Here is a 110,516-nt window from a genome sequence, read left to right as displayed (position 1 = left end):
CTTCGGATTCCAGAGCAAGAGGTCTGGAGGCGCGATCATGGTCGTTCATCGGTTGGCTCGCTATCTCTAGCCCATCGCTGACGGGGAAGTTCAACAATCCCAGGCCGAAACGCAAGAGCTGGTTCCACCGACGAGGCGCAAGCCATCAGGGAATCGACTTTGCAGATCGTCCAGCCTCGTCACCAAATCATGGAGATGAAAATGAAGTCCATTCTTTCCGCCCTCGTGTTCAGTGCCGCTGCTGTCGGTGCTGGTGGTGCCGCCCTCGCCCAGGAGCCGGCCAAGAATATTGTGCTCGTCCACGGCGCTTTCGCCGATGAGACCAGCTGGGACAAGGTCGCGCAGATCCTCTCGGCCAAGGGCTACAAGGTGACCCAGGTCGCCAACCCCCTGACCTCGCTGGCCGACGACGTCGCTGCCACCAAGGCGGCGCTCGATGCCCAGGACGGGCCGACTGTCCTCGTTGCCCATTCCTGGGGTGGCGTGGTGATTGGCGAGGCCGGCAATGACCAGAAGGTCAAGTCGCTGGTCTATGTCTCGGCCTTTGCGCCGGACAAGGGTGAGTCCCTGAACAAGCTCCTGGCCGGCGGCGCCCCGAGCGAAGGCGTGAAGGCGATCCGGCCGAACGCAGAGGGTGGCCTGATCATCGACCCCGCGCAGTTCCCGGCCGTGTTCGCCGGTGATGTGCCGGTGGCCGAAGCCGAGGCGATGGCGGCCCGCCAGCTACCCTCGAACCCGGCCAACTTCGACGCCGAAGCCGTGGTCGCCGCCTGGCACGACAAGCCGAACTTCTACGTCGTGACGGCCAACGACCTGGTGCTCCCGCCCGATGCCCAGCGCTTCTTCTCGGGCCGCATCAACGCCACGGTCACCGAGATCGCCGCCAGCCACTCCGGCCTCGTCTCGCACGCCGAGGAAGTCGCCAGCGTGATCGAAGCCGCTGCGAAGTAATCGCCCCACACTCGGAGGCGCCGGCCCACCGGCGCCTCCCTCACGTATCGGTCTTGCCCCGATCGTGCCCGAACAGCAGCGAGTAGCCGGCCCAACAGATAAGCGCCCAGGCCGCTCCAAGTGACCAGCCGGCCAGCACGTCGGTTGGATAGTGCACTCCGATGTAAATGCGCGAAATCCCGACGCAGAGCGTCACGAAAACTCCCAGCACGATGAAATAGATCTTGAGCCGCCGATCGGTCATCGCCTCGGCCAGCAGCAGGCCGAGCGTGAGAAAGACCACCGCCGAAACCGTGGCATGTCCGCTGGGAAAGCTCGCGGTGAAGACGCGCGTAGCGGCCTCCACGTCGGGTCTAGGCCTGTCGAAAAGCATCTTGAGCCCGGTTGAGGCAATCGTTCCGCCGATGACCGATACGGCTACGAACACTGCTGTCCGCCCCTTTCCGGAAAGCGCCAGGAACAGCACGGTGACGAGGAGGATGAAGCCAAGAATGGTGAAGCTGCCCAGCGCGGTCACATCGCGCATGGCCTCTTCCAACCAGGTCGGCCCCCAGGGATCATCGAGTGAGCCGGGTTCGCGGAAGGCCGAGGTCACGGCCTGGTCGAACGCTACCGTGTCGCCTTCGAGCACCTCGTCGGCGACGAACCCGAAGCCCCATAGCAGCAAGGCGGCCATGCCCGCCAGGACGTAGGATGCGCGACGAGGGTGGGCGGCAGACGCAGTCGCCATGAACAACTCTCTCCATCTGGATGAATTACAACGCTTGGCCACGATAGGGGGTTCGTCGCGGCGAACCAAAAGACGTCCCACCCGTTACACACGCACTGGGGACGTCACCTGTGCTGCAAACATCCCATCATATCGTCTTCAATTCCAGCTCCGGCACTGCCGCGAGCGCCAGTTTGCGGCCGGAGCAATTGATCGAGCGCTTCGCCGCGCTGGGTCATGTCGTCAGCATGGATGCGGACAAGTCGCGCCCCTTCGCCGAACGGATGCAGACAGCTCGCAGCGCCGCCGCCCCGATCCTCGTCGCGGCCGGCGGCGACGGCACGGTCACTGCCCTCGCCGAAGCCGCAATCCAGTCCGGCAAGACGCTCGCCGTGATCCCGCTCGGCACGGCCAACCTCCTTGCCCGCGACCTCGCCATTCCGCTCGATCTCGATGCATGGTTCGCGGGGTACCCGGACATGGCGCCGCGCCGCATCGATGTCGGCGAGGTCAACGGCCGCGTCTTCCTGCACAAGGTCGTCATCGGGGCGGTCCCCGGTATCGCCGCGGCGCGTGAGCAGCTGCGCGGACGGAAGGATCTCGGCGCTCTGCTCGGCTTCCTCAGCCACTTCTTCTATCGGCTCTCGCGCGTCAGGCGCTTCGCTGCAGAAATCACGCCCGGCAAAGGTGAGCCCCATATCGAGCGTGTGCAGTCGATAGCGGTCGCCAACAACGACTACGCTGAAGGGCCCGGGAAGGTCTTTTCGCGCGCCCGTCTCGACGAGGGGACGCTGAGCCTTTACCTGCTCCGCCACCTGAGTCCCCTCGATGCGTTGCGGCTCGGCTTCGGCATGCTGATCGGATCGTGGCGCAACGATCAGGTGCTCGAGATCGAGAACGTGCGCTCGGTGGTGATCCGGACACAGAGGCGCGGCGTACGGGCGATGCTCGATGGCGAAGTCGAGATGCTGCAGGGCCCGCTGCGGTTCCGCTCGCTCCCCCTCGCGCTGAACGTTCTGGCCCCCCCGGTACCTGAGGCGCAAGCGATCGCCATCGAAGTCGTCGGCGAGGTCTGACACATGCGCATCTGTCATCTCTCCGACCTCCATTTTGGCCATCACGACGCCCAACTCGCCGGCGGCCTGATGGCCGACCTCACGTCGCAATCGCCCGATCTCGTCATCGTCAGCGGCGACTTCACCCAGCTTGGCACCGAGGCCGAGTTCCGCGCCGCGCGGGCCTTCCTCGATACGCTCGAAACCCCGTTCTTCGCCGTTCCCGGTAATCACGACGTGCCGGCGCGCAATGTGCTGCGGCGCTTCCTCGATCCCTATGGCTTCTACCGGCGCTACATCGCTGACGAACTCGAACCGACCCTCGACCTCGGCGACATCGTCGTGGCAGGCCTCAGGACTTCGCGACGGCTGCGCGCCGAGCTGAACTGGGCCCACGGCTCGCTCAGCCGCGGGCAATTGGCCCGGCTCGAACAGCGGTTTGCTACCACGTCACCCACCGCGCTGCGCATCATCGTCGCCCACCACCCGCTGATGCAGCCGGAAGGTGATGTGCAGAAGCCAATGCGGCTGGTCCGCCGGGCCGACCTCGCCCTCGAAACCTTCGCGCGGCTGGGTGTGCGGCTCGTCCTCTCCGGCCATTTCCACCTGTCCTATGTCCGTCAGCACGGCGGCCCCAGGGTTGTGAAGGAGGACGCGCCGCAGGGGCTCCGTGAGGCCGCCCACGCTCCTATTCTCGTGGCACAGGCATCCTCGACCATCTCGACACGGCTGCGCGGCGACGCGAACGCCTACAATCTCATCGATATCGAGAACGGCCGGATCGCCGTAACGGTCCGCGAGTGGCGCGATGGAGCCTGGACGACCAAGGAGAAGGCCTCCGCGGTATCGGAGCCTGCGGCGTCGTACGGGTCCGGAACCGAGGTCCGGCAATCGCCCATTCCGTGAGCGTGAATTGCGAACAAACCGCGAATAATGCTTCCTGATCCCCATCTCGTTCCGGATCGATTCGCGTGCAGCCTGCCCCCGCCCAAACCTATCTCGACAAGCTCAACCCCGAGCAGCGGCTGGCTGTGGAGCATCTGGGCGGGCCGCTGCTGGTGATTGCCGGGGCCGGTTCAGGCAAGACCAACACGCTGGCGCACCGGGTGGCGCACCTGATCGTCAATGGCGCCGATCCGCGCCGCATCCTGCTGATGACCTTCTCGCGCCGCGCCTCGGGCGAGATGCAGCGCCGGGTGGAACGGCTGGTGGCGCAGGTGATGGGGGCCAAGGCCGGCGTCGTCACCGATGCGCTGAGCTGGGCCGGCACCTTCCACGGCATCGGCGCGCGGCTGCTGCGCGAGCATGCCGAACAGATAGGCCTGACGCCGGGGTTCTCGATCCACGACCGCGAGGATTCGGGCGACCTCATCAACATCATCCGCCACGAGCTGGGGTTCTCGGAGGCGAAGAAACGCTTCCCCACCAAGGGCACCTGCCTCGCCGTCTACTCACGCGTCGTCAACGCGCAGGACGAGCTCGAGCCGGTGCTGAAGACGCACTTCCCGTGGGTCGCCATGTGGGCCAACGAGCTGCGCGACCTGTTCGCCGCCTATGTCGAGCAGAAGCAGCGCCAGCAAGTGCTCGATTACGACGACCTGCTGCTCTACTGGGCCGCCATGATGCGGGAGCCCGCGATCGCCGAGGACATCGGTGCGCGCTTCGACCATGTGTTGGTCGACGAGTACCAGGACACCAACCGCCTGCAGGCCTCGATCCTCCTCGCGATGAAGCCACAGGGCGACGGGCTGACGGTGGTAGGCGACGACGCCCAGTCGATCTACTCGTTCCGCGCCGCGACGGTGCGCAACATCCTCGATTTCCCGGGCTCGTTCACCCCGGCGGCGCGGATGGTGACGCTCGATCGCAACTACCGCTCGACCCAGCCGATCCTCGAAGCCGCCAATGCCGTGATCTCGGAAAGCTCCGAGCGCTTCACCAAGAACCTCTGGACTTCGCGCATCGCCACCGAGAAGCCGCGGCTGGTGACGGTGAAGGACGAGCCGGGCCAGGCCCGCTACGTCGTCGAAAGCGTTCTCGCCTGCCGCGAGGGTGGCACGGTCCTGAAGCAGCAGGCAGTACTGTTCCGCACGTCCAGCCACTCGGCCGAACTCGAGATCGAACTGACCCGCCGCAACATCCCGTTCGTGAAATACGGCGGCTTGAAGTTCCTCGACAGCGCCCATGTGAAGGACATGCTGTCACTGCTGCGCTTCGTCGACAATCCGCGCGACCGTGTCGCCGGTTTCCGCGTGCTGCAGCTATTGCCCGGCATCGGTCCCGGCGCGGCGGGCAAGGTGCTCGACCGGATGGCGGAGAGCGCGGACCCGCTGCTCGAACTCATCAACGCCCCGGCGCCGCCGCGCGGCTCGGAAAGCTGGCCCGGCTTCATCGAGGCCGTGCGGCACCTCGGCGAAGGCGGTGGCGGCTGGCCGGCCGAGCTGTTGCGCGCCCGCATGTGGTACGAGCCGCTGATGGAGGCGGTGTACGACGATGCCGAGGTGCGGAAGGAAGACCTCTACCAGCTCGAGCAGATCGCCTCGGGCTACCCGAGCCGAGAGCGCTTCCTCACCGAGCTGACGCTCGATCCGCCCGACGCCACTTCGGACCAGGCCGGCGTCCCTCTGCTCGACGAGGATTTTTTGATCCTCTCCACCATCCATTCGGCCAAGGGGCAGGAGTGGAAAAACGTGCATGTGCTGAACGTCGTCGATGGCGCCATCCCTTCCGACCTCGGCACCGGCTCGACGCACGAGCTCGAGGAAGAACGCCGGCTGCTCTATGTGGCGATGACGCGCGCCAAGGACGAACTGCACCTGATCGTGCCGCAGCGCTTCTACGTCCACCAGCAGACGCCCTATGGCGACAAGCACGTCTATGCCCAGCGCACCCGCTTCATCACCAAACCCATGCTGCCGCTGTTCGACGACATGTTCTGGCCGGCGGTGAAGCCGGCCGCGATCCACGGCATCGCTCCGGCCGCGCCGCGTGTCGATGTCGGCGCTGGGCTACTTGCCATGTGGAAGAAATAACAAAGCCTGACACGGCCTGGCAGGGTGGTGCGTTAGGCTTGTCAGCATGAAGAAGCCCATCGCCCTCACCATCCCCGAAGCCCGCCGTGTCTGGCTGCGCGCCCAGCACCTCGACGAGCGCGCGCCGTTCGGCGATGGTCCGGCGGCAACGCAGGCGGCGATCGAGCATCTGGGTTACGTGCAGATCGACACGATCAACGTCATCGAGCGCGCGCACCACCACATCCTGTTCAGTCGCATCCCGAACTACCGGCGCGCCGACCTCACGCATGCGCAGAGCGTGGGCAAATCGGTGTTCGAATACTGGACGCATGCGCTGGCTTACGTCCCGGTGCGCGACCTGCCCTTCTATCTCGACGAGATGCGTCAACATCGCTCCGTGCCGATGCGCTGGTACGCCGATGCCGATCCGAACGACCTGAAAAAGCTGCTGCGCCAGATCCGCAAGGACGGCGCCATGTCGATCCGCGACGTCGAGGACGATGAGCTGGTCGAGAAGGACCATCCCTGGGCCAGCCGCAAGCCAAGTAAGCGCGTGCTGCAGTACGGCTTTTTTTCCGGCGAACTGGTCATCTCCGGGCGCAACGGCATGGTGAAGACCTACGAGTTGATCGACCGCCATTTCGGCTGGCCGCCGCGGCCACGCGCCGCGACCCCGCGGCAGATCGACGAGCACCTGATCGAGCGGGCTCTGACCTCGCAGGGCCTGATCAGCGGCCCCTCGGTGATGCACCCCAAGCTCCGCTTCACGCCGGGGATGGCGAAGCTCATCGAGACGCGGGTGCGGACCAAGAAGCTGGTGCCGGTGACCGTCGGCGACGATCCCACCATCCACTATGCCCGGCCGGAAGCCGTGAGCCCGCCCGCCACCGAGGGCCCTCCCTTCGTCCACATCCTCTCGCCGTTCGACCCGCTGATCATTCAGCGGCGGCGGCTAAAACTGTTCTTCGGCTACGACCACGTCTTTGAGGCCTACGTGCCCAAGGCCAAGCGCCAGTTCGGCTACTTCACCCTGCCGGTGCTGGTGGGCGACGAAGTGGTGGCGGCAATGGACCTGAAGACGGACCGCGCCGCCGGCAAAATGCTGATCCAATCCTGGCACTGGATCGGCAAGGGTAACGCCGCCGAGCACAAGCGTCTCATCGAAGAAGAACTTGGACGATTTGAGCGGTTCCAGTTGGGCGACTAGCCGATAGAGACGGCCCTACCGCGCCCGCACCTTGATCCCCGTCTGGCCGAGCACCACCTCCGCCTGCGCCGCCGAGATCACCGCGCCGCGGAAACGGCCGGGCTTGCCGAGAATGTCGAGGCCGCCGAGATCGGCGCCTCGGAGGTCCGCGTTCTCGAACCGCGCGCCCTCGATGTTGGCCTCGCGCAGGCTGCATTGCTCGAAGCTGGCATCGCGGAAATCGCTGTTCGCCAGGTCGGCCGAACTGAGGTCCACGCCGACCAGATGTTGCTTGCGGAGATCGAGCCCCGGCAACCGTGCGGAGACCAATAGCGTGTTGGCAAAGCGGGCATCGAGCATCCGGGCATCGGTGAAATCCGCCCCTGTCAGCTTGCAATCCTCGAACCCGGTCGAAGCGAGGACAGCGCTGCGGAAGCTGGCATTGTTGAAGTCCGAGGAGCTGAAGGCCGCGTCCTCGAGATTGGCGCCGCGGAATATGGCGTTGCCGCCGCGGCAGTTGCTCCAGCGCGTGAGCTCGAGCGTCGTGCCACCGAAATCGGTGCGGCCGAGCCGGCAGCGTTCGAACACCCAGCCGGTGAGGTCGAGCTTACCGATGCCCACCCCCTCCAGCTCGCATTCGAGGAGCCGCACCGGCTCCCCGCCCACAAGGGCGGCGATATCGGTGCGCGCGAGGGTCTGGCCTTCGATGGTGCGGCTCGGCGGGTTCATGCCGGAGCTTTAGCTGAGTCCCGCCTACTCGTCCCAGTAGCGCGGCGATTCCCCGATCGGCACGAAATCGGCCACTTCGCCGTCCGGCGCCGCGACCAGCATCACCTCGAGCGGATCGCCCCACTCGACAAAATGAAGGGCCGTGCTGCCGGCCTGATAGGCCGCCGCCAGCACGGCCGCATCGCCGTGGAGTTCTCCCCGGCCCGCCGCAAAACCTTCGCCGGTGACAAGGGAGAACTGCACCTCCGTGCAAATTTCCCCTTCGACGCTCAGCGTTCCAAAGCCCTTGATTTCCATTACGTGGTTATGCGTAGCAGAGTCTGACAAGAGCCTGACATCACAATGCAAAAACGGCGCCCTTCTGGGCGCCGTTTTCAGTAAACTGGTCGTGATGGAGGGGATCAGTCGAACCGGTAGCGGACGGTACCGCGCAGTTCGTGGATCCAGTTGTTGTCGATCTCGTAATAGCCTTCGCTCTCAGGATCGGTCGGGGCGTTGTTGATCTGGTTGATGTAGAGGCCGCGATAGCCCACATCCGCGACCCAGGTGCCCATATCGTAGCCCACGCCGGCCATGACGGCAGCGGCGGCGCTCACATTGGTGCCGGTCGGAACCGGAACCGGGACGCCCCAGGGCGAGTTCGTTTCGGCGTGGTTCCACGCCGCACCGACACCGGCGCCGACATAGGCGAACGCGCCACCGGCACCCGAGGAATAGCCCCAGTCGCCGCCGAGGCCGAAATCGTAGTAGACGTTGGCAAGCGCGACGGTGGAGCGCAGCATCAGCGTGTAGTCGCCGTCGTCCGGGTCACCATCATCCTTGGTGATCTTGAGGCCGGTCGTCTCGACCGAATCGATCGTGCCGTCGAAGCGGAGGCCGGTGCCGGTCTCGTAGCCGAAGCCCGCGCCCCAGCTGTATCCATAGCCGTATTCGACAACCTCGTCGGTCTCGTCGAGCCACGGGTGCACCACCTCGGGCGCCCAGTGCAGATTCAGCGCGGCACTGCCGCGCAGATAGAACGAGCCACCGATATCGTAGTCGACCTGCGGGATATCCGGATATTCGGGCATGTCGGCCGCAGCGACGGGGCCGGCAATCAGCAGCACGGCTCCTGCCGCCAACGCTGAAGCAAAAGTCTTGCGCATTGTTTGAGTCCTTGTTGCCACCACGACGACCAGTCGAGTGTGGCAACTATGCGCAAGAGTTCTTAAAAGCCGCTTAACCCTAACGGGTAACCCTAATATCGGCTGAACAGTAACAGTTAACGAAGCCTTTCAGGACTTCGGGAACGGCGGGTGGGGTGAGGTGCTCCTGAGCGGAGGGAGAACCCCGGCTGTGGTCGCGACGGCCGGGGCCCCATTGCCTCCGTGCCCGACTCAAGAGGGACACGGGGCTACAATGACAGGCCGACCCGTTAGGGCGGCGTGACGCTATCGTTCGTTCCCCTACGCAACCTTGCGTATGGTAGCGGCAATCTCGCTGACGATCGCGGCCACCAGCCCCTCATCGTCGCTCTCGACCATCACACGGATAACCGGCTCGGTGCCGGATGGCCGGATCACCAGGCGACCGCCGTGCCCCAGGCGCGCCTCGCTCTCCTTGATCGCCTGCTGCACCAGCTTGTGCTCGAGCGGCTTGCCGTCCTTGTAGCGCACCGACTGCAGCAGCTGCGGCACCTTGGCGAAGCGGCGGCACACGTCCGATACGGGCTTGCCCGCCTGCTTGGCGACCGCGAGCAGCTGCAGTGCCGCGATCAGCCCGTCGCCGGTCGTGGTGAAATCGGTGAGGATGATGTGGCCGCTCTGCTCGCCGCCGACGTTGAAGCCCTTGGCGCGCATGGCTTCGAGCACATAGCGATCGCCGACCTGGGTGCGCTCTAGACTGAGGCCGATGCCGTCGAGGTAGCGCTCGAGGCCGAGATTGCTCATCACGGTGGCAACAAGCCCGCCGCCGCGCAACTCGCCGCGCGCATGCCAGGACTGGGCGATGACGGCCATGAACTGGTCGCCATCGACGATCTCGCCCTTTTCGTCGACGATGATGACGCGGTCGGCGTCGCCATCGAGCGCGATGCCGATATCGGCGCGCAGCTCCTTGACCTTGCCGATCAGCGCCTCCGGTGCGGTGGAGCCGACCTTGTCGTTGATGTTGAAGCCATCGGGCTCGTTGCCGATGGTGAAGACCTCGGCGCCCAGTTCCCACAGCGCCGTTGGCGCCACCTTGTAGGCCGCGCCATTGGCGCAATCCAGCACCACACGCAGGCCGGACAGGTCGATCCCCTTGGGCAGGGTGCGCTTGGCATATTCGATATAGCGGGTCTGGGCCGCCTCGTCGCGATGCGCCCGGCCGATCTCGCGGCCGGTGGAGAGTCGCGACAGGATATCGGTGTCCATAAGCTCTTCGATCTCGCTCTCGAGCTGATCGGAAAGCTTGTAGCCGTCGTGGCGGAACAGCTTGATGCCGTTATCGTCGAACGGATTGTGCGAGGCCGAGATCATTACCCCGAGGTCGGCGCGGAGCGAGCGGGTCAGCATGGCGACCGCCGGCGTGGGCATCGGGCCGAGCAGGTACACATCCATGCCCACGGCGGTGAACCCAGCGGTCAGCGCGCTCTCGATCATGTAGCCGGAGCGGCGCGTATCCTTGCCGATCACAACGCGGTTGCGGTGGTCGCCGTTGACGAACTTGAGGCCGGCCGCCATGCCGACGCGCATCGCCAGACCCGGTGTGAGCTTCTCGCCGTTGGCGAGACCGCGAATACCGTCCGTGCCGAAATACTTGCGCGCCATGTGAAGCCCTCGGATGGGTGTGGCGCTCTTCTAGCGCCGAGTCCCCAGGATACGAAAGAGATTGGTGCCGTTTCGTTAACCGGGGGATCACGGCGGATGTGGGGCTGGGAGGCGGGTGAGGCGGTGGGTGTTGCGCCGCCACCACTGCCCTACCCGTGTTACGTCTCGAACACGGCCCCAACGCTCGGCATCCAGCCGAGCAGCTCCGCGTCACCGCCGAACCTCGGAATGAACTGCAGCCCGAGGGGCAAGCCGTTGGGCGCCTTCCCAGCCGGCAGCACAAAACTCGCGAGCCCGCCATAGGACCAGGTTCCCGTGAGATCGACGGAACCGGTCACGTGATAGCCTTCTGGCGCCGGTCCCTTCGTCCCTGGTAAGGCCCAGAGGTCGATACCGTGCCGGTCCATGAGGTCAGCGATCCGGTCGCGATATTCCGGAATGAAGGCTTTGGCTGCCTCGTAATCAGCCCGGTCCACCCCCTGCCCGCCTCGGATCGCCTGTGCAGTGCGGCTGCGGTAGAGGTGGGCGTGCGTTGCGAACCAGTCGCGATGCACCTCCGCCATCTCGTAATGCAGCACCGCCATGCTTCGCATGGTGACACCTCGCAGCCATTCGTCCTCGAGCAGTTGGACCGGACGCACTTCTATGCCAGCCGCCTCGAGGCGGGCGATCTGCTCGACATAGGCGGCCTCCGCGACCTCCTCGAGGCTGCTGCGCATGATCCCCTCGATGATGCCGAGCACCGGCCGCCGCGACGGGGCCCGAGGCGCAATTCCGGTGAGCAGTTCCGCCGCCAGCACCGCGCTTTCCACGTCCTGCGTCAGCAGCCCGATCGTATCGATCGAAGGCGACATCTCAATCAGCCCGTCGGCGGGAATGGTGCCCCACGAGGGCTTGTAGCCGACAACGCCGCAGAACGACGCCGGCCCGACGATCGACCGCAAGGTCTGCGTACCGAGTGCCAGCGGCGTCAGCCCCAGGGCCACCGCCGCCGCAGAGCCGCCGCTGCTGCCGCCGGGCGTATGCTTGAGGTTGCGCGGGTTCCGCGTCACCGATGGCTCGCTATAGGCGAACTCGTCGGTCTCGGTCTTGCCAAGGATCAGTCCACCCAGTTCGCGAACCCGTCCGACGATCGATGCCTCCGCCCCGTCGAACAGCGCGTGCGGCAGGAAGGAACCGGCGCGTGTTGGGAAGCCGTCGACCCGCAACAGGTCCTTGATGCCAACGGGAATGCCGAACAGCGGCGGTCGCGTCTGCGGGTCCGGATAGCGCACTTCCAACGCCGCTGATTCCCGCGCCAGGCGCTCGTGCCGATTTGGCTCGGGAACCAGCGCGTGGACCATCGGCTCGCATGCGTCGACGCGGCGCATGGTATCGGTGATGCAGTCCATCACCCTGACGCTGCTGTTGCGCAACGCTGCCGCGTCCTGCCCCAGCGAGGCCCGTCTGAACTCCATCCATCCCCCAAAAGAAAAAGGGCCGCCCCATCGGGACGGCCCTTGATCGTTCAGCTGCCCGGCTGCGGCTCGGGCGCGGTGCCTGGGTCGGCGTCGGGGCGCTTCTTGCCGGATTTGCCGGCAGTCGGCACACCGGTCGATTTGACCGCTGGCTCATTGTCCTCGGGCCGCATCGGCGTCTTGCCTTCCATCAACCCACGGATCTCGTCGCCGGTCAGCGTCTCGAACTCCAGCAATGCCTGGGCAATGGTATGCAGGTCGTCGATATTGTCGCGGATGACCTTCTGCGCCGTCTTGTAGCCGTCGTCGACGAAGCGCTTGATCTCCTCGTCGACCACCTTCTGCGTCTCGTCCGACATGTGCGTGTTGCGCTGCATCATCGAGCGGCCGAGGAACACTTCGTCCTGTGCGTCGCCGTAGAGCAGCGGGCCGAGCTTGTCGGACATGCCCCATTCGGTCGCCATAGCGCGGGCGAGGCCGGTAGCCATCTTGATATCGGCCGAGGCCCCCGAGGTCACCTTGTCGTAGCCGAAGATTTCCTCTTCGGCGACACGGCCACCCATGGCCACCGCCATGTCGGCGAAGGCCTTGCGGCGGGTCAGCGACACCTGGTCACGCTCCGGCAGGCGCATCACCATGCCCAGCGCACGACCGCGCGGGATGATGGTGGCCTTATGGATCGGGTCCGAGGCTTCCATCTTGATCGCCAGCAGCGCATGGCCGGCCTCGTGATAGGCGGTAAGCTTCTTGTCCTCGTCGGTCATGCTGAGGGTGCGGCGCTCGGCGCCCATCATCAGCTTGTCCTTGGCATCTTCGAATTCGCTCATCGTGACGAAGCGCTTGTTACGGCGGGCCGCAAGGAGAGCTCCCTCGTTGACGAGGTTCATCAGGTCGGCACCGGAAAAACCGGGCGTACCGCGGGCGAGTACCTTGAGATCGACATCGGGAGCCAGCGGCACCTTGCGGACGTGGACCTTGAGGATCTTCTCGCGGCCCTGCACATCCGGGTTCGGCACCACGACCTGGCGGTCGAAACGGCCGGGACGCAGCAGCGCCGGATCGAGCACGTCCGGACGGTTGGTCGCGGCGATGAGGATGATGCCCTCGTTCGCCTCGAAGCCGTCCATTTCGACGAGCAACTGGTTCAGCGTCTGCTCGCGCTCGTCGTTACCACCGCCGAGGCCTGCGCCACGGTGACGGCCGACGGCGTCGATTTCGTCGATGAAGATGATACAGGGCGCATTCTTCTTGGCCTGTTCGAACATATCGCGGACACGCGAGGCGCCCACGCCGACGAACATTTCGACGAAGTCCGAACCCGAGATGGTGAAGAACGGGACGTTCGCTTCGCCGGCAACGGCGCGCGCGATGAGCGTCTTGCCGGTACCAGGAGGGCCGACCAGCAGCACGCCGCGCGGGATCTTGCCGCCCAGCCGCTGGAACTTGCCCGGATCGCGGAGGAACTCGACGATCTCCTCGAGGTCCTGCTTGGCCTCGTCGACGCCGGCGACATCCTCGAAGGTGATCTTGCCCTGCGTCTCGGTGAGGAGCTTCGCGCGCGACTTGCCGAAGCCCATCGCACCGCCGCGGCCGCCACCCTGCATCTGCCGGATGAAGAAGAACCACACGCCGATGATGACGAGGAACGGCAGCCACGAGGTCAGCAGCATGCCCCAGAACGGGCTCGACTCCGGCTGGTGCGCCGACGTCAGCACGCCGCGGTCCTGCAGGCGCTGGACGACATTCGCCACCACCTCGCCGCCAGGCGGCAGGACGGTCTCGAACTTGGTGCCATTGCTGAGCTCGCCCGAAACGACATTCTCAGTGATGGTGACCGATTTGACGCTGCCTGCGTCCACGTCGGAAATGAACTGGCTGTAGGTCTTGTCCGACACCGCGATGGCGCGGGTCGACGACTGAAAGACCTGGAACAGGCCCATCAGCATAAACAAGATCACCAACCAGATGGCGAAGTTCCGGAAATTGACGTTCATCATCCTGTCCTGAAGCCGGCCGCATGGGAGCCGGAAAGTTAGGGCGAATGTAGGCCTCGCCCTCGGGCCTTACAAGGTTGCGCAGGGCCGAAACTGGTGCGGCCCTTTAGTCGAAAAGTCGAGTGAGCTTCCGCTCTTCCGGTTAATTCCGCGTCACGGGATTACCCGGCTCGGCGCGCGACTGTGCCTTGCCCGACCGGCCGGGCTCGGGGGCGACGACAATCGTCGTGCCGTCGCTCGAGACAAGGCAACCATGCAAACTTGTCCGCTTAAGGGCCGGATCGGCCCTAAGGCGATCGACCAGCACTTCGACCGGCGCGAGGTCGTGTGGCTTGCCCCCGCCACCGGTTGCCTGCAGCAGGTTGCCGAAGGCGCGAATGGCGACGGCACGCGGCGCCTTCTGCAGCGCCTCGCGCAAAAGGGTGCGGATGCCGGTAACTTGATCGTGCTCGAAGAGGACGGTTGACGCCATTTCGTCGAGCGCCGCGTCCGCGTCGCGCATCCGGTCGGCAAAGCGCGCGAGGCGGCGACCATCGAGCCCCATCGCCGCCAGTTGCGGCAGCATCTGCCGCCAGCGCACACGCTCATAGGCGCTGTCATTGTTCGAGGGATCAGCCGCCGGCGCGAGCCCCGCCGCCGCGATGACCCGCTGCAGCTGCGCCTTCTCGATACCGAGCAGTGGCCGGACCAGCATGACGCCACCGACCTCGGCGAAATAATCCATGCCGCGCAGGCCCTCGACCCCGCTGCCGTGGGCGAGGCGCATCAGCACCGTCTCGGCCTGGTCGCCAAGGTGATGCGCGGTGACGAGGATCTCGACACCGTCCTCGGCCATTGCGGCGCCGATCAGCGCATAGCGCGCGGCGCGTGCGGCCTGCTGGATGCCGGTGGTGGGCTTATCCCCCTCCCACTTCAGCCCGCGGGCCATCAGCCCATATTGCGCCGCCATGGCGAGGACGAACGAGACCTCGTCGGCAGCCTCGGGCCGCAGCCCATGGTCGACGGAATAGACGATGAAGCGATCGGGTTGCTGGTGCCGGCGCGCATAGTCGGCGGCGAGCAACAACAGCGCAAGACTGTCGGGCCCGCCCGAAACGGCGAGCCCGATGCGCTTGAAAGCACCGAGCGGCGAGAAGATCGCCTCGCTGTCGATCAGTTCGTGACCGGGCATTGCGCCTTCTGCTGCTCCTCTGCGAGCCGCTGCTGGAACGCCGGTGCCAGGTCGGGGAAACGCTGCTTGAGGGTGAAGAAGGTCCGGCAGCCCACATCGACCTGGTCAGCGCCGACCAGCGCCACGCCCAGCTTCAGCAGCATGTCCGGGGCGCGCTTGCTATCCTTGTGCTTGGTGTAGCCGTCGGCCAGCACCTGCGCCGCGTCGGTATAGGCGCCCCGCTGGATCATCGCCTCGCCGAGCCAGTTGATGGCGTCGGCGGCCTGCGGGTCATCGGGGTAGAGCGCCACGAACTGGCTGAACTGATCCTCGGCGAAAGCATAGTCGCCGCGCGTCATCGCATCATAGCCAGCGTCGTACTGGGCCTTGGCGTCGCCGTTGGAGATCGGCCCGCTGTTGAGCGACAGATCGAGCGGCCGGCCCGGATCGAGGCTCAGCGCATCGTCCTCGGGCATGGTACCGAGCTGGTCGATGCCGCCGCGCAACAGCGGGTCGGAGGAATCGCCGAGGCTGTCCATCGGCTCGCCATTGGCGAGCGGCGGCACGTCGGCCGGGAGCTGCTCGGCCGTCGGTGCATCCATCGCGGGTGCGTCCATGGCCGGAGCATCCATGGCGGGCGCGGCGGCTGTCGTATCTTGAGGAGCCGGAGTCTGCGGCAGCGTATCGGACGGCGTCACGCCGTCAGTTGGCGCTGCCGCCTGCGGTTTTCCCCCAGCACCGCCTTCCAGCTGCTGGAAGCGGAACTCGTTGTCCTCGGCCTGCTTGGCGAGCTGCGTCTGCATCTGGGTGAGCTGGAACTCCAGCCCCTCGACGCGCCCGGTGAGCTGCCGGATGATTTCCTCGAGCTCCTGAATACGAACCAGCAGCTGCGCCGAATTCTGGTTGTTCTGCGCCACGAGGATCCGTTCCTGCGGCAAATCGGCCGGCGGAACCGGGTTGAGACTACCGGCCGCAAGGGCCGGCAGAGCGACGGTCGCAGCCATCAGCGCGCCAATGATCGCGGGGCGCAGGGCCGATCCGCGAGAGTGGGGTCGAGTCACGTTTGCATGCTCCGGGTCAGTGCGGGAGGTCACATCACACTGGAATAACGCAAGATTTCGACAAAAAGAAAGCGCCGGGCCCAAATACGCGGCGCCCGGCGCTCTTGCCTCCAGTCGAACAAGCTTCGGGGATTACGCACGGGAATGCGCCGCTGAAATGAGCAGCGCCCCGCCCCGAAGCCCGCTCGAGCCTATTGTACGACCGTCACAGCACGGCGGTTTTGTGACCAGCACGAAATATCATTGCAGATGGCCACAGGACGTTCCTTGCCGAACGACTTGGTGGTGAGGCGACGGCTGTCGACGCCCTTCGACACGAGGTAGTTCACCACCACCGAGCCGCGGCGCGCGCCGAGGGCGATGTTGTACTCGCGGGTCCCGCGCTCGTCGGCATGGCCTTCGATCAGGATGCGGTAGTTCTTGTACTGGTTGAGCCAGGCGGCCTGCTTGTCGAGCGTGGCCATGGCGGTCGGGGTGAGGTTCGAGGAGTCGGTCTCGAAGAACACGCGGTCGCCGACGCTGACGAGGAATTCCTGCTGGCTGCCGGGAGCACCGCCACCGGGCCCGAGGTTACCGACGCCGGTACCACCAGCGCCATTGCGCGAACAAGCCGCCACGGCGACCACGAGAACCACCAGCGCGGCAGCGCGCAGCACGGCGATAAGGGGCGTTACAGAACGCATCCGGTGTGAACTCCTAAACGGACGGATTTGATTGGCGAAGTTTTACCGCCGGTAATCTTAAGGCGGGGTTGTCGCGCTTGGTTAATTGTTGGTGTTTGGGGCGCGAATATGGCCGGAATCCGGGCTTTTCCGTGGTGTTGCCGAACCGCAACCGATGAGCGCGGTCAGCGAGCGACTATTATCCGCGTACATATTCGTACAGCGCGAGTTCACCCTCTTCCGGGTCAAGCTTCTGGCCGGTAAGACGAAATCCGCACTTCTCGAGCAATCCGCGCGACGCGCCGAAGCTCATTGGCGTTTCGGCCGTGATGCGCCGCACGCGCGGATCGCTGAACGCGCCACTCACCAGCTGCCCGACCACCTCGGAACCGATGCCGCGACGGTGGTAGGCCCCGACCAGCGAGTATCCGATCTCGACCTTGCCGTCGGCAACGGGCGGTCCCTTGTAACCGGCCGTGCCGACCAGCGTTTCGGCGCCGTCGACCGACGAGATGACGTAGTAGCCGAGCCACCGCGCCCGCTCAGCGTCCGATCTCAGTTGATCGAGGAACCAGTCACGGACGCCGGCATCGTTGAAGGGTGGCGGCCAGCTTCCCGGCTCCGCCACCTGCAGCATGGCGCAGAGGGCACCGGTTGATCGCGCCTCGGCTTCGAGCAGATCGACCGAAAACCGGACCAGGCGCGTTGCCATTTCGCGGCTTAGCCCCGGAGCGGCGACCAGCTCGGGTCCGACGCGAACGACTCCGTCGTCAAGCTCTGCTCGTTGCGGCCCCAGATATCGATCGACCACAGCCCCGGGCCCGCATCGCCGCCCGGCTCGCGGAAGAACGCGATAACGCGGCTGTTGGGCGCCCAGGTCGGGCCTTCCTGCACCTGGCCGGACGACGACAGGATGCGCTCGCCCGAGCCATCGGGCTTCATCGTGCCGATGTGGAACTGGCCGGCCGACTGGCGGGTGAAGGCGATGAGAGTGCCGTCCGGAGACCAGACTGGCGTCGAATAGGTGCCCTCGCCATAGGAGATGCGCTGTGCGCCACCGCCGGCTGCGCCCATGACATAGAGCTGCGGGCTGCCGCCGCGATCGCTCTCGAAGGCGATGCGCGAGCCATCCGGCGAGTAGCACGGCGACGTATCGATCGCCTGCCCCTCGGTCAGCTGCTGGTAGCCGCCGCCGACGCCGGCCGTGTAGATGTTCGTAGCGCCGCCATTCGACACCGAGAACACCACTGTCGAGCCATCCGGCGCGAAGCGCGGTGCGAACGACATCGGCGCATTGTCGATGAGCTTCTTCGAAGCGCCGCCCAGCCCGGACAGATAGACTTGCGGGTTGCCGTCCTCGTAGGAGGTGTAGACCACATTGTCGCCGTTGGGCGACAGGCGCGGGGTGAGCGTCAGCGCCTTGCCCGAGCTCAGGTACTGCACGTTGAAGCCATCCTGATCCATGATGGCGAGGCGCTTGACGCGGTTGGCCTTGGGGCCGGATTCCGCGACATAGAGGATGCGCGTATCGAAATAGCCCGAGCCGCCGGAGAGCGAGGCGTAGATCGCATCCGAGACGATGTGGGCGATGCGGCGATAGTTCTGCGCATCCGTCTTGTAGGACTTACCCACCACCTGCGCCGAGGCCTGGGTGTCCCAGACGCGCACCTGCGAGGACACTTCCGCGCCGCGCTCCACCGAGCCCATCACCAGCGCATCGACGGTCGCGGCGCGCCAGGTGGCGAAATCGGGCTCGTTCTGCACGTCGCCGACGCGGACCGGCAGTGTCGCCGGATCCATCGGCACGAACAGGCCGGAGCGGCGCAGGTTGTTGCGCACGATCTCGGCAATCTCGGCGCCGAAGGTCGGATCGGACGAGGCGAAATCGGGGATGGCGATCGGCAGCGGGGTGAAGTTACCGCCGGTGACGACGATCTCGACCAGGGCCTGCGAAGGCGTGGCAAGCGCGAAAGCACCGCCGGCAACGCCGAGTTTCAGCGCGTTGCGCCGGGTGATCAGGGGCATGTTACGTCTCCATTCTTTCCGTTGGCGCGTCGCATCAGAACTCGCGCGCCGCGAATTGGGCTCTAACGTCCTGGCCGGCCGCCATCATGTAGGGGCCGCACATCTGTAGCGCACGCGACACGGCGCGCGCGTAGGCATCGTCGATCTGGGTGGCCGGCGTACTCGTCATCTGCGGCCGTGAAGTGATATTGCCATTGGCGTCGATCGTGAATGTGAACTCGGCCCGCGCATCGGCATCTTCGGCACCGGCCGGCAGGTTGATGCAGCTTCGGATCTGCGCCACCAGTGCGCCAATCTCGGAATTGCTGAGCGTCGCGGCCCGGCCGGTTTCCTTGCCGAGGGTCGGCTCACCGCCCTGCCCGGTCGTCGCGCCGCGCGAATCCTCATTATTGATGATGTTGGCAACCTCGTCGGCGAGCTTCTTGGCTTCTTCAGCCCTGGCCTGCTCGATACGCTTCTGCTCTTCGGCAGCCTTCTTCTTCTTTTCCTCGTCGGCCTTCTTCTTGGCGGCCTCGGTCGCGGCCTTTTCCTCGGCCTGCTTCTGCTTCTGCGCTTCCTGCTGCTTCTTGAACTCGGCGCGCTTCTGGTCGAGCGAAGCGGTCCGGGTAAACGGCTTGGGCGCAGATTCGGCCGGATCCGGCGTCACTTCGGGGGTGACCACAGGAGTCGGCTCGGGCGTTGGTTCAGGCTCTGGCGTGGGTTCGGGCTCGGGGGCGGGTTCGGGACGCGCTGCAGGCTCCGGTGGCGCGACTTCCGGCTCCGGCTCGGGAGCGGGCTCCGGGGCCGCCTCGGGCGCAGGAGCGGTATTCTCGGTCGGAGCCGGCGTCACCTTCTCGTTGTCGGCCGGTGTGGGCTGGTCTTCCTGCGTGTTGCCGGTCGGCTGCGCAATCTCGGCCGGCGTCTCGGACTGCGTGACGGATGGCGCCTCGGTCTCGACGATCTCGCTCTCGAGCGAGCCCATGCGGATATTGGCAAACTCCGAGATCGGGACGAGATCCACGGCGATGGATTCGACGGGTACGGCATCAATCGGCCGCCCCATGCCAATGCCCACGATCGCCAAGGCGATCAGTGCGACATGTGCGGTAGCGGAAACCGTGAACCCCGTGCGCATCAGCTCACTGGTCCTGTTGCGCCTGTTCCGTGATCAGCCCGATCTTGGAGTAGCCGGCGCCCGAAAGCGCCCCCATGACCTGCATCACCGAGCCATAGTTGGCGGCGAGGTCGCCGCGCACATAGATGCGATCCTCGGTGCCGTTGGCGGCCTGCGCCGCAACCTGGGTCACGAGATCGTCGAGCGCCACCGGCGCGTCACCGAGGAAGATGCCGCCGTCATTGGTCACCGAGACGGTGATCGGCTTCTGTTCGGTGTTGAGTTGCTTCGCCTGTGTCTTGGGCAGCTCGATCGGCACGCCGACAGTCATCAGCGGCGCCGCCACCATGAAGACGATCAGCAGCACCAGCATCACGTCGACCATCGGCGTGACGTTGATCTCGCTCATCGGCTTGTTGCCGCCGCCACGGCGCCGTCCGCGCCTTCGGCCACCGCCGCCTCCGCCAGAAACTGCCATTGCCATTATCGGGCACCCCGGGCTTCGAGCTGGCGGGACAGGATCGTCGAGAACTCGTCGGCAAAACCCTCGAGCCGGCCGATCAACTTGTTCGCATCACCCGAGAGCTTGTTGTAGGCGATAACCGCCGGGATAGCCGCGAGCAGGCCCAGCGCAGTCGCGAACAGGGCCTCGGCGATCGGGCCCGCGACCACCGAGAGGTTGGTGCTCGAAGCGGCCGAGATGGCCGTGAATGCGTTCATGATGCCCCATACCGTGCCAAAGAGGCCAATGAAGGGCGAGGCCGAGCCGACAGTGGCGAGGAAGCCGAGGCGCTTCTCCAGCGCTTCGCTTTCCCGCGAAATCGCGACATCCAGCACCTTGTCGAGACGGCCCTGCATGCCGATGAACGACGACGCGTTCTGCTCGTGGCTGCGCTTCCATTCCTTCATCGCGGCGACGAAGACGGCACCGAGGCCCGGCGACGGTCGTTCGCTCATCTGCTGGTAGAGCTCTTCCAGCGACTGGCCCGACCAGAACACGCGCTCGAACTTGTTCATCTCGCCTTTGACGCGGCCGTAGAGCATCGTCTTGTCGACGATGATCGCCCAGCACCAGACCGAGGCGGCGAGCAGCCCGACCATCACGGTTTTTACGACGAGGTCGGCCTGCCAGAACAGCGCCCAGATCGATAGGTCGGCATGCGGAGCGACCGTGCCGACGGCATCCATGGCTTCCATGTAAGGGTCCTTCTCAGTCCGGCCACGACGACCGAATCCTGATGTCGGGTCGATGCGGTCCAAATTTGTCAAATTTAAGAGAAAAGCCCGGAATTCCGGACCTTTGGCAGCGCGGAGGATGCCCTGCCTTACTTATGGTCAAGGAGGTGTTAACAAAGCGATTCCTCGCGTGAGCGTGATCGCGTCACATCGGCGCATGGCAACCATGCGCGTCCGAGTTCGTTTCGATACGCCCGCAGCCCGGGGCTCGCTGGCGGGCAAATCGAACGGAGGAGTCTCTTATGCGATATCTGACAACCACCCTCATGGCGGCAACGGCCGCCCTTGCCTTTTCGATGACGCCTGCCCTCGCCGAAATGGTGAAGTTCAGCGCCGACCTGACCGGCGCCGCCGAAGTCCCGGCCACCGACAGCGCCGGTACCGGCAAGGTGGAAGCCACCCTCGACACCGACACCAAGGTATTCACTTGGACCATCACCTACGAAGGCCTGAGTGGTGAGGCGACTGCCGCCCACTTCCATGGCCCAGCCGCCGAGGGAGCCAATGCTGGCCCGGTCGTGCCCATCGAGGGTGCACTGACGAGCCCGATCGCCGGCAACGCGACTCTGACCGACGACCAGGTGACCCAGTTGCAGGGCAGCCAGTGGTACTTCAACATCCACACGGCCAAGTTCCCTGACGGCGAACTCCGCGGCCAGGTGAAGCCCGCTGCGATGTAATGAGGCACCGGCCCATTTAATCCTCCCCCGCGGGGCGGGGGAGGGGGACCAGCGAAGCTGGTGGAGGGGGCCTTCGGCAAGCGACAAAGGCCGCTCATCTCGAGCGGGCCTTGCTATCTCAGTAGCGCCATCAGGTCGCGGGGCATGCGCGCGACGCCGCCGCTGGTCCTGATGGCCACGACCTGCACCTCGGCGCGCGTGATCTCCACCCCATCGCGGCTGATCGACTGCACGAGGTTGAGCCGCGCCGGCGTCACCGAGGCCACTTCCGTCGCGACCTCGAGCAGGTCGTCAATATGCGCCGCCGCCTTGAAATCGATGCTCATCGACCGCACCGCAAAGGCGATGCCGTCCTTCACCAGCTCCGAATGATGCACCCCGCGCTCGCGCAAGAACTCCGTCCGCGCCCGCTCGAAGAAATGGAGATAGGCCGCGTGGTAGACATTGCCCGAAAAGTCGGTGTCTTCGTAGTAGACGCGGGCGGTGAACGTGCTGCTGGTCATGCCGGTTCACGGTCGAGCAGGTGGACCGTCGTTGTCGGCAGGTTCCCGAGGCGGGTCCTGAGCGGCTCCGGGTAGAACGTGTGGGCTGCCAGTGCCTCCGGCGTCGCCGGCACCCAGCGATACTCCATCTCCACGCTGCCTTCGTAGCAGCGGTGACAAACATCGGTCTCGTGGTATGGGAAATCGTCCGCCACCTCGATGCTGTAGTAGAGCCCAACCTCGTGAAACTGCTGCGATTTTTCTGGAAAGAACGACTCGATCACGAAAGCCAGCGGGCCGACCTCCACCCGCCGTTCGAACTCTTCCTGCATCTCCCGCACCAGCGTCTCGATGCTTGCTTCGCCCTGCTCGATCCGACCGCCCGGCAGGAACGTGCCGTAACCGCCGGAAATGTTCTGTATGAGCACCCGCCCATTCCGGAGCGCGATCGCCGCGGCCCGCATCTGGAAGCGCAACGGGCCGTCATCGAAGCAGACCATGCTGTCGTGGCGAATGACCCGGCGGTGTTCAACCATTAGCCTTCACCCTCCGGCTCTTCGAACAGGCTGCCCTGCATTCCAACAAATCCCTGCGGGACACCCAGCCCGAGGTGCTGGAAGGCAAGCGCCGTCAGCATGCGTCCGCGCGGCGTGCGCTGGATGAAGCCCTGCTGGATCAGGTAGGGCTCGACGATCTCCTCGAGCGCATCCCGCGGCTCGCTGAGCGCTGCGGCAATGGTCTCGATACCCACCGGACCGCCGCCGTAGAAATCCGCGATGACCTTGAGGTAGCGCCGGTCGAGCTGGTCGAGCCCGCGCGCATCGACATCAAGCCGCAGCAGGGCCTTGTCGGCCACCGAACGGGTAATCTCTTTCGCGCCGTCGACCAGCGCAAAATCGGTGACCCGGCGCAACAACCTTCCGGCAATACGCGGCGTACCGCGCGACCGGCGCGCCACTTCCATCGCGCCGTCCGACGCCATCGGCGTACCGAGCAGCCGCGCCCCACGCTCGACGATCTTCACCAGTTCGTCCGGCGTGTAGAAATTGAGCCGGATCGGAATGCCGAATCGGTCGCGCAGCGGCGTGGTCAAGAGGCCCGCGCGCGTCGTCGCGCCGATCAGGGTGAATTTCGCGAGATCGATCCGCACCGACCGCGCCGCCGGCCCCTCACCGATGATCAGGTCGAGCTGGTAGTCCTCCATCGCCGGATAGAGGATTTCCTCGATCGCCGGATTGAGCCGGTGGATCTCGTCGATGAACAGCACGTCGCGCTCTTCGAGATTGGTCAGCAGCGCCGCAAGGTCGCCCGCCTTGGCGATCACCGGACCCGAAGTCGCGCGAAAGCCCACGCCAAGCTCGCGCGCCACGATCTGCGCCAGGGTGGTCTTGCCCAGCCCCGGCGGCCCGACAAACAGCACGTGATCAAGCGCCGCCCCCCGGTGCTTTGCCGCCTTGATGAACACCTCAAGATTGGCCCGCGCCTCGGCTTGCCCGATGAATTCGGAAAAACCGGACGGGCGGAGTGAGACGTCGAGCGGGTCGTCACGGCCGGCAGCGGCGGAGGTGAGGTTAGCCATTGCTCAATTCCCTGAGCCCGAGCCGGATCAGCTTGTCCGTCGCCACCCCGTCGCCTTCCTTCCCGACCACGCGCGCGATCGCGGCCGAAGCCTGGGCGCTCGAGTAGCCGAGGTTGACGAGAGCCGAGACCGCATCGGTCACGTTGCCCGAAGCCACCCCTTCGCCCAACGCCGCCTGCAGCCCGAGCGTGCCGGCATCCACCGTGCCGCCCAACGGCCCCTTGCCCTTGAGCTCGGTGACGATGCGCACTGCGAGCTTGGGGCCGACACCATTGGCGCGACCGACCATCGCCTTGTCCTGCAGCGCGATGGCGCTCGAGAGTTCGGACGGGCCGAGGGTCGAGAGGATCGAGAGGGCGACGCGCGCGCCTACCCCCTGCACCGTCATCAGCACGGTGAACCAGGCCTTCTCGGCCTCGGTGAAGAAGCCGTAGAGCCGGATCATGTCCTCACGCACGATCGTCTCGATATGAACGACCGCGGCGTGCCCGACCTGCGGCAGGGCCGCGATGGTCTTCGATGAGCAGTGCACCTCATAGACCACGCCGTTCACATCGACATGGACGAAATCGTCGCCAAAACCGTCGATGAGGCCCTTGAGCTTGCCGATCATGCGATGGCCCGGAGCTGGCGGATGGCGCGGTGGTGGGCATGGCAGACGGCGATGGCCAGCGCATCGGCTGCGTCGGCGCCCTTGAAGCTCGCCGTCGGCAGGAGGATCTTGATCATCATCTGCACCTGGCCCTTTTCAGCATGTCCCGTGCCGACCACGGATTTCTTGATGAGGTTGGCGGCATATTCTCCAACCGGCAGACCACGTAAGGCCGGCGTCATCAACACCACGCCACGCGCCTGGCCCAGCTGCAGCGCCGAACGCGCGCCGGCCGAAACGAACGTCTCCTCGACCGCCGCCTCGTCTGGCGTGAATTCGTCGAGCACAGCCACGATACCGCGGTGCAGTTCGACCAGCCGGTCCGCCAGCAGCCCGTCCGTCGGGGGCGTGATGGTGCCGCAGGCAACGAACCCCAGCCGGTTGCCGGTGCTTTCGATGACCCCCCAGCCACAGCGCCTGAGCCCGGGGTCGATGCCGATGATTCGCACGGTTTCCGCCATGTCTGAGCTTTAGGACAACGTCCCCAACCTACCAAGCGCTTTGTGAACGAAACGGAAACACGGCTGTGAATGGAAGCGAAGTGATCGGTCGCATTAAGGGCAGTGCAAGCATTGGTCCGTATGCCGGTTCCATTCATCGGGGGACGCGGATGAACAAGGTCAGATTGACCAGGGTCGCCTGGGCCGGCGTATGGCGCCGCACGTTGGGCATCCTTGCCCTTTCGACGCTCGGCTCGTGGGTCGTTTCCGAACTGATCATGTTCGCGCTCGGCCAGGGCATGAACGATGTCGGCATGGTGCTGGCACTGAGCATGCCCACGGTGCTCGGGGGCCCGATCCTCTTCTACCTGCAGATCAAGTCGGCACAGTTGTCCGAGGCTAATCGCCGGCTCGAAACCCTTGCCTCGACCGACTGGCTAACCGGTGTCCTCAACCGGCGCTCGTTCACCTCGCAGGTCGGGCGGGCGCTGGACCGCAACGGCGGCGGCGCGCTGCTCGTGCTCGATGCCGACCACTTCAAGACCATCAACGACCGCTTCGGCCACGAGCGCGGCGACGAAGTGCTGCAGATGCTCGCCGGAGCGATCCGTGACGGCGTGCGCGAGAACGATTTCGTCGGCCGGCTCGGCGGCGAGGAGTTCGGCGTGTTCCTCCATGGCGCGGGCTTTGAGTCCGCTTGGCAGACGGCCGAGCGCATCCGCACCGGGGTGAATGCCCTGTTCGTCACCTCCGAAGGCGTGGCACAGCGCCTGTCGGTCAGTATCGGCGGCGCCGTGGCCGGAGCCGACAGCAGCTTCTCGCAGCTGTTCCGCAGTGCCGACGAGCGCCTCTACAGTGCCAAGCACGCCGGCCGCAACCGGGTGGAACTGGGCGGCAGCCTCGACGAGGAAGCCGTCGCGGCACTGACGGCCGCCATCAGCTGAGCCGTTGGCTAAAATCCGACCCAACCCCTTGAGGTGATCTCAACTCCACATGCCTAGCCTCCACCGCTCTTTCGACCGGCGGAGTATGCGCGTTGGACTTTTCGCCCACCGGCTGGGGTCGCGTGATCCTGTGGACGGCACTCGGCGCAATCGGCTGCGTCGCCGTCGCCCTGTTCATCGATCAGTTCAACTTCCCGAGCCTTTCGCCGGACCAGCTGACCCGCGCAGTAGCGACCGACATCGCCGTACCCTTGCTGCTGGCTGTGCCGATCCTGTTCTTCCTGCTAAGCAAGCTGCGCGAACTCGCCGTCGCCCACGAACAGTTACGCCGCCACGCCGCGACCGATGCGCTCACGAACCTCCTCAATCGCAGCGCCTTCACGCGCGAGGTGGAGGAAGAGCTGGCGGATGCCCGCTTCGCATCCGATGGCGCACGCGGCTCGCTGCTGGTTATCGACGCGGACAACTTCAAGCGCATCAACGATACCTACGGGCACGAGCACGGCGATGCGGCCCTGCAGATGATCGCCCGTGCCATCCGCAGCGTGCTGCGCGCGGCCGATCGTGTCGGACGCATCGGCGGCGAGGAGTTCGCGGTGTTCCTGCCCGGCACCAGCCTTCTCGTCGCCGAGGCCGTGGCCGAACGGCTGAGGCTCGCGGTGTTCGCCATCGAGTTCCGTCCCGAGGATCGCCGGCACCAGTTGACGGTCAGCATCGGCGGCGCGGTCTACGACCGTTACCTGCCATTCGCCGAGCTGTTCCGCCTCGCCGACCAGCGGCTCTATGCCGCAAAGCAAAATGGCCGAAACTGCGTCGCAGTCTCGTCCATCACGCACTATGAAACTTTGCCGGCCGCCGCTGCCTGATCAGGCGGCGTCGATTTTGGCCATGTCTTCGTCGGAAATATCGAAGTTCGAATAGACGTTCTGCACGTCGTCATCTTCCTCGAGGATGCTGATCAGGCGCAGCAGCGAGGCGCCCTTTTCGGCATCGACCGGCACTTCGTTCTGCGGCTTGAAGATGAACTTGGCCGATTCCGCCTCGCCCAGCACCTTCTCGAGCGCGGCCGCGACTTCATTCAGGGATTCGAACGAGGTGTAGATCCAGTGGCCTTCCTCGTCGCTCTCGACGTCGTCGGCGCCGGCTTCGATCGCCGCCTCCATCACCTTGTCTTCCGAACCCACAGTCGCCGGATAGAAGATTTCGCCGACGCGGTCGAACATGAAGCCGACCGAGTTGGTTTCGCCCAGGGCTCCGCCGTTCTTGGAGAAGGTCGAACGCACGTTCGATGCGGTGCGGTTGCGATTGTCGGTCAGCGCCTCGACGATGACAGCCACACCACCCGGGCCATAGCCCTCGTAGCGGATCTCGTCGTAGTTCTCGCCGTCATTGCCCGCCGCCTTCTTGATGGCGCGGTCGATATTGTCGCGCGGCATCGACTGCGCGCGGGCGTTCTGCACCGCAAGGCGAAGCCGGGCGTTGAACGCCGGGTCGGGCATGCCGAGCTTGGCCGCCACGGTGATTTCACGAGCGAGCTTCGAAAAGACCTTGGAGCGCGCCGCGTCGGACTTGCCTTTGCGGTGCATGATGTTCTTGGCATGCGAATGGCCGGCCATGCGGTCACCCCCTCATTCACGGACAGACGAAGTTTGGCGCGCCTTATACGGGCGGTGGCGGCAATTGTGAAGGTGGGGTGGAACGGCGGTTGCCATCGGCGGTATCACAGGAATAGATCCGTTCAATCAGCGAAATTGATGACGTGAACCCGCGATAAATGTGGATATCAGCGCCAGTTCAGGTGGCCGAATGCATTTTCCCGCCCATCAACCCGGCATGGGGGCCGGCAGGAGAGCTTGAGATGAATGTACTTAAGGCAATTTGCGCGGCCGTTACGGCTGCAATCGTGATCGCCGGCCTATCACCGGCCTTGGCCCAGACGCGCGACACACGGCCGGAGCCCGAACGGCCACGCACCGAGAACAATGGCGGCGGCACCTCGGATCAGATAGGCGAGCCTTTCTTCCCGGGCGAAGGCGTCGACTACGATCCTGTCGGCGACATAGGCTTCCCGGGTAAGCGCGCCGTCGACCTATCGTTCGTGTGCAACGTGGTTCGCCCGACCCACAACGACCTCGCTATCAAACTGCACAACGACGGCAACGTGACGATCCCCAAGGGAACCGAGATCGTCTTCCAGCTGCCGACCGGCGAATGGTGGAGCTACATAGTCCCCGAAGCCTGGGAGCCGGGTACAGCCCTCTTGATCCCGCTCCAGGGCATGAGCCCCGAATTCAACGCGCACTATCAAGGCAACAGCCCTACCCTCGACCTCGACTGCAAGAACGAGAAGGTCCGCCTCGGGCCGAGGGGGCCTAAAGACCCCGAAGACAACGGGCCGCCCAAGCCTGTCGGCTACTAGGACCCGAACGCCGGTTCAACCTGGGCCAGCGTGCCGCCCACCCGGAGTGGCGACACATAGGTGACGAGACCGGTCTTCGGATCGGTCTCGATCGCCACGCCCGAGAGCGTTGCTTCGCCCTCCGCCGGGGTGAAGCGGCCATTGGCGATGCCGGTGAGAAACCGGTTGAGCGGCTCCTCCATGTCGACGCCGATCACCGAATCGTAGTCGCCGCACATGCCCGCATCGGCCATCAGCGCCGTGCCGCCACGCAGGATCCGGTGGTCGGATGTCGGGATGTGGGTATGCGTGCCGACGACGAGGCTCACCTTGCCATCGAGGAAATGGCCCATGGCCTGGATTTCCGACGTCGCCTCGGTGTGGAAATCGACGACGATGGCATCGGCCTGCTCGCCGAGCGGACAGGCGGCGACTGCAGCCTCGACGGCGCGGAACGGGTCGTCGACCGGGTTCATGAACACCCGGCCCTGGGCCTGGACGACGAGCACTCGATAGCCGCCCCGGCTCTCGAACAGGTTGGCGCCACGCCCCGGCGTTCCCGGGGCGAAATTGATGGGACGGATCAGCGTCGACTCGCGCGCGATGTAGCTGATGGTGTCGCGCTGGTCGAACGCATGGTCGCCCAGCGTCACCACATCGGCCCCACCAGCGCGGATTTCGTTGAAATGCGGCTCGGTCAGCCCACGTCCGTGGCTGGCATTCTCGCCATTGACCACGACGAAATCGAACCGGTGCTTCTCGATGAGACCCGGAAGCCGATCGGTAATGGCGTCCCGGCCGGACTTGCCGACCACGTCGCCCAAGAACAGTAGTCTCACGAGGCAGGTGCCTTTTCGAAGTTGCGGACACCCGTTTCGGTGACGATCGCATCGAGCGGAACGTCATGCGCCTCGCGCGGGATATGGTCGACCTCCTGCAGGGCGAAGGCGAAGCCGATGAGGCGCGGGCGCTTTTGCAGCGACGCGAGGGTACGGTCATAATAGCCGCCGCCATAGCCGAGGCGTGTCCCGTGCTTGTCGAAGCCAAGCAGCGGCATCAGGATCACGTCCGGCGCCGCGCGCGGTGCTTCCTCGGGAGGCGCGAGAGTACCAAAGCCAGCCTCGTAGAGCGGCGCCCCGTCCTGCCAGAGGCGCAACTCGAGCGGCTGCTCGTCGCCGAGAACGACCGGGAGGCAGACCGGCTGGCCGGCATCCATCAGCCGCGCGATCACCGACTTCACGTCCATCTCGTCGCGTATCGGCCAGTAGCCAGCGACGACCTCGTTGTTGGCGATCGGCACGCTGTCGAAGAAGTGCCGCGCCGCCTCTGCCGCCGCTTCGCTGCGCAGCGAAGGATGGAAGGCGGCTCGCTTCTTGTGCGCCGCAGCGCGGAGCGCGGCTTTCGCCTCTTCGATCGTTGCGTCGCTCATCGGGACCAAGGGGAACGCCGAGAAATCAGGTGCCGCCCTGGCCGTGGGATACAGATCCTGGGAACCTACTTACGTAGGTGGGCGCCGTATGTCCGAACCCACGGGTCCGGTCAGGTACAGCTCCCTTAAGGATCAGTACGGCCCCAGGGAAATAAGATCCAACACGCGCCGGGCAGCCCTCACAATATAGGGTCGCGCACCACTCAACGCCAAGCGCTTCTTTCCTTTTCCCCGCTTCTGCCCATATGACCGCAAATGGGTAAGGGCCGGGGACGCTGATGGCTTCACAAATTCTGATCGTGATGATTGCAGCCATTGCCGTGGCCATCTGGGCCGAAGGCCGCAACATCCAGGCGCCGCTGCTGCTCGCGCTGGTCGGCCTCGCCGCCTCGTTCCTGCCCTTCCTGCCGCGGCTCGAGCTCGAACCCGAGATCATCCTTACTGTGGTGCTGCCGCCCCTGCTCTACTCGGCGGCGAGCGAGCTCTCCTTCGACAGCTTCCTTAAGCGGCTTGGCTCGATCGTGAACCTCGGCGTCGTTCTCGTGCTCGTCACCACCACAGTCGTCGGTGCCGTCGCCGCGGCCGTAATCCCTGGGCTACCGATCGCTGCTGCAACTGTCCTCGCCGCCGTGGTCTCCCCGCCTGATGCCGTGACCGCCACCGCGGTAGGCCGCAAGCTCGGCCTGCCCGGCCGGATGATGACCGTGCTCAAGGGCGAGAGCCTTATCAACGATGCCGCCGCGCTGACCCTCTTCGCCTTCGCTACGGCGACGATCACCGGCACGCACCTCCTGATCGAGAACCGTTTCCTCTACTTCGGCTACGCGGCCGTGGTCGGCATCCTCGTCGGCGTCGCGATCGGCATGCTGGTCCATCGGGTCCGCGTGCGGCTGACCAATGCCTCGCTCAGCACCGTGGTCTCGGTGCTGGTGCCATTCGCGGCCTACTTGATTGCCGAGGAGTTGGGTGCGTCCGGTGTTCTCGCCGTCGTCGCGGCCGGTTTTGCCAACGGGCACAATGCATCCGAAGCAAACTACGAGGCCCGCATCCAGGAGCGGCAGTTCTGGCGCACTGCGGACTCGCTGCTCGAGGCCTTCGTCTTCGCCTATATCGGGCTGCAGCTGCGCTTCGTCATCCAGGACGCCCAGGAGGCCGGCTTCGACCTGATCCAGCTCTTCCTGCTCTCGGGTATTGTCCTGTTGGCCGTTATCCTCGTGCGCATCGCGTGGGTCTTCGGCACGGCTCTCCTGTTCCGCTGGCGTCGCAGGCGCGCGCTGGAGGGGCTCGAGCGGAGGCGCGCCGCCCCCCGGGAGCCCGCACGAACTGGACGGGCCGGTCGGCGCCAACGCGGCGGCTTCGATATTCCCGAGCCGTTCAGCTGGAAGGAAAACCTCGTCATCGGCTGGACCGGGATGCGCGGCGTGGTGACCCTCGCTGCGGCCGCCGGTATTCCGCTGACGACACTGGCCGGCGAAGCCTTCCCCGGTCGCGACGCGATCCAGGTGGTCGCCTTCACGGTCACCATCGGCACGCTGCTGATCCAGGGCCTGACCCTGCCCTGGCTGATCAAGGCTCTCGGCATCAACGATCCCAAAGAGGCCAAGTATCGCGAAGAGCAGCACAGGCTCGCCCACCGGATCGCCGACCAGGCGGGCCGCGAAGCGCTCGCCCGGTACCGCGACGAGCACGCCGACCCGGCAGCCAGGAGCGCCGCCGACCAGATGCTCCGCAGGTCCGACTTCCGGGACGAGGCTCAGCGCCAATCGAGCGCCGAACATGACCGGCTGGTGCTGGAGCTCGGGCGTACCTTCCTCGATGCCCGCCGCACTGCCCTGATCAAGGCCCGCGACGACCGCCAACTCGACGATGAGGTGCTGCGCGAGATCATGGAAGATCTCGACCTGCAGCAGGCGGTACTCGCCAACTGGCAGCCGGGGCGATTCAGCGGATAAGGCCGTTCGGCGAATGCCGACGAAACTTTGCCAAACTTCAACATCGCGTTGCGCTTGATCGATGACTGCAAGCGTGGCTTGCTTCCGCCATCATGCGCGGCGGACTCCTGTTCGGCCTGGGACTATTGCTGCTCCTCTCGCTAGCCCCACCTGTCCCGGCAGCGGAGGCAGAGGAAAACGCTGTGGCCCGGTCGTGCATCCGTGCCGACCCGGCAGCGCCACCCTGGGCGGCCGTTTGCATCAGGCAGGATCACTATTTCCGCGACACCTGCAGCGCCATCCAACTCTTCGCCTGGCGCGAGCGACTGCCGAGTGGCTACTTCGCCCGGCTGATCTGGCAGGAAAGCCGGTTCGACCCGCACGCCCTCAGCGTTGCCGGCGCGCAGGGGATCGCCCAGTTCATTCCATCGACCGCCCGCGTCCGCGCGCTTCGCAACCCGTTCGATCCCGCCGAGGCCCTGGCCAAGTCGGCCGAGTACCTGCGCTTCCTCACTGACAAGTTCGGCAATCTCGGTCTCGCCGCAGTCGCCTATAACGGTGGCGAGGCCCGGGCTGCCCGCTTCGTCACCGCTGCCGGACTTCTTCCAGCCGAAACCCGCTACTATGTCGAGACAATCACCGGACAGACGCCGGACTACTGGCTGTCGAGCACCCTGACTTCCACCTATGCCCTGAGCAATACCGACACCTTCATCGATGCTTGCGTGAAGCTCGCCGAAGGCGAAATCGTCCCCCGCATGGACCGCCCGCCAAGCGAATGGATGCCCTGGGGCGTGATGCTGGCGCAAAACTTCTCCCAAGCCACCGCCATCCGCCGTTTCGAGCGAGTACAGGCCGCCTATCCCACTGTATTAGCAGGCGAAAAGCTGATGATACTCATGGCCCGCAACCCGAACTTCGGCCCGCGCCTGAGGCACTATGCGATGATCGGGCGGAACAGCCGTGAGGATGCCGAAGCGTTGTGCGTGAAGCTGCAGGCCGTGGGGGCTTCATGCGTGGTGCGGAAGAATTAGTTCGCCGGCGCTGCCCCGGTTTCGTCGATCGCCACCGAGATGGCCTCGATTTTTCGCGCCGCATCGTTGAGACGCTTGGCGAACTTGCGCTCTAGCTCCTCGGCCTCGTGCGACAGGGCTTCACCCGCACTGGTGAGGTTGGCGACATCCTGCTTCAGCTCGGCGATACGCCGCTCGGCCTCGGCCAGTTCGTCGAGTACGGCGATGCCGGCCATCACCGTCAGCCGGTTGTCGCCGATCTCACCGAACGTCCCCTTGAACTGATCGATATGCTGGTTGAAGCGGTCGGCGAGTCCGAGCAGGTGCTGCTCCTGGCCCTCTTCGCAGGCCATGCGGTACTTGCGGCCGTTGATGTCGACATTGACCTCGGGCATCAAACCTCTCCCTTGGCCAGCACTTCGCGCACCGACTCCATGGCAACGACCAGCCGCCGCGCCACTTCGGCCGAACTGTCGTCCAGCCGCTTGGCCTTGGCGCTGACCTTGTCGAGCTCCTGCGCCAGCCGCTGGCGCTCGCCCATCAGCTTCTGCGTATCGGCCTCGATGCGGCTATGCGCCCGCACGCGGCCATTGAGACTGCGCACGCTGGCCTCGAGCCGGGCGAACGCCTTGTCGAGGCGGCTCGCGGCAGCCTCATATCCTTCATCCGAGCTTGGCTCTGCCACGGCGACCCCCCGCACGTGAAAAACTGCGATTCCACTTGTCACTATAGCGCAAAGCTGGAGCGCTATGGCAATTGTCCCCCTCCGGGAGGCGACATTGACAGGTCAAGGGAACCTGCTAAGCGTCAACCCGCCTCGCAGACCGGGTGCGTGGCGCCCGGTTTCCGGGCTTTTTCAGCGCTAGCCGAAAGCAGGTCTCATGCCCAATTCTACGCAAGCCAATGAGATGGCAAATGCCATCCGCTCCCTCGCCATGGATGCGGTGGAGAAAGCCAATTCAGGTCATCCTGGCTTGCCGATGGGCGTGGCGGATATCGCTACGGTGCTCTTCACCAAGGTGATGAAGTTCGACCCGGCCGACCCGTGGTGGGCCGACCGCGATCGCTTCATCCTGTCGGCGGGCCATGGCTCGATGCTGCTCTACGCCTCGCTCTACCTCCTCGGCTACGAGGACATGACGATCGATCAGATCAAGCAGTTCCGCCAGCTCGGTTCGAAGACCGCCGGCCACCCGGAATACCATTTCGCCCCCGGCATCGAGACGACCACCGGTCCGCTCGGCCAGGGTCTTGCCAACTCGGTCGGCTTCGCGGTCGCCGAGGCGAAGCTCGCCGCCGAATTCGGTTCCGACCTCGTCGACCACTATACCTGGGTCATCGCCGGTGACGGCTGCCTGATGGAAGGCGTGAGCCAGGAAGCGATCTCGCTCGCCGGGCACCTGAAGCTCAACAAGCTCGTCGTCATCTGGGACAACAACAACATTACCATCGACGGTCGCGTCTCGAACGCCGACTCGACCGACCAGATCGCCCGTTTCAAGGCCTGCGGCTGGAACACCATCGAGATCGACGGCCTCGACCAGGCCCAGGTCGAAAAGGCCTTGCTCGATGCCAAGAAGTCGAGCGACAAGCCGACGTTGATCGCCGCCAAGACGATCATCGGCTACGGCGCGCCCAACAAGGCAGACTCGCACGGCGTCCACGGCTCGCCCCTCGGCGCGGCTGAGCTGGCCGCCGCCAAGGAGAAGCTCGGCATCGACTATCCGGCCTTCGAGATCCCCGCCCACACCCTCAACGCCTGGCGCGCAGCTGGCACCCGCTCGGCCAATGCCCGTGGCGACTGGCAGGGCCGCCTCGCTTCCGCCAAGCCGGAGCTGCGCGCCGAGTTCGAGCGCCGCCTGAAGGGTGAACTACCCGCGAACTGGAACGAGACCATCGAGGCCTTCAAGGCCAAGCTGATCGCCGACAAGCCCAAGGTCGCGACCCGCAAGTCGAGCCAGATGGCGCTCGAGGTGATCAACAAGGTGCTGCCCGAGACCATCGGTGGCTCCGCTGATCTCACCGGCTCGAACCTCACCAACACGCCCGAGACGCTGCCCTTCACCGCCTCCGACCATACCGGCCGCTACATGCGCTACGGCATCCGCGAGCACGAGATGGCGGCAGCGATGAACGGCATCGCGCTGCACAAGGGCCTGATCCCCTATGGCGGCACGTTCCTCGTCTTCACCGATTACGCCCGCCCGGCCATTCGCCTCTCGGCCATCATGTCGCAGAAGGTCATCTACGTGATGACCCATGACTCAATCGGCCTCGGCGAAGACGGCCCGACCCACCAGCCGATCGAGCACCTCTCGACCTTGCGCGCCATCCCGAACCTGCTGGTCTTCCGCCCGGCTGACGCGGTCGAAACGCTGGAATGCTGGCAGCTCGCCATTGAGGCCGAGCAGCCGTCGATCCTCGCGCTCTCGCGCCAGAACCTGCCGGCGCTCCGCACCGAGGCCGGCGCGGGCAACCCGTCATCCAAGGGCGCCTATGTCATTGCCGGCGACAAGAACGCCGATGCGGTGATCTTCGCTACCGGCTCGGAGGTGGCGATCGCGGTGTCGAGCCTCGACCTCCTCAAGGAGCAGGGCATCTCAGCCAAGGTCGTGTCGGTCCCGAGCCAGGAGCTGTTCTACGCCCAGTCGCAGGAATATCGCGACAGCGTCATCGGCAAGCCCAAGGCCAAGGTGGCGATCGAGGCCGGCATCGAGATGAGCTGGCTCAAGCTGCTCGGCGACAAGGGTCGCTTCGTCGGCATGCACGGCTTCGGCGCCAGCGCTCCGGCCGAAAAGCTCTATGAGCACTTTGGAATTACGGCGAAAGCCATAGTTGAAGCCGTCATGGCGCAGTTGTAAGACACCGCGCCTTCCACCTAACTCCCCGAAGAATTCTCAAGGAGCCATCATGGCTGTTCGCGTCGCAATCAATGGCTTTGGCCGCATCGGCCGCAACATCCTGCGCGCCATCGTCGAAAGCGGTCGCAACGACATCGAAGTCGTCGCCGTCAACGATCTCGGCCCGGTTGAAACCAACGCCCATCTGCTGCGCTACGACAGCGTGCACGGCAAGTTCCCGTATGAGGTGAAGGTCGAGGGCGACACGATCACCGCCGGCAACCAGAAGTTCAAGGTCACCGCGGTCAAGGACCCGGCCCAGCTGCCGCACAAGGAGCTCGGTGTTGAGATCGTGCTCGAATGCACCGGCATCTTCACGTCCAAGGAAAAGGCCTCGGCCCACCTGACCGCCGGCGCCAAGAAGGTGATCATCTCGGCTCCCGGCGAGGGCGCCGACAAGACCATCGTCTACGGCATCAACCACGCCCTGCTCGGCAAGGACGACGTGGTGATCTCGAACGGCTCGTGCACCACCAACTGCCTCGCCCCGATGGCCAAGGTCATGAACGACCTCGTCGGCATCGAGAAGGGGATGATGACCACAATCCACTCCTACACCGGTGACCAGCCGACGCTCGACACCATGCACAAGGATCTCTACCGCGCCCGCGCCGCGGCCCTGAGCCAGATCCCGACCTCGACCGGCGCCGCCAAGGCCATCGGTCTCGTGCTGCCGGAACTGAAGGGCAAGCTCGACGGTATCTCGATCCGCGTACCGACCCCGAACGTCTCACTCGTCGACCTGAAATTCGTCGCCAAGCGCAACACCACCGTCGAGGAAGTCAACAACGCTCTAAAGGCCGCGTCGGAAGGCGAGCTCAAGGGCGTGATGACCTACACGCTCCATCCGCTGGTCTCTTCGGACCTCAACCACGATCCGCACTCGTCGACCATCCTGATCGACCAGACCAAGGTGCTCGACGGCAACTTCGTCAACATCATGGGCTGGTACGACAACGAATGGGGCTTTTCGAACCGCATGGCCGACGTGACGGCGCTGTTCGCCAAGACGCTCTGATGTCAACGACGCTCTGATGTGAATGGCGCTCGAGCTCGACCTCCGCTGGCAGCCGCTGGAATGGTTCGGGCTCGAGCACTGCCACGTCTCTGAGACTGCGGACGGTGTGACTGTCCGCAGTTCCCTGATCGGCGAACGCGAAGGCCTTGCCTTCGGCGCCTTCTACGAAATCCAGCTCGATCCGGACTGGACCTTCCGTTCGCTGGTCCTGCGCCGGCATGACGGTCGCGTGTTGCGGCTCGTTTCCAACGGCCAGGGCGACTGGAAGATCGACGGCCAGCGTGCTCCGCAGCTCGAGGGCTGCGTCGATATCGACATCGGCGGCACGCCCTTCACCAACACGCTTCCGATCCGCCGCGCGAAGTTCGTGACCGGCACGTCGCAGCGTTTCGACATGGCCTGGGTGCCGCTCGATACGCTCGAGCCCTTCCGCGACGGCCAGATCTACACCCGGCTCGACGAGGAGCATTTCCGCTATGCGGCGGCCGACCGCAGTTTCACGCAGGTGCTGACTGTCGACGAGCATGGGCTTGTAGTCGACTATCCGACGCTGTTCAGGCGTCTCTAGGCACTGTCACGCCCCGTTAACGTTTCGGTCGCCGAACTGTTACGCAGCCACGCTACAATCGGATGCATCTGATCACGGTTTTCGGAGCGATCCGGCGGTGCGTGAAATCGAGCGTGTTCTCGTCGTTGCTGGTGTGGTTGGCAGCCTAGTCCAAGGCTTCCGCCACGATCTAGTCTGGTTTCCCCTGATGCTGGCGGGCTTCGGCCTCTATGTCGTCCTCGCCGACCGTGCCCTGCGCCGCCGCATGGGGGCGCGCCACTGGCCGAGCGAGGGCTTCGCCCGCTTCACCTTCAACACCAATCTCTACTTCGCGGTCCGCAACCTGCTGCTCGGCGCGCTGGTCTTCGCCGTTGCAGGGACCGTCGCAGGCCTCGTCGGCCTCTGAGCCCGCTGTTGCCCTTGCTGCAATCCTTGCTATAGCAGCGGCACCCTTCCTTGCTGCGGATGCGTCCCATGCCGGCCTTCAAGACCCTCGACGATTTCGACCTCTCGGGTAAGCGCGTTCTGGTCCGTGCCGACCTCAACGTGCCGGTCGCCGACGGCAAGGTGACCGACGCCACCCGCATCGAGCGGCTGGTACCCACCATTCGCGAAATCATCAAGGTCGACGGCAAGGCCATCATCCTCAGCCATTTCGGCCGCCCCAAGGGTAAGGTCGATCCGGAATATTCGCTCGAGCAGGTCGTACAGTCAGTCGCACAGGAGACCGGGCATCCAGTCGGCTTCGTCGCTACCGACTGGGTCGATGTCGAAAAGGCCCGCCAGGCGATCGACGAAGCTCCGGCCGGCTCGATCCTCGTTCTCGAGAACACCCGCTTTCATCCCGGCGAGGAAGCCAACGATGTCGAGCTCGCCAAGCGCATGGCGTCGCTTGGCGATATCTTCGTCAACGACGCCTTCTCCGCCGCCCACCGCGCCCATGCCTCGACCGAGGCCATTGCGCGCCTCCTCCCCTCCGCTGCCGGCCGCGCCATGGAACAGGAGCTGACCGCCCTCGAGCAGGGCCTCGGCAACCCCGAGCGCCCGGTGATCGCCATCGTCGGCGGCGCCAAGGTTTCGACCAAGCTCGACCTGCTCGAGAATCTAATCACCAAGGTCGACGCCCTGGTGATCGGCGGCGCCATGGCCAATACTTTCCTCCACGCCGGAGGCCTCGGCGTCGGCAAGTCGCTGGCCGAGAAGGATCTCGCCGAGACCGCCAACCGCATCCGCGACAAGGCCGAGCAGGCGCATTGCGCCATCATCCTGCCGATCGACGCGACAGTCGCCTGGCACTTCGAGGCCAATGCCCCGCACCGCTTCTACGGCGTAGATTCGATGGACCCCGAGGGCATGATCCTCGACGTCGGCCCTGGCTCCATCGAGCGCATCAAAGGCGCCATCGACGAAGCCAAGACCGTGGTCTGGAACGGTCCGCTCGGCGCCTTCGAGATGCAGCCTTTCGACCACGGTACCGTCGAGATCGCGAAATACGTCGCCCAGCGCACCAAGGCCGGCAAGGCCGTCTCGGTGGCCGGCGGCGGCGACACCGTGGCCGCCCTCGCCCATGCCGGCGTGAAGGACCAGTTCACCTACGTCTCCACCGCCGGCGGCGCTTTCCTCGAATGGATGGAAGGCAAGGCCTTGCCCGGCGTCGAGGCGCTGAAGGGGTGAACCCCGCCGCCTTCCAACCCCACCTTCGTCTCAAAACCAAGGTCTAGTCGAACCGGCGCCGGGGCTGTGGCATGATCACTCCATTGCAAATGGAGACCCTCCCGCAATGGCCTCGCTCAATGCAATCGCCAAGAAACTTGTAGCCTCCGGCAAGGGCATCCTTGCCGCCGACGAATCCGAAGGCACCATCGCCAAGCGTTTCGCGCTCATCGGATTGCCGGTGACGCTGGAGACGCGCCGTGACTATCGTGAGATGCTGTTCCGCTCGACCGACGCGATGCGCGACTACATCTCGGGCGTCATCCTCACCGAGGAGACGCTGGAGCAGAAGGCCAAGGACGGCACGACCTTCCGCCAGCTGTTCGAGGAAACCGACGTCATTCCCGGCATCAAGGTCGACCGTGGCGCGCTGCCCATGCCGGGCAGCAAGGACGAAAAGATCACCGAGGGCCTCGACGGCCTCCGTCAGCGCCTGGCGCATTATGCCAAGCTCGGCGCCGGCTTCGCCAAGTGGCGCGGCGTCATCGCCATCACCAGCTATGCGCCCTCGCGCAACGGAATCCGGGCCAATGCCCACGCCCTCGCCCGCTATGCCATGTACTGCCAGGAGGCCGGCATCGTGCCGGTGGTCGAGCCGGAAGTGCTGGCCGACGGCGAGCCGGGCGACCACTCGATCCAGCGCTGTGAGGAAGTAACGGGCGAGACGCTCGAGGCCGTGTTCAAGGAACTGCGCCTTGCCGGAGTCGACCTCGCTGGCATGCTGCTGAAGCCGAACATGGTGACCCCGGGCCTGCGTTCACGGGAGCGCGCCAGCGTCGAAGAGGTCGCCAAGCGGACGGTCGAGACTCTCCGCCATTTCGTGCCGGCAGCGGTGCCGGGCATCGCCTTCCTTTCGGGCGGCCAGTCCGACGAGGAGGCGACCGCGCATCTCAGCGCCATGAACCAGCTTGGCGGCCTGCCTTGGGCCCTCACCTTTTCCTATGGCCGCGCCCTGCAGACTTCGGCGCTGGTGACCTGGAATGGCGAGGAGGCCAATGTGCCCGCAGCGCAGAAGGCCTTCACCCATCGCGCGCGGATGAACGCGCTGGCGTCGCTCGGCCAGTACAAGCCCGAGCTCGATCTCGCCGCCTGATCCCGGCCTGCCAATCTCCCGACGACTGCGGGGCGCTTCGGCGCCCCTTTTCTTTTCTGCTAACCGACTGCCTGCATGCTGCCAGAATCCGGCTCCACATCGGCGCATCCGCCGCTATAACTCGCACCATGTCAGCCGAACTCTACCTGATCGCACCCACCGACCTGCCCCTCGACCGCCTAACGACGGCGCTGCAGGCGGCGCTCGCCGAGCACGAAGTCGCTGCCCTGCTGCTGCCGCGCGGCGAGCTGCCGGAGAACGCCTACAAGACACTGGCCAAAAAGCTCGTACCGCTGGCGCAGGCGAAAGGCACGGCCGTGCTGGTGGAAGGCGATCCGGGCATCGTCCGCCTACTCGGCGCCGATGGGCTGCACGTCCGGGGAGACAGCAAGGCGGTGAAAGCAGCAGTCACGGCGCTCAAGCCGGAGCTGATCGTCGGCGTCGGCGATATTGGCTCGCGCGACGATGCCATGGGTAAGGGCGAACTGGGCGTCGACTACATCCTATTTGGGCCGCTTTCCGGGGCCATATCTGCCCAAGCGCGCGAGATGGCGCACTGGTGGGCAGAGACCATGGAAGTGCCGAGCGTATTGTCCGACCCCGAAGCCGGGCTCGCCGGCTACGAGGCCGAGGGCTGCGAGTTCATTGGCCTGAAGCTGCCGGTGACGGAGCAGGTCGCCTGATGCGTCGGATCGCTATCGCAGTTCTTGCCGCCGCCCTTGCCCTGCCGGCCCTCGCCCAGTCGGATGCCGGTGACGTGGTCGACCTGCGGCCCAAGAATATGCAGTATCCGGATAATCTCGGCTTCGAGGACCTGCCGATCGGACCGGTGCCGGAGGAATTCTACAACCAGGGTCCGACCGACGCGTCCGCCATCAGCGGCCAGATCTTCGGCGAAAAGGTCGATCCCGCCTTTGGCGCCTTCCAGCGCGGCTACTACCTGACGGCGCTCGAACTTGCGCTGCCGCTGGCCAAGCAAGGCAATGCGCCGGCGCAGACGCTGATCGGCGAAATCTATTCCGAGGGCCTCGGCGTTCCCGAGAATCCTGCGGGTGCGGCCGATTGGTACGGCATGGCCAGCAAGAACGGCGATGCGCTCGCGACCTTCAAGCTGGCTCTGCTCTACCAGGATGGGCGCGGCGTCAAGAAGGACCGCAAGCGCGCCGCCGAACTGTTCAAGTCCGCCGCTGACGCCGGCAACATGATGGCCAAGTACAATCTCGGCCTGCTCTATGTCGAAGGCACCTATGTCGAGCCCAGCCTGACCAAGGCGGCCGAACTCATCGGCGAGGCGGCCAATGCCGGCATCCCTGAGGCGCGCTACGACTATGGCAGCATGCTGACCGAGGGGGCCGGCGTCGCACCCAACCCGGTCGCGGCAGCCGAGCAGTTCCGGCTCGCCTCCGAAGACGGCAACGTCTCGGCCCAGGTCGAGTATGCGACAAGCCTCTATCTCGGCAAGGGCGTGCCGCAGGATCGGGAAGCCGCGGCGAAGTGGTATGCACGTGCTGCCGATGCCGGCAATCCCGTGGCCCAGAACCGCTATGCCAAGCTTCTCGCTGTTGGCGAAGGCACAAAGACCGATCTCGAAACGGCCGCGATGTACCGAGCGCTGGCCCGGCGACAGGGCCTCAAGGATGCTCAGCTCGACAAGCTGCTCGTCGCGGCGACGCCCGAAGTGCTGGCCCGCGCCGAAGAGCGCGCCCGCTTCTGGCCATCGGTCCCGCCTACCCAGGTCGCCGCCAATGCCGCAGCGCCAATGCCGGCCACCGCGCCTGCGGCCAATTAGCCCGCCGCCGCAACGCTTGCGCTCGGGTGCGTTCTCGGGCACATAGCGGCCCTTCCCGATCCCCTTCTATCCCGCGCGGAGTTTTTCCCATGCGCTCGGCGCTTTTGAACATCATGGTCCAGGCTGCCACCAAGGCCGGCCGCAACCTCGCCAAGGACTTCGGCGAGGTCGAGAACCTGCAGGTTTCGGTGAAGGGTCCGGCCGACTTCGTCTCCAATGCCGACCGCCGCGCCGAGCAGATCGTCTTCGAAGAGCTGCAGAAGGCCCGCCCGACCTATTCCTTCCTGGGCGAGGAAGGCACAGAAGTGAAGGGCAGCGATGGCCAGCACCGCTGGATCGTCGACCCGCTCGATGGCACCACAAACTTCCTCCACGGCATCCCGATGTTCGCCTGCGCCATTGCGCTCGAGCGCAACGAGGAGATCGTCGCCTCGGTGATCTACAACCCGATCATGGACGAGCTCTTCACCGCCGAAAAGGGCGGCGGCGCCTGGCTGAACGATCGCAAGCGCCTGCGCGTCGCCGCCCGCAAGCACCTCGCCGACGCGGTGATCGTCACCGGCATCAACTCGCAGGGCCGCGCGCTCGACGTATTGCAGCTGAAGCAGCTCACTCAGGTTGTCCCCGCCGTCGCCGGCATCCGCCGCACCGGCTCGGCCTCGACCGATCTCGCCTGGCTCGCTGCAGGGCGCTTTGATGGCTACTGGGAAGCCGGCCTGAAGCCCTGGGACGTCGCTCCGGGCATGCTGATGGTTCGCGAAGCCGGCGGCACCACCTCGGACTATGCCGGCACCACCGGCTCGGTGTGGAACGGCCAGGTGATATCGGGCAACGAGAACATCCAGGGCCAGCTGCTGAAGATCGTCAAAGCGGTCAAGTAAAGCGTCGGCGGCCCGGGCCGCCACCCGCTCGTCGCATTCCCCTGATTTCATGGGGTTAACCGGCAGCGCCGGTCGCCGACCGTTGCGTGGCTTTGCCGAAGCGCACTATTGTCGGGCCGATTGCACTCGACCAAGGGCAGCGACATGTCGCAGAGCTACGATCCGTACCGGCTTGCGAGCCCCGCAGTCTACCTCGTGAAGATGATCGTCTTCCTGGTGCTGGTCGCCCTGGTCGCGGCCATCCTCTACAACCAGCTGATCATCTTCTTCTGGGCCAACCCGTTCATCAATTCGCTGATCCTGCTGACGCTGCTGATCGGCATCGTCCTCGGCTTCCGCCAGGTGATCCGCCTGTTCCCGGAAATCAACTGGGTGAACTCGCTGCAGGAAGGCCGCATGCCCTCGACCCAGCCGCGGCTCCTTGCTCCGGTGGCCAACTTGCTGCGCGACCGGCTCGGCGAAGCGATCATCACACCCTCCTCGATGCGCTCGATCCTCGATTCCGTCGGCAACCGCCTCGATGAAGCCAAGGACACCTCGCGCTACCTCACCGGCCTCCTCGTCTTTCTCGGCCTGCTCGGCACGTTCTACGGCCTGCTCGAAACCGTGACCCACGTCGCCGCGACCATCCAGGCGCTGGACGCCACGGCCGGCGATACGGCGACCCTGTTCTCGAACCTCAAGGAAGGCCTGGCGGCGCCCCTTGGCGGCATGGGCACCGCCTTCTCGGCCTCCCTGCTCGGCCTTTCCGGCTCGCTGATCCTCGGCTTCCTCGACCTGCAGGCGAGCCAGGCGCAGAACGCCTTCTACACCGACCTCGAGGACTGGATGACCTCGATGACCGAGCTCGACCATCCCGTGACGCAGATGCAGGCGACTGGCCTCGGCGTCTCCGGCGACGAGATGAGCGCCATCTTCGCCCAGTTCGGCTCGACCCTGCAGAACTCCAACTCCTCGCAGAACGCCATCCGCGCAATGGCCGAGCTGGCCCGCGGTATCGACGGCCTCGTCAAGCACATCCGGGCCGAGCAGGAGGACCTGCGCGGCCACATCGCCCAGCAGGGTGAGACCAACAAGAAGCTGCAGCAGCTGATGGAAGCCATGATCCGCGAGGGCGAATCCGACCGGCGTTCGAGCTAGGCGGCCGCCCGATGGCCCTCTCCCGTTCCCGCCGCTCGCAGGTCACCAATTACTGGCCCGGCTTCGTCGATGCCCTGTCGAGCCTGCTGCTGGTCATCATCTTCCTGCTCTCGCTGTTCATGCTGAGCCAGTTCTTCCTCGGCCAGGAGATCAGCGGCAAGGACACGGCGATGAGCCGGCTCAACGCCCAGATCGCCGAGCTGACCGAACTGCTGCAGCTCGAGAAGGCCAACTCCGGCGACCTCGAATCTACGATTGCGACGCTGCAGGCGACGCTGACCACGACGACCGGCGACCGCGACAAGATGGCGGCCCAGCTCGCCGGCCTCGGCACTGGCGGTGATGGCAAGGACGCGCAGATCGCCAAGCTCGAAGGCGATCTTGCCGCCCAGACCGACCTCTCCGACGAGGCAACGGCGCAGGTCGCGCTGCTCAACCAGCAACTCGCCGCGCTCCGCATCCAGATCGGCGCGCTCGAGGAAGCACTGCAGGCGTCGGAAACCAAGGATACCGAGAGCCGCACCCAGATCGCCGATCTCGGCCGGCGGCTCAACCTGGCGCTGGCCCAGCGCGTGCAGGACCTCTCCCGCTACCGCTCCGATTTCTTCGGCAAGCTGCGCCAGGTGCTGGAGAACCGCTCCGACGTCCGCATCGTCGGCGACCGCTTCGTCTTCCAGTCCGAAGTGCTGTTCCCCGCCGGCGAAGCCACGATTTCGGACGCCGGGCGAACCGAGATGGGCAAGCTCGCCGCGGTGATCAAGGAACTCATCACCCAGATCCCCGCCGACGTGAACTGGGTCCTCCGCATCGACGGCCACACCGACAAGCGCCCGATCAACACCCCGGAATTCCCCTCGAACTGGGAACTCTCGGCCGCCCGCGCCATCGCCGTGACCAAGTATTTCGTCGAGCAGGGGATCCCCGCCCAGAACCTCGTAGCCGCCGGCTTCGGGGACAGCCGCCCGATCGACACGGGGGATACGGAGGAGGCGTTCGCGCGGAACCGGCGCATCGAGTTCAAGCTGACGGATGGGTGAGGGTTAAGCCCTCGCCAGGATCACATGCGCCTGGATTTTGGCGGCGACCGCACCGTCCCCGTGCTTCTTCGCGATCGACGCAGCGACGACGTCCGTCACGGCCTCCAGCTGACCCGGCGCCCTCGCCTCGATCTCGCCGCGGAGCAACGTGCCTTGACAATAGGCGGCGGCGGGGATGCGTGGCGAGTCCGCTCGGCTCACCTCGGCTTTCGTCTCGATGGCAACGTCGGTGTACCCGGCCTCGGCAAGCTCCCGCCGGATTACCTCCCTGTCGTAGTGTCCGTGCGGCGTGCGCGCCATGAAACGCGGCGGATCGTCGGGGAAGATCGTCGCCAACGCCTTGGTCACGTCGTCGGCGAACGCGTTCTCCTCGATGCGATCCCAGATATTGAACAGGAAATGGCCGCCGGGCTTCAGCACCCGCTTCGCCTCCCGGTAGCCCGCCACGCGGTCGGGAAAGAACATCGCCCCGAACTGGCAGCAGACGAGATCGAAGCTCGCATCCTCGAACGGCAGCCCCAGCGCATCGGCCTGCCTCCAGGTGATCCGGGTGTCGGGCGACTGGCGCGAGCCGGCATAGTCCAGCATCGGCTGGTTGAGATCGGTGACCACATAGCTCGCGTCTGGCCGTAGCTTGGGCGCCAGTGCCCTCGTGACCACCCCGCTGCCCGCCGCCGTTTCCAGCACCGCAATCGGCGACAACGCCGCCGCGCGCTCCGCCATGTCGAGTGCATATGGCTCGAAGATCAGCGGCACCATGTAGCGATCATAGTTCTCGGGAACCGAACCTGAGAATACGCTGTCGCTCTGCAACATGGTGGTCACCGGTCGCGTCTATCGCGGGGCAACCTATCATGCACGGGGCAGGCAGGCACGCTCCGCGCTACCGTTACTCCGCCGCCGGGGCAACCTCACCGCGGAACTGCAGCTTCGCCAGTTCCGCGTACTTGCCGCCCTTACGCACTAGCTGGTCGTGCGTGCCCTGGTCGATCAGCCTGCCCTTCTCGAGCACGAGGATGCGGTCGGCGTCGCGGATGGTGGCGAGACGGTGTGCGATGACCAGCGTCGTGCGCCCCTGCATCAGTCGCTCGAGGGCGACCTGCACCAGTCGCTCGCTTTCGGCATCGAGGGCGGAGGTCGCCTCGTCGAGCAGCAGGATAGGTGCGTCCTTGAGCAGGGCGCGGGCGATGGCGAGGCGCTGCTTCTGGCCGCCCGAGAGCATCACGCCACGCTCGCCCACCATCGTTTCGTAGCCCTTGGGGAACTCGACGACATAGTCATGTACCAGCGCCGCCCTGGCAGCGGCCTCGATATCGGCGAAGCTCGCCTCGGGCCGGCCGAAACGAATATTGTCGGCGATCGAGCCGGCAAAGATCGTCGGCTCCTGCTCGACATAGGCAAAGCGCCGCCGGAGTTGTGCCGGATCGACATCGCGCACATCCAGACCATCGACGACGATGCGACCAGCAGTGACATCGTAGAAGCGCTGCACGAGTGCGAAGATCGTCGACTTGCCCGCTCCCGACGCCCCCACGAGCGCGACGGTCTCGCCATGCGCCACGGCGAAATCGACGTCATCGAGCACCTGCTCGTCGTCGCGCGTGCCGTAGGCAAAATGCACATGCTCGAACGCTACCGTGCCCTGCGAGGGCTCGGGCAGCGCCTTCGGCACGACCGGCGCCTTGATGGCCGGCTCGGTGTCGAGGATCTCCATCAGCCGCTCGGTGGCCCCGGCAACGATCTGGAACACGCCGACGATGTCGGAGAGATTGGTCAGCGCATTGGATGCCATGAGCGCGTAGATCATGAACTGCGCGAGACCGCCGACGGTGACCCAGCCCTGGAACACCGCATTGGCGCCCCACCAGACCAGCACCACCAGCGCCGCCGTCGACAGAAACACCACGCCGCCCAGCAGCGCCGCGCGCGTCCACAGCCGGCTGACCTCCGACCGATAGGATTTCTCGGCCTCGGCGCCGTAGAGCCGCGACTGCTCGGTCTCCTGCACGAAACTCTTGATCGTCCGGCTGGCGCCCAGCGCCTCGGTCGCCATGGCCGACATATCGGCCAGCGCATCCTGCGTCAGGCGCGACTTGGACCGCAGCCGGCGGGCAAAGATCATCACCGGGATTAGGATCGCCGGCCCCACCACCACCACGATCGAGGCGAGGAGCGGGCTGGTGAAGAACATCAGCGCCACGGCGCCGACCAGCGTCACGACGCCGCGCAGCATCAGCGAGATGCTCGAACCGATAGCGCCACGGATGGTAGCCACGTCGCCGGTCAGCCGCGAGGTCAGTTCGCCGACGCGGTGCAGGTCGAAGAAGCGGGAATCGAGGATCAGCAGGTGGTCGAACACCTGGCGGCGGAGATCGGTGAGCACGCGCTCGCCCAGCGCCGAGATGAAATAGAACCGCGCCGCGCTGGCGACGGCCATGACCAGCGCGACACCAAGCGCGATCAGACCGTACTGCCCGACGGCGTCGAGATTACGCTCGACGAAGCCCTGGTCGATGATCCGGCCGGCGAGCGACGGCACGACCAGCGACGACAGCGCCGAGATCAGGAGGAACAGGATCGTGAGGCCGAACTGCCACGGGTAGCGCAGCACGAACGGCAGCAGCCGGCGCACCGGCGAGAGATCGCTCGAACCGGAGGCTCTCGGCCGGCCCTTTACGAAGGCTCCATCGTTCCGTGCCACCGGGGGCAGGCTCCACGTCGCTACTCAGAAGTGCCCTCGATATAGGCGGGTCGACCATCCCCCGCAACTCAATTGCCGGGCTGCGACAACCTGCGCGGCTGCACTTGCGCAAGGCCGGCTTTTTCTTTATGTACCCGGCCAATCCGAATTCAACGAACAGTCCGGGCGCCCAGGCGCTCGTTTGATTTGAGGCGAGCGCCATGAAGTCCGACATCCATCCCGACTACCACATTATCAACGTCGCGATGACCGACGGCACGACCTACCAGACCCGTTCGACCTGGGGCAAGGCAGGCGACACGCTGCAGCTCGACATCGATCCGTCGACCCACCCGGCCTGGACCGGCGTCCAGGGCAACTTGATGGACCGCGGCGGCCGCGTCACCCGCTTCAAGGACAAGTTCAAGGGCCTCGGCTTCTAAGCCTCGAGCGCACGAACAGAGTCACAGAGCCCGGCCATTGTGTCGGGCTTTTTGTTGCGCTCCGACGCGGTTGGTCTCGTAGGACGTGATCGATGGATCGATCTCGGCCCAGTCCACCCGCGAGCGCATCCAGGCCTGCCGGTTCGGCCTGACCGCATCAGGATTGTCGAGGCTTCCGGCCTTGATGAAAACGACGTCGGGATGCAACGGCGGCAGGGTGTAGAGCGGCGACCCGCAATCGCCGCAGAAAAAGCGCGCCACCGCCCGGCCGCTGTCTCCAAGTTTGACGAAGCTCTTCGGGGCACCCGCGACAACTCGGAAGCCGGCCGCGGCGACCCGGACACTGACGCCGAACGCGCCGCCCGATGTGCGGCGGCAATCCTCGCAGTGGCAATATCCGGCTGGACCGACATCACCCTCGTAGGTGTAGCGCACGGCGCCACAAAGGCAGCCACCCGTCAGCATTTCGGCCATCGCCCGCCTCCGATCACATCGTGGGATCGTAGCGGCTGGAGCGCTATTCCTTCAACCGCCCGAATGCCGCCTTGAGCCGCGCCAGCTGGTCGGCGATGCCGCCTTCGGTCTCGGGCGAATAGTCGGGGACGCCCCCGCGCTCGAGCTTGTCGTATTGCTGCACGCGCTCGAACAGCCGGTCACCCTTCGAGATGAAACCGCGGAGCCGCTCCGGCAGATCCTCGAAGCCGGGCCCACCGCGTTCGGTCGGCGTAGCGGAGAAGCGGACCTTTTCCTTTTCGACGCGGGCATTCTCGGGCGTCAGCTCACCCTCGTTGACAGCACGCTGCAGTAGCAGCCAACTTGCCAGCTGCATAAGACGCGTCGTGAGCCGCATACTCTCGGTGGCGTAAACGAACGAAGCCTCGCGCTTGAGGCGGCGGCTATCGGAGCGGCCATCGCCATCGAGATAGGACGCGACCTCCTCGATCAGCGCCATGCCCTCGCGGTAGAGCGCGTCGAACCCGCCCGACGCCACGATGCGCGGGCCGATGGCCACTGCCGGTCTGTTCCTGGTCCTGTCGTCCACGCTGCTGCCTGCCGATGGGAGGGGTGGCTTTCAAAGCCGCAGGCATCTGTCTTGCGCCCGCCACGGTTGCCGTCGGCTTAACGCCAGACGCAGCCGGAAAAAAGAAAAGAGCCGTCAGATGGCGGCTCTCGAAAGTTAACAGGGAGGCGTCAAACAGAGGGAGAAACCACTCTGCAAATCCAGCGAACCGGATGAGGTGAAGTTAACGCCAAGGTGTTAATTTGAAGTTAACAGGACTCGCTTTCTTAACCTTGCCAATTGGTGAGCATCGTCGCCCGAGTGGGGCACGTCAGCACCACAACCGCAGTCTGTCAGTGAGTGGTGCGCGCGGTGGCGCATAGTTTCGACCGCGCTCGCTCAGAACTTGAACAGCGACTCCGCCTCGGACTTGGTCTTCTGGCGGGCGCCGATGGCCTGCTCGAGGCGGGAGATTTCGGCCTTGAGTATGCCGATGCGCTCGTTGAGTTCCTCGACCGACATCGTTTCGATCGGCATGCCGACCTCGTGACCCTTGGGACGCTTGACCTGATCGTCGTCGAACATCGCCGTCACCTCATTCTTCCATGTCTTCTATCGATTTTAGCCCTCGGCGGGGTGAGTGCAACCCTGGGCTGATGCTTGCAAGGCGCATGGGCTCGGGACTAGCTATTTGCATGACCGTCCCCGCCGACATGACCGCCATCGCCATCTCCAGCTTCGGCGGCCCCGAAGTCCTGCAACCGGTAACATTGCCGGTTCCGCGGCCGGGCCCCGGCGAGGTACTGATCCGTGTTGCCGCCGCGGGGCTCAACGCGCCCGATCTCGGCCAACGACGCGGCACCTACAACCCACCCTCGGACGCATCGCCACTCCCCGGCCTCGAGGTCGGTGGCGAGATTGCTGCGCTCGGCCCCGACACGCGCGGCTTCCGCGTCGGTGATCTCGTGGTCGCGCTGACGCACGGTGGCGGTTATGCCGAGTATGTCGCCGTGCCGGCAGGACAGGTGCTGCCCCTGCCCCGTGGCTGGTCGATGCTGGCAGGCGCCGCGCTGCCCGAAACATTCTTCACCGTACAGCAGACGCTGGTGATGCGCGCCGGCCTCGCCGAAGGCATGCACGTGCTCATCCACGGCGGCGCCGGCGGCATCGGTGGGGCCGCGATCCAGATTGCCCGCCTCTATGGCGCCATCCCGATCGCCGTCGTGTCCGACGCCACCAAGGCGGCCTATGCGCAAAGCCTCGGCGCTGCCGCCACCATCGACCGGACCAGCGAGGACTTCGTCGCCCGCACCCTGTCGATCACCGGCGGCAAGGGCGCCGACCGGATCGTCGACATCGTCGGCGGCGATGCGCTCGAACGCAACATTCGCGCCTCGGCCCGGTTCGGCCACATCGTCATCGTCTCGACCCAGGCCGGGCCGAAGGCGGAGATCAATGCCAGTCTGATCCTGCTGAAGCAGCTGACGCTCTCGGGCTCAACGTTGCGGCCGCAGACGCGCGAAGTGAAGGCGGAGATCGCCAAGAACCTCCGGCAATCGGTCTGGCCGGCACTGGAGGACGGCCGACTCCTGCATCCGCGCATCCGCGCGCTACCATTAACCGAGGCAGCCCGCGCCCATGTTGAACTCGAGCGGCGCGACAATTACGGTAAGCTGATCCTTGTTACCCCGTGGGGCGCGAGCCTGAGCAACCACGGCGAAGACCGAGACAATCCGATTGAATCAGTCTGATCGTCCGCGTATATAGGCGGCTATTCCCCCTCATCGTGAACCACGAGGCGGGGCGGACGGGAAAATCCCCGGCCGCGCCTCAAGGAGATATTGATCATGGCCACGCCCCTTCTGATGCCCAAGGCAACCGCCGTCTGGCTGGTCGACAACACCGCGCTCTCGTTCGAGCAGATCGCCGCCTTCTGCGGACTTCACCCGCTGGAAGTGCAGGGCGTCGCCGACGGTGACGTCGCGAGCGGGATCATGGGTGTGAACCCGATCCAGAACGGCCAGCTCACCCGCGAAGAGATCGAACGCGGCGAGGCCGATACGAACTATCGCCTGAAGCTCAGCGAGCCCAAGGTCCGCGTCGCCGCGCCCAAGCGCAAAGGCCCACGCTACACCCCGATCTCGCGCCGCAACGAGCGTCCCAATGCCATCAAGTGGCTGCTGCGCAACCATCCCGAGATGAAGGATGCGCAGATCATGCGGCTCGTCGGCACCACCAAGTCGACCATCGACGCCGTGCGTGACGGCGCCCACTGGAACAACGCCAATATCGTCCCGATGGACCCGGTGACCCTCGGCCTCGCCAGCCAGATCGATCTTGATCTGGAAGTGAGCCGGGCCTCGAAGGGCGCTCCGGCCGGCGAAGTCGCCGAAGAGGGCACGATGCTGCTCACCGCCGAGGAAGCGCTGGCCGGCGCCAACCGCGGTGGCCATGTCGACGAAGACGGGCAGCCGACGGAACGTCGCCCCGAGCGCGAGGAAGAGATCGACGCGGATTCGGTTTTCTCCAAGCTCAAGTCGCTGCGCAACAACGACGCCGACGACGAATAACGATCAGCCAAAAAGCACCGTCGAACGGGCCATTTCCGCGCTGCGGGAGTGGCCCGTTCGCTTTTGTCACTTTTTCCTTTCGTGAGACTAACTCGCCGCGCTAGGACCTAGTTGGAGCAAGCAATTCGGGAGTGGCGCGACAGCGCAAGGACAGAGATGGAAGTCAACCTGCTGCTCGCCATCTTCGTTCTGCTCGCGACGACCGTACTGCTCGTTCCAGTGTTCAAGTGGCTCGGCCTCGGCACCATCCTCGGCTACCTCGCCGCCGGCATACTGATCGGCCCCTACGGCCTGTCGCTGGTCTCCGACACCGAGATGATCCACCAGGTGGCCGAGTTCGGCATCGTCATGATGCTGTTCCTGATCGGGCTCGAGGTCGATGGCACCGAACTCTGGCGCATGCGCAACAAGGTGCTCGGCCTCGGCCTGACGCAGATGCTCGCCACCAGCGCCGTGATCGCCATCCTCGCCCGCGTCATCGGCTTTGCCTGGCCCGACGCGGTGGTCGTCGGTCTCGCCCTCGCCATGAGCTCGACCGCCATCGCCATGCAGTCGATCGAGCAGCGCAGCATCACCAAGACCGATACCGGACGCGCCTCGCTCGCCATCCTCCTCGTGCAGGATGTTGCGGTGATCCCCGTTCTCGCCATCATCCCGCTGCTCGCCAACATGGGCGGCGTGCCGGTCGAGGCGATTGGCGAAGAGGTGCTCGACGCCGTCGATAACCCTATCGACTGGTGGCTGGCCCTCGTGGTGGTCGGTGCCTTCGTCGCCGCCCTTTTCGGTTCGCGCTTCGTCATTCGCCCGCTGATGGGTTGGCTGGCGCGTACCCGCGTGCCCGAGGCCTTCACCGCCTTTGCCCTGGCCCTTGTCATCGGCGCCGCGCTGGCGACCGAATCCCTCGGCCTCTCCCCGGCCCTCGGCGCCTTCCTCGGCGGCGTGCTCCTCGCCGATAGCGAGTACCGGCACGAGCTCGAGAGCAACCTCGAGCCCTTCAAGGGCCTGCTGCTCGGGCTGTTCTTCATCACGGTGGGCATGTCGATCGCCTTCAACGTGCTGATCGAGAATCCGCTGGTCGTGATTGCCGTATTGGCCGCCCTGATCGGGCTCAAGATGCTGGTGCTGTATGTGTTGGCCACCTTTTTCCGGATGCACACAGCGGAACGGCTGCTGCTTGCCATCCTTCTGAGCCAGGCCGGCGAATTCGCCTTCGTCGTGCTGCAGTTCGCCCGGACGGCCGGCAACCTTTCCGCTCCCGAGGTGGAATTGCTGACGGTCGTGGTGGCCCTCTCGATGGCGGTGACGCCGCTGCTGCTGTTTCTCTACGATCGTCTGCTGGCGCCCCGCCTCAACAGTCCGTCAGAACCCGATCCCGCCGACCTGCCGCCCGGCCCGGTCGTCGACGATCCGCACGACCGGGTGATCGTCCTCGGCTATGGCCGCTTCGGCCAGATCGTCACCCGCATGCTCCGCGCCCAGGGCTTCGAGATGACGCTGATCGACGACGACCCGGCCCAGATCGAGCTGGTGCGGCGTTTCGGGGTCAAGGTCTTCTACGGCGATGGCGGTCGGCTGGAGATCCTGCGCGCGGCCGGCGCCGACAGGGCACGGATGATCGTCATCACCACCGCAGGCGGCGACCGCATCCTCGGCATCGCCGAACTCATCCGTCGCCACTTCCCCGAGGTGATCGTCGCGGCCCGCGCTGTCGACCGCTCGCATGCTCATGACCTGATGGCGCTCGGCGTGCACGTCATCGAACGCGAGACCTTCCGCTCCGCCATCCGCCTCGGCGAGCTGTCCCTGATCGCGTTAGGACAGGACGAAGCCAAGGCCAAGCGCGTCGCCGATGCCTTCGAAAAGCACGACACACGTATGCTGCAGGAGAGCTACGCCGTGCGCCACGACCAGGCCGCCTATATCGGCTTCGTCCGCCGCTCGACAGAGATGCTGGATGCCGTGATGCGCGCCGATCGGGAAAACGCTGCACACGACGCGGAAGAGGACGTGGCCGATATTGACAAGGCACGCCGCGAGGCGTCCGAGTAGCGCCCCCGCCTACCATTCCAGCCAGTTCCACTACATGACCGATATTACCTTCTGGGCCGTCGCCATTCTCGCGGTCTTTATCGTTGCGCTGAGCAAATCCGGCCTCCTCGGCAGCCTGGGCCTCGTCGGCGTCCCGCTATTGTCGCTGGTGATGCCGGCCCGTGATGCCGCCGGCATGCTGCTGCCGCTGCTGCTGGTGATGGATGCGATTGCCGTCTGGACTTATCGCAAGGACGCCGATTGGCGCATCCTCAAGATCATGCTGCCCGGCGCCTTGGTCGGCACCATAATCGGCTGGGTGCTGTGGAGCTTTGTCTCCGACGCCATGGTGCTGCTGTTCGTCGGTATCCTGACACTGCTCTTCATCCTCGATGCCCTGCTGCCGCTGCGCAAGAAGCTCGAGGGTCTGCCACCGTCGCGTGGCTGGGGCGCTATTTGGGGCGGCGCGGCCGGCTTCACCAGCTTCATCAGCCATACGGGCGGCCCGCCCTTCCAGATCTACGTGCTACCGCAGCGGCTGACGCCGGTGATCTTCTCCGGCACGACGGCCTTCTTCTTTGCCATCGTCAACACCGCCAAGCTTGTCCCCTACTACTTCCTCGACCAGCTCAACATCGCCAACCTCGAGCGCGCCGCTATCCTCGCGCCTGTCGCGATCATCGGCGTACTGGCGGGTGTCTGGGCGGTGCGGCGCATCTCGGTGAAGCGGTTCTACCAGCTCACCTACTGGCTGGTGTTCCTGCTGGCCCTAAAGCTGATCTATGATGGGGCTATGGGCGTCTTCTTCACCGGCGCCACGGCCTGACGGGGGCAAGATGGGCATCGACTACCGGCTGGACCATATCGCGCTGCTGGTGCGCGATCTCGACGAGACTGCGCGCTTCCTCACAGAAGTGCTGCAGATCCGCGAAGTACCCGATCCGATGGGCGGCGGCCACATCCGCTGGTTCGAATTCGGCAACGCCCAGCGCTTCCACATCCAGGCTGGCGACATCAGCCGCACCCATGTGGAAAAGCGCACCCATTTTGCCCTTTCGGCGCCCGATCTTGATGCGGTCCTGGCGCATTTCCGCGCGACCGGCGTTCCCTTCTCGAACATGAAGGGCGAAGTCGGCGAGGTAAACGTGCGGCCGGACGGGATGCGGGCGGTGTTCGTACAGGACCCGAACGGCTACTGGTTCGAGGTCAACGACTTCGAGCCGACCCCGTAGGGTAAATCGCTCCGGTGGAGCGATTTTAGGCGAGAAGGCCATGAGAGCTACGCTCGAATGGCAACAGCGTCATCCACCTACTCCACCCAACGCAACAAAAAAGGCCGCAGCGGATGCCGTGGCCTTGCGTGTGCACGATGGGTACCTTTCACTACTGCCGGCCAGTGGCCTGCATCCGGCTGAGTTGGTCCTTGAGTTCCAGTTTCTTCCGCTTCAAGGCTGCGACATAGAGGTCGTCGTGGCTGGGATGGCTCATCTCATCCTCTATTTTCCGATCGAGGTCGCGGTGACGCCGCTCCAGCGACTCGATGTGGCCTTCGGTCGTCATGACAACTCCTTCCCACTTGTCTCGGACGACTCAATCGTCACAAAAAATTCACGCCTTGTCGACGTGGCAAGGGTGCAACACCAGAGTCAGCGTGGAAAAGCGGGTGCAAATGCGCAGCCGATCGCGCTAGGCTCTTTCCTGGGCAAGAATGGACGCCAATCAGGGGACCTGTGGACCGCGACGATGCTGCCGCTGACCAAGGAACAGGAAGCCGCTTTTGGGCTGGAATTGGCCGGCAAGCGGCAAGAGCACGCCGATCTCGACGCGGCGATCCATACCCTGTCGACCTCCGGCTATGGCGACCAAATGCTGATCCAGCGCATGAAGAAGCGGAAGCTCGCCCTCAAGGACCGCATCGTCCAGCTCGAGAACATCCTGCTGCCCGACATTATTGCGTGACCGAAGCATCGATATCTCCGTGATCCTCCCCCGCTTGCCGGGGAGCCCCCCTCCCAATCGCGCCAGAGCCGTGCTAGAGCAAACCGACCGTCGGTCGGTGGAGGTTCCGTATGCCGTTTCCGCGTATCGTGAAGTCCGCACCCGTTCGCCGAGATGAAATCCTCGACACCGCGCAGCGCCTGTTTGCCCGCCAGGGCTACGACGCCACCTCTGTGAGCCAGATCATCACCGAGATCGGCGTGTCGAAGGGCGGCTTCTATCACCACTTCGAGTCCAAGGAGGACCTGGTGGAGGCTCTCGCCTGCCGCTATGCGCAGCAGACGGCAGCAATGGCCGACGCGATCATCTCCGACCCTACGCTCGACGCCTTCTCGCGGCTGGTCGGTTTCATCGGCACGATGCGCCGGCATAAGCTCGATTCGGCCGCAGAGCTACGCGCCACCTTCGAGCCGCTGTTCCGCCCCGAGAACGTGCAGCTGTTCGAGCGGACGCATCGCGCCGTGAACTCGGTGGTGCAGCCGATCCTCACCCGCATCATCGTCGAGGGCGTCGCCGAGCAGACCTTCGAGACGTCCGACCCCGAGAACGCGGCCGAGACGATCCTGCACCTGCTGTCGTCGAACCGCGAACTCATCACGATGCTCTACATGACGCGCGACCGGCTGACCTTCGAGCGGCTGTCGCGCACCCTGCTCGACAAGCTCACCTATCTCGGCACGGTGATCGACCGCATCCTCGGCCTGCCCGAGGGCTCGGTCGAACTGGCCGATCGCAGCGTCCTCGACGCCCTGGCCTGCGGCCTAGATATGCCATCGACCGCCGCCTAAACAAATGGCCCATGTGAGCCCGCTTGCGTCATATGGGCGGCCTGACTATGGGTGACAGCTTGAGAGCCGCGCCTTCCGGGGGACCAAAGTGCCGACCTCGCCACCCGTCGCCATCATCATGGGCAGCCAATCGGACTGGCCCAACCTGCGCCACGCCGCCGAAACGCTGGACGCGCTGAAGATTGACTACGAAGCGCGGATCGTCTCGGCCCACCGGACGCCCGACCGCATGTATGAATTCGCCAGGGGCGCCAAGGCCGAGGGCTTCAAGGTGATCATCGCCTCGGCCGGCGGCGCTGCGCACCTGCCCGGCATGGTGGCGGCGCTGACCCCCCTGCCCGTCCTCGGCGTACCCGCCGAAACCAAGGCGCTGGGCGGCCGCGACAGCCTGCTCTCGATCGTGCAGATGCCGCCCGGCATCCCGGTAGGGACGCTCGCCATCGGCCGCGCCGGCGCTATCAATGCCGCGCTGCTCGCCGCTGCCATTCTCGGGCTCTCCGATCCCGAGATCGCCGCTGCGCTCGACGATTTCCGCGCCGACCAGACTGCTTCCATCCCCGAGTTCCCGACTGACGATGTCTGACGTTCCTCCGCTGCCGCAAGGCAGCACCATTGGTATCCTTGGTGGCGGCCAGCTCGGCCGCATGCTGGCGCTGGCTGCGGCGCGGCTCGGGATGAAGACCCACATCTACTGCCCCGATCCCGAGAGCCCCGCTTTCGACGTGACCCCCCGCAAGACCGTCGCCGCCTATGACGACGAAGCGGCGCTGGCGAGCTTTGCGGCTCAGGTCGATGTCGTCACCTACGAGTTCGAGAACGTTCCGGCAAAAACCGCCGCGTTCCTGCAGAATTTGAAACCGCTCCGCCCCGGCGCCAATGCGCTGGCCGTGTCGCAGGACCGGCTGGCCGAGAAAGCCTTCCTCACCATCAACCGCATCCCGGTGGCACCCTTCGCCGCGATCACCGATCTCGATCGGCTCGAGGCCGAGCTCGAGGAGATCGGCACGCCGGCCGTGCTGAAGACCACCCGTCTCGGTTATGATGGCAAGGGCCAGCGCATCGTCCGCAACATGGAAGACGCCGCCCTCGCCTGGGAGCTGTTGAGCCCCAAGCCGCTGGTGCTCGAGGGCTTCATCGCGTTCGAAAAGGAAATCTCGGTCGTCGTCGCGCGCAACGCCGGGGGCGAGGTCGCCGCGTTCGAGCCGGCCGAGAACGTCCACCGCGACCACATCCTCAAGACCAGCACGGTGCCGGCGGACATTTCGAAGAAGACGGCGCAGAAGGCGGTCGCGCTGGCTGGCGACATCGCGTCCGCACTCGACTATGTCGGCGTCCTCGGCGTCGAGTTCTTCGTGCTGCCGGGTGGCAAGCTGCTCGTCAACGAGATCGCCCCGCGCGTGCATAATTCCGGCCACTGGACCGAGGCAGTGGCGATCACCGACCAGTTCGAGCAGCATATCCGCGCCATTTCCAACTGGCCGCTGGGCGACCCCAGCCGCATGGCCGACGTGGTGATGGAGAACCTGATCGGCGACGAGATCACCGCGATTCCCGACAAGCTCGGCGAGGGCCTCAGGCCCCACGCTTACGGCAAGGCCGAGTCGCGCAAGGGCCGGAAGATGGGCCACATCAACCGGGTTGCCGTGAAAAAGCGCGCAAAATGAGCGTTCTGACCGCTTCGACGGTGTGGACAAGCGATCTCGATTGGCCTATATAGCCGCCCACGAATTGATCGGCCTAGCCGGTCGGCGCCCCTTTGGGACGCTTTCACCAGACAAACTGACGATCACGAAGGGCGGTTACGCTTGCAAGTAGTTGTTCGCGATAACAATGTGGATCAGGCGCTCCGCGCCCTGAAGAAGAAGCTCCAGCGCGAAGGCGTCTTCCGCGAGATGAAGCTTCGCAACTACTACGAGAAGCCCTCAGAGAAGAAGGCCCGCCAGAAGGCTGAAGCCGTGCGCCGTGCACGCAAGCTCGCGCGCAAGCGTGCCCAGCGCGAAGGCGGCCTGCCGGCCCCTGCCGCTGCTGCACGGTCGCCGCGGCCGTAGGATTCAGGAGCCGTTGGCTTCTGTTCAGAATAGGTTCAGGAACGCCGCCTCAAAAGGGCGGCGTTTTCTTTACGTGCCACGACAATTGTCGAAGTCGCCATGCAACCCGGCAAGGCTTCCAGCCGTTGGCGGCAACGGATAGACTACCGATCCATAGGGTCGACTGAAACGCGTCAAACATTGGGGACTCCAAAATGAAGAAACTTCTCGCCGCCGTGGCCGCCGCCGCGATGCTGATGACTGCCGGCGCCGCCCAGGCCGCCACCCAGGTCAAGGTCGGTGTGCTCTCTTGCAGCGTCGATCCCGGCATCGGCTTCATCATCGGCTCGTCCAAGGACATGACCTGCCGCTTCAAGCGCGACGGCTACAAATCCGAGACCTACCAGGGCAACATCAAGAAGCTCGGCATCGACATCGGCGTCACCGGCCGCACCGAGATCGTCTGGCTGGTGTTCTCCGCCTCCTCGACCAAGTACGGCCCCGGCTCGCTCGCCGGCACCTATGTCGGCGGTTCGGCTGAAGCCACGCTCGGCGTCGGCCTCGGCGGCAACTTCCTGATCGGCGGGTCGCGCAAGGGCTATGCCCTGCAGCCGTGGTCGATCCAGGGCCAGGTCGGCCTCAACTACTCGGTCGCATTCGCAGGGCTCGAGCTCTGGAAGTAAGGCACGTCGCCAGAACGAGATTACGAACGCCGGTCCGATGGGCCGGCGTTCTGCTTTAGGGAGCCTCGTATCTACGGAACTGAGTGGCGGGCGAGGAAGGGCTTGGCCTGCTCCCAGATCCCGCGATCCCAGAGGTCGCCGTGACCGGCTCCCTCTTCGATCCACAGCCCATCCGGGTTGGGCGCCAGCGTATAGACCCGCTGCCCATGCTGGACGCCGATCGTCCGGTCGGCAGTGCCGTGGGCGACGAACACCGGCTCGGCCACATCCTTGATCCACTGGTCGACCGGGTACTGGTCGAACATCAGCAGACCCACCGGCAGGAACCAGTAACGGTCCATGCCGACCGAGACGGCCGAATCGAACGGCGACTCGAGCAGCAGCGCCCCGGCCTCCCGTTCCTTGGCGACATAGGTGGCCGGCCCCGAGCCCAGCGAGCGTCCCCAGAGCAGGATCGGGAAGCCCTTGGCCTCGGCCCAGTCGAAGGCCGCAAGCCCGTCGGCGAGGATGTTCCGCTCGCTGATCTCGCCTGGCGAGCCGGGGAAGCCACGATAGTCGAAGGCTAGGAAACCATAGCCGTCGGCGACGAAGGCCTCGTAGCGCTCATGCTCGCGTGAGAAGCTCTGCGCGTTACCGCGGAAATAGAGGATCAGCGGCATGCCCGCCGCCGGCGCCTGATACCAGGCGGCAAGTTGCGAGCCGTCGCTCGAGGGGATCGAGACCAGTTCGGCCCTGTCGAGCTTGGTTTCGCTCAGCGCGAACATGCGGCCGGAACGGTCGTACTGGAAGTCGCGCTGGAACAGATACATGGCGCCCAGCACCATGACATAGGCCAGTGCCAGAACGGCCACGAGCCCAACCGCAAAGCGCCTCATCCACTTCATGGCCGTCCTCCCCGCTTGTGACTCAGATGCCACGCGGGTGATGGCGAGACAATGTCAGGCCGTGGCTTCCTTCAGCTTTTCCGGATCGAGCGCGTATTCGAAGGCCCGCTCGAACACCTCCTGCGGCTGGGCGCCGGAGAGCGCAAACTTGTTGTCGAAGACGAAGAACGGCACGCCCTGGATGCCCTGCTGCGCCGCCGAGATGGCGAGCTCGTGGGTGATCGCAAGTTCCTGTTCGTTGCGCACGGCGGCCAGGGCCTCGTCGCGCGCGAAGCCATACTTCACCGCGATATCGGCCAGCACATCGTCGTCGTTGATCAGCTGGTGATCCATGAAATAGGCCCAGGCGATCGCATTGGTCAGCGCGTGCTGCGTACCCCTGGCCTTGGCGAGACGGACCAGCGTGTGGCCCTTGCGGGTGGGGAAGGAACGCGGCTGCTGGCTCAAGTCGAGGTCGATCCCCGACTTCTTCGCCTCGCTCTCGACCCGCGCCCACATCTCCTTGGGGTCGCGACCGTACTTTTCGCGCAGCATGTCAGCGACGACCACACCCTCCTCGGGCGTATCGGGGCTGAGGTAGAACGGGTGGTTCTCGACCTCGACGATGACGTCAGACGGCAGCGCGGCAATCGCCTGGTCGAGCCGCTCGGAGCCGACGAGGCACCAGGGGCAGACAGTATCGGTGAACAGGTCGACTTTGATCGTGCGGGGCATCAGGGATCTCGTGGGCTCGGACGGCACACTCAAATGGCCGCTGCCACGTCCGGCCGCAAGCACGCACATCGAGGTGACTTAGTTCCCCGCGCCGGCCTATCAGTTGAACGCCATAACGGCGCTGATGATGATCCCTGCCAGGCTAAGCCGGGTGATCCACCCCATGACCCGCGGATTAATCGTCCCCGGCTTGGTGAACGCACCAATGAGCATCGCCACGAGGATCACCACCACCAGACCCATCTTGAGGAAGAACCAGATGCTCTGTCCCTCGAACCCGCCATAGCGGACAAAGACCATGGCGACGCCCGTCACCAACAAGGTGGCAAACGCGATACGCGCGTTGAACTGCAACTGCTTTCCGATGCCGCCGAGCAACTGCAGGCTGTCCGGTGTCGCCAGCGCCATACGGCTGCCGACTAGCGGCGCCGCGATCGTCGTGGCGATCGCCAGCCCGAACGCCGCAAGGTGGAGGATGAGAAGGATATTGAAGGTAAGATCCATTTGCCGGGTCCCATTGGGTCACGGCAACTGGGATACGACCTCAACTGAACTTGAGGTCAAGCCCCGTTCATAACGGACGACCGATGCCGACGGCCTTCCGCAACTCCGCCAGGTTGACCGCGCCCTCGCGCTTGAGATCAACCCAGTAGGAATTGTGGGTGAACCACGTTCCGGGTAACGCGTGCATGCGCGCATCCACATCGAGTACGCCCGGCCCGAACCGTTCCGCCATCCCGAGGCGACTCGAGATGGCGTCGCCCGCCGCGAAAAACCATGGATTGAAGGTGTCGTAGAGGTTGGTCCAGCGGACGACGCTGAAGAGCGCCGCGTGGTGAACTGCCTTGGACTTCGCATCGATGAAGCCCGGCGAGATCGACCCGTCGAACGGCACTGGTGGTACATAGGACAGCAGCCGCTCCGCCTTCAGGCGGTCGAAATCGGCCTGCCCCTCGGCGATCAGGCAGCGGGAATGACCCAGTGGCGAGCCAAGCGTGACGAAGTCCGACACCTTCCAGGGCTCGGTGGCCGGCTTCGCCGGCGACACGTCGGCCGTCACGGTCGTCCGCCGGCGGATACGCAAGGCGCTGAAGGCCGCCCACTGCTTGTCCTGATAGCCTTGCTTGATCGCATCGACCCAGTCCGCACCGTTGTTGAGGGCGACGAAAGCCTGCACGTCACCGAGCGCCGCCAATGCCTTTGCCGTTGGCTTGTTGTCCTTGGTCGGCCCCACCTGCTCCCACAGTAGCTGCAGCAAGTCATAGGCCAGCACGGTACCGAGCGAATGCGCCACCAGCACGATCCGGTCGTATTTGGGATCGTCGTGCAGGGCCTTCAGCAGCGTGAGCCCTCGCTTCCGCAGGGCCTGGCGGCTAGCAATGGTCTCGGTCTGCGCGCTCAGGTAGCTCGCGGCATCCCCGAACAGCGGCAGCACGAAACTGACCGCGAAATAGACGATGTAGCTCAGCACGGTCGCCCCGATCATCACCCAGCTGCCCCAAAACATCACGTTGAAGAGCACCGCGATCGCGGCAATCAGCACCGAGCCGGGAATCTTCTGCAGGCCGCTCAACCCGTCGATGAACTTAGGCAGTACCAGGAGCAGCAGGATTGCACCGATCATCGCCGCGGCAATTGTCGCGTGTGGCCGTTCGAAGGCCCGCACCCATTCGAAATGCAGCAGGTGCGGTATCGACAGCGCCACCCACACGAACAGTCCGAACGCTATGAGGCTCAACACCCAAAGAAATCGCCAAGGGTTGCGCAACTCGTCGGTCACCGCCACCGGGTCGATGAAGAGCAGGCGGGTAAGCCAGAGCCAGAGATTGCGCAGCGGCGTATTGGCAAGCAGGTCGGCGTAGTAAAGCTCGAAGAAGTCGGTCTTCCGCCCCTCGCCATCCGGCGTTGTGATCCGCTGCAGATCGAATATCTCGGTCCGGCTGTCGGGCACGATGAAATAACGACGGCCGTTGAGCGGCACCGCGCCAAGGTCCGGGTTGCGCGTCCACAGCACCTCGACAAAGCCGCGCAGCGTCTCCATCGGTCGCTGCTGGCCTTGCCCATGCACAACAACGATGGCCTGACGCCTGATCCCGTCGGCGCCAGGCGGCTCCGTCCCTTCGACGGTCATGATCTGCCCCTTGTCGCAACTGCGACCCGAATAATCTCCCAAAGCAAAAAGAGCCGCCCGAAGGCGACTCTATTTCAATATTCGATGGCCGAGAAGTAAGTTAGTGCCCCAGCGCCTTGACGATATCCTCGGTGACCTTCTTGGCGTCGCCGAACAGCATCATGGTGTTGTCGCGGAAGAACAATTCGTTCTGCACGCCCGCGTAGCCCGCCGCCATGCCGCGCTTGATGAACAGCACCGTCCCCGCGTCTTCGACGTTGAGCACCGGCATGCCGTAAATCGGAGAGGTCTTGTCGGTCTTGGCGGCCGGGTTGGTCACATCGTTGGCGCCGATGACGAAGGCGACGTCGGTCTGGGCGAACTCGGAGTTGATGTCCTCGAGTTCGAACACCTCGTCATAGGGCACGTTGGCTTCGGCCAGCAACACGTTCATGTGGCCGGGCATGCGGCCCGCCACCGGATGGATGGCGTACTTGACCTCGACACCCTCGGCCTTGAGCAGGTCGGCCATCTCGCGCAGCGCGTGCTGGGCCTGTGCCACCGCCATGCCGTAGCCGGGGACGATAATGACCTTGCCGGCATTCTTCATCATAAAGGCCGCGTCGTCGGACGAGCCCTGCTTGACCGGCCGCGTCTCTTCTTCGCCCGAGCCGGCCGCGGCGGCATCGCCACCGAACCCGCCCAGGATCACGGAAATGAAGCTGCGATTCATCGCCTTACACATGATGTAGCTCAGGATGGCACCCGAGGAGCCCACCAGCGCGCCGGTGATAATCAGCGCCGTATTGCCCAGCGTAAAGCCGATGCCTGCCGCTGCCCAGCCGGAATAGGAGTTGAGCATCGAGACGACCACCGGCATATCGGCACCGCCGATCGGGATGATCATCAGCCCGCCGAGGACGAGCGCCACGATGGTGATGGCCCAGAACCAGATCGGATCGACCGTCACGGCGAAGAGCCAGATCAGCCCCACCAGCAGCACGCCCAGCGCGATGTGGATCAGATGGCGCGCCGGCAGGATGATCGGCTTGCCGCTCATATTGCCATTGAGCTTGGCGAAGGCGATGACTGAACCGGTGAAGGTGAAGGCGCCGATGGCGACGCCGAGGCTCATCTCGATGATCGCCTGGGCATGGATGTGGCCTGGCGTACCGATGCCGAAAGCCTCGGGCGCATAAAGGGCGGCGGCGGCGACGAACACCGCGGCAAGGCCCACCAGTGAGTGGAACGCCGCGACCAGCTGTGGCATGTCGGTCATCTTGACCCGGCGCGCCAGCACGGCACCGATGCCACCGCCGATAGCGAGACCCCCGATGATCAGCAGCCAGCTCAGCCAGTCGGATACGCCGGCGACCAGAAGGGTCGTGACAATGGCGATACCCATGCCGACCATGCCGTAGGTGTTGCCTTGCCGGGCCGAAGCCGGGCTCGACAGCCCGCGCAGCGCCAGGACGAACAGCACGCCGGAAACGAGATAGAGAACGGCCGCGAAGCTTGCGTCGATCATTCGGTGACAGGCTCCATGCTGCCGGTGGGGAACACCACGTCGACAAAGGCGGGATAAACTTCCTTGAGGATGGCTACCTGCTGCGCGTCCTCGACCCGAACGAGGTACCAGGTCTCGCCATCGAGCAGGCCGAGCGTCGAAGAGGTGGCGCGCATCTTGCCGTGCTCACCGAGGTCCATGACGGTCTCGGTCGGGATCAGCGCATAGGGCGTCCCGTCTGCGAGCGCCACGATCTCAGCCTTCTCGGTATCCATGCTGAACGAGACGAGCGTGACGGACTTCATCGCCTCGTCGAACTGTTGCTGCGTCGCCTCGACCAACTGTTCGCTGGTGACGCCGAACTTGGCGGCGATGGCTTCGAGCACCTTGGGCGGCACGACGCCCATGATCTCGGCCATGTTGTTGCCCTTCATCGCGGCATCGAAGCTTTCGACGCGCGCGTTGAGGCTGGACTGCTGCTCGGCCGTCAATTCGGCCGCAAAGGCCGACCCGATCAGGGCAAAGGTGAGGAGGGCGGCGGCGAGGATGCGGTGAAAGAGCCTCATCAGTGGGCACCACCGGCTTTGGCCGGGGCTTCTTTCTTCTTGTACATCGCCAGCATGCGCTGGGTGACGAGGAAGCCGCCGAAGATATTGACGCTGGCGAGGATGAGCGCCAGGAAGCCGAAGAGCTTCGAAATCCAGTTGCTGTCAGCCGCGAGCGCGACCCCCACCGCGAGCAGCGCACCGACGACGATCACCGAAGAGATCGCGTTGGTAACCGACATCAGCGGCGTGTGCAGCGCCGGGGTGACGCTCCAGACGACGAAATAGCCGACGAAGATCGCCAAGACGAAGATCGAGAGGCGGAAGACGAACGGATCGATCGCGCCACCCGTGGCAGCGCTAACCGCAGCGGTGATGGCATCCGCAGTGTGCTCGGCGGTCTGTTCCATTTACTACTTCCCCTTCACAGCCGCAGGCTTCTTGGCCGCGGCAGGCTTAGTGACGGCAGCGGGCTTTTCTGCTGGAGCCGCCTTGACAGCCGGCTTCTTCGCGGCAGGCTTCTTCGCCGCCGCCCCTGTCTTCACCGGAGCTGCCGGCACAGCTTCCGCCTTGGGCGCAGCTGCCTTTCTCGGCGCCGCGGCTTTGCCGGTTGCGCCGGCCTTGACCGGAGCGGCAGGCTTTACTGCCGGCTTCGCGGGCGCCGCAGGAGCAGCTTCGACCTTGATGTTCGGATGGACGACGGCGCCGTCACGGGTGAGGACGGTGGCCTTCACCAGCTCGTCGTCCCAGTTCACGGCGAGCTTCTTTTCCTTCTTGTCGATCAGGGTCTCGAGGAAGGACACGAGGTTGCGCGAATAGAGCTGGCTCGCCGACGTGGCGAGACGACCGGCGACGTTCAGATGGCCGATGACGGTGACGCCGTTGGCGGTCGTGAAGACGTTGCCCGGCTGGGTGACTTCGACATTGCCGCCGCGCTCGGCCGCCAGATCGACGATCACCGAACCCGGCGCCATCGAAGCAACCATTGCCGCACTGACCAGCTTCGGCGCCGGCCGGCCCGGGATCAGCGCCGTGGTGATGACGATGTCCTGCTTGGCGATATGCCCGGCGACCAGTTCGGCCTGCGCCGCCTGCTCGTCCTTGGTCAACTCGCGGGCATAGCCGCCCGTGCCCGAGGCGTCCTTGAGCGCATCGGTCATGATAAACTTGCCACCCAGCGACGCCACCTGTTCAGCAGCGGCGGCACGCACGTCGGTCGCAGTAACGACTGCGCCGAGGCGCTTGGCAGTCGCGATGGCCTGGAGGCCCGCAACGCCCGCACCCATGACGAAGACCTTGGCCGGACGCACCGTGCCGGCAGCCGTCATCATCATCGGCATGGCGCGCTCGAACGCACTCGCCGCGTCGATCACTGCCTGGTAGCCGGCGAGGTTGGCCTGCGATGAGAGAATGTCCATCACCTGCGCACGGGTGATACGCGGCATGAATTCCATCGCGATGGCAGTGACGCCGGCCTTGGCCAGCGCGGCGATATCGCCCTCATTGCCGTAGGGGTCCATCGCGCCGATAACCAGCGCACCCGGATTGGCGCCGGCGATGCCGGCGGCGCCCGGACGGCGGACCGTGAGGACGATATCCGCGCCCTTGATGGTCGCAGCAGCGGCACCAACGGTGGCGCCGGCAGCGGCATAATCGGCATCGGGGAAGCGGGCCAGCGCCCCTGCCCCGGCCTCGACTGCGACTTCGGCGCCCAGCCCGATCAGCTTGGTGACGGTCTCAGGGGTCGCTGCAACCCGGGTCTCGCCCTCGGAGCGCTCCCGCAACACTGCAATTTTCATGAACGTCTCCGAAGATCCGATCGCACCGGCCGTATCCGGCCGCTGCACAAGAAAAATCCCGCCGTCAGGTGCGGCGGGATCCGAGGACCATTACCCCGAAGATCAGCACTGGAATGGCCAGGAGCAGCAAGGTGCCGATGATCGCATTGTGCGCTTCGATGAAGGCATAGAGCGACAGCACGATCAGCACCGACGACACGATGCCCCACTTCACGAAGGTGATGAAGCCGCGATACGTCCCCTCGTGCATCGCATAGTCCATGGCAGGGGGAAGTTCGTCGGCATGTGCCGCTGCGGCGGGTTTCTTGGCCATCAGGTCCTCAGTCGAGTTCGTCGAAAGGTGGGGCCACGATCTGCGCGCGACGTTGGCGCATCGCGCCGCAAACCGGAATACCCCTCGCCCGCTCTCATACTTCGCCATAATCCGCCGCACAAGCGCGCGCGGCGGATGGTCACTGAAACGGAAGTCCATTCGACTTTCGGTTCACGGGTATTGGCCGTTTCGTTGAAACGGCGAACACCGCTGGTTCTTCTTTTGTCGCGCTTCCGAACCGGAGAAGTCTCCAACTTCTCCTGGAAGTGCTCTACGGCTGCGTCGCTTCGAGCTCGTTGATCAGCCGCTCGATCATGCCGAGGCCGAGGTCCCAGAACTTGGGATCGCGCGCGTCGAGCCCGAACGGCGCCAGCAACTCCGAGTGGTGCTTGGAGCCACCCGCCTTCAGCAGCTCGAAATAGCGCTCGGCAAAGCCCTCGCTCGATCTTTCGTACTGCGCATAGAGCGAGTTCACGAGGCAATCACCGAAGGCATAGGCGTAGACGTAGAAGGGCGAGTGGATGAAGTGCGGGATGTAGGCCCAGAAGATATCGTAGCCGTCGTTGAGCTTGATCGCCGGTCCGAGGCTCTCCGCCCCGATCTCGAGCCAGATCTGGTTGAGATCGGCGGTGGTCAGCTCGCCCTCCTTGCGGCGGGTGTGGACTTCGCGCTCGAAGGTGTAGAACGCGATCTGCCGCACTACGGTATTAAGCATGTCCTCGACCTTGCTCGACAGCATAGCGAAGCGCTGCTTCGGATCGGTGGTCTTGGCCAGCATCGAGCGAAACGTCAGCATTTCGCCGAACACCGAAGCCGTCTCGGCCAGCGTCAGCGGCGTCGGCGCCATCAGTGCCCCCTGCGGGCCGGCCAGCACCTGGTGCACGCCGTGGCCAAGCTCATGCGCCAGCGTCATCACGTCCCGGGCTTTGCCGAGGTAGTTGAGCATCAGGTACGGATGGGCAGACGGCACGGTGGGATGCGCAAAGGCGCCGGGTGATTTGCCATCCTTGGTCGGCGCGTCGATCCAGCCTTTGGTGAAGAACGGCTGCGCGATCTCGACCAGCTTGGGTGAGAACGCTCCGTAGGCTTCGAGCACCGTGTCGGTCGCGGTCTTCCAGTCGTAGATGCGATCGTCCGACGTCGGCAGCGGCGCGTTGCGATCCCAGGCGTTGAGTTGGTCCTTGCCGAACCACTTTGCCTTCATCGCGTAGTAGCGGTGGCTGAGCCGTGGATAGGCGGCACGCACCGCCATCTGCAGTGCATCGACCACTTCGCGCTCCACCGAATTCTCGAGGTGACGGCTGTCGGCAATGTCCTTGAAGCCGTGCCAGCGGTCGACGATCTCCTTGTCTTTGGCGAGGACGTTGGTGATGTGCGTGAACAGGCGCTCGTTGCCATGCAGCGTCTTCGAGATGGCGTGGAACGCCGCCTCGCGCTTCTTCTCGTTCCGGTCTGAGAGGAAGTTGAGCGTCGATTCGAGGTTCAGCTCCTCGCCATCCACTTCGAACTTGAGACCCGCCATGGTCTCGTCGAACAGCCGGTTCCAGGCGCCGGCGCCGGTAACGGACTTCTCGTGGAACAGCTCCTCGATCTTGTCCTCGAGCTGGTAAGGCTTCGCCTTGCGCAGCTCGGCGAACCAGGGCCGATAGCGGCCGAGTTCGGCGCTGCCGCTGAGCGCGGCTTCGAGCACGCCTTCGTCGATGCGGTTGAGTTCGAGCCCGAAGAAGATGAGCCCGGTCGAAAGATCGGTGAGTGCCTGGCTGAGATCGCCGAGGAACTTCACCTTGTCTCCGTCCTGCGTGTTCCGGACATATTGGAGGAAGGCGTATGACCCGAGCTTGCCAGAGAGATCGCTCAGCGCTTCGTAGCGCTGGATCGCTTCGATCAGCTTGCCCGACTTCGCCAGGTCTTCGAGCTTGCCCTTGTAGTCCGCCTCGAACGCCTTGGCCTCGGCCTTGGCTTTGGCGAGATCGAGCTTCAGCGCGTTCGAGTCATTGCCCGGATAGAGATCGTCGAGGTTCCAGACCGGCAACTTGCCGAGTTCGTTGTGGCCCTTTTGAGCGGTCGCCTCTGTGGCGCGGGTCAACTCGATCTTCACTTGCATCACCTCGGAATTCTGGAGCGCGCGACCTTAGCCAGCGGGCCCGAGGATGGGAAGCGTCGACCGAAATCGTTAGCCTTAATCGGCTCTTAACCCGCCGATTTCATCCTGCTTCAAAACGGCACAGCGCGATTCGCCATGAGGGCGTGCCGCGCAACGACAGAGTCTTGGAGGACCAGTGACGCGTGTTCTGATCGTCGACGATGACCCGGTGCAGCTGCGACTGACTTCCGAAGTGGCGAACCGTGCGGGCTTCGCCGCGGTCACCGCAACCGGTGGCCGCCAGGCGCTCGACCTGCTGCGCGCCGACCCCGGCATCGGCGCCATGGTGCTCGATCTCGTGATGCCCGATCTCGACGGCATGGCCGTGATGGAGACGATGCGCCGCGAAGGGATCGCAACTCCGGTGATCGTCCAGACCGGCCATTCGTCGCTCGAAACCGTCGTCTCCGCCATGCGGCAGGGCGCGTCGGACTACTTCGTCAAGCCCGTCGCGCCGGAACGGATGATCGTCTCGTTGCGCAATGCGCTCAAGCTCTCCGAGCTCGAAATGCTGGTCCGCACCGACCGTAACCGCATGAACGGAACGCTCGGCCTCGCCGACATCGTCACCCGCGCCCAGGGTATGGACCGCGTACTGTCGCTGTGCGCCAAGGCGGCCAAGTCCCCTATTCCGGTGATGATCGAAGGCGAGAGCGGTGTCGGTAAGGAACTGGTTGCGCGTGTCATCCAGGGTTCGGGCGACCGCGCCGGAAAGCCCTTCGTCGTCGTCAATTGCGGCGCCATCCCCGCGAAGCAGATCGAATCGACCCTGTTCGGACATCGGAAGGGCGCCTTCGCCGGCGCGACCTCCGATCAGCCCGGCAAGTTCCTCGAAGCCAATGGCGGCACCATCTTCCTCGACGAAGTCGGCGAACTCCCGGCCGAAATGCAGGCCAAGCTGCTGCGCGTGATCCAGGAAGGCGAGATCGAGCCGATCGGGGCCGACCGTCCGGTGCGAATCAACGTGCGCATCATCTCCGCCACCAACCGGCGGCTGCTCAATCTCACCAAGGCCGGCCAGTTTCGCGAGGATCTCTACTATCGGCTGAACGTCTTCCCGATCTATGTGCCGCCGCTGCGCGACCGCATCGAGGACGTGCCCGTACTGGTCGAGCACTTCATCGCCCGCCTCGCCGCCGAAGCCGGCAAGCGCGTCATCGGCATCTCCGAGCCGGCGCTGGCAATGCTCAAGGCCTATAACTGGCCGGGCAACATCCGCCAGCTCGAGAATGCGGTCTATCGGGCCGTGGTGCTGAGCGATGGTGCCTATCTCGAAACCGCCGACTTCCCGCAGATCGTCGCCCTCGGCTCGGGCCGCGAGGAAGCCGCCAAGCTGGCCGGTGCCACCCCTTCAGCCCCCGTTCACATTGACGATGCGAGCCTGCCACTGCGTGAGATTGCGGGGAAGGCCGTGGCGCCAGATCGTTTCGTTGCCGAAGGCGGCGAAGTGGCGGCGCTGGCGGATGTTGAACGCGAACTGATCGGCTTCGCGTTGCGGCATTACGGTTTCCGGATGTCGCGTGTAGCGCGGGCCCTCGGGATCGGCCGTTCGACCCTTTATCGCAAGCTGCGCGAGTACGGTCTCGACGAGGGGCTGGAGAGCGACGCGGCGTAGCTTTCCGTTGCATCAAGTCCACAGGCCGGACTCACAAAATCGCGAGGAATTGTCAGCGTTAAGTTTTGTGGGCTAAGCAAAATCCATTGCACGGGCATGTGGCCGACTCCTCCCGGTCGTTGCAACATCCCGCAAGCCCAATTGACGGGTACGGAGTCTGTTGATGTCGAAGCTCAAGGCCTTGTTGTTGGCGAGCACGGTGGCGTTTGCGTCACCGGTAGCAGTGCTGGCGCAAGAAGTGGTCACGGTGGCCGGCATCGAGGCGACCCGCGTCGTCATCGCGCCGCCCAAGACCGAGCTCGCGCGCATCATCAAGGCCGGTCTCTCCAAGTCCTATGCGGATGCACAAAAGGGCACCCGCGCCTACGAGCAGACCCAGAAGCTCTACTTCTTCTACGGCGCCCGCCACTTCGAGCCGCTTTGGCTGAGCGAAGGTGCTTACGGCCAGGTGGAATTCTCCGCCAATGCCGAGAAGATCATCGACGTCTTCAAGCAATCCGAACTCGAGGGCTTTCGTCCGTCCGACTACATCACGCCCGAGATCGACGTCACCCAGATCGGCAAGGACCCCGCGAGCCTTGCGGCGCTCGAGACCGCCTTCTCCGCCGCTGCGATCCGCTATGCCCAAGACGCCTTCGGCGGCCGCATCAATCCGCTCGCCGTCAACGACACCTGGACGATCACACCCAAGAAGATCAACGAGGCCGAACTCCTCGTGAAGCTCGCCGACAGCAGCGATCCCGGCAAGGTGCTGCTCGCGCTGTCGCCGACCCAGCCGGAGTTCCTCGGCCTCAAGTCGGCGCTCGCCAAGTTCTACGACGGCTCGGTGATCGACGCCGCCATCACTATCCCCGACGGCAAGCTGCTGAAGCCCGGCATGACTGACGAGCGCGTGACGCTGCTGCGCCAGCGCCTCGATGTCCCCGAGCCCGAGATACCCGAGACCGCCGGCGCCGAAGCCGCTGTCGACATCACCTACGACGAGCCGCTGGTCGAGGCCGTGAAGACCTTCCAGGAGGGTCTCGGCCTCAATGCCGATGGCGCCATCGGTCCCGCGACCATCGCCGCGCTCAACGGCGGCTCCGCCACCACCAAGGAAGACATTATCGCCAACATGGAACGTTGGCGCTGGGAGCCGGATGACTACGGCGACTTCGAGGTGACGGTGAACATTCCGGAGTTCCGGCTCTGGATCATGAACAAGGACGAGGTCCACTACACGACCCGCGTCGTCGTCGGCACGCCCAAGCACCAGACGCCGGTGTTCAACAACGAAATCAAGCACATCGTCGTCAACCCGTACTGGAACGTGCCAGCCTCGATCGCGGTCAACGAGATCAAGCCGCACCTGCTCGCCAACCCAGGCTATCTGAGCGGCCAGAACATGGAGATGCTGTACGGCGGCAAGGTCGTGAACGCCTCGGCGATCGACTGGACCCAGACCAACATCAACCAGTTCAACATCCGCCAGAAGCCGGGCCCCGGCAACGCACTGGGGCAGGTCAAGTTCCTGTTCCCCAATGAGCACGACGTCTACCTGCACGACACGCCGTCCAAGTCCTTGTTCTCGCGCTCCTTCCGCGCCTATAGCCACGGGTGCGTGCGCGTCGAGAACCCGCTAGATTTCGCCGATGCTCTGCTCAAGCTCGAGCCGGACATGACCGCCGAAACGCTGAAAGCTGCATTCGGCCCGAAGGAGCGGTGGTTCAACCTGAAGAACAAGATTCCGGTCCACATCTCCTACTTCACCCTGCGCGTCGATGCGGACGGCACCATTCGCTCCTACGGCGATGTGTACGGCCTCAACCAGCGGTTGAAAGAGCTCCTCGCCGAGTAGCAACACCCCGGCGGAGGGACTAGAGTTCGAGGGCTGGTGCCAGTATGCACCAGCCCTTTTCGTCTCACGCGTTCAGTGATCGCAGCCAAGCGTTTACGGCTGCTTAGGAATTCGGCCTTGGTTCAGCCGGATTTTCTGACTAGAAAGTGCATCGGTGGCAGCCTCATTGGCCACTGGCCGTGTGCGTTAACTCCTTCTCATCCATAGCGCGCTACGGTTCATCTACTATCGGGTTGCAACGGGTCGTTCGGGGCGTGTTGGGGAAACTGTTCGGGATATGGCGGGTGCTGCCGCGGCTTGTCTTCGCCGCGACGATGGCTTTGACCGTCCTTCTGCCGCCGACCACGGTGCCGGTGAGCGCCGCCTTCGGCAGCGCCAGTTCGGCCGTCGACCGCACCCTGTGGCTGCATCATACCCATACCGGCGAGACCGCCCGCTTCACCTTCAAGCGCAATGGCAAGTACGATCAGGCCGTGCTGCGGCAGATGAACGTGTTCCTTGCCGACTGGCGTACCAAAGAGCCCACGAAGATGGATCCGGCCCTCTTCGACCTGCTCTGGGAAGTGTACCAGGAAGTCGGCGGCACCCAGCCCTACAACATCGTTTCGTCCTACCGATCGCCCAAGACCAACAAGATGCTCGCCGCCAGATCCTCGGGCGTGGCTGACAACAGCCAGCATATGAAGGGCAAGGCGATGGACGTGTTCATCCCCGGGGTGAACCTCGCCAAGCTCCGCGCCTCCGCGATGCGGCACCAGGTCGGCGGCGTCGGCTACTACCCGACCTCCGGCAGCCCCTTCGTCCACATGGATACCGGCAACGTCCGCGCCTGGCCGCGCATGACCCGCGCCCAGCTGCAAAAGGTCTTCCCCGACGGCAAGACCCTGCACCTGCCGGTCGACGGCAAGCCGCTCTCCAACCAGGGCCGCGCTTATGCCCAGGCCGAGTGGAGCAAGTGCCATACGGTGCCCTGTGACGGTGACGCCATCTACGAGCCGGCGCCCGACACCATGCTGGCCGACAATTCCACCGAGGCGGCCCCTATCCCCGCCATCCGTCCGCGTACGCTTTCGGGCAGCGAGGCGACGATCATGCTCGCTTCGGCCACCGAGCCGACGCAGCGCATGGTCTCGACCTTTGAGGTGGCGGCGCCTGTTCCCGTTACGCGAAGCGGTGCGATGCAGCTCGCCGCCGTGGACACGGCTGCATTCGAAGCCATCGGCGCGCCGATCCCGGTGATGAAGTCCGAGGCTATCCAGCTCGCGACGCGTGGCCGGATCGAGGGTGAAACCGCCGTCGCCGCACTCGAAGCGATCGATATGCCGAAACCCCGCGTGCTGATGACACCGAAGGACGGCGAGATCGTTACCGCCTACGTGCCGACCAGCTCGAGCCCCGAAGCCCAGAAGGCACTCGAGATGATCATCGAGCGCGAGACCGCCGTGGCGCAGACCCTGCCGACGAAGGAAGAGATCCTCGCCCACGCCAACATCCGCACCGCTTCGCTCGGCGGCGTATCCAGCCTCAAGGGCATGTTCGACATGACCTTCAACGCGCTGACCGGCAACTCCCCGGCCCCGATGCAGCAGGCGCTTGCCGACCTGGCCCAGAGCCGCCAGCCCAACGGCAGCATTGAACTCCGCGGTATCGAGCTGGTGGCGCCCGAACTCGATCACGTCAACGACACGCTGGTCGAGCCGCAGATGATGCAGACCGCCTTCTGGGCCGAGATGACCGAGGCCGAGGGCTGGCTCGACAAGACCACCGAACTCGGCCCGCTCACCGGCCGCGTCGCCTTTCTTCCCGACAATGCCGCAATCCCTGCTTACGACCGGTTCGTGACCAGTGGACTCCAACTGGTCGCGGAACGCTAAAAAGCCGCGCCACCAAGGCGTTGCAATGCCCGTCCCGAGCCTCTAAGTCTCAACTGGAGCGCCTTCAGGAAAAGTTGCAGACTTTCCTTCTCGAAAGCGCGACAAATCAAAGACTTGACCGGCCCGTTACCGGCGAAGGATCGGTAGACTTGGACAAGCCGCAGACACCGCTGCTCGACCGCGTTTCGACGCCCGCGGACCTCAAGACCCTCTCGCGTGAAGACCTGCGTCAACTCGCCGATGAGCTACGCTCCGAAGTGATCGACGCCGTCTCGGTCACGGGCGGGCACCTCGGCGCCGGACTCGGCGTCGTCGAGCTTACCGTCGCGCTCCACGCCACTTTCGATACCCCGAACGACCGCCTGATCTGGGATGTCGGCCACCAGGCCTATCCGCACAAGGTGCTGACCGGCCGCCGCAATCGCATTCGCACACTGCGCCAGAAGGACGGGCTCAGCGGCTTCACCCGCCGCGTCGAGAGCGAATACGACCCGTTCGGTGCCGGGCATTCGTCGACCTCGATCTCGGCCGGCCTCGGTATGGCCGTAGCCTCGGACCTGAAGGGCGAGAAGCGCAACGTCATCGCCGTGATCGGCGACGGCGCCATGTCGGCCGGCATGGCCTACGAGGCGATGAACAATGCCGGCGCGATGGACGCACGGCTGATCGTCATCCTCAACGACAACGACATGTCGATCGCCCCGCCGACTGGCGCCATGCGGTCCTATCTGGCGAAGCTCGTCTCCGGCCCGTTCTATCGCGGTGTCCGCGACACGGCGAAATCGATCACCGGCAAGATGCCCCGCCTCATCCACGAGACGGCGCGCAAGACCGAGGAATTCGCCCGCTCCTTCTTCACGGGCGGCACGCTCTTTGAAGAACTCGGCTTCTTCTACGTCGGCCCCATCGATGGCCATAACCTCAACGACCTCATGGACGTGCTTCACAATGTGAAGAACCACGAGGGCGGCCCGGTTTTGGTGCATGTCGTCACCAAGAAGGGATTTGGCTACGCCCCGGCCGAGAACTCCGCCGACAAGTACCACGGCGTCAACAAGTTCAACGTGATCACCGGCGCTCAGACAAAGCCGCAGTCGAACGCCCCGAGCTACACCTCGGTGTTCGCGCAGAGCCTGATCGCCGAGGCGAAGGCCGACGATCGCATCGTCGCGGTGACCGCCGCCATGCCCAACGGCACCGGGCTCGACAAGTTCGCCGAACTCTTCCCGACCCGCACCTTCGACGTCGGCATCGCCGAGCAGCACGCAGTGACCTTCGCCGCCGGCATGGCGACCGAGGGCATGAAGCCGTTCGTCGCCATCTACTCGACCTTCCTGCAGCGTGCCTACGACCAAGTGGTGCACGACGTCGCCGTGCAGGGCCTACCCGTGCGCTTCGCCATCGACCGCGCCGGCTATGTCGGCGCCGACGGACCGACCCATGCCGGCAACTACGACAACGCCTATCTCGGTGCCCTCCCCGGCATGGTGATCATGGCCGCCGGCGACGAGGCTGAGCTCAAGCATATGGTCGCCACCGCCGCCGCCTATGACGACGGCCCGATCGCCTTCCGCTACCCGCGCGGTGACGGCCTCGGCGTCGAGCTGCCCGAACGCGGCAGCGTGCTCGAGATCGGCAAAGGCCGCGTGCTGCGCGAGGGCAAATCGGTCGCGCTGGTCAATTTCGGCACCCGGCTCGGCGAAGTCATCGCCGCCGGTGAGAAGCTGATGGCCTACGGCCTCAATCCGACCATCGCCGACATGCGCTTCCTCAAGCCGCTCGATGAAGACCTGCTGGCCCGGCTGGCGCGCGAGCACGAACTGCTGCTGACCATCGAGGAAGGCGGTATCGGCGGCTTCGGCAGTCACGTCGCGACCTTCCTCGCGCGGAATGGCCTCCTTGACGGCAAGCTGAAACTCCGCCCGCTGATGATCCCCGACACGTTCGTCGAGCAGGCCGGGGTGAATGACATGTATACGGCGGCCGGACTGGATCGGGTCGGCATTGTGGCGACAACGCTCACGACGCTCGGGATAGATGGCGACGCCGTGCTGCGGTCGACGCTGGCTTAAGCATCAGTCCGCTTGGGCGCCCCGCACAACTCCCACCGGCTGTCATCCCTGCGAAGGCAGGGATCCATTTCATCGTCAGCGCCAGCCGAGAGGTGGATCCCTGCCTTCGCAGGGATGACATCGTGTGTGGGAGAGTCTTCCGCGCAGCCACCAGGTCACAGAATCAGCTAACCACATCCCATGCAGGTCGCGATCGACATGGGTGTGGCGCAGGGTGGCGCCGAGGCGATGCTCGATCTCGAGGAACTGCTCGCGACGCGGTTGCTCGTGCAGGGCAATTCCGGCTCGGGCAAATCGCACCTCCTGCGCCGGCTGCTCGAACAGAGTGCCCCCTGGGTGCAGCAGTGCATCGTCGACCCCGAGGGCGATTTCGTTACCCTCGCCGATAAATACGGCCACCTCGTCGTCGATGCCTCGCGTTCGGAGAGCGAACTCACCACCATCGCCGCCCGCGTCCGCCAGCACCGCGTTTCGGTCGTCCTCAGCCTCGAAGGGCTCGATGTCGAGCAGCAGATGCGCTGCGCCGCCGCCTTCCTCGGCGGCCTCTTCGATGCCGATCGCGATTACTGGTATCCGATGCTAGTCGTCGTCGACGAAGCCCAGCTCTTCGCCCCTGCCATCGCCGGCGAAGTCTCTGACGAAGCGAGAAAACTCTCGCTTGGCGCCATGACCAACCTGATGTGCCGTGGCCGCAAACGCGGCCTTGCCGGCGTCATCGCTACCCAGCGCCTGGCCAAGCTCGCGAAGAACGTCGCGGCTGAGGCGTCAAACTTCCTCATGGGCCGCACCTTCCTCGATATCGACATGGCCCGCGCCGCCGACCTGCTCGGCATGGAGCGGCGCCAGGCCGAGATGTTCCGTGATTTGAACCGCGGCCACTTCGTCGCACTCGGCCCCGCCCTGTCGCGCCGTCCGCTGCCGCTGGTGATCGGCACCGTCGAAACCTCCGCCCGCTCGTCTAGCCCGAAGCTGATGCCGCTGCCCGATGCGCCCGTGGATGCCAAGGAGCTGATCTTCGCCCCCGTGCCCGAGGCGGCACGCCCGGTGCGTCGTCCGCCCCCGCCCCCGCCGCCTTCGACCAACGACCTCTTGGCCCAACTGGTCCGCACCCAGGCGCCGCAGCCGCGGCCGGACGAGCCGGTGATCGACGAGGCCGAACGTGATGGCGCCATCGACGATGTGATCCGCGAGTTGCTCGAGGATCGCGACGCCGCCTATCGCTCGGTCGCGGTGCTCTACCAGGATTTCCTCGTCCGCTGCCGCATCAGGCGCGTGCCCGGCGAGGCGCTGGCCCTGCCGGCCTTTCGCCGCAAGCTCGCGGTCGTCCGCGCCGGCGTCGCCGACGAGACGGCACAGTCCGAAACCTGGCAGACGGCACTGGCGCTCTCGAACCAGCTTGCCGATGACGTGCAGGGCGTATTCCTTGTGCTGGCCCGCGCCGCGGTAGAGGCCCTGCCCTGCCCGTCCGACGCCACCCTCGCCCGCGCCTATGGCACGCACTCGCCCGGTCGCGCCCGGCGCCTCCTCGCTTATTTCGAGGAACGCGGCCTGCTCGTCGTCCGCATGGACCTGCGCAACCAGCGCATCGTCGCCTTCCCCGATCTCGGCAGCGAAACCGCTCCCGGCAGCCCCGATGCTCCGGACTACGACGAGCGCTCTGCGGCCGAGTAATCTAGTCGTCCGGATGGCCCCATTGGGCAAACACCCCCCCCAGGCGCTGGTGCCTTGGATCGGTGGGATCCAGTTCAGCTCTGGGATCGTGCGTGCCGAGTTCCAGCGACCCGTGAGCCGGCCGCCAGCCGAGGTTCGCACCCGTCTCGACCGGCACCGGTGCATTTGGATTGTTCGAGATGCCATAGACCACGCGATAGCCGAGCGTGCCGGCATCGAGCCCCGCCTCGATCAGTCCCGCGAGGTCGTCGCGGCTGCACCAGAGCCGCGCCTCGCGCGGCGTGCCCGGATTGCCGGCCGTACAGATGCGGATCGCGAGGCACTCGATGCCGAACTTGTCGAAATAGAGGCGCCCGAGCGCCTCGCCGAAGACCTTCGAGACGCCGTAGAGAGAATCCGGTCGCACCGGAACGTCCGCCGCGAGCGGCAGCTGCTCGGCCTCGTACATCCCGACCACATGATAGCTCGACGCGAAGATCACGCGCCGGACGCCCGCTTGCCGTGCCGCTTCGAACACGTTGTAGGTCGCAACGATGTTGGCATCGACAATGTCCTGCCAGCCGGCCTCATTCGCGCGCGCGCCAAGATGCACCACCGCCGAAAAATCGTCGGCCATCAGGGCGTCGACCGCCGACCGATCCGACAGATCGGCGATCACGACATCCCCGCCATCGGTGGCGGCGCGGATATCCGTGGCGACGAAGGCTCGCCCATGCTCCACGAACCAGCGGCGCAGATGCGTGCCGAGGTTGCCAGACGCTCCGGTCAACAGGATTTTCGACATGGGTCCTCCGATGGGGCGCAGAAGAGCCGCCCGGCAGACGGGAGGCAAGCCCCCGACTTATCCCCGCGCTCGCCGCTTGCCGTAATCTCCCGGTTGTCACACGGTGAGGCTTGGGGGGAATATGGCCGGTCCGACACTTGCGTCTTCAACGGTTTCTGGGTTCGGACTGGACCCGGAGTTTGCGGCAACCCTGGCGCTGGTGCTCGCCGACTGCCGGGCCGCCGGTTACGATTTCCGCATCTCGCAGGGGCTGCGCACGCCGCAGACCCAGGCGGACTACTACTGCCGCTGGGCCAAGCGCACACCCGGGCAGATCGACCAGAAAGCGAGCGAGCTCGAGGCCAAGGGGGCGCCGTGGGTAGCCGGATTGCTCCGGGCGCGCCGCAGTATCAAGCGCCAGAAGGCCTGGCTGACAAACGCCATGCCCGGCGCCGGCTGGCACCAGTGGGGCCTCGCCGCCGACTGCTACTGCCACCGCAACGGCAAGATGGTCGAGGCCGGCGACGACCCCTGCTACGCCTTCTATGCCAGTTCGGCCGAGCAGCGCGGACTGCGCGCCGGGCTCTACTTCAGCACGCCGGACGCCGGTCATGTGCAGGGGCCGCACGAATCGAGCGCCGCGAACGCCTATGCCTGGTCGAGAATCGACTCGGTAATGCGCTCGCGCTTCGGCGACAAGCCCGCCATGGCAGTGCCGGCGGGCCTATGAAAAAGGGCCGCTGCAAGCGGCCCTTTTCGATTTCTGCGCGAGCGTCGACTACTCGTCTTCGCTCGGCGCCGCGGCCATGCCGAGAGCGGTCAGGTAGAGCTCGAGCAGGGCTTCCTGCTCCATGCGTTCGGCGTGGTCCTGCTTGCGGATCGAGACGATCTTGCGCAGCACCTTGGTGTCGAAGCCGTTGCCCTTGGCTTCGGCATAGACTTCCTTGATGTCACCGGCGATCGCCGCCTTCTCCTCTTCGAGCCGCTCGATGCGTTCGATGAAGGCCTTAATCTGGTCCTGCGCGACGCTATCGGATGAGACGGTAGCCATAATGGTATTCCTCTTCGTTTCGGCCCCCGTTCAACCCGTTTGAGAGCGGCTGTTCAAGCCGATTTGACGCCTATCCACATCGCGTCCCCGGGGCGCCTCTGTTTCGCGTCCCCCGACCGGTCCCGTATTTCCGCCAAAAGCCTTCGATAGCGGTTGACAGCAGGCGGAGTGCTGAGCACAACACATCCGCGCTGCAAACGATTTCAGGCGTCGAACCCGGACGGTCCATTGCGCTACATCCTGGCTATCGCTGGCGTTATCGCCGCGGCGCTCGTAGCCGTGGCCATTTGGGCTATGCTGCCGCGCCCCGATACCCTGCAGCAAGGCGCCGTCGCGCAGGAACAGGCGCCGGCCGCGAACGCTGCGGCGGGCGATACCGGACAGGGCAGCTTCCGCGTCTGCAATGAAACCGCCAACAAGGTATCCGTCGCCTTCGGCTATCGCGCCGAAAAAGGCTGGCAGTCGGAAGGCTGGTGGGTGGCCGAGCCGAACAATTGCGTCACCATCTATCGCGGCAACCTTGAGGCACGCCGCTACTATTATCTCTACGCCGCCGACGATGTCAGCGGTGGTTTCTGGGACGGCAGCGTGTTCATGTGCACGCGCGACGAGACCTTCACCATCTTCGGTGTCGAGGACTGCCTGGCGCGCGGCTATGAACGGACCGGATTCTTCGAGGTCGACACGCACAACCGTTCCGACTGGACCTTGCAGCTGACCGAAGGCGAAGTGGTCAGCGGCGAGACGGACTCCAACGAAACACTCCCGCTCGAGGGCGACCTGCCCACGGACGGGGAAGTGCCGGACGATGGCGGCATTCCGGCAGATGACACTTCCACTGATCAAGGTGCAGATACTCAATGAGACGCATGAGACGCGTGAAAATCGTCGCCACGCTGGGGCCCGCCTCCAACGACGAAGCTACGATCGAGAAATTGGCGCGCGCTGGTGCGGACGTGTTCCGCATCAACATGAGCCACGCCAGCCACGAGCTGCTTAAGCAGACGGTCGGCTTCATTCGCAATGTCGAGGCCCGGCTGCATCATCCGCTCGGCATCCTCGTCGACCTGCAGGGCCCCAAGCTCCGTGTCGGCAAGTTCGCTGACGGCGCCATCCAGCTCACGGCCGGGGCGAAGTTCACACTCGATAGTTCCGAGACGCCCGGCACGGTCGACCGCGTCTTCCTGCCCCATCCGGAAATCCTCGAGTCCGTCTCGGTTGGCGACCGGTTGCTGCTCGACGACGGCAAGCTCCAGCTCAGGGCCACCAAGGTCGGCGGCGGACTGGTCGAGACCGAAGTGATCTACGGCGGCAAGCTGAGTGATCGCAAGGGTGTCAGCCTGCCCGACACGCTGCTGCCGATGGGCGCGCTGACCGAGAAGGACCACGCCGACCTGCTGAAGGGCCTCGAGGCCGAAGCCGACTGGATCGCGGTCAGCTTCGTGCAGCGCCCCGAGGATATAATCGATATCCGCAAGGTCGTGCAGGGCCGCGCCGGCGTGATGGCCAAGATCGAAAAGCCGCAGGCTGTCGAGCGGCTCGAAGAGATCATCAAGCTCTGCGACGCCTTCATGGTCGCGCGTGGCGACCTTGGCGTGGAAATGCCACTCGAGCAGGTCCCGGGCCTCCAGAAGCGCATGATCCGTATCGCCCGCCGCTACGGCAAGCCGGTCGTGGTCGCGACCCAGATGCTGGAATCGATGATCACCTCGCCGGTGCCGACCCGCGCCGAAGTCTCGGACGTGTCGATCGCCGTGTTCGAAGGCGCCGATGCCGTGATGCTCTCGGCCGAAAGCGCCTCCGGCCAGTATCCGGTCGAAGCGGTGGCGATGATGAATAAGGTGGCTGTCGCTGTCGAAGGCGACACCAACTATCGCGGTATCATCCGCGCCCAGTCGGCCGAGCCGGAGGCGACCGCTGCCGACGCCATCTCGGCCGCGACCCGTCAAGTCGCCGAAACGCTCGATCTGGCAGCGATCGTTACATACACCTCGTCCGGCTCCACCGCCATTCGCGCGGCGCGCGAGCGGCCGTCAAAGCCGATCCTCGCGCTGTCGCCAAACCTCAGGACCGTGCGCCGGCTGTCCGTCGTCTGGGGCATCCACTGTGTCGAATCGCCCGATGCGGTGAACCTCGAGGACATGGTCGACCGCGCCTGCGTGATCGCCTACCAGGAGGGCCTCGCCCGCCCTGGTGACCGCATCGCTATAACAGCCGGCATCCCGCTCGGCACCCCCGGTGCCACCAACATGCTCCGCATCGCCTTCGTCCGCCAGGACGGCGCCGGCTCGTCGTAAGCGCGCAATAGCTGCTATCAATCCCCGGCCTTCCCGCTCGCGGGGAGGCCGATCGTTCATTTGAGAGACTGTTGATGACCACCAAGCTCGAAGCCGCCCTTGCCCATGCCGATGCCCATATCAACGACAGCCTCGAGCGGCTGAAGACGCTGGTCTCGATCAAGTCGATCTCCACCGACCCCGCCTATGCCGGCGAAGTGCGCAAGGCGGCGGAGTGGCTGGTCGCCGACCTCAAGACACTGGGCTTCGACGCGTCGGTGCGGCCGACCACCGGCCACCCGATGGTCGTCGCCCATGATGGCGACGCCGGTCCGCACGTGCTGTTCTATGCCCATTACGACGTGCAACCCGTCGATCCGCTGAACCTCTGGCACACCGATCCGTTCATCGCGACGCCGATCACCGGCGACGATGGCGAGGTCCGCATTCATGGTCGCGGCACCTCCGACGACAAGGGCCAGCTCCTGACCTTCGTCGAGGCCTGCCGGGCCTGGAAGGCAGTCAATGGCCCGCTGCCGCTGAAGGTGACTTTGTTCTTCGAGGGCGAGGAAGAAAGCGGCAGCCCGAGCCTCCGTCCTTTCCTCGCCGAGGCCAAGGCCGAGCTCGGGGCGGCCGAAATCGCGCTCGTCTGCGATACCGACCTGTGGAACCGCGATACGCCCTCGATCGTCACCTCGCTGCGTGGTCTCGTCGGCGAAGAGGTGGAAATCACCTGCGCCAGCCATGACCTGCATTCCGGCATGTTCGGCAATGCCGCGCGCAACCCGATCCAGGTGCTGGCCGAAATCATCGCCAGCCTTCGCAACCCCGATGGCAGCGTGGCCGTGGAAGGCTTCTACGACGACGTGGCCGAGCTGCCGGCCGATATCGCCGCGCTGTGGAAGCGCCTGCCCTACGACGAGGCTGCGTTCATGGCGGGTGCCGGCCTCACCACCCCGGCCGGCGAGAAGGGCCGCTCGGTGCTCGAGCAGACCCGCTCGCGCCCCACCTGCGAGATCAACGGCATCACCGGCGGCTACACCGGCGACGGCTTCAAGACCGTCATCCCGGCCAAGGCCAGCGCCAAGATTTCGTTCCGCCTCGTCTCCGGCATGGACCCGGTGAAGATCCGCGCCGCCTTCCGCAAGCACGTCACCGACCGCCTGCCGCCGGACGCAACCGTGACCTTCAAGGAACATGGCGGCAGCCCCGCCGTATCGGTGCCGACGGACGGTATTCACCTCAAGCAGGCCGCGGCCGCGCTCAAGGACGAATGGGGTAACGAGGCAGCGCTGATCGGCTCCGGCGGCTCGATTCCCGTAGCGGGCGAGTTCAAGAAGATCCTCGGGCTCGACACCCTGCTGATCGGCTTCGCCCTCGACGACGACCGCATCCATTCGCCCAACGAGAAGTATGACCTCCGGAGCTACCACAAGGGCATCCGCTCCTGGCTGCGGATCATCGCGGCCCTGGCTGCCTAGTTGCCGGGTTCGGACTCCAGCAAGTTCTTCAGCCTCGTCAGGTAGTAGCGGGCGACCACGAGCTGGCTGGCATAGAGTTCGTCGCTGACGCCGGCTGGCCGTTGCCAGGTGAGGGTGACCTGGCACGCCTCCCCCAGGTGTGTGAGGCGCACCGGAATGACGTCTCCGACTGCCTGCCCGGGTCCGAACATCCAGTAGTCCAGTATCCCGTCGAGATTGGGCGACGAAAAGCGGAGGATCATGGGGCCCCCATTGATCTCTACGAGCCAGTCGCTGCCGTGTAGGTGATGAATCTCGGTGCCCTGGACCGGCCCCCACGATGGGAAGTTCAGCGGATCGGCGAGGAAATGATAGACCTCGTCATACGGCTGCTCGATCGTGACAGTGATGAACTGCGTTTCCATAGGCGAACTCTGTGTTCGCCGACTAGATGTGCTTCCGGACTCATACGCAATGACGCTTAGATCACATCTTGCGCCGGTACCCTATAAACGCCAAAAGGCCCGCCGAAGCGGGCCTTTTCAGCAACACTCGTGAGCAGACAGCTCAGCCCTGGCGAGCCTTGTAGCGCTTGTCCACCTTGTTGATGATGTACACGCGGCCGCGGCGGCGCACGAGCTTGTTGGCGCGATGGCGACCCATCAGAGCCTTGAGCGAATTGGTGACTTTCATTCCAAACCTCGGAACAGAAATAAAAAGAGGCGCGCCGCGCCTTCGAATTGCGGCTGTTCCTAAGGGCAAAAACCCCTTCTGTCAACGGCTCTGCGCGGCTTTTCCGAGGGTGGCAATTAACCGCTCGGAAATCGCCCTGGTGCAACATTGCACCGCCATGCAGAAACCCAACCTTGCCAAGCTCGACGTCCTCGTCGTCGACGCATCGACGCACATGGGATCGCTGATCGGCCAGATGCTGCGGCACCTCAAGGTGCGCCGGGTTGATGAGGTGCAGGATTCCGACCGCGCCACCGCCCTGCTGCAATCGCATCGCTATGGCGCCATCATGATGAACGACGAATTGCTGCCGATGGACGGTGTCAGCCTCGTCCGCGCCCTGCGCCAGGCCGCCAAAGGACTGAACCGCGACACCCCGATCATCATGATGTCGTCGGAACCGAGTGCTGCCGGGATTGCCGAGGCGCGCGATGCCGGCGTGACCGAGTTCCTGCGCAAGCCGTTCGCCACCCAGGACATCGAGACGCGCCTGACCTCGGTCCTCAGCTCCCCACGCACCTTCATCGAAGCCGCGGCCTATGCCGGGCCCGACCGCCGTCGGCGACGCGGCCAGCGCCAAGGACCGGGGCGCCGCACCAGCGACCCCGGCTGAGGCGGCTCAGGGACCAGGCGCGAGGTCGATCTCCTGCCATCGAATGCACGCAACGCGCCGCCCGTTGGGCAAGGTGTCGAGCGGCGGCACCTTTTCGGCGCACCGCGCCTGGGCGAAGCGGCAGCGCGTCCGGAACGTGCACCCCGACGGCTGGTTGATCGGCGACGGGATCTCCCCCACCAGCCCCTCGATCGAGCGCTGTCGCGCCCGCTTGGGGTCGGGTATCGGCACCGCCGTCAGCAGCGCCCGCGTATAGGGGTGCTTGGGCTCCTCGTAGAGGTCGTTCCCGTCAGCCAGTTCGACGACCCGGCCGAGATACAGGACGAGGATACGATCGGACACGTGCCGCACCACAGAGAGGTTGTGCGAGATGAAGATCAGCGTCAGCCCCAGCCGATCCTTGAGATCGGAGAGGAGGTTGAGGATCTGCGCCTGGATCGAGACATCGAGGGCCGAAACCGGCTCGTCGCAGACGATCAGCTTGGGCTCGCTGATCAGCGCCCGGGCGATGCCGATGCGCTGCGCCTGGCCGCCCGAGAACTCGTGCGGGTAGCGGTTGATCATCTCGGGGAGGAGGCCCACCGCTTCCATGGTCTTGATGACCCGCTCGCGCCGACCCTTGGCGTCGACCTCGGGCATCAGCGTCCGCAGCGGATCGGCGATGATCTCGCCCACAGTCATCCGCGGATTGAGCGAAGCCAGCGGGTCCTGGAAGATGATCTGCAGGTCGCGCCGCTTCTTGCGCATATCGGCTTCCGGCAGGCGCGAGATATCCTGCCCCAGCCACAATACCTTCCCCTCGTCCGGCGCCAGCAGCTGCAGGATGCAGCGGCCGAGGGTCGACTTGCCGCAACCGGACTCGCCGACGATGCCGAGCGTTTCGCCGCGCTTCACGGTGAAACTGATGTCCTGCAGGGCGCGCAATTGCAGGGGCTTAGAAAACAACCCCGCCGAGATGGAGAAATTCTTCGAGAGGTGTTCGACCTTGAGCAGGTCCTGAGTCCGGTCGAGCATTATGCGACCTCCTCGTATTTGAGTTCGCCCTGGTACCAGCAGGCCTTCTCGCGCACGTCCTCGACCGGCAGCAGCGGCGGCCGTTCGGCAAAGCAGCGATCGAAGCGGAAGGCGCAGCGCGGATGGAAGGCGCAGCCACGCGGCAGGTGCTCGAGACTGGGCGGCAGACCCTGGATCGGGTCGAGCCGGGCGGCCCGCTTGTCGACATTGGGCGTCGAGTGGAGGAGGCCCAGCGTGTAGGGATGGCGCGGATCGTAGAACAGCGTGTCCGTCGGCCCCTTCTCGATGCAGCGCCCGCCATACATCACCATCATGCGGTCGGCGACGCCGGCCACCACGCCCAGATCGTGCGTGATCAGCACCAGCGCCGTGCCGAAATCGTTGGTGAGGTTCTTGAACAGGTCGAGCATCTGCGCCTGCACCGTCACGTCGAGCGCCGTGGTCGGCTCGTCGGCGATCAGCACCTTGGGCTGGCACAATAGCGCCATGGCGATCATGACGCGCTGCCGCATGCCGCCGCTGAGCTCGTGCGGATAGGCGTTGGCGCGCTTGGCCGGCTCGGGGATGCCGACCCGCTCCAGCATCTCGATGACGGTGCGGTTCGCCCTCTCCTGATCGTAGCCCCGATGCCGGACCAGCACCTCGGAAAGCTGCGTTCGGACCCTCAGGCTCGGGTTCAGCGAGGTCATCGGATCCTGGAAGATCATGGCGATGTCCTTGCCGCGATAGCGGTCGAGCTCATGCGGGTTGAGCCCGATCAGGTTGACATCGCCGAGCATTGCCCGGCCCGTCGCCCGGCCATTCTTTGCGAGCAGCCCCATGATCGACAGGAAGGCCTGGCTCTTGCCCGACCCGCTCTCGCCTACGATGGCGAGGGTCTCGCCTTCGCTGAGGGTGAAGTCGAGGTCGGAAACGGCCTTCACTTCGGATTGGTGAAGCTGGAAGGTGACGTCGAGATCGTCGACGACGAGGACATCGGCCATTCTAGCGGTCCTTGGGATCTAGCGCGTCGCGCAGCCCGTCGCCGATATAGGAGAGGCAGACGAGCATGACGACGAGGATGGCGGCGGGGGTGAAGAGCATCCACGGCAGCGCCTCGGCCACCGGGGCACCGAACGAGATCAGCGTGCCGAGCGAAGTTTGCGGCTCCTGCACCCCGAGGCCGAGGTAGGAGAGGAAGCTCTCGGTGATGATGATTTCCGGGATAGTCAGCGTGGCATAGATCACCACCGGCCCGGTTAGGTTCGGCACGATGTGCCGGAAGATGATGGTGAACGGACCCGCGCCACCGGCCTTCGCTGCCTCGATGAACTCGCGCTGCTTGATTGACAGCGTCTGTCCGCGAACGATGCGCGCCATGGTGAGCCATTCGAGACACCCGATGCCGACAAACAGCAGCACCGGCGAACGCCCGAAGATCACGACGAGGATGATGACGAACAGGATATAGGGCAGCGCGTACATGATATCGACGAAGCGCATCATGATCGCGTCGATCCTGCCGCCGAAATAGCCGGCGACGGCACCATAGACGATGCCGATGACGACCGAGACCGTGGTCGCCACTGTTGCGACGAGCAGCGACATCTGGGTGCCCTGCAGCGTGCGCGCCAGCATGTCGCGCCCGTTCTGGTCGGTGCCGAAGTAGTGGCCCTTGGCCCAGTCGGGTGGCTTGCGGATTCCGGCCCAGTCAATCTTGTCATAGGCCCAGGGCAGGAAATACGGGCCGACGATCGCGACGATCACGATGGCGGCAAACACGAAGATCGAGACGACCGCTGCCTTGTTGCCCCTGAGCCGGCGGAACGCGTCCTGCGTCAGCGAGCGGCCTTTCGGCGCCGCCTCCGCCAGGGCGTCGGCATACGCGGTGAGGGTAGCGTCCTTGCCAGTGATGCCGGCCATCAGCGGTACCTCACCTTGGGATCGAGCCAGGCGTAGAGGATATCGACGATCAGGTTCAGCGCCAGTATGATGAAAACGTAGAGAATGGTCGTGCCGAGCACGAGGCCGTAATCGCGGTTGAGCGCGGCGGTGATGAAGTACTTGCCGATGCCGGGCAACGCGAACACCTGCTCGACCACGAGCGAACCGGTCAGCAGGTAGCTGAGGCCAGGTCCGAGATAAGACACCACCGGGATCAGTGCCGGCTTCACGGCGTGCCGGGCGAGGATCAGCCGCGTGCCGAGACCCTTGGAGCGGGCCGTGCGCACATAGTTCGTGCCCAGCACCTCGATCATCGAGCCGCGGGTGAGGCGAGCAACGCGCGCGCCATGCGGCAGCGCCAGGATGATGATCGGCATGACGAGGTTGAGGAAGGCGCCGGGCTGGTACCCCCCGACCGGCAGCCAGCGCAGATAGACGCCGAACACGAGTTGCGCGAGGTTCGCCATCAGGAAATTCGGGATGATGATCGGGATCAGCACCACGAACACCAGAAGGTAATCCGGCCACTTGTTCTGGTTCACTGCGGCGATGGCGCCTGCAACGAGGCCGGCCAGCGTACCGACGATGAAGGCGGAAAAGCCTAGCATCAGCGTGAACGGCAGCCCGATGCTGATGAGGCGGGAAACGGAGAAATCCTCCATCACCATGGACGGCCCGAAATCCCCTCGCAGCACGCCCCCGATATAAAAGAGGAACTGCATGTACAGGGGCTGATCGAGATTGTAGTGGGCCCTGAGGTTCTTCATCACGTCGGGCGGCAGCGCGCGTTCACCGTCGAACGGTCCACCGGGCGCCAGCCTGAGGATGAAGAAACAGACGGTTATCGTGATCAGGATGATCGGGATAGCCGTCAGCACGCGCCTGAGCGCATATCCGAACATTTCTTGTGTGACCTTTCCCGCCAGCCCGCGGGGTCGACGCCGTCAGCCGGCGGCAAATGTGCATAGGGGTCGCAGGCTGATGCCCGCGACCCCGGTTGTGCCGGTTATTCCGACTTGGACATCCAGCGGATCCGGTTGATGTCCTTGGCGTTGTCCTCGAAGCCCGAGATCTTGGGCGAGACAACGTTCTTGGACACGTACCAGTAGATCGGAATGGCCGCGAACTCGTCCATCGCCAGGGCTTCTGCCTGGTGCAGCAGGTCGGAACGCTTGAGCAGGTCGAGCTCCTTGGCGGCCTGGTCCATCAACCCGTCGAACTCCGGATTGGAGTAGCGGCCGTAGTTGTTGCCCCAGTTCATCGCGCCGTCCTGCATGGTGCCGGTGCGAAGCAGGTCGAGCGAGTTGCTGGCGTCCGAGTAGTCCATCAGCCAACCCGCGCGACCGACGTTGAAGTCACCGGCGCGCAGGGCGTCGTAGTGCACCGCGGTCTCGGCGTTGAACAGTTCGACCTGGACGCCGATCTGCTTCCACATGTCCGAGATGGCCACGGCGATGCGCTGGTGGTTCTCGTTGGTGTTGTAGCGCAGCTGCAGCTTCAGCGGGTTCTCCGGCGTGTAGCCGGCTTCCGCCATCAGCTTCTTAGCCTCCTCGACGCGCTGGTCGTAGGGAGCTTCGGCCCAATCGGGTGCGTAGGGCGTGCCTTCGTAGTTGGCCGTGCCGTTCGGCACCCAGCCATAAGCCGGCAGTTCGCCTGTACCGAGCACGTCCGGCCCGATCACGTCGCGCAGCACCGAGATCGACAGCGCCTTGCGAACGTTGACGTTATCCAGCGGCGGCTTTTCCTGGTTCAGCACGTAGTAGTAGATGCCGAGGAACGGCGCCACGTGAGCCTGGCCGGGATAGTTGTCCTGAAGGAACTTATACTGGTCGGCGGGGAAGTCGGTGAGGATATCGAGTTCGCCAGCGCGATAGCGGTTGAGCGCTGCGGTCAGGTCCTCGGTATTGTCCCACTTCACCTCGTCAATCTTGAGGTTGTCCTTGCCGTAATAGGTGTCGGACTTGACGCCGCGGAGGTAGGAGCCGGGCACCCACTCGACCAACTTGTACGGGCCGTTGCCGACGATGTTCTCGGGCTGCGTCCACTGGTCGCCGAACTTCTCGATGATGTCTTTGCGGATCGGGTAGGCGGTGTAGTGGGTCAGCGCCTGGAGGAAGTACGGAGTCGAGGCCTCGAGGGTGATCTCGAGCGTCTTGTCGTCGATCGCCTTGACGCCGAGCTGGCTGAAATCGGTGATCTCGGCCGCATTGATCTTCGACGCATTCTTGATCGGGAACTGCAGGTAGGCGTATTCGGCAGCCGTCTTGGGGTCGAACAGGCGCTGGAAGGCATCAACCCAGTTCTGGGCCGTCACCGGCACGCCGTCCGACCAGTTGGCGTCGGCGCGCAGCTTGAAGGTATAGACGAGACCATCATCGGAAATGGTCCAGGACTCGGCCTGGCCCGGAATCGCATTGGCCTGGATGTCTTCGGCAACGAGACCTTCATACAGCTCGCCGACGATCCGGTTTTCCCAGTCGCCCGAAGCCTTGTGCGGGTCGAGCGAGCCGGGCTCGCTGCCATTGCCGAGGTTCAGCGTAACGGCTTGCGCCGCGCTCCCCATGAACAGCGCTAACGCGCCGGCGGCCGCGACCGCTTTCAGGACCTGTGTTATTTTCATTCTTGTCCCATCTCCTTGAACAAAGACGTTTCCTGACGGGCCCAGCCATTAGAATGCTGTGCCTCATTGTTCTGCCGAATGGTCGAAACCACCGGATTGGGTACGGACCCTAGGGCATCGGCATTTCCGTGACAAGACGGTGACTGACGTAAACGTCAAGCATCGCAAGGCTGTGGGAAAGTGCCGTCGTTCAGTGATACTTCTGTCGCGCGTGAATGACGTCGATGGTGCACGGTAACACGCGATAGACAACGAGGAAGTTCGCGTCAGCGACAAGCTCATCCGCGTCCGGAGCACCTATACCTGTCGCCCCCATTAGGCTGGCTCCGCCATCACAATATTGGACACGGGCCCTCACCTGTCATGTCGCCCGCTCGACCAGCGCGGCGACACCCATGCCGCCGGCGGTGCACACCGAGATCAGCGCCCGCTGCTTTTCGCTCGTTGCCAGCAGCTTGGCCGTCAGCCCGAGGATGCGCGCCCCGGTCGCAGCGAACGGATGCCCGTAGGCGAGGCTCGAGCCCTTGGTGTTGATCTTGACCGGATCGATCTCGCCGAGTGGTGTTTCGCGGGCCAGTGTGTCGCGATTGTAGTCCGGATCGCGCCAGGCCTTCAGCGTTGCAAGCACCTGCGCCGCGAAGGCCTCGTGGATCTCGAACAGGTCAATATCGTCGAAGGTGAGGTTCGAGCGCCGCAGCATCTCCGAGACGGCAATGGTCGGCGCCATCAGCAGCCCCTCGCCCCCGGCGAAATCATTGGCCGCAACCTGCCCGAGCGTGAGGTAGGCGAGGACCGGCAAGCCACGTGCCTTGGCCCATTCTTCACTCGCGAGCAGCACCGAGGCGGCACCGTCGGTGAGCGGAGTGGAGTTCGCGGCGGTCAGCGTACCCTTGCCTGACGATTTGTCGAAGGCGGGCTTCATCGTCGCCATCTTCTCGAGCGTCGTGTCGGCGCGGACATTGTTGTCCTTCAAGACCCCCGCGAAAGGGACAACGAGATCGTCGTGGAAACCCTCGTCATAAGCACGCGCCGCATTGTGGTGGCTGCGCAGCGCCAGCGCGTCTTGCTCCTCGCGCGTGATGCCCCATTCGCGAGCCATCAGCTCGCAATGCTGGCCCATGGAGAGGCCGGTGCGCGGTTCCTGCGTCGACGGCGCCACCGGCGTCAGTTCGCCGAGGCTGAAGCCATTGAACACCTTCAGTTTCTCGGCTGTCGTCCGGGCCCGGCTGAGGTTGATCGCGCGGTGCTGGAACTTGTCGCCGAACACGACCGGGCTGTCTGAAACCGTGTCGGTGCCGGCCGCGATGGCACTGTCAATTTCGCCGATGGCGATCTTCGCGCCGAGCGACAGCGCCGCCTGCAACGAGGTGCCGCAGGCGATCTGCACATTTGTGCCTGGCGTCCGCGGTGACAGCCCCGCGTCGAGGCTCGCCTCGCGCGCCAGGTTGAAATCGCGGCTATGGCTGAGCACAGCGCCGGCCATCACCTCGCCGATATGCTCGCCCCTGAGGTTATACTTCTCGACCAGCCCGCCCAGCGCCGCGCCGAGCATGCCGAGGTTCCCCTCCTCGGCATAGCCGGTATGGGCGCGGGCAAAAGGGATGCGGGCCGAGCCGACGATGGCGACCTTACGCAGTTCTGCCATCAGGCTCTCCCGTCCTTGCGGGCCTGCAATGGCCCTCCGAGGAATGGCGCGAAGCCGGTTCCGTAAATGACGCCGATATCGGCAAGATCGTCCGAGGCGACAACACCCTCGGCCACCGCCACCGATGTCGCGTTGACGAGCGGCTGCACCAGTTCGCGCCCCAGCCCTGCAAGGTCGGGATGCGGCGGCACCTCGCCCTTCACGGCCTTGCCATTGGTCCAGGTGTAGAACCCCTGCCCGGTCTTGCGACCGAGCTTCTTGTCCGCAATCAGCTTTGCGAACTGGCTATTGGCCGGCACCGGATTGCCGAGCTCCTCGGCGACGGATTTGCCGACGTCGAGCCCAACCGTATCCATCAGCTCGATCGGCCCCATCGGCATACCGAAGGCAACCGCGGCCGCGTCGATCTGCTCCTTGTTCGCACCGGCCTCCACCCGCTGCACGGCGCCGAGCATGTAGGGCATCAGCACGCGGTTGACGAGGAAGCCCGGCGCCGACTTCACCACCACCGGCGACTTGCCGATGGCCAGCGCGAAGCTCGCGCCACGGGCGATATCGGCATCGGCATTGAAGCGCGACCGGATCACCTCGACCAGCGGCAGCTGCGCCACCGGATTGAAGAAGTGCAGCCCGATCAGCCGGCCTGGCGCCGTGAGATTCTCGGCGATGCGCTCGAGCTCGATCGACGACGTATTGGTGGCAAGGATCGCGCCCGGCTTGGTCTTGAGCTCGGCATCAGCAAAGATCTTGCGCTTGACCTCGAGGTTCTCGACCACCGCCTCGATCACCACGTCGGCCCGCGCCAGCCCCTTGCCGGTCACGTCGGCCTCGAGCCGCGCCACGGCATTATCGATCTCGGTCTTGGTGCGCAGCCGCTTCTTGAACAACGACTTGGCGCGGTCGAGCGCCGGCTTGATGCGCTCCATGTCGAGGTCCTGCAGCGTCACGCCCATGCCGCGCAGCGCGCACCAGGCGGCGATATCGCCGCCCATCACGCCGGCACCGATGACATGCACCCGGCGGAACACCGCCTTGTCCTTGCCGCGCACACCCTGCTTCTTCAGCCCCTCGGAGAGGAAGAACACCCGACGCAGGTTCTTCGAGGTGTCCGAATTCATCAGCGGGATGAAGCGCTCGGCCTCGCCTTCCTTCATGGCGCGCCAGTCATTGCCATGCGCCTCAAACAGATCGATCAGCGAGTATGGCGCCGGGTAATGCTCGAGGCTCGCCTTCTTCCCGGCCTCGGCCCGCATCTTGTTGGCGACATAGCCACGCAGCGGCCCCAACGCCATCGCACGCTTGGCGAGCGGCGCTACCGCGCTCTTCCGCCCCTGCAATATTGCCTTGCGAGCCTCCCAACGCAGCGTGTCGCGCACCCGCACCAGCTTGTCGACCAGTCCCATCCGCCGTGCCTGGCTGGCGCGCAGCAGCTTGCCGGTCAGCATGATCTGCATCGCATCGACCGGTCCAGCCTGCCGGATCGACCGGCCAGAGCCGCCGAAGCCGGGGAACATGCCGAGGTTCACCTCCGGAAAGCCGAGCCGAGTCTTGTCGTCGTTGACGGCGACCCGGTAGTGGCAGGCCAGCGCCAGCTCGAACCCGCCGCCGAGGCAGAAGCCATGGATGCCGGCAACGACGGGCACCTTCAGCGCCTCGATCCGGTCGAACAGCGCATGCGCCCGGTCGAGCGCAGCGCGCAGCACGCCGGGATCGCCCATCTCGTCGAACTCGGTGATATCGGCCCCGGCGATGAAGCCGCTCTCCTTGCCCGAGAGCAGTGCCACTCCCTTCAGCTCGCCCGACTGCTGCATATCTTCGAGCGCCGTTACGATGCCGTTGAGCTCCGCCAGCGTCTCCCGGCTAAGCGTATTCACCGGCGCGTCGGGGACATCGATGGTGAGCCAGCCGATCCCCTCGAAATCGAGGTGGAATTTCCAGGCACGGCTCGGCGGCATCTGCACTTGGGCCATTTCCGGCTCCTCGTTCAACATTCTATTCGGCAGCTTCTTCGACCGAAGGCCGCTCGCGCCTCAGTTGCTTTGAGCCGAGCTCATCCGGCTCGAAATCATCGACCTTGATCACCTTGTCGGTCGCCTGGTCCGCCAGGCGGAGCGTCGCCGCCTCTGCCTCCGTGAGCACACCCTTCTCCACCGCATCGGAGATAGCGTCGCGGTCGAGCCGACGCTCGATCACGCCCTTCTTGATGGCCCGGATGAACTTGGTCTCGATCTCCGCTGCGCCGGTGATCTTGATCAGCGCATCTTCGAGCACTCCGGTAACATCCTTGGGGTCCATCGACACATAGGTTCCCTTGGTGAGCCGGTCGCGGAAAGCTCCAGGCTGCAGCACCGAACGCGCCAGCCGGTAGGTCTCGCGATCCGACGCGGGCTTCGCGTGCCGGCCCAGCGGAAACACCAGTACGCGCATCAGGTTCCTGAGCACAACGTTCGGGAAGTTGGCGAACACCGCGGCAAAGCTCTGCTCCATCGAGAAGATCAGGTCGCGGGCGATGGCATTGACCACCGGCCGGTCCTCCTCGATCCGCCCGTCATCCTCGTACCGCTTCAGCACCGACGAGAGCAGGTAGAGGTCCGACAGGATGTCGGCCATCCGGCCCGAGAGCCGCTGCTTGCGCTTCAGATCGCCGCCAAGGAAGGCGACGGTCCAGTCGCCCACCAGCGCAAAACTCTGGCTGTAGCGGCTGAGCTGCCGGTACCAGCGCGCCATCTCGTGATCGACCGGCGTCGATGCGAACCGCCCGCCGCTGATGGCATGGAGGAAGCTGCCCGCCATGTTGCGCAGGATGAAGCTCACATGGCCCGTGAACGCTTTGTCGAAGGCGGCAATGCCAGAACGCTTGTCCTTGTTCTGCGCCGCCGAAATCTCGGCATAGAGATAGGGATGCGCCCGCAGCGCGCCCTGCGCGAAGGTGATCAGCGTGCGCGTCAGGATGTTGGCGCCCTCGACCGTGATCGCCACCGGCACGGTCGCGTAGCCCGAGAACAGGTAGTTCGATGGCCCGTCCTGCACGGCACGACCGCCATGGATATCCATAGCGTCATTGAAACGGTCACGCATCGCCTCGGTGGTGCGGTACTTGAGCAGCGCCGACAGCACCGACGGCCGCTGGCCTTCGTCGACCATCGAGGCCGTGAGGGCCCGCGACGCTTCGAACGTATAGGACGAGCGCACCATCCGGCTCAGCGGCTCGGCCACGCCTTCCATCAGCCCCACGGGGATGCCGAACTGGCGACGGATCCGCGCATAGGCCGAAGTGACCCGCAGCGCGTGCTTGATCGATACGGTGCCGATGGCGGGCAGCGAGATCGCCCGGCCGGTGGAGAGGCACTCCATCAGCATGCGCCAGCCCTGCCCCACATATTCCTTGCCGCCGATGAGGAAATCCATCGGGATGAAGACGTTGCGCCCTTGCGTCGGTCCATTCATGAAGGCCGAGCGCGACGGATAATGCCGCCGCCCAATCTTGACGCCCGGATACTTCGCCGGCACCAGCGCCAGCGTGATGCCGACATTGTCGGTCTCGCCGATCAGGTGCTCGGGGTCATGCAGGTGGAAGGCGAGACCGAGCAGCGTCGCCACCGGCGCCAGCGTGATGTAGCGCTTGTCCCAGCTAAGCTTCACGCCCAGCGTCTTCTTGCCCTCGTACATGTCGTAGCAGACGACGCCGACATCGCGCATGCCGGCTGCATCGGAGCCCGCATGCGGGCCGGTGAGCGCGAAGCACGGCACTTCCTGGCCCCTGGCGAGCCGGCCGAGATACTTCTTCTTTTGCGCGTCGGTGCCATACTTCTCGAGCAGTTCGCCCGGCCCGAGCGAGTTCGGCACCATCACGGTGATGCCCGCCGCGATCGAGCGCGAAGCGATCTTCGATACCACCTGGCTCTGCGCCTGCGCCGAAAACCCGAGCCCGCCATGCTCGCGACCGATCAGCATGCCGAGGAACCCCTGCTCCTTGAGATAGGTCCACACGGCCGGAGGCATATCGGCGCGGTTGTTGCGCGTGTCCCAGTCGTCGATCATCGAGCAGACTTTCTCGCATGGCCCGTCGAGGAAGGCCTGCTCCTCGGTGCTCAGGGTCGGCTTGCGCACGCCGAGCAGCTTGGTCCAATCCGGCCGGCCGCTGAACAGCTCCGCGTCCCAGCCGACCGTACCGGCATCGAGCGCCTCCTGCTCCGTCCGGCTGACGCGCGGCAGGATGGATTTGACGATGCCGTAGGCGGGCCCCGTGAGCACCAGCTTGCGGATCGGCGTGAGGGAGAGGAGCCCGAGGATCACGGCGGGCAGAAGCGCCAGAATCCAGCCCAGCAGGTCCGTCATCAGCCAGAGACCATTGTCTGTCGAGATGCGAGAAAGCGCACCGATGACCAGCGCCGCGAAGGCCCACTGCCACAAGGGCGCCCGGCGCATCGCGAGTACCGCGACGGCGACGAGCGTGAGGATCAGCAGCACCCAGACCATCAATGTCCTCCTCGATCGGCCGGTCTTTGCCGACGGAGGCGAAACAATCGCCCCGCTGCCCGGACCGACTCCACTGCCGGGAGTCTAGCCGCGAGCCATGACCATAGCCACAAGATAGCGCCAGTTGACGTATACGTCAACCAATGGACGGGCAATGGAACGCCCACGGTGGTGTCTTCCGCGATACCGCCGAACCCCGGGAGTTGCAGAATCGAGGTTCGCCCTTTGACGCTTACGTCAATTGGTGGGATACTCGTTGAAATAGCGATCGGCAAACGATCGGAGGAGGAGTGGATGGCTACCATGCCGGTAGAGGGCGCGGTGCGCCCATGGGTGAGGCACTATCCCGAGGGCATCTCCTGGGACTCCCCCGTTGACCTGACGCCAGTGCACGAGCGCGTGCTGGCCGTCTGCGCCCGCACCCCCGATGCGGACGCGCTCGATTTCCTCGGCAAGAAGACCAAATACGGTGAATTGGCGAAGCAGATCAATGCTTTCGCCGGCGCGCTGCAGAGCCAGTTCGGGGTGAAGAAGGGCACGCGCGTCGCCCTGCTTTTCCCCAATACCCCCTTCTACGTCATCGCCTACTACGCCGTGCTCCGTGCCGGCGGCATCGTCGTCAACTGCAACCCGCTCTACACGGTCAAGGAACTCAGCCACATCATCGGCAACTCCGGTGCCGAGCTGATGGTGACCCTCGATCTCAAGATCATCTTCGACAAGGCCGAGGCCCTGGTGGAAGCGGGGCACATCAAGAAGCTGATCGTCGCGCACTTCCCCAACGCCCTGCCCGGCGTGAAGAAGTTCCTCTTCTCCGTCGCCAAGGCCAAGGACCTGGTGAAGCTCGAGCGCAGCAAGGTCGCCAACCGCGCCACCCGCTTCGAGCAGTTGCTGGGCCAGAAGCTGACGCCGACGCCGGTAACGATAGATGCGAAAGCCGACGTCGCCGTGCAGCAATATACCGGCGGCACCACGGGCCTGCCCAAGGGCGCCATGCTGAGCCACGCCAACATTGCGGCCAATCTCAGCCAGATCGAAGTGTGGGCGCTCGGCCTGTTCAACGCCCCTTCGCGCACGGTCGCCGTCCTGCCCTTCTTCCACATCTTCTCGATGACCGCCTGCCTCAACGTGCCGCTGGCGGCCGGCGGGCAGGTGGTGATGCTGCCCCGCTTCGAGATGAAGGCCTTTCTCAGCCTGATGAGCCGCACCGGCGCCAACATCCTGCCGGCCGTGCCGACGTTGATCCAGGCCCTCGCCAAGGCAGGCGACCGCGCCAAGCCGCATCTCGCTTCCGTCGAGGTCTCGGTCTCCGGCGGTGCGCCGCTCAGCGACGAAGTCCGAGCTTCCTGGGCCAAAGTGAGCCCGGCTCTCCTCGCTGAAGGCTACGGGCTCACTGAAGCTTCGCCGGTCGTCTGCTGCGCCGCGTTGCGCGTGCCGAGCAAACCGCTCTCCATCGGCCAGCCGATACCCGCGACCGACATCCGCTTCGTCGATGTCGAGAGCGGCAAGGTGGTCGGCGTCGGCGAGCGCGGCGAGCTGCAGGTGAAGGGGCCGCAGGTAATGCTGGGCTACTACAACAACCCGGAAGCGACCGCGGCCGCCTTCATGGACGGCTGGCTGCGCACCGGCGACGTCGGCGTCATGGACGACGACGGCTACGTCTTCATCGTCGATCGTATCAAGGACCTGATTATCTGCTCGGGCTTCAACGTCTATCCGCGCAACATCGAAGAAGCGATCCAGCATCACCCGGCAGTCGAGGAGGTCAACGTCATCGGCGTTCCCGACGAATACCGCGGCGAGGCGCCGGTCGCCTTTATCAAGCTCAAGGATGGACAGTCGGTCAGCGAGCTCGACCTGAGGAAATTCCTTGCTTCGACTCTCAACAAGATCGAAATGCCCAAGGAATTCATCTTCAAGGACCAGCTCCCGAAGACTTTGATCGGCAAGCTGAGCAAGAAGGAGCTGCGCGAGGAATACGCAGCACGGGGAAAGACGCATGAACCGGCCTGAACCCGAAAATCGCGACCTGTTCGCCATCGCCGACCTGGCGCAGGAATTTGGCATCTCCACCCGCGCGATCCGCTTCTACGAGAGCAAGGGCCTGCTCAATCCCGGGCGCGTCGGCAGCACCCGCGTCTTCCGCCGCCGCGACCGCGCAAGGCTGATCCTGATCCTCCGCGGCAAGCGCCTCGGTTTTTCGCTCCGCGATATCTCCGACTACTTGAGCCTCTACGACGCCCAGTCGCAGACGGCCCAGGTGAAGATGCTGGTCGCCAAGGTGGACGAGCGGCTGAGCCTGCTCGAAGCGCAAAAAAAGGACCTGGAGACGACGATCACCGAACTGCGCGAGATCCGCAAACTGGCGGATCAGCAATTGGTGCGGAGCTAGCGCTTCCGCGGCTTCACATTTGTCATCAGGTCCGGCTTCTTGGGCCGCGTCCAGCCCTTGGGTGGGGCGACGACCGGCACTTGCGTGCCCAGCCCCATCTCCCCCGGTGGCGGCTTGCGGACACCGACCTCGCCCTTGAGGGCGGCGATCTCGTCGCGCAGACGGGCGGCGGTTTCGAAGTCTTCGCGCGTCACCGCCGACAGCATCTCGCCTTCGAGGGCGATGATCTTTCTCTCAATGGCGGCAAGCGACATTTCGAACCTCAGGTGGCGCCCAGGAAGACCTGCATGTCATCAAGCGTGGCGGCTTCGTTGGCCGGCTTGTCCCACCTTATCCGGTTGATGCGCGGGAAGCGAAGCGCGATGCCGGATTTGTGGCGCCCGGATTGTTGAGCAGAATCAAAGGCTACCTCGAAAACGAGTTCCTTCGATACTTCCCGCACCGGGCCGAATCTGGCGACGGTGTTGTTGCGCACCCACTTGTCGAGCTGCTTCAGCTCCTCGTCGGTGAAGCCGAAATAGGCCTTGCCGATGGGGACGATCTCGTTCCCCTTCCACACGCCGAACGTGTAGTCGGAGTAGAACGACGAGCGCTTGCCGTGGCCGCGCTGGGCGTACATCAGGATGGCATCGACCACGTTGGGATCGCGTTTCCACTTGTACCACAAGCCCTTAGGCCGCCCCGGCACATAGGGCGACGAGCGCAGCTTGAGCATGACGCCCTCGTGCCCGTGCTCGGCGGCGCCGCGACGGCGGATCTCGGCCAGCTGGTCCCAGCCCTCGAACGGCACGATCGGCGACAGGTCGAGTCGGGTCTGCTTGTGGTCTCCAAACCACGCTTCGAGGCGCTCCCGGCGCTCCGTCCAAGGCAGGCTCCGGATGTCTGTACCGCCCTGGAACAGCATGTCGTAGACGCGCACAAATGCAGGGAAAGTCTGGAGATGTTTGGCAACAGCCACCTTGCGGTTCAGTCGCTGTTGCAGGTCGTTGAACGGCAGCGGTTCGAAGTCCGGACCGACCAGCAATTCGCCGTCGAGCACGCCGTCGCCGAACACGTTGTCGACGATATCCGGGAAGGCCGCGGCGATGTCGTCGCCGGTGCGCGAGAACATCGACACCCTGCCCTTGGCGGCGATGATCTGCACCCGGATGCCATCCCACTTCCACTCAGCGACCCAATCCCTGGGGTCGATCACCTTGAGGTCCTTCTCCTCGTCGATGGGGTTACTCAGCATCAGCGGATGGAAGCGCGCCGTGTGGTCGATATCGGGGCGCTCGGTCCGGCCCTCGAGCCAATCGAAGAGGCTGGTGTAGGGGACGGTGAGCCCGTTCCACACCTCTTCGATGTCCTGCAGCTCCTTGCCGCTCATCTCCGCCAGCGCGGTCTTTGCCAGCCGCGCGTTGACACCTATGCGCAGCGCGCCGGTTGCGAACTTCACCAGCGCCCAGCGCTCGTTGATCGAAGCGCGGGTAAGGAGCGAGCCGATCAGTCGCGGCAGCTCGGCCTTGCTGGTCATGTTGAACAGCTCGACGAGGTCCGAGAGTGACGGCAGTGGTTCGATGCCGCCATGGTGCGGCCAGATGAGCGCGATCGTCTCGCCGAGGTCGCCGACATAGTCGTAGCTCAGGGCGAAGAGATGCGGGTCGACCTCGGCCAGCACCACATCGCGGAGGATCGCCGGCTTCACGTTCTTGAAGGTCAGCGCCCCGGTGAGGATGGCGAGCGCGATGCCGCGATCGGGATCGGGCGTCTCGCCGAAATACTCGGCCATCGCCTCGATCTTGCGATTGCGCGAGGGGGTGAGCGCGAGCAGCTCCATCAACTGGGCGAAGCGCCTCATGCGTCGCCCTCCTCGCCTTCCTCATAGGCCTGGATGTTCAGTGGCTCGGCCTCGAGCCCGTTCTTCCGGCATTGATAGACCAGCGCATCCTCGCGCCCGTGAGTCACCCACACCTTGCCCGCTCCGGCTTCGGCGATGGTCTGGTTCAGCTCGTTCCAGTCGCAGTGGTCAGAGATGACCAGCGGCAGCTCGACACCCGATTGCCGGGCCCGCTGCTTGACGCTCATCCAGCCCGACGCCACCGCCAGCACCGGATCTGGCAACCGCCGGCTCCAGCGATCCTTGATGGCCGAGGGCGGCGCGATGACGATCTGTCCGGCCAGCTCGGCCTTGGTGGCTTCGAGCGAGTGCTTCAGCACGCCGAGATCGATGCCGCGCTCGACATAGAGTTCGCAGAGCCGGATCATCGCGCCATGCAGGTAGATCGGCGCGTCGTAGCCGGCGTCGCGCAAAAGCGCGATCATCCGCTGCGCCTTGCCGAGCGCGTAACAGCCGATGACGTGGGCCCGATCAGGAAAGCTCACGACCGAGCGCAGTAGCCGCGCCACCTCGTCCTGTGGATGCGGGTGCTGGAACACCGGCAGCCCGAACGTCGCCTCGGTGATGAACAGGTCGCACGCCGCCAGCTCGAACGGCTGCGCCGTCCGGTCCGGCAGGCGCTTGTAGTCGCCGGTGAACACCGCCCGCTGCCCCCGATGCTCGAGCAGCACCTGGGCTGAGCCGAGGATATGCCCGGCCGGCTTCAGCGTGATGGTGACATCATCGACGACGAGCGGCGTGTTGAACTCGAGCGGCTGGAACTGCTCGGCGCAATCCTCGCCGTAACGCACCTTCATGATGGCGATGGTGTCTGGGGTTGCCAGAACCACACCGTGACCGGAGCGCGCATGATCGGCATGCCCATGCGTGATGATCGCCCGCGCCCGTGGCACGGGCGGGTCGATATAGGCATCGATGGGACGGACGTGGAGGTCGCGATCGAGGAAAGGCGTGGGCATCGCTCACCAATTGCGGACACGGACTAGTCTGAACGCGCGAAACTTGTGATCGAAACACTATTCGCCAACAGATGAAGCGAATAGTCTGTGCGCAGAACCTGGAACGGAAAGAACATGCAGAGCCTCCTGGCACTTGCGGCCGCGCATCCCGCCCTCAATCTCGCCGCCGGCAAAACCCTCATCGTCCAAGGGCTCGCCGGGGGCGACCTTTACGTGCTCGAGAGCGGAGAGCTCGCGGTGGAGCGCGACGGCGTGAAGATTGCTACCATCTCGACGCCCGGCTCGCCCGTGGGGGAAATGGCCGTCATCCTTGGCGCCGCCGCGAGCGCAACGGTCAGGACCGAGCGCCCGACGACCGTCCGCGTCATCCGCGACGCAGTCTCAGCCATCCGGCAGGATCCCGAGCTTTCCTTCCGCCTCGCCTGGCTGATGGCCAACCGGCTGGATTCCACCTCGGCCTACCTGGTCAAGCTGACCCACCAGCACGAGGGCAAGGCTGAGCACGGCCTGCTCGGTGCGATTCTCGCCGCCCTCCAGAAGCCCGACGGCTATGCGGAAGTTTCGCGCGGCGACCTGTACGGCACCGGTTCCATTCAACCTCCGTTGTGAGAGCAGCAGTCGCTCGCACAATCCCTCCCCTCGAGGGGAGGGAAGGCGGCCTCACCCGACGTACTGCCTCAGCCACCCTGTCAGCGTCCGCGCGTCCATCGCCCCGGCCTGCTGCGCCAGGATCTTGCCTTTGTGGAACACGATCAGGTTCGGAATCCCTCGGATATCGTACCGCGCGGCGACCTGCGGCTCGGCCTCGGTGTCGAGCTTGACGAACCGCATGCGCGGCTCGAGTTCCCGCGCCGCCGCCTCGAAGCTTGGCGCCATCGCATGGCAGGGACCACACCAGTCGGCCCAGAAATCGACCACGACCGGCACGTCCGAGCGGCTGATCTGCCGCTCGAAGCTTGCCGCGTCCACCGACGCGGATTCGCCCACGAACAGCAGCTCGTGGCACTGGCCGCATTTGCCCTCGGCAAGCGCCTTGCCGGCAGCCACCCGATTGGTGCTGCCGCAATGCGGGCAAACGATCATCTGGGCTTCGGGCACTTCTGCCTCCTACTCACTGAATGTCATCCCTGCGAAGGCAGGATCCACCTCTCGGCTGGCGCGGGCGGTGAAATGTATCCCTGCCTACGCAGGGATGACACCGAGAATGAGATGGCGCTCGGTGCCAACAGGTCCCGCTCACAAAACCTTCGTCACCTTGAGGAATCCGCCGCGCTCGTCATTCGCCGCCTTGATTGCCTTTTCCGAGCCGAGCACCACAACCTGGCCAAGCCCTGCCACCTTGTCGAGCGCATCGCCGAGGGCCGTGAAGTCTCGGCTGGAGGCGCCGAGGATTTCCTCGCGTCGCTTCTGCCGGGCTTCATCTGTGTCGCCAGAAAGCTCCCAGATCAGCGAGGTAAAGCCCTTCGAGTCCGGCAGGCGATAGGTATCGACCGTGCCTATGACGCCGATCACCGAGCGCACCAGATCCTGATCGCCGACGCCGGCTTTGAGGAAAGTCGAGGCCTTGTCATAGATGTCGATGGTGTCGAGCAGGTTCGGGTCGCGATAGGAGGTGAAGGCGAACGTGCCGGCGAACGGATCGAGCCCCGAGGAACCGCCATAGGCGCCGCCCTGCACGCGCACCTTGTCCCACATATAGGTGGTGTTGAGGTGCTTGATGGCGACGGCAGTGCCACCGGTCGGCTCGAACCCGAGCGCCTTGAGGTTGGCGCCCTTTGCCACATAGTTGACTTGGCCCGGGAACGTGAGCCCTTCCGATTGCACGCCGGGTTCGTAGCCCCAGCCTTCGACCGAAGCGGGTCCACCGGCCGGCAGTCCGGCGATGAACGTCGCCAGTTCCGGCTTCAGCGCCGCGATGGCAAAGCTGTCCGCCGTGACATTGGCGATCATCCCCTTGCGGCCAAACAGCAGAGTGCGGATTTCTTCGAGTGCCGCCTGCACCGCTGGCCAGTTGCCGTCGATCTGCGTCAGCAGGTCTTTGAGGAAGAAGTAGTGGCTGACGCCGCCCAGCTTCTCGCTCAGCCAGTCGGCCTCGCTGAACCCGGCGCGCACGCGCGACGAGACGATGCTGTTGCCCATGCCGGCGAGGGAGCTTTCGAAGCCCGCCTTGCTCTCCAGTACCATCTGCTTGATGCGCTCGCGGTTATCGAGCCGCGCATCGGTGATCACGTCGTGGAGGATCGACAGCAGGTCGCCGACATGGTCCGGCGTCGCCTTGCCGCGCACGAACAGCCAGGCTGCGGTGCCGGCGCCGTCGCGACGCGTCGAGCTCCAGCGATTGGCGCCGACGCCGCCCGTCGTGCGCCCGATGCGCTGGGTGAGCGAGACGAAATCCTCTTTACTGGTGCCGGTCTGCGTCAACGCCCGCGTGAAGATCGGCAGGTAAGGCAATAGCCGCCCCGGCAGTCGATCGAGATTGAAGCCGAGATCGAGATAGACGACACCACTGGTCGGCAGGTCGTGCGTATAGAGCGGCACGCCTTCGAGCTCTTCTTTGGCGATCGGGATCGCCTTGTTGGCGCGCGGCAGATCCTCGAGCGTCAGCGTCGGGATGCGTGCCAGCGCCTCGGGCGGATCGACCTCGTTCTGCAATTCCTTCAGCCGCGCCGTCTGCTCGGCGACTTCCGCAAGCCCCGCCGCATCGAGCGACTGCTGCGCAGCGTCAAGCCGCGCCCGCTCCTCGGCCGCCTCTGCGGCGGCCTTTTCCGGATCGGCAGTCAGCAGCACGGTCGTGCGGTGCTTGTTGTCGAGGATATGTGTCTTGACCAGGTTCTCGAAAACCCGCTCGCCGGCCGCCAGCTTGTCCTTGATCGCCTTGAGCGGCGCTTCGAAGCTTAGGGGCGCCAGCGGATCGTGACCGTAGAGCCAGGTACCCATCGAGCGGAACATCAGCGCAATGCCGCGGGGGAACGAGCCGGTATTGTTCTCGCGGAGGCCAAACTCCGCCGTGTTGATCGCGGCCTCGATTGTCTTGGGATCGATGCCCTCGGCGCTCAACTGCTTGAGCGTCGAGATGATCAGCTCCTGCACCTTGTCCCCGGCATCATCCTCTATGCCCTTGAGCCCGAAGGTGAAATAGGGTTGGCGGATGCCATCGGCGAGACCCGAGCCCGTAAGCCCTTCGCCCAGGCCGGAATCGATCATCGCCTTGCGCAGCGGCGCGGCAGGCGTGCCGACCAGCACTGACTCGAGGATATTGAGCGCCAGCACCGTCTCGGGATCGACGATCTCGTTCAGCATCCAGTTGACCGTGACCATGGCCGTCTTCTTGCCGACCTCGTCCTCGCTCGCGGCATAGGTCTCGTGCAGCTGGCGCGGCGCGCTCCAGCGCGGCTGCAACGGCACCTCGGCCTTGGGGTCGATGCGCTCGAACTGGCTGAAATACTCCTCGAGGATTTCAAGGCGCTTCGCCGGATCGTCGTCGCCGTAGAAGACAACGCGCGAATTGGACGGGTGGTAGTACTTGGCGTGAAAGTTCTTGAAATACTCGTAGGTAAGGTCGGGGATCGCCTTGGGATCGCCGCCCGAGTTCACGCCATAGGTCGTATCTGGATAGAGCGAGAGCTGGCTGACCTTGCCGAGCAGCGCCGCGGCCGAGGAATAGGCGCCCTTCATCTCGTTGAACACCACGCCCTTGAACACCATCGGCCCCTGGGTGTTATCGAGCTCGTAGTGCCAGCCTTCCTGCCGGAACGTGTCCTCGGAAATCAGCGGGAAATAGACCGCGTCGAGATAGACATCGACGAGGTTGTAGAAGTCCTTGAGGTTCTGCGACGCGACCGGATAGGCTGTCTTGTCCGAAAACGTCATGGCATTGAGGAAGGTGTGGAGCGAGCCCTTGAGCAGTTCCACGAACGGCTTTTTGACCGGATATTTGCGCGAGCCGCACAGCACCGAATGTTCGAGAATATGCGCGACGCCCGTCGAGTCCTCCGGCGGGGTCTTCAGCGTCACGCCGAACACCTTGTTCTCGTCCTCATTGATGAGGCTCAGCACCTCCGCCCCGGTTTTCTTGTGCCGGTAGAGCTTGGCCAGCGAACTGATCTCCCCGATCTGCTGTTCGCGGACGAGTTCGAAGGCGGGATGCTCAGACATGTGGGTACTCGGGAGGAGGAAGGTGAGGATAACTTAGGCAGGGGAGTGCGCGGATGGAAGGGGGCTAGACCGATGGGGAGGTGAGTCTGGCGTTGGCCGCCCCACCCTCATCCGGGCTTCGCCCGCCTTCTCCCATCAAGGGCGACAGCCCGACTAAGATGTCATTGGAGGACCCTCACCCCTTGTGGGAGAAGGTGCCCGAAGGGCGGATGAGGGGTAGGCCCCACGACCAGAACCCGGTAGTTGCCCCATTAAATCCGTCCCCGGATCTCCGGCCGCACCTTGTCCAGGTACCAGCCGTTCAGCTCCTCGATCAGCTTGGGCTCGATCGGCTCGCGCTTGGTCGCATCGACGTTGGCGCGAAGCTGATCCGGCCGCGTCACACCGGCAATGATCGTCGACACCACCGGCTGGTCGAGAATCCAGCGCAGCGCGAACTGGCTCAGCGGAATGCCGGCCGGGATCATCTGCTTGAGTTGCTCGGCATAGCCGACCCCCTTTTCGAACGGCAGGCCGGAGAAGGTCTCGCCCACGTTGAACTGCTCGCCATTGGCATTGAAGTTGCGGTGGTCGGTGGCGGCGAACTTGGTGTCCTTGTTCCACTTGCCAGAGAGCAGGCCCGAGGCCAGCGGCAGGCGGACGATGATGCCGACATTGTTTTTCTGCGCCAGCGGGAACACCTCGGTGATGTAGTCCTGCCGGAACAGGTTGAAGATCACCTGCAGCGTCGTGCAGCCATCGGCGCGCATGGCAAGCTGCGCCTCCTCGACATTCTCGACGCTGGCGCCCCAGTGCCGCATCATGCCGGCATCGCGCAGGTCATCCATGATGGAAAACACCTCGCCATCGCGCAGCACATCGGTGGGGATGGTGTGGAGTTGCGCCAGATCGAGGGTGTCGACGCCTAGGCGCTTCAGCGACCCGGCGAGGCTCTCCTTAATGTTGCGCTTGTTGTAGCCGGTCTTGTTCGGGAAGATGTCGCCGTTGCGGCCAAGCTTGGTGGCGACGAACACGCCCTTCTTGTCGCCGAATGCCCCGATTCGCCGCTCCGACTGGCCACCGCCATAGACGTCGGCCGTATCCCAGAAATTCACATCGGCCGAGCGCGCGGTCCTGAGGATTTCAGCCGCCGTCTCGTCGTTGAGCGCGCCAAAACTCTCGCCCAGCTGCCAGGTGCCGAGCCCGATTTCCGAGACCTCGTAGCCGGTCTTGCCCAGTTTGCGGATATTCATGGTGATGCCTCTCCCAGGAACGCTTTCAGGAAATGTTGCAGACTTTTCCGGTTCGAAAGCGTGACAAAACAAAGACTTGGAGTATCGCGCCGCTAAGTGAAGCGGTGAGATACTCCAAGGTTGCCGGTTTCATAGCCGCGCAAGACTGGAACAGGAAGGGGATCGAGCTTCGACTTCTGGCGAGGCCGGCCCTCTACAGGCTGCCGGCGTAGCTCTTTTCCTCGACCAGCCGGCTGCCGACCGCGAGGTTGATCTGCTTTTTCACCGTGGCGCGCCTGTCGTTGGTGAAATAGACGGCCCGGGCGAGTTCGATGAAGCGCGGGCCGAAATCCTTGGCGGTCTCACACTCGCGGATTTCGTCCTCGATAACCCAGAGCGCCGCGTTGATGTCGAACAGCTCCTTGCGCAGGACCTCAAGTTCAGTGGTCGGCTTGAGGACGCCGGCCAGCGTGTCGTTGAGCGTTGTCAATTCGGCGCGGACATTGGCGAGCTTGGCCGGATCGGTGATCCGCTGGTCCTTGATCTCGAGGATGGTGATCTTGTCGAGCACCTCGCCCACTGAAACCTCGACCATCAGCTGCATCGTCCGCTCCTACCAGTAAGTGTCCAGAACCGCTGCCGTTTCGGCGAATCGGGCGAGCTCAGTTGTTCTTCTTCTGCGCCAGTTCGCGAATGGCCTCGGTCATGGCGATGAACGGATCGTCCCACACGCCGAAATGCTTCTGCCGGAACAGGCGGTGATGCGGATACCAGGGGCTGTCCTCGCGGTCGAGCATCCAGCGCCAATCGGGATGTTCCTTCAGCGCGACGAAGGTCTGGGTGCCGAAACCGCCAGTGACGTGGGCCAGCGAGGTATCTGTGGTGACGACGAGATCCACGTTCGCCAGCACCGCCAGCGTATCGAGGAACGCGTCCTTACCGGTATCGAAATCGTCGCCGAGCATCTGGATCTGGATGTGCTTGGGCACGTCGTCGAGCTGCTCGAGCCCGTGATTCTTTTGCATCGAGACGATGCGGACACCGGGGATTTCGGCAAAGCGCAGGAACTGCTTGAGCGGCGCGGAACGGCCCTCGTCGATCTTGCCCGACGGGTTGCCCTGCCAGTTGATGCCGATCTTGAAGCCGTGCTCGCCGATGCGCTCTTTCCACTTGGCCACGCGATCGGGCTCGGCAGTGAAGTACGGCACGTTGGCGGGAATGGTGTCGACGCGGGTGCCGAACTTGGCCGGCAGGCTCATCGTCGCGACCTGGTAGTCGAAGTCCTCCGGCTTGGCGTCGCCGTCGACGTAAGTGAGGCCCGGCGCCGCAGTCTGCAGCAGGGCACGCAGCATCGGGTAGCCATGGAACGCAACCGTGGCGCCGCGCTGCTGCAACAGCGGCAGGTAGCGCGCCATCTGGATATTGTCGCCCAGACCCTGTTCGCCGAACACGACAATGCGCTTGCCGCTGAGGTCCTCGCCGTTCCAAACAGCGATATCGGGGAACTTGCGCTGCACCCCTTCGGCCGACTTGTTGCGGTGCTCGTAGCCCTGCCAGCCCTGCTCGTAGTCGCCGAGATGCAGGTGGACGTTGCCGATATTGTAAAGGTGGTCCTTCTTGTCGGGCTCGAGCTCATAAGCCTTGCGGTAGTTCCACAGCGCGTCGTCCCAGCGGCGCAACCGGCCATAGGCGTGGCCGATATTGAGATAGCCGCCGGCCCAGTTGGGCGCGCGGGCGATCATCCGGTTATAGGCATCGAGTGCGTCCTGGGCCCGGCCGGCACCAGCCAGCGCGTTGCCGAGGTTGAGCAGCGCCATGTCGTCTTCCGGCCCGGACTGGAGGATCTGGTCGAAGCACTCCACCGCTTCGTCGTACTTGCGGCCACCGATCAGCGCCATGCCCAGGTTGAACATGGCTTCCTGGTGCTTTGGATGCCGCACCAGCACGTCCTTGGCCGTCTCGATGGCCTTCGGCCACTTTTCCAGCGCCAGATAGGACTGGGCCATTCGGTTATGCACTTCGGCAAAATCCGGCTGGATGCTGAGCGCCAGCTCGCAGGCGCGCACCGCATCCTGATGCTTGTTCATGCGCTGCAGCACCGCCGCCAGCGCATTGATGGTCTTGTAGTCCCGGCGCCGGTCCTTGAGCACCCCGGTGAAGGTGGCCGCAGCCTCGGCCAGCGCGCCGCGCGCCGCGTAAGCACTGCCCAGATTGATGCGGAACTGCGGGTGGCCGCCGCTGACCTCGACCGCCTTCTTGAAGCTGGCGATAGCGTCGTCCCAGCGCCCCATATTCGAGAATGCGTCGCCGCGCAGGTTATAGGCATCGGGCATGGTCGGCGCGAGTTCGATCAGTCGTTGCGCGTCCTCAAGGGCGCCGTCGAACTGCCGAAGGTGGACGCGCTGCACGCCACGGGTGCGCAGCAGATTCGCATTGTTGGGGTGCCGGGCCAGTCCCTTGTCGGTGACCGCAACGGCTTCCTCGTGCCGGCCCAGGGTCCCGAGCGCGGAGGCGAGATTGTTGATGATATCGGCAGCGTTGGGATCGAGCCGCAGCGCCTCGCGATACTCGGCCTCGGCCTCTTTGGCGAGGCCCCGCGCCAGCAGGGCATTGGCGAAATTGAAGGCGACACCGGCGTTGCGCGGATCTCGCTGTCGGACGGCCCGGTAAGCCTTATAGGCCTGGCCCTTGTCACCACGTTCCAGAAAAGAAAGCGCCGGGGCAAGGATCCCGCCCCGGAGCGCATTTACTGACGTCATCTCATACAACCCGTGATCTGACGCCGATCGTCAGATTAGAATTTGTACTTTATCCCGAGCTTCACAGAGCCGCCATCCAGAACCTGCGTCTGGTGACCGATGATGTCGCTGTCCTCGGACACCACATCGTACTCTGCCGTACCAAGGTTGAAGTACTCGGCCTCGCCGCTGATGATCCAGTGGTCGTCGAGCGCATGCTCGATACCGCCGCCAACCACGAAGCCGAACCTGGTCTCGCTGTTGGAACCGCTCCAGCTGGTCGTCGTCGGACCGCCAGGGCCATCGATCGTGAGCGTCGCCGAGGTTTCCTGCGTCACGCCAGCGACGGCGAGACCGCCCGTGGCGAAGAACAGTGTACGGTCGGCAGTGATACCGATGCGGCCCTTGATCGTCGCTAGCCAGTCGATCTGCGCACGGCCGGTAATCGTCTCGTTCCACTCGCCATTGGTCGAGTAGCTGACGACAGTCGTACCCGTCGCGAAGGTTGTCTCGTTGCTGGCCGTATAT

General features: G+C 64.8%; 108 protein-coding genes and 1 other RNA gene (1 of these 109 cut by a window edge). 47 read left to right on the top strand and 62 right to left on the bottom strand.

Features of this window, described 5'->3' with window-relative positions:
* Positions 1-201 precede the first annotated feature (201 nt).
* Positions 202-951, top strand: coding sequence for an alpha/beta fold hydrolase (locus tag ACOYW5_RS20415; protein ID WP_423066710.1), 750 nt, complete (start codon positions 202-204; stop codon positions 949-951).
* A gap of 40 nt (positions 952-991) precedes the next feature.
* Here ACOYW5_RS20415 and ACOYW5_RS20410 read toward each other — a convergent pair whose 3' ends face one another.
* Positions 992-1,681, bottom strand: coding sequence for a phosphatase PAP2 family protein (locus ACOYW5_RS20410; protein ID WP_423066709.1), 690 nt, complete (start codon positions 1,679-1,681; stop codon positions 992-994).
* 110 nt (positions 1,682-1,791) lie between these two features.
* Here ACOYW5_RS20410 and ACOYW5_RS20405 point away from each other — a divergent pair, with 110 nt between their 5' ends.
* The 4 genes from ACOYW5_RS20405 (at position 1,792) to ACOYW5_RS20390 (ending at position 6,936) form a co-directional block, all read left to right on the top strand.
* The gene (locus ACOYW5_RS20405; RefSeq protein WP_423066708.1) at positions 1,792-2,736 is read left to right on the top strand and encodes a diacylglycerol/lipid kinase family protein; all 945 of its coding nucleotides are present in this window, start codon (positions 1,792-1,794) and stop codon (positions 2,734-2,736) included.
* 3 nt (positions 2,737-2,739) lie between these two features.
* A complete protein-coding gene (locus ACOYW5_RS20400) occupies positions 2,740-3,621 on the top strand; it encodes a metallophosphoesterase family protein (RefSeq protein ID WP_423066707.1) in 882 nt (293 codons plus the stop codon).
* 65 nt (positions 3,622-3,686) lie between these two features.
* Positions 3,687-5,747, top strand: coding sequence for an ATP-dependent helicase (locus ACOYW5_RS20395; protein ID WP_423066706.1), 2,061 nt, complete (start codon positions 3,687-3,689; stop codon positions 5,745-5,747).
* A gap of 46 nt (positions 5,748-5,793) precedes the next feature.
* Positions 5,794-6,936, top strand: coding sequence for a winged helix-turn-helix domain-containing protein (locus ACOYW5_RS20390; RefSeq protein WP_423066705.1), 1,143 nt, complete (start codon positions 5,794-5,796; stop codon positions 6,934-6,936).
* Positions 6,937-6,951: 15 nt separating this feature from the next.
* Here the strand turns inward: ACOYW5_RS20390 and ACOYW5_RS20385 are convergent, their stop codons facing one another.
* From ACOYW5_RS20385 to tolQ, 14 genes are all read right to left on the bottom strand, one after another.
* Positions 6,952-7,644: a pentapeptide repeat-containing protein gene (locus ACOYW5_RS20385; RefSeq protein ID WP_423066704.1), complete on the bottom strand. Its 693-nt coding sequence runs from the start codon at positions 7,642-7,644 to the stop codon at positions 6,952-6,954.
* Positions 7,645-7,668: 24 nt separating this feature from the next.
* Positions 7,669-7,941, bottom strand: coding sequence for a hypothetical protein (locus tag ACOYW5_RS20380; protein ID WP_423066703.1), 273 nt, complete (start codon positions 7,939-7,941; stop codon positions 7,669-7,671).
* A gap of 104 nt (positions 7,942-8,045) precedes the next feature.
* On the bottom strand, positions 8,046-8,789 hold the full coding sequence (locus tag ACOYW5_RS20375; protein ID WP_423066702.1) for a hypothetical protein: 744 nt from the start codon (positions 8,787-8,789) through the stop codon (positions 8,046-8,048).
* A gap of 300 nt (positions 8,790-9,089) precedes the next feature.
* A complete protein-coding gene (gene glmM / locus ACOYW5_RS20370) occupies positions 9,090-10,433 on the bottom strand; it encodes a phosphoglucosamine mutase (RefSeq protein ID WP_423066701.1) in 1,344 nt (447 codons plus the stop codon).
* A gap of 158 nt (positions 10,434-10,591) precedes the next feature.
* A complete protein-coding gene (locus ACOYW5_RS20365; protein WP_423066700.1) occupies positions 10,592-11,890 on the bottom strand; it encodes an amidase in 1,299 nt (432 codons plus the stop codon).
* 50 nt (positions 11,891-11,940) lie between these two features.
* Positions 11,941-13,884 (bottom strand): ATP-dependent zinc metalloprotease FtsH, encoded by a 1,944-nt coding sequence (ftsH, locus tag ACOYW5_RS20360; RefSeq protein ID WP_423066699.1) that lies wholly within the window; start codon positions 13,882-13,884, stop codon positions 11,941-11,943.
* A gap of 142 nt (positions 13,885-14,026) precedes the next feature.
* A complete protein-coding gene (tilS, locus tag ACOYW5_RS20355; protein ID WP_423066698.1) occupies positions 14,027-15,055 on the bottom strand; it encodes a tRNA lysidine(34) synthetase TilS in 1,029 nt (342 codons plus the stop codon).
* Positions 15,037-16,038 (bottom strand): tol-pal system protein YbgF, encoded by a 1,002-nt coding sequence (gene ybgF / locus ACOYW5_RS20350; protein ID WP_423066697.1) that lies wholly within the window; start codon positions 16,036-16,038, stop codon positions 15,037-15,039. The genes tilS and ybgF overlap by 19 nt, the downstream gene beginning before the upstream one ends.
* Before the next feature lie 248 nt (positions 16,039-16,286).
* Positions 16,287-16,778, bottom strand: coding sequence for a peptidoglycan-associated lipoprotein Pal (pal, locus tag ACOYW5_RS20345; RefSeq protein WP_423066696.1), 492 nt, complete (start codon positions 16,776-16,778; stop codon positions 16,287-16,289).
* Between the two features lie 178 nt (positions 16,779-16,956).
* On the bottom strand, positions 16,957-17,469 hold the full coding sequence (locus ACOYW5_RS20340; protein ID WP_423066695.1) for a GNAT family N-acetyltransferase: 513 nt from the start codon (positions 17,467-17,469) through the stop codon (positions 16,957-16,959).
* An 8-nt stretch (positions 17,470-17,477) separates the two neighbouring features.
* Positions 17,478-18,782 (bottom strand): Tol-Pal system beta propeller repeat protein TolB, encoded by a 1,305-nt coding sequence (gene tolB, locus ACOYW5_RS20335; protein WP_423066694.1) that lies wholly within the window; start codon positions 18,780-18,782, stop codon positions 17,478-17,480.
* Between the two features lie 34 nt (positions 18,783-18,816).
* Entirely contained in the window at positions 18,817-19,896 is a 1,080-nt protein-coding gene (locus tag ACOYW5_RS20330) for a hypothetical protein (RefSeq protein WP_423066693.1), read from the bottom strand.
* A gap of 4 nt (positions 19,897-19,900) precedes the next feature.
* Positions 19,901-20,359: a protein TolR gene (tolR, locus tag ACOYW5_RS20325; protein WP_423066692.1), complete on the bottom strand. Its 459-nt coding sequence runs from the start codon at positions 20,357-20,359 to the stop codon at positions 19,901-19,903.
* Entirely contained in the window at positions 20,359-21,063 is a 705-nt protein-coding gene (gene tolQ / locus ACOYW5_RS20320) for a protein TolQ (protein ID WP_423069519.1), read from the bottom strand. The genes tolR and tolQ overlap by 1 nt, the downstream gene beginning before the upstream one ends.
* A gap of 290 nt (positions 21,064-21,353) precedes the next feature.
* Between tolQ and ACOYW5_RS20315 the strand changes: the two genes are divergently transcribed.
* Complete coding sequence (locus ACOYW5_RS20315) at positions 21,354-21,791, top strand: CHRD domain-containing protein (protein WP_423066691.1); 438 nt, start codon at positions 21,354-21,356, stop codon at positions 21,789-21,791.
* A 113-nt stretch (positions 21,792-21,904) separates the two neighbouring features.
* Here the strand turns inward: ACOYW5_RS20315 and ACOYW5_RS20310 are convergent, their stop codons facing one another.
* The 5 genes from ACOYW5_RS20310 to ruvC are packed head-to-tail and all read right to left on the bottom strand — an operon-like array spanning position 21,905 to position 24,965.
* Entirely contained in the window at positions 21,905-22,294 is a 390-nt protein-coding gene (locus ACOYW5_RS20310) for a YbgC/FadM family acyl-CoA thioesterase (protein WP_423066690.1), read from the bottom strand.
* A complete protein-coding gene (locus tag ACOYW5_RS20305) occupies positions 22,291-22,809 on the bottom strand; it encodes an NUDIX hydrolase (RefSeq protein ID WP_423066689.1) in 519 nt (172 codons plus the stop codon). The genes ACOYW5_RS20310 and ACOYW5_RS20305 overlap by 4 nt, the downstream gene beginning before the upstream one ends.
* On the bottom strand, positions 22,809-23,852 hold the full coding sequence (gene ruvB / locus ACOYW5_RS20300; protein ID WP_423066688.1) for a Holliday junction branch migration DNA helicase RuvB: 1,044 nt from the start codon (positions 23,850-23,852) through the stop codon (positions 22,809-22,811). Before ruvB ends, ACOYW5_RS20305 begins: the two co-directional genes overlap by 1 nt.
* Complete coding sequence (gene ruvA / locus ACOYW5_RS20295) at positions 23,845-24,465, bottom strand: Holliday junction branch migration protein RuvA (protein WP_423066687.1); 621 nt, start codon at positions 24,463-24,465, stop codon at positions 23,845-23,847. Before ruvA ends, ruvB begins: the two co-directional genes overlap by 8 nt.
* On the bottom strand, positions 24,462-24,965 hold the full coding sequence (ruvC, locus tag ACOYW5_RS20290; protein WP_423066686.1) for a crossover junction endodeoxyribonuclease RuvC: 504 nt from the start codon (positions 24,963-24,965) through the stop codon (positions 24,462-24,464). Before ruvC ends, ruvA begins: the two co-directional genes overlap by 4 nt.
* A 149-nt stretch (positions 24,966-25,114) precedes the next feature.
* On the opposite strand from ruvC, the gene ACOYW5_RS20285 reads away from it, so the two are divergent.
* A complete protein-coding gene (locus ACOYW5_RS20285; protein WP_423066685.1) occupies positions 25,115-25,888 on the top strand; it encodes a GGDEF domain-containing protein in 774 nt (257 codons plus the stop codon).
* Positions 25,889-25,980: 92 nt separating this feature from the next.
* Complete coding sequence (locus ACOYW5_RS20280; protein ID WP_423066684.1) at positions 25,981-26,754, top strand: GGDEF domain-containing protein; 774 nt, start codon at positions 25,981-25,983, stop codon at positions 26,752-26,754.
* On the opposite strand, the gene ACOYW5_RS20275 is transcribed toward ACOYW5_RS20280, so the two are convergent.
* Positions 26,755-27,504, bottom strand: a complete 750-nt coding sequence (locus ACOYW5_RS20275) for a YebC/PmpR family DNA-binding transcriptional regulator (RefSeq protein WP_423066683.1) — start codon at positions 27,502-27,504, stop codon at positions 26,755-26,757.
* Positions 27,505-27,746: 242 nt separating this feature from the next.
* Here ACOYW5_RS20275 and ACOYW5_RS20270 point away from each other — a divergent pair, with 242 nt between their 5' ends.
* Positions 27,747-28,307: a hypothetical protein gene (locus ACOYW5_RS20270; RefSeq protein ID WP_423066682.1), complete on the top strand. Its 561-nt coding sequence runs from the start codon at positions 27,747-27,749 to the stop codon at positions 28,305-28,307.
* On the opposite strand, the gene ACOYW5_RS20265 is transcribed toward ACOYW5_RS20270, so the two are convergent.
* From ACOYW5_RS20265 to ssrS, 3 genes are all read right to left on the bottom strand, one after another.
* Entirely contained in the window at positions 28,304-29,125 is an 822-nt protein-coding gene (locus tag ACOYW5_RS20265) for a TIGR00282 family metallophosphoesterase (RefSeq protein ID WP_423066681.1), read from the bottom strand. The genes ACOYW5_RS20270 and ACOYW5_RS20265 overlap by 4 nt on opposite strands.
* Entirely contained in the window at positions 29,122-29,715 is a 594-nt protein-coding gene (locus tag ACOYW5_RS20260) for a 5-formyltetrahydrofolate cyclo-ligase (RefSeq protein WP_423066680.1), read from the bottom strand. The genes ACOYW5_RS20265 and ACOYW5_RS20260 overlap by 4 nt, the downstream gene beginning before the upstream one ends.
* Before the next feature lie 25 nt (positions 29,716-29,740).
* Positions 29,741-29,897: non-coding RNA, 6S RNA (ssrS, locus tag ACOYW5_RS20255), on the bottom strand.
* A 96-nt stretch (positions 29,898-29,993) separates the two neighbouring features.
* Here ssrS and ACOYW5_RS20250 point away from each other — a divergent pair.
* Both ACOYW5_RS20250 and ACOYW5_RS20245 read left to right on the top strand, forming a co-directional pair.
* Positions 29,994-31,667: a cation:proton antiporter gene (locus ACOYW5_RS20250; protein WP_423066679.1), complete on the top strand. Its 1,674-nt coding sequence runs from the start codon at positions 29,994-29,996 to the stop codon at positions 31,665-31,667.
* Between the two features lie 92 nt (positions 31,668-31,759).
* Positions 31,760-32,680 carry a lytic transglycosylase domain-containing protein gene (locus ACOYW5_RS20245; protein ID WP_423066678.1) on the top strand — a complete coding sequence of 307 codons (921 nt, stop codon included), beginning with the start codon at positions 31,760-31,762 and terminating at the stop codon, positions 32,678-32,680.
* Here the strand turns inward: ACOYW5_RS20245 and ACOYW5_RS20240 are convergent.
* Positions 32,677-33,054, bottom strand: coding sequence for a cell division protein ZapA (locus ACOYW5_RS20240; RefSeq protein WP_423066677.1), 378 nt, complete (start codon positions 33,052-33,054; stop codon positions 32,677-32,679). The two genes, ACOYW5_RS20245 and ACOYW5_RS20240, sit on opposite strands and share 4 nt — an antisense overlap.
* The gene (locus tag ACOYW5_RS20235) at positions 33,054-33,344 is read right to left on the bottom strand and encodes a DUF4164 family protein (protein WP_423066676.1); all 291 of its coding nucleotides are present in this window, start codon (positions 33,342-33,344) and stop codon (positions 33,054-33,056) included. The genes ACOYW5_RS20240 and ACOYW5_RS20235 overlap by 1 nt, the downstream gene beginning before the upstream one ends.
* A 196-nt stretch (positions 33,345-33,540) precedes the next feature.
* On the opposite strand from ACOYW5_RS20235, the gene tkt reads away from it, so the two are divergent.
* The 11 genes from tkt (at position 33,541) to ACOYW5_RS20180 (ending at position 44,777) form a co-directional block, all read left to right on the top strand.
* The gene (tkt, locus tag ACOYW5_RS20230; protein ID WP_423066675.1) at positions 33,541-35,520 is read left to right on the top strand and encodes a transketolase; all 1,980 of its coding nucleotides are present in this window, start codon (positions 33,541-33,543) and stop codon (positions 35,518-35,520) included.
* Positions 35,521-35,569: 49 nt separating this feature from the next.
* Entirely contained in the window at positions 35,570-36,577 is a 1,008-nt protein-coding gene (gap, locus tag ACOYW5_RS20225) for a type I glyceraldehyde-3-phosphate dehydrogenase (protein ID WP_423066674.1), read from the top strand.
* Between the two features lie 22 nt (positions 36,578-36,599).
* Complete coding sequence (locus ACOYW5_RS20220; protein WP_423066673.1) at positions 36,600-37,145, top strand: putative glycolipid-binding domain-containing protein; 546 nt, start codon at positions 36,600-36,602, stop codon at positions 37,143-37,145.
* Positions 37,146-37,242: 97 nt separating this feature from the next.
* Entirely contained in the window at positions 37,243-37,530 is a 288-nt protein-coding gene (locus ACOYW5_RS20215) for a hypothetical protein (RefSeq protein WP_423066672.1), read from the top strand.
* 68 nt (positions 37,531-37,598) lie between these two features.
* Positions 37,599-38,798, top strand: coding sequence for a phosphoglycerate kinase (locus ACOYW5_RS20210; protein WP_423066671.1), 1,200 nt, complete (start codon positions 37,599-37,601; stop codon positions 38,796-38,798).
* A 106-nt stretch (positions 38,799-38,904) separates the two neighbouring features.
* Positions 38,905-39,930: a class I fructose-bisphosphate aldolase gene (locus tag ACOYW5_RS20205; protein WP_423066670.1), complete on the top strand. Its 1,026-nt coding sequence runs from the start codon at positions 38,905-38,907 to the stop codon at positions 39,928-39,930.
* Positions 39,931-40,058: 128 nt separating this feature from the next.
* On the top strand, positions 40,059-40,613 hold the full coding sequence (locus ACOYW5_RS20200; RefSeq protein ID WP_423066669.1) for a thiamine phosphate synthase: 555 nt from the start codon (positions 40,059-40,061) through the stop codon (positions 40,611-40,613).
* Positions 40,613-41,719 (top strand): tetratricopeptide repeat protein, encoded by a 1,107-nt coding sequence (locus tag ACOYW5_RS20195; protein ID WP_423066668.1) that lies wholly within the window; start codon positions 40,613-40,615, stop codon positions 41,717-41,719. The genes ACOYW5_RS20200 and ACOYW5_RS20195 overlap by 1 nt, the downstream gene beginning before the upstream one ends.
* A gap of 89 nt (positions 41,720-41,808) precedes the next feature.
* Positions 41,809-42,600 carry an inositol monophosphatase family protein gene (locus ACOYW5_RS20190; protein ID WP_423066667.1) on the top strand — a complete coding sequence of 264 codons (792 nt, stop codon included), beginning with the start codon at positions 41,809-41,811 and terminating at the stop codon, positions 42,598-42,600.
* Between the two features lie 144 nt (positions 42,601-42,744).
* A complete protein-coding gene (locus ACOYW5_RS20185; protein WP_423066666.1) occupies positions 42,745-43,740 on the top strand; it encodes a flagellar motor protein MotA in 996 nt (331 codons plus the stop codon).
* Positions 43,741-43,751: 11 nt separating this feature from the next.
* The gene (locus tag ACOYW5_RS20180) at positions 43,752-44,777 is read left to right on the top strand and encodes a peptidoglycan -binding protein (RefSeq protein ID WP_423066665.1); all 1,026 of its coding nucleotides are present in this window, start codon (positions 43,752-43,754) and stop codon (positions 44,775-44,777) included.
* Between the two features lie 3 nt (positions 44,778-44,780).
* Here the strand turns inward: ACOYW5_RS20180 and ACOYW5_RS20175 are convergent, their stop codons facing one another.
* The gene (locus ACOYW5_RS20175; protein WP_423069518.1) at positions 44,781-45,593 is read right to left on the bottom strand and encodes a class I SAM-dependent methyltransferase; all 813 of its coding nucleotides are present in this window, start codon (positions 45,591-45,593) and stop codon (positions 44,781-44,783) included.
* A 73-nt stretch (positions 45,594-45,666) separates the two neighbouring features.
* On the bottom strand, positions 45,667-47,478 hold the full coding sequence (locus ACOYW5_RS20170) for an ABC transporter transmembrane domain-containing protein (RefSeq protein ID WP_423066664.1): 1,812 nt from the start codon (positions 47,476-47,478) through the stop codon (positions 45,667-45,669).
* Between the two features lie 200 nt (positions 47,479-47,678).
* Here ACOYW5_RS20170 and rpmE point away from each other — a divergent pair, with 200 nt between their 5' ends.
* Positions 47,679-47,900, top strand: a complete 222-nt coding sequence (gene rpmE / locus ACOYW5_RS20165) for a 50S ribosomal protein L31 (protein ID WP_423066663.1) — start codon at positions 47,679-47,681, stop codon at positions 47,898-47,900.
* 21 nt (positions 47,901-47,921) lie between these two features.
* On the opposite strand, the gene ACOYW5_RS20160 is transcribed toward rpmE, so the two are convergent.
* The 3 genes from ACOYW5_RS20160 to ACOYW5_RS20150 all read right to left on the bottom strand — a co-directional run bounded on the left by ACOYW5_RS20160 (position 47,922) and on the right by ACOYW5_RS20150 (position 49,485).
* Entirely contained in the window at positions 47,922-48,374 is a 453-nt protein-coding gene (locus ACOYW5_RS20160; RefSeq protein WP_423066662.1) for a GFA family protein, read from the bottom strand.
* 43 nt (positions 48,375-48,417) lie between these two features.
* The gene (locus ACOYW5_RS20155) at positions 48,418-48,912 is read right to left on the bottom strand and encodes a DUF1465 family protein (protein ID WP_423066661.1); all 495 of its coding nucleotides are present in this window, start codon (positions 48,910-48,912) and stop codon (positions 48,418-48,420) included.
* A gap of 387 nt (positions 48,913-49,299) precedes the next feature.
* Positions 49,300-49,485, bottom strand: a complete 186-nt coding sequence (locus tag ACOYW5_RS20150; protein WP_423066660.1) for a DUF1192 domain-containing protein — start codon at positions 49,483-49,485, stop codon at positions 49,300-49,302.
* Positions 49,486-49,595: 110 nt separating this feature from the next.
* Between ACOYW5_RS20150 and ACOYW5_RS20145 the strand changes: the two genes are divergently transcribed.
* The 11 genes from ACOYW5_RS20145 (at position 49,596) to ACOYW5_RS20095 (ending at position 58,994) form a co-directional block, all read left to right on the top strand.
* Positions 49,596-50,651, top strand: a complete 1,056-nt coding sequence (locus ACOYW5_RS20145; RefSeq protein WP_423066659.1) for an NAD(P)H-quinone oxidoreductase — start codon at positions 49,596-49,598, stop codon at positions 50,649-50,651.
* Between the two features lie 96 nt (positions 50,652-50,747).
* On the top strand, positions 50,748-51,470 hold the full coding sequence (locus ACOYW5_RS20140) for a DUF1013 domain-containing protein (protein WP_423066658.1): 723 nt from the start codon (positions 50,748-50,750) through the stop codon (positions 51,468-51,470).
* Between the two features lie 156 nt (positions 51,471-51,626).
* Positions 51,627-53,519 carry a monovalent cation:proton antiporter-2 (CPA2) family protein gene (locus ACOYW5_RS20135; RefSeq protein ID WP_423066657.1) on the top strand — a complete coding sequence of 631 codons (1,893 nt, stop codon included), beginning with the start codon at positions 51,627-51,629 and terminating at the stop codon, positions 53,517-53,519.
* 34 nt (positions 53,520-53,553) lie between these two features.
* Positions 53,554-54,324 (top strand): sulfite exporter TauE/SafE family protein, encoded by a 771-nt coding sequence (locus ACOYW5_RS20130; RefSeq protein ID WP_423066656.1) that lies wholly within the window; start codon positions 53,554-53,556, stop codon positions 54,322-54,324.
* Positions 54,325-54,334: 10 nt separating this feature from the next.
* Positions 54,335-54,730 (top strand): VOC family protein, encoded by a 396-nt coding sequence (locus ACOYW5_RS20125; protein ID WP_423066655.1) that lies wholly within the window; start codon positions 54,335-54,337, stop codon positions 54,728-54,730.
* Between the two features lie 511 nt (positions 54,731-55,241).
* The gene (locus ACOYW5_RS20120; protein ID WP_423069517.1) at positions 55,242-55,457 is read left to right on the top strand and encodes a YdcH family protein; all 216 of its coding nucleotides are present in this window, start codon (positions 55,242-55,244) and stop codon (positions 55,455-55,457) included.
* A gap of 110 nt (positions 55,458-55,567) precedes the next feature.
* Positions 55,568-56,284, top strand: coding sequence for a TetR/AcrR family transcriptional regulator (locus tag ACOYW5_RS20115; protein ID WP_423066654.1), 717 nt, complete (start codon positions 55,568-55,570; stop codon positions 56,282-56,284).
* A 118-nt stretch (positions 56,285-56,402) separates the two neighbouring features.
* Positions 56,403-56,867, top strand: a complete 465-nt coding sequence (gene purE / locus ACOYW5_RS20110; protein ID WP_423069516.1) for a 5-(carboxyamino)imidazole ribonucleotide mutase — start codon at positions 56,403-56,405, stop codon at positions 56,865-56,867.
* Positions 56,860-57,948, top strand: a complete 1,089-nt coding sequence (locus ACOYW5_RS20105) for a 5-(carboxyamino)imidazole ribonucleotide synthase (RefSeq protein WP_423066653.1) — start codon at positions 56,860-56,862, stop codon at positions 57,946-57,948. Before purE ends, ACOYW5_RS20105 begins: the two co-directional genes overlap by 8 nt.
* 141 nt (positions 57,949-58,089) lie before the next feature.
* A complete protein-coding gene (rpsU, locus tag ACOYW5_RS20100) occupies positions 58,090-58,332 on the top strand; it encodes a 30S ribosomal protein S21 (RefSeq protein ID WP_423066652.1) in 243 nt (80 codons plus the stop codon).
* Positions 58,333-58,526: 194 nt separating this feature from the next.
* Complete coding sequence (locus ACOYW5_RS20095; protein ID WP_423066651.1) at positions 58,527-58,994, top strand: DUF992 domain-containing protein; 468 nt, start codon at positions 58,527-58,529, stop codon at positions 58,992-58,994.
* 71 nt (positions 58,995-59,065) lie between these two features.
* Here ACOYW5_RS20095 and ACOYW5_RS20090 read toward each other — a convergent pair whose 3' ends face one another.
* The 10 genes from ACOYW5_RS20090 to ACOYW5_RS20045 form a co-directional block, all read right to left on the bottom strand.
* Positions 59,066-59,878 carry an alpha/beta hydrolase gene (locus ACOYW5_RS20090; RefSeq protein WP_423066650.1) on the bottom strand — a complete coding sequence of 271 codons (813 nt, stop codon included), beginning with the start codon at positions 59,876-59,878 and terminating at the stop codon, positions 59,066-59,068.
* A gap of 54 nt (positions 59,879-59,932) precedes the next feature.
* Entirely contained in the window at positions 59,933-60,592 is a 660-nt protein-coding gene (locus ACOYW5_RS20085) for a DsbA family oxidoreductase (protein ID WP_423066649.1), read from the bottom strand.
* 99 nt (positions 60,593-60,691) lie between these two features.
* The gene (locus ACOYW5_RS20080) at positions 60,692-61,096 is read right to left on the bottom strand and encodes a hypothetical protein (protein ID WP_423066648.1); all 405 of its coding nucleotides are present in this window, start codon (positions 61,094-61,096) and stop codon (positions 60,692-60,694) included.
* Positions 61,097-61,163: 67 nt separating this feature from the next.
* On the bottom strand, positions 61,164-62,723 hold the full coding sequence (locus tag ACOYW5_RS20075) for a hypothetical protein (protein ID WP_423066647.1): 1,560 nt from the start codon (positions 62,721-62,723) through the stop codon (positions 61,164-61,166).
* A gap of 100 nt (positions 62,724-62,823) precedes the next feature.
* Positions 62,824-64,230, bottom strand: a complete 1,407-nt coding sequence (locus tag ACOYW5_RS20070; RefSeq protein WP_423066646.1) for an NAD(P)(+) transhydrogenase (Re/Si-specific) subunit beta — start codon at positions 64,228-64,230, stop codon at positions 62,824-62,826.
* Entirely contained in the window at positions 64,227-64,775 is a 549-nt protein-coding gene (locus ACOYW5_RS20065) for a hypothetical protein (RefSeq protein ID WP_423066645.1), read from the bottom strand. Before ACOYW5_RS20065 ends, ACOYW5_RS20070 begins: the two co-directional genes overlap by 4 nt.
* Positions 64,775-65,164, bottom strand: coding sequence for an NAD(P) transhydrogenase subunit alpha (locus ACOYW5_RS20060; protein ID WP_423066644.1), 390 nt, complete (start codon positions 65,162-65,164; stop codon positions 64,775-64,777). The genes ACOYW5_RS20065 and ACOYW5_RS20060 overlap by 1 nt, the downstream gene beginning before the upstream one ends.
* Before the next feature lie 3 nt (positions 65,165-65,167).
* Positions 65,168-66,553, bottom strand: coding sequence for a Re/Si-specific NAD(P)(+) transhydrogenase subunit alpha (locus tag ACOYW5_RS20055; protein ID WP_423066643.1), 1,386 nt, complete (start codon positions 66,551-66,553; stop codon positions 65,168-65,170).
* A 64-nt stretch (positions 66,554-66,617) separates the two neighbouring features.
* Complete coding sequence (locus tag ACOYW5_RS20050; RefSeq protein WP_423066642.1) at positions 66,618-66,866, bottom strand: aa3-type cytochrome c oxidase subunit IV; 249 nt, start codon at positions 66,864-66,866, stop codon at positions 66,618-66,620.
* A gap of 271 nt (positions 66,867-67,137) precedes the next feature.
* Positions 67,138-68,970 (bottom strand): M3 family oligoendopeptidase, encoded by a 1,833-nt coding sequence (locus ACOYW5_RS20045; RefSeq protein WP_423066641.1) that lies wholly within the window; start codon positions 68,968-68,970, stop codon positions 67,138-67,140.
* Between the two features lie 175 nt (positions 68,971-69,145).
* On the opposite strand from ACOYW5_RS20045, the gene ACOYW5_RS20040 reads away from it, so the two are divergent.
* The 5 genes from ACOYW5_RS20040 to ACOYW5_RS20020 all read left to right on the top strand — a co-directional run bounded on the left by ACOYW5_RS20040 (position 69,146) and on the right by ACOYW5_RS20020 (position 78,078).
* A complete protein-coding gene (locus ACOYW5_RS20040; protein WP_423066640.1) occupies positions 69,146-70,624 on the top strand; it encodes a sigma-54-dependent transcriptional regulator in 1,479 nt (492 codons plus the stop codon).
* A gap of 163 nt (positions 70,625-70,787) precedes the next feature.
* Positions 70,788-72,461 carry a L,D-transpeptidase family protein gene (locus tag ACOYW5_RS20035; RefSeq protein WP_423066639.1) on the top strand — a complete coding sequence of 558 codons (1,674 nt, stop codon included), beginning with the start codon at positions 70,788-70,790 and terminating at the stop codon, positions 72,459-72,461.
* A 314-nt stretch (positions 72,462-72,775) separates the two neighbouring features.
* Positions 72,776-74,335: a DUF882 domain-containing protein gene (locus ACOYW5_RS20030; protein WP_423066638.1), complete on the top strand. Its 1,560-nt coding sequence runs from the start codon at positions 72,776-72,778 to the stop codon at positions 74,333-74,335.
* A gap of 149 nt (positions 74,336-74,484) precedes the next feature.
* On the top strand, positions 74,485-76,407 hold the full coding sequence (gene dxs, locus ACOYW5_RS20025) for a 1-deoxy-D-xylulose-5-phosphate synthase (RefSeq protein WP_423066637.1): 1,923 nt from the start codon (positions 74,485-74,487) through the stop codon (positions 76,405-76,407).
* 180 nt (positions 76,408-76,587) lie between these two features.
* Positions 76,588-78,078, top strand: coding sequence for a helicase HerA domain-containing protein (locus tag ACOYW5_RS20020; RefSeq protein WP_423066636.1), 1,491 nt, complete (start codon positions 76,588-76,590; stop codon positions 78,076-78,078).
* A 1-nt stretch (position 78,079) separates the two neighbouring features.
* On the opposite strand, the gene ACOYW5_RS20015 is transcribed toward ACOYW5_RS20020, so the two are convergent.
* On the bottom strand, positions 78,080-78,862 hold the full coding sequence (locus tag ACOYW5_RS20015) for an NAD-dependent epimerase/dehydratase family protein (protein ID WP_423066635.1): 783 nt from the start codon (positions 78,860-78,862) through the stop codon (positions 78,080-78,082).
* Positions 78,863-78,983: 121 nt separating this feature from the next.
* Here ACOYW5_RS20015 and ACOYW5_RS20010 point away from each other — a divergent pair, with 121 nt between their 5' ends.
* On the top strand, positions 78,984-79,571 hold the full coding sequence (locus ACOYW5_RS20010; protein ID WP_423066634.1) for a M15 family metallopeptidase: 588 nt from the start codon (positions 78,984-78,986) through the stop codon (positions 79,569-79,571).
* A gap of 48 nt (positions 79,572-79,619) precedes the next feature.
* Here ACOYW5_RS20010 and ACOYW5_RS20005 read toward each other — a convergent pair whose 3' ends face one another.
* The gene (locus ACOYW5_RS20005) at positions 79,620-79,892 is read right to left on the bottom strand and encodes a DUF2312 domain-containing protein (RefSeq protein WP_423066633.1); all 273 of its coding nucleotides are present in this window, start codon (positions 79,890-79,892) and stop codon (positions 79,620-79,622) included.
* A gap of 228 nt (positions 79,893-80,120) precedes the next feature.
* Here ACOYW5_RS20005 and ACOYW5_RS20000 point away from each other — a divergent pair, with 228 nt between their 5' ends.
* The 3 genes from ACOYW5_RS20000 to ACOYW5_RS19990 all read left to right on the top strand — a co-directional run bounded on the left by ACOYW5_RS20000 (position 80,121) and on the right by ACOYW5_RS19990 (position 83,649).
* Positions 80,121-80,756: a DUF1036 domain-containing protein gene (locus tag ACOYW5_RS20000; protein ID WP_423066632.1), complete on the top strand. Its 636-nt coding sequence runs from the start codon at positions 80,121-80,123 to the stop codon at positions 80,754-80,756.
* Positions 80,753-82,189 carry a pyruvate kinase gene (gene pyk / locus ACOYW5_RS19995; RefSeq protein ID WP_423066631.1) on the top strand — a complete coding sequence of 479 codons (1,437 nt, stop codon included), beginning with the start codon at positions 80,753-80,755 and terminating at the stop codon, positions 82,187-82,189. The genes ACOYW5_RS20000 and pyk overlap by 4 nt, the downstream gene beginning before the upstream one ends.
* Positions 82,190-82,263: 74 nt before the next feature.
* Positions 82,264-83,649 (top strand): M20/M25/M40 family metallo-hydrolase, encoded by a 1,386-nt coding sequence (locus tag ACOYW5_RS19990; RefSeq protein ID WP_423066630.1) that lies wholly within the window; start codon positions 82,264-82,266, stop codon positions 83,647-83,649.
* Here ACOYW5_RS19990 and ACOYW5_RS19985 read toward each other — a convergent pair.
* Positions 83,646-84,053, bottom strand: coding sequence for a hypothetical protein (locus ACOYW5_RS19985; RefSeq protein ID WP_423066629.1), 408 nt, complete (start codon positions 84,051-84,053; stop codon positions 83,646-83,648). The two genes, ACOYW5_RS19990 and ACOYW5_RS19985, sit on opposite strands and share 4 nt — an antisense overlap.
* A gap of 142 nt (positions 84,054-84,195) precedes the next feature.
* Complete coding sequence (gene ykgO, locus ACOYW5_RS19980) at positions 84,196-84,321, bottom strand: type B 50S ribosomal protein L36 (protein ID WP_055046235.1); 126 nt, start codon at positions 84,319-84,321, stop codon at positions 84,196-84,198.
* Positions 84,322-84,478: 157 nt separating this feature from the next.
* Here ykgO and ACOYW5_RS19975 point away from each other — a divergent pair, with 157 nt between their 5' ends.
* On the top strand, positions 84,479-84,973 hold the full coding sequence (locus ACOYW5_RS19975; protein ID WP_423066628.1) for a response regulator: 495 nt from the start codon (positions 84,479-84,481) through the stop codon (positions 84,971-84,973).
* Positions 84,974-84,979: 6 nt separating this feature from the next.
* Here ACOYW5_RS19975 and ACOYW5_RS19970 read toward each other — a convergent pair whose 3' ends face one another.
* The 8 genes from ACOYW5_RS19970 to ACOYW5_RS19935 all read right to left on the bottom strand — a co-directional run bounded on the left by ACOYW5_RS19970 (position 84,980) and on the right by ACOYW5_RS19935 (position 96,654).
* A complete protein-coding gene (locus tag ACOYW5_RS19970) occupies positions 84,980-85,987 on the bottom strand; it encodes an ABC transporter ATP-binding protein (protein WP_423066627.1) in 1,008 nt (335 codons plus the stop codon).
* Positions 85,987-86,970 (bottom strand): ABC transporter ATP-binding protein, encoded by a 984-nt coding sequence (locus ACOYW5_RS19965; protein ID WP_423066626.1) that lies wholly within the window; start codon positions 86,968-86,970, stop codon positions 85,987-85,989. Before ACOYW5_RS19965 ends, ACOYW5_RS19970 begins: the two co-directional genes overlap by 1 nt.
* Before the next feature lies 1 nt (position 86,971).
* Positions 86,972-87,889, bottom strand: coding sequence for an ABC transporter permease (locus tag ACOYW5_RS19960; RefSeq protein WP_423066625.1), 918 nt, complete (start codon positions 87,887-87,889; stop codon positions 86,972-86,974).
* Positions 87,889-88,812, bottom strand: a complete 924-nt coding sequence (locus ACOYW5_RS19955; protein ID WP_423066624.1) for an ABC transporter permease subunit — start codon at positions 88,810-88,812, stop codon at positions 87,889-87,891. The genes ACOYW5_RS19960 and ACOYW5_RS19955 overlap by 1 nt, the downstream gene beginning before the upstream one ends.
* A gap of 104 nt (positions 88,813-88,916) precedes the next feature.
* Positions 88,917-90,524 carry a peptide ABC transporter substrate-binding protein gene (locus ACOYW5_RS19950; protein WP_423069515.1) on the bottom strand — a complete coding sequence of 536 codons (1,608 nt, stop codon included), beginning with the start codon at positions 90,522-90,524 and terminating at the stop codon, positions 88,917-88,919.
* A 367-nt stretch (positions 90,525-90,891) separates the two neighbouring features.
* On the bottom strand, positions 90,892-92,175 hold the full coding sequence (locus tag ACOYW5_RS19945; protein ID WP_423066623.1) for an acetyl-CoA C-acetyltransferase: 1,284 nt from the start codon (positions 92,173-92,175) through the stop codon (positions 90,892-90,894).
* Positions 92,175-94,145, bottom strand: a complete 1,971-nt coding sequence (locus tag ACOYW5_RS19940) for a 3-hydroxyacyl-CoA dehydrogenase NAD-binding domain-containing protein (RefSeq protein WP_423066622.1) — start codon at positions 94,143-94,145, stop codon at positions 92,175-92,177. Before ACOYW5_RS19940 ends, ACOYW5_RS19945 begins: the two co-directional genes overlap by 1 nt.
* A gap of 22 nt (positions 94,146-94,167) precedes the next feature.
* The gene (locus tag ACOYW5_RS19935; RefSeq protein ID WP_423066621.1) at positions 94,168-96,654 is read right to left on the bottom strand and encodes an acyl-CoA dehydrogenase; all 2,487 of its coding nucleotides are present in this window, start codon (positions 96,652-96,654) and stop codon (positions 94,168-94,170) included.
* 294 nt (positions 96,655-96,948) lie between these two features.
* Between ACOYW5_RS19935 and ACOYW5_RS19930 the strand changes: the two genes are divergently transcribed.
* Positions 96,949-98,667, top strand: a complete 1,719-nt coding sequence (locus ACOYW5_RS19930) for an AMP-binding protein (RefSeq protein WP_423066620.1) — start codon at positions 96,949-96,951, stop codon at positions 98,665-98,667.
* A complete protein-coding gene (locus ACOYW5_RS19925; protein WP_423066619.1) occupies positions 98,654-99,046 on the top strand; it encodes a MerR family transcriptional regulator in 393 nt (130 codons plus the stop codon). The genes ACOYW5_RS19930 and ACOYW5_RS19925 overlap by 14 nt, the downstream gene beginning before the upstream one ends.
* On the opposite strand, the gene ACOYW5_RS19920 is transcribed toward ACOYW5_RS19925, so the two are convergent.
* From ACOYW5_RS19920 to ACOYW5_RS19910, 3 genes are read right to left on the bottom strand one after another with little or no spacing between them, the layout of a single operon-like run.
* Complete coding sequence (locus ACOYW5_RS19920) at positions 99,043-99,300, bottom strand: UvrB/UvrC motif-containing protein (protein ID WP_423066618.1); 258 nt, start codon at positions 99,298-99,300, stop codon at positions 99,043-99,045. The genes ACOYW5_RS19925 and ACOYW5_RS19920 overlap by 4 nt on opposite strands.
* An 8-nt stretch (positions 99,301-99,308) precedes the next feature.
* Positions 99,309-100,886 (bottom strand): cisplatin damage response ATP-dependent DNA ligase, encoded by a 1,578-nt coding sequence (locus tag ACOYW5_RS19915; protein WP_423066617.1) that lies wholly within the window; start codon positions 100,884-100,886, stop codon positions 99,309-99,311.
* Entirely contained in the window at positions 100,883-101,884 is a 1,002-nt protein-coding gene (locus tag ACOYW5_RS19910) for a ligase-associated DNA damage response exonuclease (protein ID WP_423066616.1), read from the bottom strand. The genes ACOYW5_RS19915 and ACOYW5_RS19910 overlap by 4 nt, the downstream gene beginning before the upstream one ends.
* A 114-nt stretch (positions 101,885-101,998) precedes the next feature.
* Between ACOYW5_RS19910 and ACOYW5_RS19905 the strand changes: the two genes are divergently transcribed.
* Positions 101,999-102,493, top strand: coding sequence for a Crp/Fnr family transcriptional regulator (locus ACOYW5_RS19905; RefSeq protein WP_423066615.1), 495 nt, complete (start codon positions 101,999-102,001; stop codon positions 102,491-102,493).
* A 51-nt stretch (positions 102,494-102,544) separates the two neighbouring features.
* On the opposite strand, the gene trxC is transcribed toward ACOYW5_RS19905, so the two are convergent.
* The 6 genes from trxC to ACOYW5_RS19875 form a co-directional block, all read right to left on the bottom strand.
* Positions 102,545-102,967 (bottom strand): thioredoxin TrxC, encoded by a 423-nt coding sequence (gene trxC / locus ACOYW5_RS19900; protein WP_423069514.1) that lies wholly within the window; start codon positions 102,965-102,967, stop codon positions 102,545-102,547.
* A 153-nt stretch (positions 102,968-103,120) separates the two neighbouring features.
* Positions 103,121-106,039 carry an insulinase family protein gene (locus tag ACOYW5_RS19895; protein WP_423066614.1) on the bottom strand — a complete coding sequence of 973 codons (2,919 nt, stop codon included), beginning with the start codon at positions 106,037-106,039 and terminating at the stop codon, positions 103,121-103,123.
* 251 nt (positions 106,040-106,290) lie between these two features.
* Entirely contained in the window at positions 106,291-107,271 is a 981-nt protein-coding gene (locus ACOYW5_RS19890) for an aldo/keto reductase (protein ID WP_423066613.1), read from the bottom strand.
* Between the two features lie 193 nt (positions 107,272-107,464).
* Positions 107,465-107,854, bottom strand: a complete 390-nt coding sequence (locus tag ACOYW5_RS19885; RefSeq protein ID WP_423066612.1) for a DUF6165 family protein — start codon at positions 107,852-107,854, stop codon at positions 107,465-107,467.
* A gap of 58 nt (positions 107,855-107,912) precedes the next feature.
* Positions 107,913-110,009, bottom strand: coding sequence for a tetratricopeptide repeat protein (locus ACOYW5_RS19880; protein WP_423066611.1), 2,097 nt, complete (start codon positions 110,007-110,009; stop codon positions 107,913-107,915).
* Between the two features lie 35 nt (positions 110,010-110,044).
* A protein-coding gene (locus ACOYW5_RS19875) for an outer membrane protein (protein WP_423066610.1) crosses the window boundary here: on the bottom strand, positions 110,045-110,516 show its 3' end. It continues 683 nt past the right edge of the window; only the last 472 of its 1,155 coding nucleotides appear in the window; the start codon falls outside the window, past its right edge — the gene reads right to left on this strand; its stop codon occupies positions 110,045-110,047.

The sequence above is a fragment of the Devosia sp. CN2-171 genome (assembly GCF_049354815.1).
In the GTDB taxonomy this organism is placed as follows: Bacteria; Pseudomonadota; Alphaproteobacteria; order Rhizobiales; family Devosiaceae; genus Devosia_A.
This window is presented reverse-complemented; position numbering and strand designations above follow the sequence as displayed.

Excerpts from the sequence above, each read along its gene's own strand:
- ACOYW5_RS20415 (WP_423066710.1), top strand. The coding sequence starts at position 202 with ATGAAGTCCATTCTTTCCGCCCTCGTGTTCAGTGCCGCTGCTGTCGGT.
- ACOYW5_RS20410 (WP_423066709.1), bottom strand. The coding sequence starts at position 1,681 with ATGGCGACTGCGTCTGCCGCCCACCCTCGTCGCGCATCCTACGTCCTG.
- ACOYW5_RS20400 (WP_423066707.1), top strand. The coding sequence starts at position 2,740 with ATGCGCATCTGTCATCTCTCCGACCTCCATTTTGGCCATCACGACGCC.
- ACOYW5_RS20390 (WP_423066705.1), top strand. The coding sequence starts at position 5,794 with ATGAAGAAGCCCATCGCCCTCACCATCCCCGAAGCCCGCCGTGTCTGG.
- ACOYW5_RS20385 (WP_423066704.1), bottom strand. The coding sequence starts at position 7,644 with ATGAACCCGCCGAGCCGCACCATCGAAGGCCAGACCCTCGCGCGCACC.
- ACOYW5_RS20380 (WP_423066703.1), bottom strand. The coding sequence starts at position 7,941 with ATGGAAATCAAGGGCTTTGGAACGCTGAGCGTCGAAGGGGAAATTTGC.
- ACOYW5_RS20375 (WP_423066702.1), bottom strand. The coding sequence starts at position 8,789 with ATGCGCAAGACTTTTGCTTCAGCGTTGGCGGCAGGAGCCGTGCTGCTG.
- glmM (WP_423066701.1), bottom strand. The coding sequence starts at position 10,433 with ATGGCGCGCAAGTATTTCGGCACGGACGGTATTCGCGGTCTCGCCAAC.
- ACOYW5_RS20365 (WP_423066700.1), bottom strand. The coding sequence starts at position 11,890 with ATGGAGTTCAGACGGGCCTCGCTGGGGCAGGACGCGGCAGCGTTGCGC.
- ftsH (WP_423066699.1), bottom strand. The coding sequence starts at position 13,884 with ATGAACGTCAATTTCCGGAACTTCGCCATCTGGTTGGTGATCTTGTTT.
- tilS (WP_423066698.1), bottom strand. The coding sequence starts at position 15,055 with ATGCCCGGTCACGAACTGATCGACAGCGAGGCGATCTTCTCGCCGCTC.
- ybgF (WP_423066697.1), bottom strand. The coding sequence starts at position 16,038 with ATGGCTGCGACCGTCGCTCTGCCGGCCCTTGCGGCCGGTAGTCTCAAC.
- pal (WP_423066696.1), bottom strand. The coding sequence starts at position 16,778 with ATGCGTTCTGTAACGCCCCTTATCGCCGTGCTGCGCGCTGCCGCGCTG.
- ACOYW5_RS20340 (WP_423066695.1), bottom strand. The coding sequence starts at position 17,469 with ATGGCAACGCGCCTGGTCCGGTTTTCGGTCGATCTGCTCGAAGCCGAG.
- tolB (WP_423066694.1), bottom strand. The coding sequence starts at position 18,782 with ATGCCCCTGATCACCCGGCGCAACGCGCTGAAACTCGGCGTTGCCGGC.
- ACOYW5_RS20330 (WP_423066693.1), bottom strand. The coding sequence starts at position 19,896 with ATGCGCACGGGGTTCACGGTTTCCGCTACCGCACATGTCGCACTGATC.
- tolR (WP_423066692.1), bottom strand. The coding sequence starts at position 20,359 with ATGGCAATGGCAGTTTCTGGCGGAGGCGGCGGTGGCCGAAGGCGCGGA.
- tolQ (WP_423069519.1), bottom strand. The coding sequence starts at position 21,063 with ATGGATGCCGTCGGCACGGTCGCTCCGCATGCCGACCTATCGATCTGG.
- ACOYW5_RS20315 (WP_423066691.1), top strand. The coding sequence starts at position 21,354 with ATGCGATATCTGACAACCACCCTCATGGCGGCAACGGCCGCCCTTGCC.
- ACOYW5_RS20310 (WP_423066690.1), bottom strand. The coding sequence starts at position 22,294 with ATGACCAGCAGCACGTTCACCGCCCGCGTCTACTACGAAGACACCGAC.
- ACOYW5_RS20305 (WP_423066689.1), bottom strand. The coding sequence starts at position 22,809 with ATGGTTGAACACCGCCGGGTCATTCGCCACGACAGCATGGTCTGCTTC.
- ruvB (WP_423066688.1), bottom strand. The coding sequence starts at position 23,852 with ATGGCTAACCTCACCTCCGCCGCTGCCGGCCGTGACGACCCGCTCGAC.
- ruvA (WP_423066687.1), bottom strand. The coding sequence starts at position 24,465 with ATGATCGGCAAGCTCAAGGGCCTCATCGACGGTTTTGGCGACGATTTC.
- ruvC (WP_423066686.1), bottom strand. The coding sequence starts at position 24,965 with ATGGCGGAAACCGTGCGAATCATCGGCATCGACCCCGGGCTCAGGCGC.
- ACOYW5_RS20285 (WP_423066685.1), top strand. The coding sequence starts at position 25,115 with ATGAACAAGGTCAGATTGACCAGGGTCGCCTGGGCCGGCGTATGGCGC.
- ACOYW5_RS20275 (WP_423066683.1), bottom strand. The coding sequence starts at position 27,504 with ATGGCCGGCCATTCGCATGCCAAGAACATCATGCACCGCAAAGGCAAG.
- ACOYW5_RS20270 (WP_423066682.1), top strand. The coding sequence starts at position 27,747 with ATGAATGTACTTAAGGCAATTTGCGCGGCCGTTACGGCTGCAATCGTG.
- ACOYW5_RS20260 (WP_423066680.1), bottom strand. The coding sequence starts at position 29,715 with ATGAGCGACGCAACGATCGAAGAGGCGAAAGCCGCGCTCCGCGCTGCG.
- ACOYW5_RS20250 (WP_423066679.1), top strand. The coding sequence starts at position 29,994 with ATGGCTTCACAAATTCTGATCGTGATGATTGCAGCCATTGCCGTGGCC.
- ACOYW5_RS20245 (WP_423066678.1), top strand. The coding sequence starts at position 31,760 with ATGCGCGGCGGACTCCTGTTCGGCCTGGGACTATTGCTGCTCCTCTCG.
- ACOYW5_RS20240 (WP_423066677.1), bottom strand. The coding sequence starts at position 33,054 with ATGCCCGAGGTCAATGTCGACATCAACGGCCGCAAGTACCGCATGGCC.
- tkt (WP_423066675.1), top strand. The coding sequence starts at position 33,541 with ATGCCCAATTCTACGCAAGCCAATGAGATGGCAAATGCCATCCGCTCC.
- gap (WP_423066674.1), top strand. The coding sequence starts at position 35,570 with ATGGCTGTTCGCGTCGCAATCAATGGCTTTGGCCGCATCGGCCGCAAC.
- ACOYW5_RS20220 (WP_423066673.1), top strand. The coding sequence starts at position 36,600 with ATGGCGCTCGAGCTCGACCTCCGCTGGCAGCCGCTGGAATGGTTCGGG.
- ACOYW5_RS20210 (WP_423066671.1), top strand. The coding sequence starts at position 37,599 with ATGCCGGCCTTCAAGACCCTCGACGATTTCGACCTCTCGGGTAAGCGC.
- ACOYW5_RS20205 (WP_423066670.1), top strand. The coding sequence starts at position 38,905 with ATGGCCTCGCTCAATGCAATCGCCAAGAAACTTGTAGCCTCCGGCAAG.
- ACOYW5_RS20200 (WP_423066669.1), top strand. The coding sequence starts at position 40,059 with ATGTCAGCCGAACTCTACCTGATCGCACCCACCGACCTGCCCCTCGAC.
- ACOYW5_RS20195 (WP_423066668.1), top strand. The coding sequence starts at position 40,613 with ATGCGTCGGATCGCTATCGCAGTTCTTGCCGCCGCCCTTGCCCTGCCG.
- ACOYW5_RS20190 (WP_423066667.1), top strand. The coding sequence starts at position 41,809 with ATGCGCTCGGCGCTTTTGAACATCATGGTCCAGGCTGCCACCAAGGCC.
- ACOYW5_RS20185 (WP_423066666.1), top strand. The coding sequence starts at position 42,745 with ATGTCGCAGAGCTACGATCCGTACCGGCTTGCGAGCCCCGCAGTCTAC.
- ACOYW5_RS20180 (WP_423066665.1), top strand. The coding sequence starts at position 43,752 with ATGGCCCTCTCCCGTTCCCGCCGCTCGCAGGTCACCAATTACTGGCCC.
- ACOYW5_RS20175 (WP_423069518.1), bottom strand. The coding sequence starts at position 45,593 with ATGTTGCAGAGCGACAGCGTATTCTCAGGTTCGGTTCCCGAGAACTAT.
- rpmE (WP_423066663.1), top strand. The coding sequence starts at position 47,679 with ATGAAGTCCGACATCCATCCCGACTACCACATTATCAACGTCGCGATG.
- ACOYW5_RS20160 (WP_423066662.1), bottom strand. The coding sequence starts at position 48,374 with ATGGCCGAAATGCTGACGGGTGGCTGCCTTTGTGGCGCCGTGCGCTAC.
- ACOYW5_RS20150 (WP_423066660.1), bottom strand. The coding sequence starts at position 49,485 with ATGTTCGACGACGATCAGGTCAAGCGTCCCAAGGGTCACGAGGTCGGC.
- ACOYW5_RS20145 (WP_423066659.1), top strand. The coding sequence starts at position 49,596 with ATGACCGTCCCCGCCGACATGACCGCCATCGCCATCTCCAGCTTCGGC.
- ACOYW5_RS20140 (WP_423066658.1), top strand. The coding sequence starts at position 50,748 with ATGGCCACGCCCCTTCTGATGCCCAAGGCAACCGCCGTCTGGCTGGTC.
- ACOYW5_RS20135 (WP_423066657.1), top strand. The coding sequence starts at position 51,627 with ATGGAAGTCAACCTGCTGCTCGCCATCTTCGTTCTGCTCGCGACGACC.
- ACOYW5_RS20130 (WP_423066656.1), top strand. The coding sequence starts at position 53,554 with ATGACCGATATTACCTTCTGGGCCGTCGCCATTCTCGCGGTCTTTATC.
- ACOYW5_RS20125 (WP_423066655.1), top strand. The coding sequence starts at position 54,335 with ATGGGCATCGACTACCGGCTGGACCATATCGCGCTGCTGGTGCGCGAT.
- ACOYW5_RS20120 (WP_423069517.1), top strand. The coding sequence starts at position 55,242 with ATGCTGCCGCTGACCAAGGAACAGGAAGCCGCTTTTGGGCTGGAATTG.
- ACOYW5_RS20115 (WP_423066654.1), top strand. The coding sequence starts at position 55,568 with ATGCCGTTTCCGCGTATCGTGAAGTCCGCACCCGTTCGCCGAGATGAA.
- purE (WP_423069516.1), top strand. The coding sequence starts at position 56,403 with ATGGGCAGCCAATCGGACTGGCCCAACCTGCGCCACGCCGCCGAAACG.
- ACOYW5_RS20105 (WP_423066653.1), top strand. The coding sequence starts at position 56,860 with ATGTCTGACGTTCCTCCGCTGCCGCAAGGCAGCACCATTGGTATCCTT.
- ACOYW5_RS20095 (WP_423066651.1), top strand. The coding sequence starts at position 58,527 with ATGAAGAAACTTCTCGCCGCCGTGGCCGCCGCCGCGATGCTGATGACT.
- ACOYW5_RS20090 (WP_423066650.1), bottom strand. The coding sequence starts at position 59,878 with ATGAAGTGGATGAGGCGCTTTGCGGTTGGGCTCGTGGCCGTTCTGGCA.
- ACOYW5_RS20085 (WP_423066649.1), bottom strand. The coding sequence starts at position 60,592 with ATGCCCCGCACGATCAAAGTCGACCTGTTCACCGATACTGTCTGCCCC.
- ACOYW5_RS20080 (WP_423066648.1), bottom strand. The coding sequence starts at position 61,096 with ATGGATCTTACCTTCAATATCCTTCTCATCCTCCACCTTGCGGCGTTC.
- ACOYW5_RS20075 (WP_423066647.1), bottom strand. The coding sequence starts at position 62,723 with ATGACCGTCGAAGGGACGGAGCCGCCTGGCGCCGACGGGATCAGGCGT.
- ACOYW5_RS20070 (WP_423066646.1), bottom strand. The coding sequence starts at position 64,230 with ATGATCGACGCAAGCTTCGCGGCCGTTCTCTATCTCGTTTCCGGCGTG.
- ACOYW5_RS20065 (WP_423066645.1), bottom strand. The coding sequence starts at position 64,775 with ATGAGGCTCTTTCACCGCATCCTCGCCGCCGCCCTCCTCACCTTTGCC.
- ACOYW5_RS20060 (WP_423066644.1), bottom strand. The coding sequence starts at position 65,164 with ATGGAACAGACCGCCGAGCACACTGCGGATGCCATCACCGCTGCGGTT.
- ACOYW5_RS20055 (WP_423066643.1), bottom strand. The coding sequence starts at position 66,553 with ATGAAAATTGCAGTGTTGCGGGAGCGCTCCGAGGGCGAGACCCGGGTT.
- ACOYW5_RS20050 (WP_423066642.1), bottom strand. The coding sequence starts at position 66,866 with ATGGCCAAGAAACCCGCCGCAGCGGCACATGCCGACGAACTTCCCCCT.
- ACOYW5_RS20045 (WP_423066641.1), bottom strand. The coding sequence starts at position 68,970 with ATGCAAGTGAAGATCGAGTTGACCCGCGCCACAGAGGCGACCGCTCAA.
- ACOYW5_RS20035 (WP_423066639.1), top strand. The coding sequence starts at position 70,788 with ATGTCGAAGCTCAAGGCCTTGTTGTTGGCGAGCACGGTGGCGTTTGCG.
- ACOYW5_RS20030 (WP_423066638.1), top strand. The coding sequence starts at position 72,776 with ATGGCTTTGACCGTCCTTCTGCCGCCGACCACGGTGCCGGTGAGCGCC.
- ACOYW5_RS20020 (WP_423066636.1), top strand. The coding sequence starts at position 76,588 with ATGCAGGTCGCGATCGACATGGGTGTGGCGCAGGGTGGCGCCGAGGCG.
- ACOYW5_RS20015 (WP_423066635.1), bottom strand. The coding sequence starts at position 78,862 with ATGTCGAAAATCCTGTTGACCGGAGCGTCTGGCAACCTCGGCACGCAT.
- ACOYW5_RS20010 (WP_423066634.1), top strand. The coding sequence starts at position 78,984 with ATGGCCGGTCCGACACTTGCGTCTTCAACGGTTTCTGGGTTCGGACTG.
- ACOYW5_RS20005 (WP_423066633.1), bottom strand. The coding sequence starts at position 79,892 with ATGGCTACCGTCTCATCCGATAGCGTCGCGCAGGACCAGATTAAGGCC.
- pyk (WP_423066631.1), top strand. The coding sequence starts at position 80,753 with ATGAGACGCATGAGACGCGTGAAAATCGTCGCCACGCTGGGGCCCGCC.
- ACOYW5_RS19990 (WP_423066630.1), top strand. The coding sequence starts at position 82,264 with ATGACCACCAAGCTCGAAGCCGCCCTTGCCCATGCCGATGCCCATATC.
- ACOYW5_RS19985 (WP_423066629.1), bottom strand. The coding sequence starts at position 84,053 with ATGGAAACGCAGTTCATCACTGTCACGATCGAGCAGCCGTATGACGAG.
- ykgO (WP_055046235.1), bottom strand. The coding sequence starts at position 84,321 with ATGAAAGTCACCAATTCGCTCAAGGCTCTGATGGGTCGCCATCGCGCC.
- ACOYW5_RS19975 (WP_423066628.1), top strand. The coding sequence starts at position 84,479 with ATGCAGAAACCCAACCTTGCCAAGCTCGACGTCCTCGTCGTCGACGCA.
- ACOYW5_RS19970 (WP_423066627.1), bottom strand. The coding sequence starts at position 85,987 with ATGCTCGACCGGACTCAGGACCTGCTCAAGGTCGAACACCTCTCGAAG.
- ACOYW5_RS19965 (WP_423066626.1), bottom strand. The coding sequence starts at position 86,970 with ATGGCCGATGTCCTCGTCGTCGACGATCTCGACGTCACCTTCCAGCTT.
- ACOYW5_RS19960 (WP_423066625.1), bottom strand. The coding sequence starts at position 87,889 with ATGGCCGGCATCACTGGCAAGGACGCTACCCTCACCGCGTATGCCGAC.
- ACOYW5_RS19955 (WP_423066624.1), bottom strand. The coding sequence starts at position 88,812 with ATGTTCGGATATGCGCTCAGGCGCGTGCTGACGGCTATCCCGATCATC.
- ACOYW5_RS19945 (WP_423066623.1), bottom strand. The coding sequence starts at position 92,175 with ATGGCAGAACTGCGTAAGGTCGCCATCGTCGGCTCGGCCCGCATCCCT.
- ACOYW5_RS19940 (WP_423066622.1), bottom strand. The coding sequence starts at position 94,145 with ATGGCCCAAGTGCAGATGCCGCCGAGCCGTGCCTGGAAATTCCACCTC.
- ACOYW5_RS19935 (WP_423066621.1), bottom strand. The coding sequence starts at position 96,654 with ATGGTCTGGGTGCTGCTGATCCTCACGCTCGTCGCCGTCGCGGTACTC.
- ACOYW5_RS19930 (WP_423066620.1), top strand. The coding sequence starts at position 96,949 with ATGGCTACCATGCCGGTAGAGGGCGCGGTGCGCCCATGGGTGAGGCAC.
- ACOYW5_RS19925 (WP_423066619.1), top strand. The coding sequence starts at position 98,654 with ATGAACCGGCCTGAACCCGAAAATCGCGACCTGTTCGCCATCGCCGAC.
- ACOYW5_RS19920 (WP_423066618.1), bottom strand. The coding sequence starts at position 99,300 with ATGTCGCTTGCCGCCATTGAGAGAAAGATCATCGCCCTCGAAGGCGAG.
- ACOYW5_RS19915 (WP_423066617.1), bottom strand. The coding sequence starts at position 100,886 with ATGAGGCGCTTCGCCCAGTTGATGGAGCTGCTCGCGCTCACCCCCTCG.
- ACOYW5_RS19910 (WP_423066616.1), bottom strand. The coding sequence starts at position 101,884 with ATGCCCACGCCTTTCCTCGATCGCGACCTCCACGTCCGTCCCATCGAT.
- ACOYW5_RS19905 (WP_423066615.1), top strand. The coding sequence starts at position 101,999 with ATGCAGAGCCTCCTGGCACTTGCGGCCGCGCATCCCGCCCTCAATCTC.
- trxC (WP_423069514.1), bottom strand. The coding sequence starts at position 102,967 with ATGATCGTTTGCCCGCATTGCGGCAGCACCAATCGGGTGGCTGCCGGC.
- ACOYW5_RS19895 (WP_423066614.1), bottom strand. The coding sequence starts at position 106,039 with ATGTCTGAGCATCCCGCCTTCGAACTCGTCCGCGAACAGCAGATCGGG.
- ACOYW5_RS19890 (WP_423066613.1), bottom strand. The coding sequence starts at position 107,271 with ATGAATATCCGCAAACTGGGCAAGACCGGCTACGAGGTCTCGGAAATC.
- ACOYW5_RS19885 (WP_423066612.1), bottom strand. The coding sequence starts at position 107,854 with ATGCAGCTGATGGTCGAGGTTTCAGTGGGCGAGGTGCTCGACAAGATC.
- ACOYW5_RS19880 (WP_423066611.1), bottom strand. The coding sequence starts at position 110,009 with ATGACGTCAGTAAATGCGCTCCGGGGCGGGATCCTTGCCCCGGCGCTT.